Below are 115,343 nucleotides of genomic sequence, written 5' to 3' on the forward strand. Positions count from 1 at the left end.
TAATGCTTTTTAACATCGCTCAAAACCTTAAAGAAGGTGCTGACTATTTCGCGGATTATAAACTCAAGAACATCTCCGATCTCAAAGTATTTTCAGATACCATGAAAGACTATGAGCATAAGGGCGATTCAATGGTTCATAATGTGATCAAAGAGCTTAACAATGCTTTCATCACTCCTATCGAACGGGAGGATATCCTTGAATTAACCATGAGAATGGATGATGTCATAGACGGTTTGGAACACTGTGCGGCATTATTCGAAATGTACTCAATTGTCAATGCAGATGAGTATATGCTTAAGTTTGTGGATGCAATTAAACAGTGTACGTATGAGATTGAAAATGCTGTCGATACACTATCCACTAAAAAATTGCCAATGATTCGTGAACATGCAATCAAAATTAAAGATCTTGAATCCGTTTGTGACGGAATCCAACGTCAATCAATCAAAAACTTGTTTACAGTTGAAAAAGATCCAATCAGGATCATTCAATATAAAGAAATTTATGAAAGCCTTGAAGAGATTGCCGATCACTGTCAAGCGGTGGCCAATACACTTGAAACAATCATAATGAAAAACGCCTAAGGAGTACCCCAATAAATGGATACTTTATTAATTATAACAATATTAATCGTTTTCTTTGCTTTAGCATTTGACTTCATCAATGGTTTTCATGATACAGCCAATGCAATAGCGACTGCTGTTTCAACAAAGGCCTTGAAGCCTAGGCATGCCATCATCATGGCAGCCGTCATGAATTTCGTCGGAGCCATGACATTTACTGGAGTGGCGAAGACCATAACGAAGGATATCGTGGATCCGTTCACGCTTCCGAATGGTTCATATGTAATTATGGCTGCTCTACTTGCCGCCATCATATGGAACCTTCTAACGTGGTATTACGGAATACCAAGCAGTTCCTCCCATGCATTGATTGGTTCGATTGCTGGTGCAGCGATTGCTGCAGCAGGATTCGCTGGAATTAACTGGGGAGGATTCTTGAAAATTCTTCAAGCTTTGATCTTCTCCCCGCTAATTGCTTTTGCAATCGGGTTTATCGTATACAGCATCTTTAAAGTTGTTTTTAAAAACAATAACCTGACAAAAACAAACCAAAAATTCCGGACTATACAGATTGCTACTGCAGCACTTCAATCGTATACCCACGGAACGAACGATGCTCAAAAAGCAATGGGTATCATCACGATGGCCCTTATTGCAAATGGTTATGCATCAAGTACCGATATCGCCTTCTGGGTTCAGTTCTCCTGTGCGCTCGCAATGGGACTTGGAACTTCGGTCGGCGGCTGGAAGATCATTAAGACCGTTGGCGGCAAAATCATGAAAATCCGGCCGGTCAATGGTGTTGCAGCGGATTTAACCGGAGCCTTTATCATTTTCGGTGCGACTGTAATACACATGCCAGTCAGTACAACCCATGTTATTTCGTCTTCAATCCTTGGGGTTGGATCAGCGCATCGGGTCAAGGGTGTAAAATGGGGAACGGCAAAAAGAATGATCATCACTTGGTTCATTACCATTCCCATCTCGGCAACATTAGCTGGTTTGCTTTATCTTTTAATTAACTTCCTATTCTAAAATAAAATCCCTTCCGGTTTCCATCGGTAGGGATTTTCTGTTTTACAAAGGATTTATCTATGCTTATTAATAGGAAATCGTTTAAAATTCAAGGAGAAGGAATTTTTTTTAGCGAGGGGCAAAATAAAAATGAAGGAATTCGAAAAAAATAGAGATATTTTTAAAGACCTTTATGGAGATATGATGGAGTTTGCCGATAGAATCAGTTCTGTTTTAGGTTGCCCCATTACAATCGAGGACGGTAACCACCGCTTACTTGCATATAGCACTCACGATGATACTACGGATCAGGCTCGTATCATGACCATAATCGGAAGACGTGTCCCTGAAAAGGTCATCAACAGTTTATGGAAAGATGGCTTCATCCCCGCGTTATTGAAAGAAGATGCCCCCATTAAAATCGGGGCTATCAATGATGTCGGTCTCGGGAACAGGGTTGCGGTTTCCATCCGGAAAAATAATGAAGTACTTGGATTCATTTGGGCTTTGGAGGTAAATGAACCTTTCACCGAAGAAGATATGAAATTTCTGCAATTCGCTGCCAAGGAGGCAAAGAACCAGTTACAGCAATTGCAATTGAAAAAGAAAAGGAAAGAAGCAGGTCATCAAGAATTCCTCTGGCGCATGTTGACCGGGCACTACCAAGAAGAATCGGAAATAATTGAAAATTACAAGAAATTCTCCATCCATGTTCCAGTGGTTTTTTCCATTTTGGTATTCGAATTTCCTAAAGAGATCAATCGCGAAGTGGAGCGCTACATTTCATACATGTTAACGACCACTCAAAAGATAAACAGTTCTTTATTTGCCATTGACCATAACAAGCTCATTCTTTTCGCGGGAGCCAACCAGGAAAACAACCCTTCTTTCACTTCATCGATTTATGAGTTCATTCCTTTTTTCATTCTGGAGATGAAACGGCGTTTCGGTGTTGAGCATATCCTTGGAACGGCTGGAAATATGTATAAAAACTTAATGGATGTTAAATCAAGTTACGAAGAAGCTTTATACACCCTAAAAATGAAGAATATATTCCCTGATGACATGAAACTCATTTTACATTACGAAGAACTTGGCATGTTTCAAATGATCGAATCACTTGCAAGCAACAAACAGCGTCGTGTCCATCCTTCCATCCTTAAGCTAAAGGCATACGACATGAAAAACCAGACGGAATTGCTGCAAACACTCACCGTCTATCTAGAGAAAGATTGCAACCCAAATGAAGCTTCAAGAAATCTTCATATCCATGTGAATACATTGAATTACCGATTGAAAAGAATCTCTGAAGTGGGAAATATTCGATTAAAAGACCCGATTCAAAAAATGTCCCTCTTTCTTAACATTAAACTTAATCAATATGATGAATTTTTCAAGAAAAATTAATGATATATTCCTTGATATGGAATGCTAAAAGAAGTGTGGAAAGGTTGATCATATGAAATTTGAAACAAAAGAAGAACTCGAAAAAGAATTAACAATCATTGGAAAATGGGAGAAGGATCAGAAAGGACTATGGTTTTGGGAACGTATTGGGCGGATCCCCTTCAAGCTATTGGATAAGTTGACACCGGATTTCATTCAGAAAAAATTGGGTGTCATGCTTGATGAAATCGGCAGCTACATTCAGAATGGCGGAAAATATTTAACGAAAGAAGCCCATATTCTAAGTCAGCTGCAAGCAAAGGTTCCCGAATTGAATATTACTGACCTGGAAGATGTTTCAAGGATTCCCCTCCATATCATGGATAGCGTGAGTCAGGATATTAAAAATTCAGGCAGCAAATTGGCAACGGTTCAAGGTGCCACTACCGGAATTGGCGGAATCTTCACCTTGGCCATCGACATCCCCCTCCTTCTCGGCATGTCGATCAAAACCCTTCAGGATATTGCCATCACATATGGCTTCAATCCCAGAGACCGCGAAGAACGTATTTTCATCGTCAAATGTCTACAATTTACAACATCGGATGTTGTCGGCAAAAAGGCTCTATTAAATGAATTGTCGAAAATGAACCAGACTGATTCCCAATCAAAAAGGGAAATAGCATCCGAACTGCAAGGATGGCGAGAAGTCGTTTATACATACCGTGATCAGTTTGGCTGGAAAAAGCTTTTGCAAATGGTTCCTGTTGCCGGAATAATATTTGGCGCCCTTACAAATCGGTCGATGATAGCCGATATTGCCGATACGGGAATCATGCTATATAAGAAAAGAAGGATTTTAGAGCGCATTCAAGAACCTATTGCAAAGAATTAAATTCAGCTTTTAAAAAAAGGTCTTGATCCTGCGAGTCCATGTTTTTTAAACTGCGTTTGTGGAATTCCACAAATACACCTTTTTCATTTTTCTGATTTCCACATACTAACTGTTTCTTTTTCCAACTATACTTGTGATACAAATAGTAAAACATATTATTGGAGGGATTAAGATGAGAATAGGAATTCCAAAAGAGATTAAAAACAATGAAAATCGTGTAGCTATCACTCCAGCCGGGGTCGTAGCATTAGTCAATGCAGGACACGAAGTATTAATCGAAATGAACGCAGGTCTAGGAAGCAGTTTTACAAATGAAGCATATCAAGAAGCTGGTGCTGTTATAGTCGAGGACGCTGCTAGCGTTTGGGCAAGCACAGAAATGATCATGAAAGTAAAAGAACCTATCTCATCTGAATATAAATATTTCAGAAAAGATTTAATCCTTTTCACATATTTACATCTTGCGGCAGAACCGGCCCTAGCTCAGGCCCTAAAAGAAAGCGGTGTCTTGGCCATTGCTTATGAAACGGTTGCTGTAAACCGCACACTTCCTTTATTGACACCAATGAGTGAAGTTGCAGGACGCATGGCTGCACAAATCGGTGCTCAGTTCCTTGAAAAAAATAACGGCGGTAAAGGAATACTCTTAAGCGGAGTTCCTGGAGTCAAACGTGGTAAAGTCGCTGTAATCGGCGGAGGCATGGTTGGAACGAATGCTGCTAAAATCGCTATCGGATTAGGCGCAGATGTTACCATTCTTGACTTAAGCCCTGACCGCCTTCGTCAACTTGATGATATTTTCGGAAATGAACTGACTACACTCATCTCCAACCCTTATAATATTGCAGAAGCAGTCAAAGAAGCCGATTTAGTAATCGGTGCTGTATTGATTCCAGGTGCTAAAGCTCCTAAGCTAGTTACTGAAGAAATGGTTAAATCGATGTCTCCAGGTTCAGTCATTGTCGATGTTGCAATCGACCAAGGCGGTATCTTTGAAACTGTCGACCACATAACAACACATGATAACCCTACTTATGTTAAGCATGGAGTAGTGCATTATGCAGTAGCAAATATGCCAGGAGCAGTGCCTCAAACTTCTACAGTAGCTTTAACTAACGTAACAGTACCATTTGCACTTCAAATTGCAAACAAAGGTGCCATCAAAGCAATCCTTGAAAATGATGCACTTGCAAAAGGCGTCAATGTGGCGAACGGTGAAATCACTTTCGAAGCAGTTGCCATAGACCTTGGGTACAACTATGTAAGTGTTGAAAACGCTTTAAACCCCAATAACATTAACGCTTAATAAAAAATAAGACTCCAGACATAATCGTCTGGAGTCTTATTTTTTCCTGGTTTTAATATTCTTTCAACTAAAAACAATATCTGCGCATTTACGACTTAATATTACAAGGAAATATAGGTGCTGGCCTGGTTCTCCTTTCAATTTAAGGTTTTAACCACTTTGCGCATGGTCATTCAGCCACACCTGGCTAAGAATATCTGTGTGTAAAAGACCTACTGGAAAAATAAGTAGGTCTTCTATTAAAGCTTGTTTTTACTACAAAAGTCACGATATACCTATTGTAATCTTTCCTTATGTATTTCCCGAATACAATGATGACTTATTATTCGGTCGTCTTCTTCTTTTTCTTGCGTTTAACACCAGGGCGGTTTGGCGTGATGATGCATCTTGTCTTGATCCTAATCCAAAAGGAATGACTGGTATTCCATGTTCATTTGCATAACCCATGACTGCTCTTACTTCCGCAGTATCCCTTGGATATATCACCATATCCGGTAAATGCGGAGTGTGATATGATTCATCATGGCTGTGCTGTTCCAATAAAGTTTCATTCACCGTTTCTTGTTCTTCCGAAAGTATCTTCCTTCATTCTTCTATATAATCATTCGTTATGCTGCCCTTTTTTTACCAAACATTCTGAAAATATTACACAAAATGAGATTGCCCGCTAATAGGCAATCCATCTTTCTTCACTTACTGAAACCTTTCGTTTTATCCGTGCAGGCCTTCATTGCTTGTAGAATGCTGGATCTTAGCTGATTCTCTTCCAAAGCCGCTACCGCAGATATCGTTGATCCGCCCGGCGTGCAGACATCATCCTTTAAAGCAGCAGGATGTCTTTCCGTTTCCAGTACCATTTTAGCAGCTCCCATTACAGCTTGTGCTGCCATTCGGTATGCTTGTTTTCGTGGAATGCCATCACGGACCCCCCCATCAGCCAGCGCCTCGATGAACATATATACATAAGCAGGCGACGAACCGCTGATAGCCGGTACTGCGTCCATCAAATCTTCATGCAGGATTTCCGTTTTACCGAAACTATTCAGCAGTGCAGTCACATCCTCTATATCAGCATCGGTAATTTCATCATTAATGCACATGGCAGTCATGCCTTCACCGACAAGCGAAGGGGTGTTTGGCATCGTCCGGACAACCTTCACTCTTTTTTCGAAGCTGTTCTCAACTAGAGATACAGTGATTCCTGCTGCCATAGTAATGATCACAGCATCTTCTTTAACATGATTCTTCACTTCTTCAAGCACTTGCTTATGCATGGCAGGTTGGATCCCTAGAAAGAGAAAATCGGCAAAACCGGCAACCTCTTTATTATCCAAAGTACCTTTAACGTTATATTTCGTGGTGATTTTAGTTTTGGTCTCCGCACTCGCAGTACTGACCATGATCTCTTCAGGTGAAATGACCTCTGCAAGCAGCATGCCCTCAAGCATTGCCTCACCCATTTTGCCGCATCCAATAAAACCGATTTTTTTATTCATATCTTACACTTCCAATCATAAGTTCATCTAGATTCCTTCTTATTATATCGGATATGGTATATGGAAACACGTTGGAGATATTAATCAGGAAGGATTTGGTGGTTTCTGGTCGAATTACTTAAATGATATGAATGAATCTTTATATCCACCTTTACGCAATATAGTCATGTAATTGAATTCTTTTGCAAAAAACGTTGACTAATTGGTCATTAGAGATTTATAATTTTGACCTATTAGTCACAAACGAATAAGAAATACAGTTATAGAAATGGAGAAATGCTATGCAAATGGAAAAAAAAGCGGTCAATACCAAGCTTGTCTTAACAGGATTGATCATAGGAATGTTTTTCAGTTCATTGGAACAGACGATCGTCGGTACGGCCATGCCGACCATTATCGGGCAATTGAATGGTTTTACCATCTTTGCATGGGTAACGACTGCCTATTTAATAGCCTCAACGACTGTTGTACCCATTGTTGGAAAGCTATCTGATTTATATGGCAGGCGTTCCCTTTATCTGCTTGGCACAATCATATTTACGATCGGTTCGTTTTTATGTGCCACAGCCACTTCGATGGAGCAATTGATCATCTACAGGGGTCTGCAGGGAATCGGCGGCGGGATGATCATGCCTTTATCCCAAACGATCATCGGCGATATATTCTCTGCGGAACAAAGAGCCAAATGGCAGGGTGTATTCGGAGCCCTTTTTGGTTTAAGTTCTGTCATCGGCCCTTTTTTGGGCGGCCTGATCGTTGACCATATCAGCTGGCATTGGATCTTTTTGATCAATGTACCGACGGGCTTACTATCTGCCATTTTGATTTATGTAGGGTTGAAACATGAAGCGATAAGGAAAACTGAGAAAGTGAATATCGATTATCTAGGGATTTTCACCTTGATTCCTGGTATTGTCCTGTTATTGCTTGGCTTGACCTTCGGTGGTGATAAATTCGAATGGGTATCATTAGAATCTCTCTTGATTTTCGGCAGCACCATTGTCTTCATTGCCCTATTCATCATTTTTGAAAGAAGAGCAGTCGAACCTATCCTTGATTTATCCCTTTTTAAGAATAGAGTTTTTTCCACCACGAATATATTGGGATTCCTGCTTGGCCTTGGCATGTTCGGAGCAATCATGTTCGTCCCGCTGTTCATGCAAGGCGTTTTGGGAGTTTCACCAACAAAAGCGGGTTCGACCATGACTCCGATGATGATCGGTATGATTCTTTCCAGTATCATTGGCGGTCGGTTACTTTTGAAATTCCGTTTTCGTACCGTGCTTACCTTTGGAATGGCCTTTGCGACGCTTGGCTTTTTCTTAATGAGTATGATGGACGGCAGTACGACTATATTCACTGCGTACTCATTCATGGCCATCCTTGGGATAGGCATGGGGCTTGTCATGCCGACATTGATGATTGCCGTTCAAAACGAATTTCCAAAATCGCAGCTAGGTTCGGTTACAGCTGCTTCGACATTCTTCCGGTCAATAGGGGGAACGATGGGCATCACGATTTTGAATGCTGTCATGAATCACAATCTCCAGCAAAATATGGATGATGCGGTCGTAAGCCAAAAGGACCCTATATTGCATGAGGCACTGAAGGCATTAGCCGATAAAACGGATACGTTATTCAACATCATGCTTTATCCTGAAAACCTTAAAATGCCCGCAGAAGTCAGCAATGTCCTTGTAAAAACGATAGAAAATGCCTGGATCGATGCATTCTCCAGTGTTTTCATCACCGGTATCTTTTTTGTTTCCGCGGGGATATTAGTGGCACTTTCCGTGGGTTCGGGCCGAATCAAAAGTGATCAAGAAACAGAAAAAGAATTAGGCTAAACATATGCTCGGGACCGGCTGATATAATCGGTCGGCCTTTTTCATCCCTTCAATCCTATGTTTCTTTTTCATTGATAAGGGAATTTTACCTATATGAGATTAAATGGGGTGATACTATGAAAAAGATAAACCATTCAATTTTGCCAGTTGATTTTTATCAGCAGCCCACGCTTGAACTGGCAAAATCCCTTCTTGGCTGCCTGATTGTAAAAGAAACAGCTGATGGAACCGCTTCTGGATTCATTGTTGAAACAGAGGCCTATATTGGTCCTGGGGACAGGGCCGCACATAGTTTTGGAAATAGACGGACAAAACGGACGGAAGTGATGTTCGGAAATTCCGGTTTGATATATACATACGTCATGCACACACATACACTGGTCAATGTCGTAAGCGGCGGACCTGAAAATCCGGAAGCCATTTTAATTCGGGCGATTGAACCCTATTCAGGGCTCGAGTTAATGCATGAAAGACGGGGAATTGCCGATATTCGTAAATGTACCGATGGACCAGGGAAGCTAACAAAGGCACTAGGCATCACCATGGATGATTATGGTCGATCTTTTACGGATCCCCCGCTATATCTAGCTGAAGGAAAAAAGCCTGAACACATATCCAGCGGCCCCCGTGTCGGAATCGACAACTCCGGGGAAGCAAAAGATTACCCTTGGCGTTTCTGGGTTACCGACAATCCATTTATATCCCGTAAGAACTTAATTAATAAAAGGGTACCGAAAAAATCACCGTGATGTTATCCCCTCTAAGTGAACTGTGTAATTTCTGTGGATGATACACACCTTTGAGGGGATTTTACTATGTCCGTAAGCATTCCGATATATCAAAAAGTAGTGAATGAAAGATTATGAATATAGCTAATGACAGCCATAGCCTCAAAAGGAACTAGGCTTAAATTAAAGTGCTACTTAATTTCCTGCCAAACTTATACATTAGATTATTCAAGTCCCCTCAATATCCCTGATTCAATTTCCATAATTTCCTTACCCATTCAACTTACATCCTATTACCCCAGTAATAATAAATTGACTTCCTTCTATTACGAACCTAATATAGTTAAGTCAGCAATATGGAAGGTGGTTTAAGATGAACGTTCAGGCCCTTTTGCAAATGAATACAATTTTTATTAGTATCCTAATTGAATCCCTTCCCTTTATTTTACTGGGAGTCCTTATATCCGGAATCATCCAAATGTTTGTGTCAGAAGAGATGATTGCAAAAATCATTCCGAAAAATCCGATCTTATCTGTTCTATCCGCAATAGGTGCAGGAGTCTTTTTTCTTGCCTGCGAGTGCGGGATCGTCCCGATTACCCGCCGTTTGATCGCTAAAGGTGTTCCTCTTTCAGCGGCCATTGCCTTTATGCTTTCTGCACCCATTCTCAATCCGATTGTCCTGTTTTCCACCTATATAGCGTTTGGCAATAGTTGGAGCATGGTTTTCTATCGTGGCGGAATTGCATTGGCGGTCGTCCTGATCATTGCATGCATCCTGTCTTTTCAATTTAAGACAAATCAGCTCAAACAGGAACATATCGAACATATGCATCACCATAAACTTACATTTAAAGACAAAATAACGGGGATGTTCAAACACTCGATTGAAGAGTTCTTTTCTGTTGGAAAATACTTAATCATTGGTGCATTGCTGGCAGCTGCCATTCAAACCTTTTTGAAAACATCCCTATTGCTTGAAATCGGTCAAGGAAAATTATCCGGGAATGCAGTCATGATGGCGTTGTCCTATGTCATGTCCTTGTGTTCCCAAGCGGACGCCTTTGTTGCAAGTTCTTTTAGAAGTACCTTCTCGCCCTCTTCACTAGTTGCTTTTCTAGTATTTGGGGCCATGTTTGATATTAAAAATACGATCATGCTTTTAGGTACCTTCAAAACGAAATTCGTTTTATGTTTGATGGCCTATATATTTATTTCCGTCTTAGGCCTAACTTTATTGTTTATTTCTTAAAGAGGGTGTTTTATATGGGAAGATTATTCATATTACTTGGACTTACTTTTTTATTCATGCATTTACACGCCTCAGGGGATATATCGAAATACATTAATATGGAATATTCATATGTTTCACAGATTGCCATCTATATACTGGCAATATTCACGTTAATGGGATCTTACTTATATTTTAAGGAAGATAATCAAGAAGAATGCGTTGATTGTCAGTGCGGACATGATCACTCCCAGGAAAATAAGAAATGGAAAAGGAACCTTACTTATTTCCTATTCTTCATTCCCATTTTAACCGGTCTCTTTTTGCCTGTTGCCACTATGGACTCCAATATCGTAGAAAAAAAAGGATTTCATTTCCCAGTATATGAAGACTCGGATGAATATAGCCAGCATCAATTTCTGCAGCCGGATACGAGTCTTTATTATGGCAAGGATGACTATTTAACTTTAATGGATAACTCTCTCAAAGGCTTGGTTGATCGTGACAGTCTTCAATTAACAGATGAAAACTATCTAAACGATTTAGAAGCCATCTATTACTCTCCTGGAAAGTTCACTGGCAAGCAAATAACGTTAACCGGATTTTCGTACAATTCAAATGAGCTAGCCAAAAACCAGGTATTCCTGTTCCGTTTTGGGGTCATTCACTGTGTCGCGGACTCTGGGGTATTCGGCATGCTAATCGAATTTCCTGAAGGAATGCATCCTAAAAATGATGAGTGGTATTCCGTGACAGGTGAATTGGAATCGATTTATTATCAGCCATTCAAGAAAACCATTCCCCTGCTCAAAGTATCATCACATAGTAAAATCGCTGAACCGGATGATCCCTATGTTTATAGACAATATTAAAAAATGAATCATGGAAAGGTAAGGATATGTTATTCTTGCCTTTCTTTTTAATTGCCCCAAACTTCCATTTTGTGGAATACTCTTTTTATCCATTTATGCGAAATTACAGTACGGTCCTCTTACACTCCACCTGAATCCCACAAACCCCCATTTTCCTGTAACAAGATTTCCCGAAAAATGACGAAAAAGTTGAATTTTATTTATATGGGTCATGTTTTTTATATTCCATACCCTTATAATATAAATGCTACATATTTTTTTACCACATCAGGAGGAACTTTCCTAAATGAACAATTCTAAAAACTCTTTCATTCTTGCAGGAACCATTATAGGCACCCTAGTGGCAGGCAATTCCGCTTATGCTGGTTCTTATCAAGTTAAATCAGGGGACACCCTTGATGAAATCTCTAAAGCTAATCATACAACTGTCCAAGCATTAAAATCTCAAAACCATTTGACTAGTAACCTTATTTTTCCCGGCCAAATCTTGAAATTTAATACCCTTAACAACCATACAGCTAAAAATATGGATAAAACCGAAAAATATGTGGTTAAACTGGGGGATACCTTATCAACAATTGCTAAAAGATATAACCTTTCCCTTAGTGCCCTGCTTAAATTAAACACTGATATTTCTAATTCGGATCGCATTTATATTGGCCAATCCATCCGGGTTTCCGGAAAAGCCCCTGCATCTAGCTCTACGGCTAAAAATAGTCCTTCTAATGCTACATATAGGGTCAAATCCGGTGACACCCTGGATAAAATCGCTAGAGTCAATAATATAACTGTCAAACAATTAAAGTCTAAAAACCATTTGACTAGTAACCTTATTTTTCCCGGCCAGGTCTTGAAGATTAATACCCTTAACAACTATGCGAGTACGAATAATAGTAAAAATACAACAGAAGTTTATGTAGTTAAATTAGGGGATACCTTATCAACAATCGCTAAAAGATATAACCTTTCCCTTAGTGCCTTACTTAAAATGAACCCTACTATTTCCAATTCAAGTCGTATTCGAATCGGCCAATCCATCCGGGTTTCAGGACAAGCCTCAGCATCTGCAATTAAAAAACCGTCCAAATCGACAAAGGCGGATCAAGTTTTGGCTGCTGGCGCTAAATATATGGGAGCCAAGTATGTTTACGGTGCGAGCACTTCACGCACGGATGTATTTGATTGCTCTTCATTCACATTAAGAGCATTCCAAAGTGCAGGTGTTTCCTTGCCTCGAAATTCAGTGGCACAATCACAAGTTGGTACAACTGTTTCTTCAAAATCCCTCCAAAAAGGGGATTTAGTATTCTTCGATACCAATAATGATGGCGTAATCAATCATGTGGGAATTTATGCCGGTAACGGTCAAATGCTGAATGCTTCTACATCTAAGGGTGTATCCTACGCTAACATCAACAGTTCTTACTGGGGACCTAGCTTTGTCAAGGCAGTTCGTGTACTTAACTAAATGATTTTTGGCAATAACTCATGTTTGCTAAAAAATTAACTCTTTATGCCTTGATAAAAGAGCAAAAAAGCGTGTTTTGATAAAAAATCATACACGCTTTTTTGCGTATAATAATGTCAACCGCCAACTGGTGTTATGGCTTATAACCATTCTCACACACGCATTAACCTTTGCCTTTCCACAATCTCATAATCAAGTTGATTACTGACACGTACTTCTTCCAAGCTTGATAATTCCTTTCGTTGGGCTATTTCATCCTTCTTTTTTTATGATAGACAATCGTAAGAACCAAGCTTTTCTTAATAACATCATCATCACCGCCTGTTTTGTCACATGTCTTTCCTGCATTCCACCTGCTTTTTATGAACTTTTTCTTCAATATGATCTATGAATGGCTGATTATTGTTGAGATTTTCTTTATTCCCGCGCTTATGATAAATTTTTACGCTTTTTTTATGCCCCCTTATCTACAGAAATAGCCGACCGTGAAAAGAATGGTTTTCTCCACTTAGGAAAAATAGATATTTTCCCTATTACTTCAATTTCTTTTTCAACTTGCCATCCTTGTCCTTGATCGGGCCGCATGGATATATAGAGAGTACAGGATCTATACCAACAAAAAATGGCCTTCATAACAGAAGACCTTTCTTTAACAATCGTTTCAGTTTGATTTCAGAAATAAACATAAAGGTTTAACTAGTCTTAATCAAGTTATGGGATGAGAGCATTCCGGACCTTTTTGAAGAAACTAGTTTACCTGCAGATTTTTTCAAAAAAAACGTTTCAGTTTGATTTCAGAAATCCGCTCCCTTTCCGCCGACTGTCTGCCAAGCCTCCTTAACGTCTATGTGGGGTCTTGGCTAGCCAGTTATTCGGCAGGAGTGTCGCATATTTCTTCAATCCATTGAGTTTTCATTTCATATAATACCGTGAAAATACATGAAGGATAACCAGTTTTCTTTTAAAACATGGTTCGGCGTAAGAGCATTTCGAACATGGCATTACTTTAGTTTCTCTTGTTTTTCAAGATACTGCCTCACTTTTTGCAAATATTCCGGGGCATCCATTTGATCTTTCACGACCAATTCTATAAGGCAAAGTTTATCGGCGTTCTGAGCATTTGTAATGGCATCATCCAGTTCACCATTCGTCTTGACTCTTGCTGTAAATGCCTCTTGACCAAACGCTTCAGCCAGTTTTGTATAATCCCACTCTGGTATCTCGTTGTATTTCTGTTTTTCTATATCTACTTTTACGTTTAAGAATTTTTCTATCGTGTAGCCTTTATTGTTGAGGATAAACACGATGGGCTTGCAGCCGTTCTCCAGCATCGAGCTTATTTCCTGTGCTGTCAGCTGTATCGAGCCGTCCCCTGTAAACAAAAGAACACGCCGGTTTCTATCCGCTATACAAGCACCGAAAGCTGCGGGCGTCGCATATCCAATGCTTTGCCAGCCTCCCTGAGCAATGTAGGTCACCCCTTTCGGCAATCTGACCTGTGACATGCCATAAGAGAATGTTCCTGTTTCCGTGACCACTATGTCCTTTTCCTTCAACATTTGCTGAATTCGAGGATAATAGGAAGTCGCTTTCAGCGGTGCTGAAGGGTCTTCCACAATTATTGTGCTATACGGAAACGAGATGTTTCCAACAGATTCGTTCTGCCGGTAGCCTATGTCCTGGAATTCATTTAGAATTTCCTCCGCTCTGACATTCATATAACTGGCTGCTCCCACTTTTACTGTGTCAGGTTGAATTTCCACCATTTTCAACGGGTTAAGCTTTGCTGTTCCTTTGGAAGTATTGACGTCGGACCAAACAGCACCAACGGCTATGATCAAATCCGCTTCTTCAACAGTCTGAGTTACATCCTTACTTCCGAAAGCTCCGCCGTATACACCAATATACTGGGGATGGCTCTCATCAAACCCGCTTTTGCCCTGCATTAATGAAGCAACTGGAACGTTTAACCTCTCAGCGAGCTGCAGTACGGGTTTCTGCAAGTTATAACGAAGTGTTTTCACGTCCACAAGCAGAACGGCTTTATTTACATGTTCTAACATGCCTTTTATATGCTTCACTGCTGACTGCAAAGCATCGACATTCGTTTTGGTCATATTTTCTGATGTCTCACTGTGAGAAAGCACTGGTTTTTCAACGAGATCGATAGCCACTACCAAATAAACGGGCTTTTTCTTTTCTTTCGCGATTCTGATTGCAGCCGGTATCTCCCTAACTGCGTTTTCTGGTGTAAGAATTGCCGTATAACTGGTGATATGCTCATAAACCTTACGGAAAACATCAAAATCTCCATCCATTAACGTATGATGGGCAAGCTCCTTCTCCTGTTGCATCATGGACTTTGGCGAGCCTACAATATGGATGAGCGGCACATTTTCACTGTACGCTCCAGCGATTGCATTACATGCGCTCATTTCACCGACACCAAAGGTGGTGATGAGTGCCGACATGCCCCTCACCCGGGCATAAGCGTCCGCTGCGTATCCAGCATTGAGTTCATTTCGTCCATTAATAAACTCAATCCCATCGTAATCTTCCAAAGTATCTAGCAATGAGAAATTATAGTCTCCGGGCACACCAAAAATCTCTGTAATGCCTTCTGCTTTTAAGCAGTCGTATAAATATTGTCCCAAGGTTCTGTTTTCAGCCAAGTCAATCACTCCTTCATCGATTACTCTCTACTTTATTTATACCCAAACAGAAGTAGGTTAACCGTATATGTATCCATATACTTCAAGGTGAGTTGGCTCTATTACTCTAGTTTTAGCTTTGATGAATGAAGTGAGTTAGACTATCCCAGGCATGACTCTTATAAAAATGATTCAAATCCAAATCGAAATATCTGAAAATTCTTGATTTCAGTTCTATTTTTGATTTATATTTGAATCACCGGAACAGTGGATAAGGGGGCAAACGATGAGTGATAACAATGTGAAAAGAGTTTTGGAATGCATCATCAACACATCCAATAATAATATTACCGTGACTGATGAAAAAGGATTCATTTTATTCACGAATCCTAACCATTGGTGGATATATGGAATCGAACCAGAACATTATCTTGGAAAATCCGTTTATCAGCTCGAAACGGAAGGAATCCTTTCACCTTCGATATCCGCCATGGTATTGAAAGAGAAAACACCTATCCAGATCATGCAGCAAACGAAGACGGGAAAAATCGTCATGTCGACCGCCTATCCCATCTTTGATGAAGATGGTGAATTGATTCATGTCGTCAGCTATGCCCAAGATCAAACTGAAATCAGGAACCTCCAGGATCAGTACGGTCAATTGGAGAAAAAGATTCAAGAATACCAATCGGAGGTAGAGGAACTTAGGGAACAGGAGGAGCTGATCTATCGCAGCAAGGAAATGCGGCAAATCGCCAAAACAATACACCGTGTTTCCAAAACGGATGCGACAGTCATGCTTCTTGGGGAATCCGGTGTGGGAAAGAGCGTATTCGCCCGGCGGCTGCACAATCAGAGTTACCGCAGCAAAGAGCCATTCATCGAAGTCAACTGCAGTACCATCCCAGAAAGCCTCTTTGAATCAGAAATGTTTGGATATGAAGCGGGATCCTTCACCGGAGCGCAGAAGCAGGGGAAGCAAGGGCTGATTGAACAAGCAGATAACGGAACCTTATTTCTGGATGAAATTGGGGAGCTTCCCCTGGATATGCAAGTGAAATTATTAAATGTCCTGCAAGAGAAGACCTTTAAAAGAGTGGGAGGAAAAAAAGAGCATAAGATAGATTTCCGGCTTGTAACGGCCACCAATCAAAACCTTGAGGAAATGGTGGAAAAGGGAACATTCAGGCTTGATTTATATTATCGCTTAAATGTGATTCCCATCCAAATACCGCCTTTACGAGAAAGAAAAGAAGATATTGCCATCTTAATCAATCATAATCTCGAAATCATCAACAAAAAATACAAGTCAGATAAGAAATTGCACCCTTCCACTTACGAAATACTGATTCAGCATAAATGGTCAGGAAACGTGCGTGAATTGGAAAACCTGATTGAACGGCTCATTTTGACCTCGGAAGACTCCATCATTTTCCCAGGCTTTCTCCCCTCCCATTTCCATGGACAAGAATCTTTGGAGAAAATAGATGACACCCTAATGATTGACAATATGATGGTTGATGATAGTGATCTCAATACCGCCCTCGAACAAGTCGAAAAATGGATGATGATGAAAGCGAGTAAGCAATGCAAGTCCACATATGAAATGGCTAAATTCTTAGGTATCAGCCAGCCTTCCGTCGTCAGAAAAATGAAGAAATATAAAGATCATCTGCCCATTTAGTAACAGTGGGATGAAAGATTTCCAATACAGTATCCACCTTTTTTTAGCCTGTATAAATAGGAGACCAGCGTATCGAAGGTCTCCTATCGCTTACTTATTTGACACGCCTGCAGATTCAAATGTTGCCATTTCTTTAATGACCAATGTCGCTGCCTTAAGGATGGGGTATGACAGGGCTGCCCCTGTTCCTTCCCCGATTCTCATTCCCAGGTCGAGGATCGGCTCCTTGCCAAGCAGTTCTATGGCCGTTTCATGACCAGGTTCTGCAGATCGATGTCCAACAAACATATAATCGGCTGCACGTCCGGAAATCAGGTTTGCCAATACGGCAGCCGTGGTTGTAATGAAACCATCAACAAGAATGGGTATACGGTTATTCGCTGCAGCAAGCATCGCCCCTGCCATACCTGCAATTTCGAATCCACCGATATTCATCAAAATATTTATTGGATCATCAGGATTAAGATTTCTTAATGAAATCGCTTCTTCAATTATTCTTCGTTTATGTAAAATGCCTTCTGACTTCAATCCTGTTCCCTGCCCCACTAGTGATTCGACGCTTTTCCCGCTTACGATGGAGATGATTGCGGTACTGGATGTCGTATTTCCGATTCCCATTTCACCAAGAATCAGGCAATTCACACCACGGGCAATCATTTTCTGTGCACGGTCATATCCAATTTCAAGCGCTTGATTTACTTCTTCCTTTGTCATCGCCTCTTCCTTATAAAAGTTTCTAGTTCCATTGCGGACTTTTCTCGAAGTTAATCCCGGTGCTTCGATATCTGCATCGATCCCTATATCGACAATGTCCAAGTAAGCATCTATCGCACGGCTTAATACATTGATGGCAGCACCGTCATTCAGGAAATTAAGCGCCATTTGTTCCGTCACTTCTTTTGGATAAGCAGAAACCCCTTCTTCCGTAATTCCATGGTCGGCTGCAAACACGATCACCCCCGGTTTCGAAATGTCCGGAAATGCCTCCCCTGTCATCTTGGCCAGTTCGATTATCCATTCTTCAAGCCGTCCTAAGCTTCCCTGAGGAAGCGTCAGCGAATCGACATGGCCTTTAACCTGCCGTCCCATTTCTTCATCCAGTATCGGAATGGAGATGGCAGCTAACTCATTTGTCATATTAATAACCCCCACAATCCAAAATGAAAAACCTTAACCATAGGAAAAGGTTCTTATCCATCATCTGATATAACTACAATTTAGTCCATATAATTATCATCTAAGCTTTCACTTGAATTCACTGTGATCCTTTTACTTCGGCACTCCCATTTCATTTAATGGGTAGATACGAAATTTCACTTTGCCCACAAGTGATTTTTCAGAAATAAAACCAAATCTTCTTCCATCCCAACTATTCCTTCGATTATCCCCCATGACAAATAAATGACCGACAGGAACCTTGGATTTCCCAAGTAAATCACTTAGGGTGAAATTCTCCGTCAGATTTTCTTCAGGTGGAATTTCACCTTTTTTTGTTTTCAAATATGGTTCTGTATACTTTTTCCCATTGATATATAAGACATCATCTTTCATTGCGATGCTGTCCCCTGGTAAACCGATCACCCTTTTTATATAATTCTCTTCCGCGTCCGGAGCATAAAATACGACCATATCGAAGCGCTCCGGCTTTCCTATTTTAGCTACCACGATCCGGTCATCATTTTCATAAGTCGGCTCCATTGATTCACCTTTTACCGTGACTGGTGTAAATAAAAACTGTTGGCAAATGAACGCGATCATTAGAGCGAATAAGATAGCTTTCAACCATGAAAACACTTCACTTTTCATATTCTTCATAAGAACTCCTTCCCAACGATAATGGCTGTATTTTGCCTAGCAGCACCAAAAATAATTCTTTAGCTTTAATTTGCCGGTTGGTGATTTTTAGAGGAGACATTTCAAAGAAATATCTTGAAAAATTGTAACATATTCATTTATCGCTTGCGAGATTAAATGATTCGTAGAGCCAATCTTAAACCATGAGAAAAAGGATAGCGATTTTAGCTATCCTTTTCCTTAGTTTGTTCTTCAGAACTTATTCCAAGTCAATATTGAGTCGAGTGGCAAACGGACTTTTTCAAATCCTGCTTTAGTTCCTTTTCCAAGGGAAATCAACATGACAGGTTTGAAGTTTTCCGGTACATTGAATGCTTCCACAAATTTGGCTTCATCGAACCCTCCCATTGGGACTGTATCGTATCCTTTTGCTTTTGCAGCTAACATGATCTGCATGGAAACCAAGCCACCGTCAATCATGGCTACGCTTAAAGCTTTTTCAGTGGAAAAGTTGCCGTAATTATGCAGAATAGAGGCTACATATGGCTCTTTGATTTCATTCTTCATGATCCCTTTATCGACTAATTCACCATAAATCCGTTCTGCATTTTTGTAACCTTCTATATCAGCTAAAACGGCAATGACAGCAGATGCATCGACGATTTGTTGTTGGTTATTTGCGATGGGAAGCAATTCTTGTTGGGTTTGTTTATCTTGAATCACAAGGAATCTCCATGGCTGTAAGTTGGAAGAAGACGGTGCTTGAATCGCAATCTCCAGGATTTCACGAATTTCCTCTTCAGTCATCACGTATTCAGCATCGTACTGGCGAACAGATCTCCTTTCTTTTGCTACCGTAATGAAATCCGTATCATTAAGGACTTTCGGCTTTTCAAGCGGTACATTCAATTCTTTCGATTTATTCAGGTACTCTTCTTTACTCATTATATTTTTTGTCATTTATAATGACCTCCATTTAACTGTAATTAATACAGGAACAGTATATAACGCATACTGTTCTTTTGTCAAATACAGTTTAAGAAAAACGAAACCATGTCAGTTTCGTTTTTCACATCAAGATTTTGATAGTAAATCAGCAATCGTCTTCTGCTCCAAGCCTTGAATAATCCAGCTCTCCATCTCGTTTTTCAAACCGCATAAAGCTTCTCGGGAAGATGGTTGAAAGCATTTTTTATCATTCACATCAAGAAAGCCCTTTGAAAAAGGTTCGGATTTAATTGCAGAGTATATATCTGCAAGGATGATTTGTTCGGGGTTTTTGGCAAGTGAATACCCCCCGTCTCTTCCTTCCTTCGCTTGAATCAGTCCTGCCTTCACTAAATTACTTAATATTTTTCTAAGAAAACCTGACTCCGAATCAAGCTTAACGGCCAATTTATTACTATTGCATAATCCATCATGATCAGCAAGAACAAGCAGGGCTTGTACTGCAAGACTAAACCACATTATACTGGAAACCTTTTCAGACATTTCTTTCACCTCTCCTCTACTTTAAACTATTTTTCAATGAATATACAACGCTGCATCGAACAATCCTGCCTAAAACCTCCTTTTAAAACAATCCATCAGGAAAAGTAAAAGAAAAGAAAGCCAAAAGAATGGATAAACAAGCAGCCCACTTGGCCTATTTTATATAGTCGTACATTAAATGTTTTTTAAAATAAAATGACAAATTTCTTGTCTTACAAATTATATATTTTGAAGTATGGTAAACTTACTTAATAGAATGATTGAGGAAGTGGATGTATGATGTTGAAAACAATAAATGAACAACTCGATAAAGTCATGCCTCTCATCACGCCGATAAGCGTGGTTATTGGGGTATTATTGTCCGACCATATAATGGATTACACCTTTCTTGTTCCATGGATATTTGCCTTCATTACATTTTCCGGAAGTTTAGGCTCTAACTTTAAATCTCTGCATCAGGCAGTAACCCACCCTTTACCTGTTTTCATCGTATTGATCATCCTTCATATGCTTATGCCTATTTGGGCTTTTGGCCTCGGCCATTTAGTGTTTCATGGCGATGATTTCACAATTACCGGCCTAGTCCTGGCTGTAGTGATTCCAACCGGTGTCACCAGTATGATCTGGGTATCCATTTATAATGGTAATGCCATACTTGCCCTGACCATCATCTTAATCGACACACTGCTCTCGCCATTCATCGTTCCTTACAGTGTTTCCCTTTTTGGCGGCGGTTCGATCGAAATGGATTTGGGGTCGATAGTGATAGGATTAATCGGAATGGTCGTTCTTCCCTCCATGCTTGCTATGTTCTTGAATCAGGCTACAAAAGGAAAGATACAATATACCCTATCCCCCCAATTAGCCCCATTTTCCAAGATAAGCGTTGGAATCGTAGTCATATTGAATAGTTCAAAAATTGGGCCTTACTTAACCCATTTTGATAAGAAAATAATGATCATGGCCTTATTGGTATTGTTTATTGCTGCTTCAGGTTATGCCCTTTCTTGGATGGTCGGTGCATGTTTAAGATGGGAAAAGGCGGATATCATCACCTTGACATTTACTGGCGGTATGCGAAACATCAGTGCAGGAGCCGTTCTTGCAACCACCTATTTCCCTGCTGCCGTCGCGGTACCCGTTGTACTTGGCATGCTGTTTCAACAAATGCTTGCCTCCTTTTTTGGCTATGTCATGGAAAAGCATTTTCATCGTGATGTGATTGAAGGGTCATCCGCCGAATGATTATTTCCCAAGCATCCTTTTTCCCTTTCATTTATATTCCAATTATAATAGGTAAGTGGAACTCATTTACATGATTATCCATTATAAAATCATTGGGGGTATTGAAGATGAAAGTTGTTGCAATAGTGGGAAGTATCCGTAAAGAGTCATACAACCTTAAGCTTGCCAAATATATTCAAACTAGATATCAAGATCGGTTTGATCTCGAAATCTTGAACATTCGGGATTTACCTTTTTATGATCAAGATATTGAAAATGATCCTCCATTGGTTGTAAAAGAATTTAAAAGCAAAGTGGCCCATGCAGATGCAGTCTTATGGGTAACACCTGAATACAATGGGACGATTCCAGGCGTATTGGGCAATGCAATCGATTGGTTATCACGTGTCGATAAAGTCTTGATCGGCAAACCATCATGGATCATGGGTGCGTCAATGGGGCAATTGGGAACGGTTAAAGCTCAATTGCATTTGCGTGAAATCTTATTCGCAATAGGCATCTCCTCCCCACTCCTTCCAGGGAATGAAGTATATGTTGGTGCAGTGCATGACAAAATCGATAACGAAGGCAGCCTTACACATGAGTCGACTGTCCAGTTTATCGATACGGTCGTCGATAACTTCATTAGCTGGTATAATCATCATACTCGTTAATGCTTTTTTACAAGAATCCCAGCAGGTATGATCCTGCTGGGATTCTTGTTGCATCAAAAGAGGGAATTAACCAAAATATTCATCCTCTACCAGCTTGGAATGAAGGGTATTTTGTCATTCCTCCGTCAGCAAATAGAGTGATGCCCGTTACATAACTGGACTCTGAAGATGCGAGCCATGCAGCAACCGCGGCAATTTCTTCAGGTTTTCCGATATATCCCATCGGAATCATGCTTTCAAGATCCTTTTTCTTTTCGGGATCTTCAAGCTTGTCGGCATTTATTGGCGTGGCGATGGCTCCGGGACCAATGCTGTTCACACGGATCCCTTTTGGTGCATATTCAAGAGCCAGGGTTTCCGTAAGCAGCTTCACCCCGCCCTTGCTTGCTGCATAGTGAACGAATAAAGGCCAGGGAATCATCTCATGTACACTGGACATATTTATTACATTCCCTTTAATATCGTTCTCGACAAAATACTTGATAGCTTCACGGCAGCCTAAGAAATTTCCCGTTAAGTTAGTAGCGATTACCCTATTCCAGTCGCTTAATGGCATCTCGTGAGATGGAACCGGATTTTCAATTCCTGCATTATTGATGAATATATCGAGTTTCCCGAAATTCTTTATCGCTGATTGAACAAGGTTAATAACATCTTCTTCAACGGTGACATCGCCTTTTACTGCAACGGCTTCCCCGCCATTTGTTTTGATTTCTTCCATTACACTATCCGCTTCTTCTGATTTAGTGCGATAATTAACCACGACCTTTGCCTTTTCCTTAGCAAAGCGAATGGCCATCGCTTTTCCTAAACCAGTGGATGAACCGGTTATAACAACGACCTTACCTTCTAAATCTGTATACATGTAATCATCCTCCAATTAACTTTTTGCCAATCCAAGCATTATCCCAGCTATGATGATCAAGATAATTCCAATTACAATTCCAATTAGTTGGCGCTTCGTTTTCTTTTCACGTAAAATGAAGATCCCGCCAAGAGTTGAGATGACTATGCCCATTTGCGAAAGGGAAAAACTAGTAGCCACTCCCACACGGGGCTGGGAAATGAATAGAAACATGTTCCCTGCAGCCCATATCAATCCCGGAATGATATTGCGAATCGTATATTTGTTAAATGGTTTATGTTTAAAAGTCAATAACAGACCGCCTATCACCATCCCGATCGCTTGAGGGAACAACGCTGACCACCCGTCAACATCAAAAAGACGGGCCACGACCACATAAACCAAATAACCGAATGTCGAGATGAGGAGAATAACAATTCCTTTCTTCAAGTTTCCCGACTTGCCCTCTTTCGATTCTTTATCTTCCAAGGAGGTCAAGACGATTCCTATAATAATGAAGACCAATGCCAAAACGCCTAAAATAATAGCTTTCATTGTAGACCATTCGTTAAAAACTATGACCCCGAATAAAGTGGTTGAAATGAGCTGCAATCCTGTTGATATCGGCATCGTTTTGGATACTCCCATTAAATCGATGCTCTTAAGCTGATTAGCTTGTCCAACGGCCCAAAACAATCCAGATACGACTCCGACTCCAAACACCAGAAGTGACAGCTTAATATCTGCAAAAATATAAACACCAATTGAAAAAATCAAGGCGCCAATCGTTGTACCTAGTGTTTGACTATAGGGTCCACCCCCGAGTTTCACATTAAATAAAACGATGCTTCCCCAGAACAATGCCGGCAAGAGAGCTAATAATATATCCATTTTCAACCCCCATATATGTAAGTACAAAACTAAGCAGGATATTTCATTTTGTTTTCTTTTAATATGTTCGCATTATTTGAAATGACCCTTGGTAATTTTATGAAGTGTTCCGCCAAAAAAGCGTTCAACACAAAAAGGGCTGCAGAAGCAGCCCTTTTTGATGATATTATTGCACAGCTCCCCACCATGTTGATGATGTTGCATGTCCATTTCCGAATCTCCACCGACCTTGAAATAATCACTTTCCCAAACAGCCGACGTTCCGATAATGATGATGGCAGAAAGTTTTATATTAACATTAATTTAAAGCTTTAAAAGAGGAAGTATCCCTGCATCTTACTGCAAATCCTTTTTATTGTACGGGCTTCAAAGTAACTGTGAATTTATGAGTTGGTAATGAATGTTACTCAAATATCGACAGCGTAAGTTACTGCTGTCTTTTTTATAAAGATTAGTAAAAAAGGCAAACCTTATGTAGGTTTGCTGAGTTTGTAGACAAAAGGGTTTCTATCTAAAGTTAGTTGATTGGAATGGAAGGTGCGAGACTCCTGCGGGAAAAACGCGTCTAGGGGAGACCCCGCATGCGCAAGCCGAGGAGGCTCCCGGACCGCCCGCGGAAAGCGAGTGCCTGGAGTGGAAATCAACGTCCAAAATCTAAAAACCAATAAAAAACCGTAGACATACTCAATTTTCATTGAGTTTGTCTACGGTCTGGGCAAACCTTATGTAGGTTTGCTTCTTTTCTTAGAAATGGAACTTACTTCTTCAAATGATATGGCACTGTCGTAACAACCACATTTCTTTTATAAAGTAAGTAAGCGCGAATCAGTAAACTTGATTGGTTATGAAGTATATTGTGCCAGCCCTTCTTCGGAATGAATTGGGGGATGATCACCGTAACTTTATAATTGGATTCACTAGCCTTATGTTCAACTGTATCCACAAATTTAGTTAGTGGCTGAATGATGCTTCTGTAATAAGAATTCAGTGTAACGAGCCTTACATCCGGCTGCCATTTTTTCCACTTTTCTCCGAATTTCTTTTCATCTTCTCTTTCAAAAGCGACATAAACGGCAATGACCTGATGTGCGGATAAAGATTTTGCATAATTTAAAGAGTTCTCAACCACATGAGTTATACCCGCCACAGGTACAATGATGATATTTCCTTCAATTGGTAAGATTGGCTCACATGTTGTAATCCTTAGTTGGTCCCCAACTGCTTCATAATGCATTCTAATTCGATGAAAAATTAAAATGATGATAGGTAAAAAAATCAAAACCGGCCAAACCTGAGTAAATTTGGTTAAAAAGAATATCATCGTGACGATAAAGCTAATTATGGCACCAATTGAATTAATGGTTAATTTCATCATCCAGCCTTTTGGCTTTTCGCGAATCCATTTAACAATCATCCCGGTCTGGGATAACGTAAATGGAATGAATACACCTACCGCATAAAGCGGAATGAGATTTTCCGTATGTCCTTCAAATGCGACTATCAAGATGATGGATGCAAGTCCAAGTATGATAATTCCATTGGAATACCCTAAACGGTCCCCTCTGATCGTAAACGCCCTTGGTATGAATTTATCCTTCGCCAGATTTACCGCAAGCAGAGGGAAAGCCGAATAGCCAGTATTTGCCGCAAGTATCAAGATCAATGCAGTCGTACCTTGAATGAAGAAATACATGAAATTCCGTCCAAAGATCTCTTCAGCAATCTGGGAGACGACCGTTACCTCTGCGCTAGGAACAATGCTTAAATAATAGGCTAAGAATACGATTCCTGAAAATAATACAGCTAGTAAGGAACCCATTGCTATTAATGTTTTCGCAGCATTATTCGGTGCTGGATCTTTAAAGTTCGGGATTGCATTGGAAATCGCTTCGACTCCTGTCAATGCGGAGCTTCCTGATGCAAATGCTCTTAGCAGTATAAATAAACTGATGCCAGCTACTGGAGTCCCAAGTGACGCATGCAATTCCGGTGAGACTCCTCCCGTCAAAATCTTGTAAATTCCAACCCCAATCAAGATGAACAATGCTAAAACGAATAGGTACACCGGATAGGCCAAGACAGAGGCCGATTCCGTAACCCCCCTAAGGTTCAAGATTGTAAGTAAGATGACGAATATAATGGCTATGACGACATTATAATCATGCAGGCCGGGAAAAGCGGACGTGATGGCATCCGTACCAGCAGAAACACTTACCGCGACAGTTAATATATAATCGACCAATAAGGATCCCCCAGCTATCAACCCTGGATTGACACCTAAATTGTTTTTTGAAACCACATAAGCTCCCCCGCCATGTGGATAAGCGAAAATGATTTGTCTGTAGGACAAAATCAAAGCAGTTAACAGGATCAATACTCCGATCGCGATAGGGATTGAATACCAGAAAGCCGCAGCACCGACCGTGATCAGGACGATCAATATTTGCTCCGGTCCATAAGCAACCGAAGACAAAGCATCAGAAGATAATATCGCCAAAGCCTTTGTTTTGTTAAGCTTTTGTTCACCAAGTGCATTTGATTTTAAAGGTCTCCCAATCAAGAACCTCTTTATAGCAGATAACATCAAGAATTCACCACCATGTTTAATTTATAAGTTTATGTTTCCCAGCTGTAGCAAAAAACGAGACGAAACACAAAAATGCCTACAAGTCATAGCTAAATAGACCTGTAGACATCAATTTTTTTGTCTAACAAGCTCCACCTTCCTTCTCATATAACGCTTACGAGGTTAGCTGTCGGATTCGGACCTAAGAGTAGCCCTACCTTTTAAAGGATTCACCCCTTGGATTGTAAAAACAATCCCAATAACGGGTCCCCCGCACCATAAGGTTTAAGCGATTTAGAAATATGAAACTGTTGATTATCATACTCCCGTGAAATGGAAAAGTAAATGAAAATTTTACACAGAAATAGAATTATTCTTTGTAGGTGAGGTTTTATTCTTGACATATATTACATAAGTCATGCAAACACGTGACTCGAAGGTAGGAAAGGAGGTAAGTAAACGTCTAAAAAGAAAATAATCAAGCGCTCAATGAACAATAGGTGGTCCAAAAAAGGTTAAAATGATTGCCACATGTAGAACGTGAAGGACGAAATTAAACAGATCTGCCCCAGCTTGGATAGTCATTAAATGCATAGAATTTCGCTTTCCGATTCCATTTTAATTCCCGTCCAATCGGGGGCATTATTCCACTGATCCACCCTAATTAATTCCTTCCTTCTTGAATTGGTCTCAAATTGCTTTTTTTAAAGACAAAGTATTTCTGCCCAAGATAGTTAAGCACTGTATAAAATATCGTTCCTATCAGAACAGCCAAATTTTGTTGTATGGATAAATGGACGGTTCCTTCCAGTGATTCTGCAATGGCTTGGCCTATGGAATAAGCGGCGGAATAACAAATCAGAATTACGCAAAAGAAACGGGCAACTCCTCGCCGCCATTCTATGTCGCTTTTAAAGGTAAAAGTCCTGTTCAAAAGAAAACTCGTTACAGCTCCCGTTCCATTGCCGAAAAAAGTGGAGACCCAGTAAGATAATTCAAGAACATTCATGAGAAAAAGCATGATGGAAAGTCCAACCGCTGTATTGACTATTCCAACCAATAAAAAGCGGATAAAGGAGTTAGTGTGTTTTAGATAGTTTTTCAATACTGTTCCGTTCATTGTCTAGTTGCTCCCGTTTTTTTAAATCGAGCGGATTAAATAGATCAAGATCAACAATATATTTAGGCCGGCGTTTTGATTCATTATAGATTTTACCGATATATTCCCCAATCAAGCCGACAGCAATCAACTGCAGTCCACCGATCAACCATACGGAGGTAATTAATGAGGTCCACCCAGTTTCGGTCTGCCCATAAAATTTCAACCATAAAAAGTAAGACCCAAAGAGTAAGCTTATGAAAAAGGAAAGACATCCAAGCCATAATACAAGCCGGATCGGTGTTACTGAAAAGGAAGTAATGCCATCAAGCGCAAAAGCAACCATCTTCTTAAATGGATATTTCGTTTCCCCAGCCAATCTTTCTTTTCGGTCATAATAAACAGAGTCCGTCTTAAACCCAATGAGCGGTACAATCCCCCGTAAGAAAAGATTCGTTTCATCAAATCTCTCCAACTCCGCGATCGCCCTTTTGCTCATTAGCCTGAAATCGGCATGATTATAGACAAGGTTAACCCCCATCTTGTTCATCAATTTATAAAAACCGGTTGCAGATGTTCGTTTAAAAAATGAATCAAGGTCCCTTTTCTGGCGGACACCATATACGATTTCACATCCTTCATTGAATTTCCGAATGAATTCAGGGATGACTTGAATATCATCCTGTAAATCTGCATCAATGGAAATCACACAATCCGAGGCTTCCTTGGCTGTAAACAATCCTGCCAGGAGTGCATTTTGATGTCCAGCATTCCGGGAAAGCTTTAGCCCGCGAACATATTCATTATTAATCGTTTCTTTATAAATGATCTTCCAAGTTTGATCCTTGCTTCCATCATCAACCAACAAAATTTTACTCAGACCAGAAACAACGTTTTCTTCGACTAACCCCCTCATCAATCCACAAAGCTGGGAAATGGTATCCTGCAAAACGCTTTCTTCGTTATAACAAGGTACAACAATCGTTACTATCGGTGAATTCATTCTATTCCCCCCTTTTCACATGACTCTGTATAAATGAATTTTCCATGCGCTTCCTTTTTTTGTGAAAATCCTATCTAGCACCAATCCGTTTTCCTTCGCGTTGTTGATTGGGATGGCAGAAAATATATACTTCCCGCCTAATCCTTTAAACGCATCCATATTAAGGTCCAAATTTTCCAGCTCTTTCTTCGAACGTTTCTTGAACATATAATGCTTCCCAAGCTCATCGGTAAATAGGTAACAACGTCCTCCCCATTCATCAAAGTAAATTCTGATGTTTTTATTCTTAGCCAATTCGTTTTCAATTATTTGACGAAATTGATGTTTGTAAGAAAGCGGATAGAAATTGTTATAGCTATCGAGCGTGTAAAATCCATTAAATTGAGCAATTGCGGGATGCAGCCCAATGCTGGCAACACGATATTCTTCCTGTGGAAGGTCAATATGATCTTTTATTTCCTGAAAAAGGCTTTCTGAATAGAACTCTTTAAAAGATGGTTTTTTATTGTGAGTGATTTCTTCATTGAAACCCATTAAAATCATAATTTGAACGGCGATGAAAATAGAAAGTGTTTTCTTAGCATAGTCGCTGTGTTCCCAAATGATTTTTATCGCGAGGGCAAACCCCAAGTAAATTACCATCGGCCTTAAAAAGTGAAATCTGGCAAAATTAAAGGTATCCAGGGTGTGAAACCTTTCCGTTAAAGGAAGCCAGCCTTTATAAAACCAAAATGCGTACCACGCTGAAAGCATAAAATTCAAGCCGAATAAAAAAACATATACCTTTTCCTGTCTCCACAGCTTTTTGGTCAGAATAATATAAAGCGCAAAGACTGTAATCGGCAGAATGATAAGCGCATGTACGGTCATGACATGCGTATGTCCAAGAACGAAATTTTTGAAAGTAAGCTTAATGACCCAATCGAGCGGCAGCCTTGCGTGAAAATATTCATCTCTGCTGTTTGGCTCCGAATCAAAAATGAATGAAGCGACCAAACGATACTCCACCAAACCAAAAATGACGGTCATATACACGATCGAAAGAAGAAACGTTATATTCCAACCTTTTCTCCTGATCACATCCGTTAACCAAAGAAAGCCCATTGCAACAAGAAAAAAGAAAAAGCCAAGCACGATGCTTGAATAAAGCGGTAAAAGTGTAAGGACCAAATAATTCTTCCAAGAATGGTCCTTGCTGCGAATATTCAAGAAAGCCCAAAGGGCTAGCGGCATCCCAAGTGTACTGAGCATTCCCGATGGCCAAAATGGGGTAAGGGCGAAGGCTAAGGATGTTCCAACCCTAATCCAACCTGATTGTCTTCCTGTAACCAAATGTTTCTTTAATAAAATATACATACCAAAGAAAGCAATAAACCTTGTTAATGCCTGGCTTATTGCATATGCAACCATTGTTGGAAAAAGAGCATGAAGCCATACGATAATACTGAACTCACTGCCAAAAGCATTTCGGGGCAGCCCATTCATAATCTGGGGAATTTTGGCGTCAATTCCACCGAATAACTCACCGCTTTCTGAAAGGACTTTATACCAGGCAAGGTTGGAATCCAAATTATCATGTACGCGAATATGCGCATTTTCTCCAAGTATGATTAAAGGGGAAAGATATAAAACAATGATGAGTAAGGCAAAAAGGATTTGTTTTCTCTCTTGATTTTCAATTGGCAAAATATACACCTCTTGATTAAATTCATATATCCATAATATTTGGCTTCAAAGGTAAATCTATTCTTTTTCAGGGATTTATTTTAACCTATTTTGATATAGGTCAACCAATGACCACATAAAATGCAATAAGCATATAAAAGAACCTTAAAAAGGGGCTGGGCTATGATAAGGAAAGCGGTGATTCCAGCAGCCGGTTTAGGAACACGATTTTTACCTGCTACGAAAGCTCAACCAAAGGAAATGCTGCCGATTGTCGATAAGCCGACCATTCAATATATTATCGAGGAAGCGGTACAATCAGGGATTACGGATATTATCATCGTTACGGGTAAAAACAAACGTGCCATCGAAGATCATTTCGATAAATCGATTGAACTTGAAATGCTTCTGCAAATGAAAGGACAAAATGATCTGCTAAGGATCGTGGAGAACATTTCCAACATGGTGGATATCCACTATGTAAGACAAAAGGAACCTTTAGGTCTGGGGCATGCAGTTTTATGTGCCAAAACTTTTATCGGAGACGAACCTTTTGCCGTCCTGTTAGGGGATGATATCGTGGATAGCCAGGTTCCAGCCTTGAAGCAGTTAATGGAACGGTATAACAAGGTTCGAGCGAGCATTATCGGATGCAAGGAAGTGTCACCTGCCGATGTCTCCAAGTATGGAATCGTGAATTTCCAAGAACGATATGAGGATTTATTTTTGGTAAGAAACTTAGTGGAAAAGCCAAAAGTGGAGGATGCACCATCAACACAGGCGATTATCGGCCGATATATTTTATCACCTGCGATTTTTGAAATCCTTGAAAACGTACAGCCTGATCGTAAGGGGGAGATCCAGCTTACCGAAGCTTTGGACCTTTTGTTAGAAAAGGAACCATTATATTCGTATATCATCGAGGGAAATCGTTATGACGTCGGCGATAAATTCGGCTTCCTTCAAGCTTCAATAGATTTCGCCATGAAACGCCCTGAACTTCGTGATCAGCTAATAAAATATTTAAGGCAGTTGTTTCCTTAATAAAGTTAATATAGACCATGCCCAATTACCAAGAAAAGGTGATTGGGCTATTTCCACATCGGGTTCACCCCTTTTGTTGTAGAATGATCCACTAACCTATCTCCATACCATAACCCTCTAAGCAAACATGAATTGTTTATCTTGATCGCTTCCGCGTAATGTAAAAGCAAGTGAAAATGTTGGACAGAGAAAGAATACTTTTTCATAAGTGAGGTTATGTTGATAACGTATCCTTCATGTATGTTCCAAACTCACGATATCCAGAAAGGAATGTAGAGAAACACATGCACAATAAAACTAATAATCCAATAATATCTGATGAATTTTTAGATCAAGTTGTTAAGGATATCAATGCACAATTTGGCGGGCCCATCAATGAAAAAAATGATCGTTTCCAACATGGGAACGATGACGAAAGAAGTTGAATGGAATCATCCTTCATTAATCCAAAGCTCTCATGAAAAACTCTGGCTATATTCTTCCAGAGTTTTTTTGCTGTAACTTTTTTTTCTTCCATAGAATTATCCGCCCTTTCTTTAACGACTTGTCCAAACCGAATTAGCTTATCCTCATAGAATGATTACATGTAATTATTTTTAAAGAAAGGGGAAAAACTTCATTGAGCCACGCTGATGATGTCTTCCGCACTGCTCCAAAGGTTCCAAAAGGAAGGCTGGTTTCCGGACATACAAAAGAGTTTCAAACAGATCCCATTGGGTTTCTGACCCGATTGTCCAAGGAATATGGGGAAGTCGCTAAATTCCGTTTAGGGCCATTCCAAAATGTTTATCACGTTTTAAATCCTGATCTAATAAAACAAATACTCGTAACAAAACAACAATCTTTCGCCAAATCCAAGGACTTCAATCTTTTAAAGCCGCTTATCGGTGAAGGTCTACTTACAAGCGAAAAAGACTTTCATATGCGCCAGAGAAGGCTTATCCAACCCTCTTTCAAAAAGACTCATATTAGCCAATACGCCAAGGATATGATTGATATCACAATGGATTATATATCAACTTGGCAACATCATGATGAACGGATTATAACGAAGGATATGATGAACATCACTCTCGGGATAATCAGCAAGACCATGTTCAGCATGGAATTCAAGGATGGATATGAAATCGTTGGGAAACCTCTGGAAACTGCTTTGAGAATAACAGTCAAAAGGATGAGAAAGATTTTCCGTATGCCATTATGGGTACCAACTAAAATCAACCGTGCATATAAAAAGGCGATACAAAGGCTTGATAAAGTGATTTACGGCATTATTGAAAAACGGAAGAACGACACAGTAAAACATGAAGACATGCTTGGGATCTTGATGGACGCCCGTGATGCCGACGACGGGTTAGGCATGACAAGCCATCAGGTCCGAGATGAATTAATGACTATTTTCCTTGCCGGTCATGAAACGACAGCAAATGCTCTTTCCTGGGCACTGTATGCAATTTCGAAGCATCCGGAAATTCAAGCCAAGCTTTTCAATGAAGTCAATAGCATAATCGGTCACCGGACACCCAAGCCTGAAGATTTCATGAAATTACAATACACTCAAAATATCATTCATGAAACACTTCGCGTTTACCCGCCACTGTATATCTTATCCCGTGATGTGACGGAGGATGTCGTAATAGGAGGATATCGCTTTAAAAAAGGCGATATGATTCTAATAAGTTCTTATGTGATGCAGCATAATCCAGAGTATTTTGATCAACCGGAATCATTTATTCCTGAGCGATTTGAAAATAACTTTATGAAAAGCCTGCCTCCGTTCGCTTACTTTCCATTCGGCGGAGGGCCGCGGATTTGTATCGGCAATCACTTTGCCATGATGGAAGCGGTGTTTGTCCTGGCCTGCATTGCAAAGCGGTATAGGATAAAGCTTGCACCTGACCATCATGAAGTAACTCCCCTTCCCTCCCTTACACTCAGGCCCAAAAGTGGACTGCGCATGGTATTAGAAGAAAGAGCTGCAGAAGCCTTTGAACCTGGCGCATCCAATTTTTAGTAATAGGAGTTATTTGTAATAACTCTTTTAACAAACTGGCCTATCCTTTTAGAAAGGAGGGATGAAAAAATGTATTTGCTCCATTCACCACGGAAGGGAATCATTCACACTGAATTGCACTATTTAGGAATGGCCTCGCAGGTATATACCGGTTATTTACAATTCCTAAGCGAAATTGAACCAAAACAAGAAACCGAATGCCTGCAGTCGCCGCCGCTCCCCTTTTCATATGAGAACGGATAGTTTCCCGCTTCGTACCTTATATTAAAATATTAAAGAAAAACCGACCTTGAAAGGTCGGTTTTTTGTTATTCTGCAGTATGTTCCATAGCCCTGGCCCGCGCTGCCGCAAATGCTGCTCCAAGTTCACTAATAGATAAACAAATTGCTATGAAGACGAAACGTCCGCCAATTCAAAAACCGCCATCACAACCCGGCATATATGAAACATTTCCTTTTTCATTTTTATCGAAGGACTTGAACTGATTACATCATCTTATTCACTACCAAACAAATGCCAGTAATAATGCAATTAAACAGAATTATATTTCTCTCTTTTCAATATGTATTTTAAAGAATGAAGAATTGCCTAGTGCGATTGGTTAAATTAAATCGATACCATCCATAAAAAATCATCTAGCAGTTTTTTTCTTTGATTCATTTCATAAAATCCAATATTTTTAGATAACCATCTTCGCTTATTAGAAATTTATTTCAGTTCATCGGCCTAAATTGACATTTTTCCGATTCATGATATATTAATATAGTACTTTAGTGCACGAAAGCGTTCAATAACAGAAGAACTTTTTAGTTTTATTGATAGACTATTTTATTAAAATAATGAATGAAAGGCATGAATACAATGGAGAAGACTCATCAAGATCTGAAAAAGGGCCTATTGCCGAGGCATGTCCAGTTCATTGCTTTAGCCGGAATGATAGGAACCGGGATTTTTAAGGGGAGTTCCGATACATTAAATATGGCAGGTCCAAGTGTTGTAATAGCCTATTTAATAGGGGGGCTATTGTTATTTATTGTAATGGCCGCATTAGGGGAGATGGCAACCGCTTTTCCTAATATGAACGTACAACATCTCATTAATAAAGCTTTTGGGTTTCAACTCTCCTTCATTGTCGGATGGCTTTATTGGTTCAATTGGATTATCGTAATCATTGTAGAAATAGTCGCAGCCGGCAGTTTTCTACAATATTGGTTTCCTACAGTACCATTATGGCTGTTAAGTATACTTTGCGCTTCAGTAATAATAGGAATTAATTTGTTTCAAGTAAAATACTATGGAGAACTCGAATTTTGGTTCGCAGGAATTAAAATAATAACCTTAATTGCCTTTATTATTTTAGGAGCTTTGATCATGCTAGGACTTTTTCCTAGTTCGGCTTCATTTTCTAATTACACGGAACATGGTGGTTTTTTCCCCCAAGGAATTGACGGAATGTTAAGTGCACTTTTAGTGGTAATGTTTTCATATGGTGGTGCGGAATTAATTGGTGTAGCCGTCACGGAAACAAAAGATAGTCAGCGAGTCATACCAAAAATCATTAAAGGAACAGTATGGCGGGTGATTCTTTTCTATGTCTTTCCGATACTTATTATTTGCGGGGTAATACCTTGGAACCAAGTAAGCACTGAAGTAAGTCCTTTCGTTCAGGTTTTCAGCTTATCGGGCCTTCCCAGAGCCGCCGATATCATGAATTTCGTTCTTTTAACCGCTGTCTTATCAGCTGCAAATTCAGGCATATACGCTACCTCAAGGACACTGTTCACTCTTTCCCAGAACGGAGAAGCGCCTAAGGCATTTTTAAAAACAACGAAAAAGGGTATCCCGCTTAATGGTATATTTTTAACTACATTATGTATATTGGCAGGTGTGTTTTTATCCTATTTGTATCCCGACCTGATTTTAAGCTACCTTATGGCCATCCCTGGATTCACGGTTTTATTATTATGGATCAGTATTTGTTCCGCGCAATTGAAGCTGCATAACCAATACACTGGCAAAACAGGTTTCCGGGTAAAATGGTTCCCATATACAACTATATTGGCGATCATGGCATTAAGCATTATCTTTTTGGCATTTATATTTAATAAGCAAAACATCATCGGGACCACAGTATGTCTTGTCACGTTAGTGATATTCATCCTTCTCTCTTTTATTGTCAAACAAAAAAAATAGAAATATTATACCCCCCTGAATTTTAATAGGGATTTCAGACTGTAGACAAACTCTCCATGAAAGCAGAGTTTGCCTACAGTCTTTTTAGTGCTAGTACAGTTTGAACTATTTCTTCAGAAAAAAATTTCAATTGATTTCAGAAATCCGCTCCCTTTCCGCCGACTGCCTGCCAAACCTCATCAAAGCAAGCGGCTGTAGGGTCTCGACTAGCCAGTTATTCGGCAGGAGTGCCGCAAATTTCTTCAATCAAGAGAGGGTTTATTCTATATAAAATACTAGGTGATTCCCTCAAGAAATGATGAAAGCGAGTGCCTGGGGAAATAAATTTGGATTTCAAATTCTCCGTATGCCCCATTTTCAACTTACATATGTTAAAATAACCAATGAACCAATCATCCTACAAATTCGAGGTGTATATCTTGACCATATCTAAAACAAATCGCTTATCACTTGTAGAGCAAGTGGTTTCCCAAATCGAATCGTTAATCGAATCAGGTGAATGGAAAGTTGGAAATCAAATTCCCCCTGAAATGGATTTGATCCAACAGTTCGATGTAAGCAGAAATACATTAAGAGAAGCTGTACGATCACTTGTTTATGCAGGCCTTTTAGTAACGAAACAAGGAAAGGGGACATTCGTAAGGTCATCAAGTGCCTTGGGGGCTGCTTTTGAAAGAAGGATCCAGCAGTCGAGTTTATTAGAAACGTTAGAGGTTCGTCATGCCCTTGAAAGAGAGGGAGCTCAGTTAGCGGCATTAAGACGTAATCAAGAAGATATAGAACGATTGCGGTTTCATATATCTGCATGCAGTAAAGCTGCCGAAGCTAAGGATATCAAGGCTTACGAAGAAGCGGATATACAATTACATAAATCGATTATGGTTTCATCACATAATGATTTATTGATTGATTTGTACGAACATATGGAACAATCCCTGCATGAATCCATCCATCAGATAGTGGAGATGAGTTCCGATGTGAACTTTCATTTGAACATTCATTGCAAACTTGTAGATGCCATCATCGAACAAGATGTGAACCGGGCAATCGAAACAGTGAATGAATACATTGCACAATTCAAAAAATCTTTAGAGTAAGTAAGGAGGAGATTATGGGCATTCATCAAGCGGTAAATCAACTAGAACAAAGAAAAGCGGATATTAAACCCAGAGTAGGACTGCTTATCATCGGAATCATTCTTCTTGGGGCAAATCTGAGGGCTCCCTTAACATCGGTTGGACCCCTTGTCACTTCGATCCGTGATAGCTTGGGGATTTCCAATACATTATCAGGTTCATTAACGACATTGCCTTTGCTTTCCTTCGCTTTATTATCACCGTTTGCACCTAGGATAGCACGGCGTTTTGGAATGGAGCTTACACTTTTCCTTTCCTTGGTATTATTAACGATCGGGATTGGGTTACGCTCAGTTGGCGGAGTGCCGACATTGTTCATAGGGACCATTTTAATCGGGTTAGCCATTGCAATAGGCAATGTATTGCTACCCAGTCTGATTAAACATAACTTTGCCAGGAACATCGGTTTGATGACAGGAACCTATGCTGTTTCCATGAATTTATGCGGCGCAATAGGTTCCGGAATCAGCATTCCCCTAGCTTCTTCATCGGGATTGGGATGGGCTGGTGCCCTTGGATTTTGGGGAATTTTATCACTTATTACAGTTTTCTTATGGATGCCGCAATTAAGACGGCCATTCAAGTCAGGTAAGGATGGACAAACGGCACAAAAGGATAAAAAGATTAACTTATGGCGTTCTGGTTTAGCCTGGCAGATAACATTCTTCATGGGTTTGCAATCGTTTATTTTCTATACAGTAATTACCTGGATGCCGGAAATCCTGGAGCAAAAGGGCCTGAATGCTGATGAAGCTGGCTGGATGCTATCCATCATGCAGCTTGCAGTCATTCCCATAACATTCCTTGTGCCAATTTTAGCTGGACGCTTACAAAGTCAGCGTCTGTTAGTGGTCCCGCCTGTCATCTTCCTTATAGCAGGGATATTCGGCATATTATACGGAAGCACTCTCTTCATCCCAATATGCATGATATTGATCGGGATTGGAGTCGGAACCATATTCAGTTTATCCATGATGTTCTTTAGTCTGCGAACACAAAGCACCCATGAGGCGACGGAATTATCAGGAATGGCACAATCATTCGGGTACCTCTTAGCTGCCATTGGACCGGTATTATTCGGATTGCTTCATGACATTACACACAGCTGGACTGTTCCCTTATTGATGTTGGCCGCAATATCGGCACTTATTTTCCTTGTTGGAATGCGTGCAGGAAATAATGAATATGTACCTACTCAATAAGCCAGTCATGAAATTTTGTAAAACAACCATACTTCCATATAAGGGGATGGTTGTTCTTTTTTCTTTCTTTTGATTCTGTTCTGCTTATAAATATTGTGAACTTGTACATTATAAACTTCAAACGAATGATATAAATATAGTGGATATGAAAAGGCCGCTGCTTCTTTTGAGCAACGGCCTTTTCATATGGAATTGACTTTATGTATCTTTCAGTTACCCTGACACTGCAAAGAAAGAAGACTTGAAAAAAGACGTACAATGTGAATTGAACGCCTTTTTTTACCTACAATTATTTTGATTTTAAAATTCCACTTTCCACGTTTCCTTCTTCATGCATACTTCTTACTTTCCTCGTCTTTAAAAAAGCTCTTCATTGCATGGAAAACGTCAGCCTTTTGCTTAAGGATATAGTACCTGAATTTTTCATTATCAATGTTCTTATATGCTGTCATCAATGTCGAATGACGATTGTATTGATTGACTTCCCCGTATCCGAACATATTGGAAACCTTCATGAGTTCTTCAACAAGCTTAACGCATCGGACGTTATCGGATGTTAGGTTATCACCATCGGAAAAGTGAAACGGATAGATATTAAACTTCGCGGGGTCATATTTATGATCAATAAGTTCTAATGCTTTTCGGTATACGGACGAACAAATCGTACCGCCGCTTTCCCCTTTTGAAAAGAAGTCCTCTTCCGGAACAACTTTCGCTTCTGTATGATGGGCAATGAACTCGATTTCCACCGTTTCATATTTTGTCCGCAAGAAACGGTTCATCCAAAAGAAAAAGCTTCGAGCCATATATTTTTCCCATAACCCCATACTTCCGGAAGTATCCATCATTGCCAGTACAACTGCTTTGGAATCAGGTTTCTGGATCTCATTCCAGGTTTTGAATTTAAAGTCTTCCTTATAGATAGGATGAAAGCCTGGGTCCCCCCTTAAGGCGTTCCGTTTGAAAGCGGATATCATCGTTTTCTTTTTATCGATATTTCCCATTAGGCCTGTCTTGCGGATGTCGTTGAATTCAATATGTTCAAGAGTGTGCTCCGCGTGTTCTTTCTTCTGAAGATTAGGGAGTTCCAATTGACTGAACAGGGCTTCCTCCAATTCCATCATCGACACTTCGGCTTCATAATAATCCTCGCCGGCCTTGTCACCTGCACCTTGGCCCTTACCGGCTCCGGCATCGGACGGTGAGCCATCCCTTGCGACTACATCCCCCACTTTACTGTCTCCATCGCCTTGCCCTACATGTTTGTTTTTATCATAGTTATAACGAATTTTGTATTCATCCAAGGAGCGAATGGGGATCTTGATGACATCCCGGCCATTGGACATTACAATGCTTTCTTCTGAAATTAGATCAGGCAAATTATTCTTGATCGCTTCCTGCACCTTTTCCTGATGACGTTGTTGATCATCATAGCCTTTCCGATGGAGGGACCAATTTTCCTGTGAGATTACATACTGTTGATTACTCTCTTCCGACATTCTCTTCCCCCCTTAAAAAATGTTTGCACGCTTTTCATCATTCCTTCATATAATAAGTTAGTGTGGGAATGCCCACATCATTCCGGTTTTCCAATGAAAAATACAGTGCGAAAAAACGGATTAAAAGAAAAGTATTACTCTATCTTATGCAGCGATGCAGGATAATTTACAACAAAATTCAATAATGGATGTTTGCCTATGAACTAGACAAGTCCTGACATGGGCGTTAAAGGCCCTTTAAGGTTATTTTCTAAATAAGCATTTCAAGATACGAACAGACCTGATGATTTTCAGGTCTGTTCGTTTTTTTTTTAGCAGGTTTCATCATTCATTCGATTATAGGATCAATATAACTATCTTTCTGAACTTAGCCAGTAGTAATTGAGCTGCAAAAGACTTCCAGACATATAAAAGAAGCAATGAAACACAACAAAAAAGGTGCCCCAGCAGTTTTTCTGGACACCCTTTTTACACAGATAGAATGATTCTGGTTGTGATATTCGTCAATCTTTCTCTTCCTCTATTTCATGTTGAACTGTACCTGGGCGTTTATCCCACTCTTTCAATTCTTCATTCGTCCTTTGATTTTCCATCTGCTTTCCAAGTTCTTTCATCTCTTCATAATCCTTAGCCATGGAGCTATTTTCCGGTACATGTTCTTTTTTCAATTCCTCTTTGCTCATTGCCATCACCTCTACTTATTGATACCCAATATTTCCAAATCCGAAACGTAACATATCTAATGGAAATATGGGGTATAGATAAAACATTATAAGCAAATGTAAGGAGGTGCAAGATTTATGCAAACAACTACCCTTTATGTAAAGGAAGCAACGTCAGAAGGCCCTATTTTAAATTTGGAGTCCATACTTTTGAAAACGGAAGGTGTGGAACGTGCAATCATCGACGTCGATGATGGGGAAATTAAAATTGATCATAGTGAAGAAAAACTATCACCGAATCAACTTATTACACTTATTGAACAGTATGGCTTGAATGTAACTAAATAGAAATCAAAGGCACCGGGCTCCCTCCATTCAGAAGTGCCCGGTGCTTTGTTGATTCATATCCCATGATGATCATGTTTAACACCTACAAAAGATGCATGATTTCAATGGGAACGCCACTTTTCATTCAACCTTCCGCAAAAAGTTATAAACCCCTGCCCGATCGGGGGCAGGGGCAAAAAAGTATGGATTACCGATTTAACAAGCTGCCCACATAGCGCAGCAAATCATTGGCTGAAGTCGAATTATATCCGTGCTCGTCGATAAGTCTCGTGATGACCTCGTTCACTTTCTTCAGTTGCCTTTCGTCTGGTGTCTTCGTTGAAGTAGTGATCTTAACGACATCCTTCAAATCAGCGAATAGTTTTTTCTGGATTGCTTCCCGTAAACGATCATGGGAATTATAATCAAATCGCTTCCCTTTACGAGCATATGCTGAAATGCGAATCAATATTTCTTCGCGGAATGCTTTTTTTGCATTCTCGGAAATTCCAATTTGCTCTTCTATCGAGCGCATCAATTTTTCATCTGGGTTGATTTCTTCCCCAGTCAATGGATCGCGCAGCCTTGATTTATTGCAGTATGCTTCGACATTATCCAGATAATTATCCATGAGGATCTTCGCCGACTCTTCATATGAATAAACAAAAGCCTTTTGTACTTCATTTTTTGCAATGGCATCGTATTCTTTACGTGCCAGTGAAATGAAATTCAAATACCGCTCCCGAAGTTCGTTTGTAATGGACGGATGCTGGTCAAGACCTGCTTTTAATGACATAAGTACATCCAATGCATTAATGGACGGATTTTCCTTACGAATGATCGTAGAGGAAATCCGGTTTATCACGTAACGCGGGTCGATTCCGCTCATGCCTTCGTCCTGATATTCTTTTTTCAATTCATTGATGTCTGCGGAGTTAAACCCTTCGACATTTTCCCCATCATAAAGCCTCATCTTTTTCACTAAATCGATATCGCCCTTTTTGGGATCTTTCAGGCGGGTCATGATGCTGAAGATTGCGGCCACCCTTAATGTATGCGGAGCTATATGAACATCCGAGACATCACTTTCACGGATCATTTTCTCATAAATCTTCTCTTCCTCGGTAACCTTCAGATTATATGGAATAGGCATGACAATGATCCGGGAATGCAATGCTTCATTTTTCTTGTTGGAAATGAATGCTTTATACTCCGTTTCATTCGTATGAGCCACAATGAGTTCATCTGCACTGATCAATGCAAAACGGCCTGCTTTAAAATTCCCCTCTTGTGTCAATGATAGCAAATGCCATAAGAATTTCTCATCACATTTCAGCATCTCCTGGAACTCCATCATCCCGCGGTTCGCCTTGTTCAGCTCGCCATCAAAGCGATAGGCACGCGGATCTGATTCAGATCCATATTCGGCAATGGTCGAAAAATCGATGCTGCCCGTCAAATCAGCAATATCCTGTGACTTAGGGTCAGAAGGACTGAATGTTCCAATTCCAACACGCTTATCCTCAGAAAGGAAAATACGTTCGACCATTACATCTTCAATCCTGTTTCCATACTCCTGTTCTAACCTCATTACATTAAGCGGCGATAGGTTTCCTTCAATCCGGATGCCATATTCTTCAAAAAAATCATCCCGTAAATACTGCGGAATGAGATGCAGTGGATCTTCATGCATCGGGCATCCTTTTATTGCATAAATCGCACCAGAGTCTTTTAACGAATAATTTTCAAGTCCACGCTTCAGTAAAGAAACGAGTGTAGACTTCCCGCCTGACACCGGACCCATGAGAAGCAATATCCGCTTACGGACATCCAGCCGCTTTGCCGCCGGATGAAAATATTCCTCGATGAGCCTTTCCAGTGAATCTTCAAGGCCAAATAACTGACCGCTGAAAAAATTGTATTTCTTTGTCCCATTTACTTCCTCTATCCCTGCATCTCTGATCATGTTGTATACACGTGAATGAGCAGATTGAGCAACTAAAGGCGTTTCTTTCAATATTTCTAAGTACTCTGCGAAGGTGCCTTCCCACTTCAGCTTCTGTTCATCTTCTCTAAATTTTTCGATTTTCTTTAAAATATCCATTAAGGAACCTCCCCCTGTCACTTTCAGAGAATACTTAAATCTATGCTCCAAGTCTGACAAACATGTCAGACTTTAAAAAGTGGACGGGCATTGTTTCGAATCCCCCTTGACTCTCCATGTATCGAAAAAGGCTTCATCATTGAAGAATAGATGACAAATATGCCGACAAGAAAATTTGTGTGCACTCCTGCTAAAAATTAGGGTATACTAAGCCTATACTTAAGTGGGACAATATGGGTAAAGGGAGGTCACAACATGGGCACAGTTATTATCATTGGAGTTGCTGTTACATTTTTAGCCGCTATCTTCACTGCTGGATATGAAGATAAACCAGGTGTGAAATAAAAAAATAACAGCCATTTCTAAAACTCCAAAAAAAGGGACAGCAAATCAAATTTGCCGTCCCTTTTTTTGTATCCTCATCAATATAAATATAAAGAAGCGCTTTCGAGCATGCCATTCAATGAAGTGGCTTCATCATTTATACAGCGTTCTTTTTATCAGTTTGAGCTGCATTGTTGTTCACCATTGACTTCAAGTCTTCATTTACTTTTTGTCCTTGTTCCAAATATTCCGTTTGGAACCCACTCTTTATTGCCCAACTATAAAACATTAGTGATAAACATGTAATGATGACCATATCCAAACCAAATGGAATTATGTTTAGTCCACCAAACTTTTCACTGCCTAAGTATGAAATGGTCATCATACAGAGTAAGTAAACAACCATCCAAAGCCCTGCTGAAAAGTTTTGGCGGAATCCCTTCCATTTTATTTTTGATTGATAATAGAAATAAACGGGAAGACCAGCCATAATGATAAATAATACTTGACCTGTCAGCGGCCATCTTGCCCAATATAGAACCAAAGAAGCAAAAACAAAGCCCAGTGGTGCAATGATGCTTAATCCTTTTAAACGTAATGGTCTGTACAAGTTCTGACCTGTGCGTCTTAATGTCATAACAGTAACTGGACCTGTAATATAAGAGACTAAAGTCGCAACTGAAATAACCTCTGCCAATACGCCCCAGCCTCTAAACATGAATAAAAATAAGAAAGATACGCCTAGATTAAAATACATGGCTTGACGCGGGATACCATAAAGAGGATGCAGTTTTCCAAACACGCTTGGTAAATATTTATTCTTTTCCATTCCATAAAGCATTCGTGACGTTGTCGCCGTGTATGTTATCCCCGTCCCGGAAGGAGAAATAAAAGCATCTACGTATAGTAAAATAACCAACCAGTTTATGCCTAAAACAATTGCTAAGTCAGCAAACGGTGAATTGAAATTCAAATGTTGCCATCCGTTTACAATCATGGATGGATCAACAGCGCCAATAAAAGCAACCTGTAATAAAACGTAAATGACCGTTGCAATCAAGATGGAGCCAATTACTGCAAATGGAATCGAACGGCCGGGATTCTTTGCCTCGCCTGCCATGTTAATCGGACTTTGAAAACCGTTAAATGCAAAGATGATCCCAGAAGTTGCTACAGCAGTAAGCACACTTGCCCAACCATTAGGAGCGATACTTCCTGCAGAGGTAAAATTTGAACCATGAAACCCGGCAAATAAAAGTGAGCCGATCGTAAGTCCAGGTATTATAACCTTAAAGACTGTAATAAATGAATTTGCTTTTGAAAACAAACTAACTGTCCAGTAATTCAATAAAAAGTAGACGATCAGTAATGCAGAGGCAATTGCCAAGCCTCCCCCAGTAAGACTTCCATTTTCTACTAAACCATGTGTCCACCGTGCCCATTCCCATGGCCATGAGCTCATATATTGAACAGAAGCAATCGCTTCAACTGGAATTACGGAAACGATTGCAATCCAGTTTGCCCAGCCTGCAATAAACCCTAAAAAAGAACCATGAGAGTACTGCGTGTATTTTACCATTCCCCCAGCTTCAGGAAACATAGACCCTAATTCACTGTAAGATAGTGCGATAAATAAAATAACAACCATCCCGATAATCCAAGAGATAATGGCAGCGGGTCCTGCAATCTGTGCCGCTCTCCAAGCTCCGAATAACCAACCTGAGCCAATAATTGACCCGAGTCCTACCATCATTAACGAAAATGTTCCCATCTTTCGCTGCATATTATTCATACATTTTTCACCATGCTTTCCAAAATTATTCTTTACGTTTAAAAGTAACTGGATTAATGATTTGTGCTAGTGCGTCCAATTACATCTTAAAGTAATTGCTGCATTTACATCACCTCTTGTAAAAGTTTGAAAATTGATGAGGAAATCTTAAGGATGTCCCCTTATTGCTTCTATTAATTACACCGGAACCAAATTTTTCTGCATTTCAGAAAATGCTTAGATCCCATTCTTGTGCCATTTGTTTCAATAACAAACTACCTGCTACGCTATTCCCATATTCATCAATGGCTGGTCCATAAATACCAATGCCACATCCATCTTGAAAAGGCATTCCACTTCTGGCACTTGGAGGAACAAGCGCCATAATCCCGCCAGATACTCCACTTTTGGCCGGCACCCCAATAAAAGCCGCAAATTTCCCCGAAGCATTGTACATACCGCAAGTAAGCATTAATGCTTTGGCCAGCTTAGCCACTTTTTTAGGGATTACTTGTTCTTTACGAACGGGATGGTAACCATCTTGAGCAAGAATCAGTCCAAGCAGGGCTATGTCTTCTGTTGTCACTTCTATGGAACATTGCATGAGGTAAACCTCTAAAGCTTCCTCTACTTCCGATTCCAAATAATTCGTCTCTTTTAAATAGTGAGCTAAAGCTCTATTTCTATGAGAGGTTTGCCACTCGGATTGATACACTTCCTCATTGATGGTCGGGCGCTTCCCTAACAAATTTTCAAATAGCACATAGAGAAATTCCAATTTCCTTTGTGAAGAATCCCCTGGGAGAAGCGAAGCTACGGTAATCGCCCCAGCATTTATCATGGGATTAAACGGCTTTCCCGGCTTATGCATTTCTAAACGAATAATTGAATTGAAAGCATCCCCAGTCGGTTCCACATCGACCCTATCTAACACATAAGAAATGCCGCGACCCAAACATGCGGCTATAAAGCTGAGCACTTTTGAAATACTTTGCAGCGTGAAAGGAACTTCCCAATCCCCTGACTTGATCATTGTTCCACCCGGCTCCAGTATGGTAATGCCCAATTGCGATAAATGTGCATTACTCAATGCCGGTATATAATTAGCGGTTTGTCCTTCACTAGCAAAGGATCTGTAATGTGCTACCCATTCATCTAAGTCGGATTTTCTTTGACTATTAACGTGAATGTCATACTCTTTCGATAATTCTTCAATCACATTCTTCCACCTCTTCAGTTGTTGTATCATTATATTTTCTATATGAACGTTTTACCGAATGCCATCAAGCTTACATGTAATAGATTCGATGAAAAAATAATGAATATTCTAAAAATTGTTAAGCGCTTTCAAAAATTTCTATCTACCGTTAATTTTAAATTGGGAACTACATAATCATACGAAAACCTACAAAATCTAAAAAAAAAATCCTCTAAAAAAACATGATCATCTTACATGTTCCGTTACCAATTTTTGTGGATAGAAAAACTGATTGGTTTTGCCATAATTGGTTATAAGCCGTTCTATTCAGGAACAAAGTAAGCGTTGTATTGAAGCCCATGAAACTGTATACTGATTTTTTAAACAGATTGGGAGGTGACGACTTGAATCTCAGTACGTTAATGAAAAAAGAGGTCAATATCCTCGCTTTGATGTTGTTAACAGTGCCATTAGCAGGCGAATTGAGTTTTTATCCTTTAAATGAAACGTTTCGGGTAAGTTTTGGTCCGCCTGTACTTTTCTTCTTTTTACTATTACTACAAAAAACACCTGCCATTCTTTCGGGCACCCTGACAGGGGCAATGGTTGTGGCATTTCGAATTCTAAAAGATTTTTTCATGCACGATAGTTTTTCCTTGACATCCGCTTTTGAAATTCATTATCCTAGTTTTTTCTTTTATTTCACCTATTCCTTTCTTTTTCATTTAGTGAAAATCAACCGTTTTCAAAACCGTTCTTTGATTATTGGATTTATTGGTCTCATTATCGAAATATTATCCGACTCTGTAGAATTAGTCTTTCAATATATTGTATTAGAAACAACAATAACGTTAGGTTCACTAAACGAGATGATCATGATTGCATTCGCCCACAGTTTTATCGTTTTAAGCTTTTTTAATATGATGAAATTATATGAAGCACAATCAAGGGAAAGGCAAATCAGAAAACAAAATGAACATATGCTGATGCTCATTTCCAATTTATACGAGGAAACGATTCATTTAAAAAAAACATTAAAAAATGCAGAGAATATTACAAAGAAATCGTATGATTTGTATCGCGAATTAAAAGCACTAGAAAAACGGGAAAAACAGCTTCATGTTCTTACAGAGCCATATAGTCAAAAAGCATTGCGCATCGCGGGTGAAATGCATGAAGTCAAGAAAGATAATCAACGGATTTTTGCTGGTCTCTCCAAATTGATCTCTAATGAAAGTTTTAAAGATTATATGAATGCTGCTGAACTTTTTCATTTAATTATCCGAATTAATGAAAAATATGCCTTATCACTAGGAAAGGATATTCAATTTGAATACTCATTAGAGGGAAAAAACGATTCACATTATCATGTGTATACCGTGTTATCCCTTTTCAATAATTTAGTCGCTAATGCAGTGGAAGCAATTAATGAAAAGGGAATCGTGAGTTTAAGTTTGGTTGAAATCCATGACAATGTAGAATTTAAAGTGGCTGATACTGGACCTGGAATTCCTCAAAAATATCAGACTGTCATATTCAAACCTGGATTCACATCAAAATATGATCAGTTCGGGACACCTTCAACAGGGATTGGACTCTCATATGTAAAAGAGGTCGTAAAAGAACTGGGAGGCGATATCCTATTTGAAAATAGTTTTAACGGAGCCGTTTTTACAATAAAATTACCCATTGATAAGTTGATCCAGAAAGGATGATTCCATGCGTTTTTTTATAACAGATGATGATTGTGCTATACGTTCAAACTTAAGCCAAATTATAGAGAGCGAAGATTTAGGAGAAGTGGTGGAGGAAGCCGAAGATGGCAGTCTATTAGAAGGACATATTTTGAATTTAAAGCAAATTGATATATTATTCATTGATTTATTAATGCCCATCCGGGATGGCATCGAGACACTTCGTCATATAAAAAGTACATTTAACGGAAAAATAATAATGATTTCACAGGTTGAATCAAAGGAGCTGATTGGTGAGGCATACTCGCTTGGAATCGATTATTATATTACTAAACCAATTAATCGTATTGAGATATTAACAGTTATCCGAAAAGTTATGGAACGTATCCATTTAGAAAGATCGATCACTAATATTCAAGCCTCTTTAAATAGTGTATTGAATTTTGAACAGCCAAAAATTGATAAATCAAATAATTTCAATGAGAAAAGTATAAGAGAAGTGGGCGAATTCCTACTATCGGAATTAGGGATCGTTGGAGAAAATGGTGCAAAAGATTTAATGGAAATACTTCAATATTTATTTATGTATGAACGGACTTTTACTTTTAAACAGCATTTTCCGACCCTTAAAGATATCTTTGTAGAAATCACCAAAAAAAAGCTCGGCACAGCAGCTGTGCAGGTTGATATCAATCGGGAAATAAAAGCTGCCGAACAGCGAATACGCAGAACGATAAACCAGTCGCTGAATCATTTTGCTTCGCTCGGTTTAACGGATTTTTCAAATCCGAAGTTTGAAAATTACGCTTCCAAATTTTTTGATTTCACAGTCGTTCGCCAAAAGATGAAAGAACTGCAAAATGATTCAACAATAGTTCTTACACCTACCCGAGTAAATACAAAAAAGTTTATTCAAGTATTTTATTTCGAAGCGAAACGATTGAATCCTGATGAAATAATTAGATATAGATAATCCATGGTTGAAACAATGAACTACGGTGGCAGTCAAAAGCATAAAATCCCCTGAAAGATTTCAGGGGATTTTAGTAAGTTCTTATTTTTTCAACAATAAATACATGAAATAAGGAGCACCGATCAATGCAACCATGATACCTGCAGGAATCCCCTCTGGTTCAATTATATTACGGCCGATCGTATCGGCAAGCAGCAATAGCCATCCACCGATTAAAATGGCAACCGGAATGAATAGTTGATTTCGAGGTCCTACCAAGGATTTTGCTATATGCGGGGACATAAGTCCAACGAAGGCAATTCCGCCTGTAACAGAAACGGCAGCGGCTGCCAGTGCTACAGCCGTGATCAGCAGGACGATCCGCTCCTTTTCAATCGATACACCGACCCCAATTGCGACCGGTTCACTTAAACCAAGCAGATTCAAACGATTTGCTTTATATAAAGTGAATGGAATGAGGATGATTAACCATGGAATGATTGCCCAAATGAAAGGCCAATCCGTGCCCCATATATTTCCCGCCAACCATTTTGCGATGAAATCGACCTTCGCTCGTTCCGCTGACGAAATAAGGACAATCATCAGGCCTGAAAGCGCCATTGAAAAACCTACGCCGATCAACACTAACCGAACGGGTTCAAGGCCACTCTTTCTCTTATATGAGAGGATATATATTAAACAGGCCGTCAGTAACGCTCCGATAAAACCGACAAGCGGAACCATATAAACAAACGAACCAGCGTCAAGAGGGAAAAACAGAAAGAAAGCGGCAATGGCAACACCTGCTCCTGAGTTGATCCCGATGATTCCGGGATCGGCTAAATCATTACGTGTGATCCCTTGTAGAATGGCTCCCGACAGTGCAAGGGCCATGCCTGCTAAAAGGGTGATGATGATTCGCGGTAAGCGGACGGAAAATAATATGAATTCCTCTTTAAACGTCCCATGCCCGAAGAGCGTTGGAAACAGTCGCCCTAAAGAAAGATTGGAATATCCCGAACACGTCCCAATAATGATCGTAATGATGATGAGTGCAGTCAATGCACCTATTATCCAACGCTGTTTTTTGACTAAAGCTGACTGGATCATGAAAATGCTTTACCTCCTTTACGCACGATTAGGAGGAAGAAAGGTAAACCTATCATCGCAACAACCGCTACCACAGGTGTTTCATATGGAGAATTGATCGTACGGCCGATCGTATCGGCTAGCAGCATGAAAGTGGCTCCCAAAATCGCAGACATTGGGAGGATGAATCGATAATCCGTACCCACGATAGCCCGAACGATATGCGGGACCATTAACCCGATGAACACCATATTTCCTACAAGTGCAACAGCAGCCCCTGCCAGGAGAATGATGACCACGAAGAGAACCGCCTTTATTTGTGTTGTCTTTTGCCCTAAGCCTACGGCCACTTCTTCACTTAAGCTAAGTATGGTGAGCTGTCTGGAAAAGATAAGGGAGATCAGGATACCTATTAAAATGAACGGAGCGATTACGCGAAGCTGCTCCCATGAAGTTCCGATATTTCCGCCCGCTGTCCACATCGATACATCTTTTGATACCTTGAAATATATGCCGACCCCTTGCGAAACGGCAAATAGGAATGCAGAGACTGCAGCACCAGCCAATACGATCCGTAAAGGGGAAAATCCTCCCTTTTTCATCGCACCGATTCCGAAAACCATGGTTGCCCCGACAGCGGAACCTATAAAACACGCAATCATGATCCCTAAATTATTAGCATTTGGAATAAATGCCAAAGTAATGGCGAGACCTGCATTGGCTCCCGCCGTCAATCCAAGCAATCCCGGATCGGCAAGTGGATTCCTGGTCATCCCCTGCATGATGGCACCAGAAACGGCAAGCGCTGCACCAACAAAGATTGCCCCCACTTCACGAGGGAAACGGATTTCACGAATGATTGAAATCTTTTCACCGGTAGCGTTCGATGTCAGTGCTTGCCAGACATCTTTAACGGTAACATCAGCCGCACCAAATGCCATTGAAATAATGAACATGCCTATAAAGGCAAAGATCGCTATGATCAGTTTACTTATAAATGGGATGAAACGTTGATTTTCATTAGTCATCTGTCTCTCTCATCTCTTTTTTTATAGAATAAAAGGAGAGGAATTGGAATCCCTCTCCCTCGCTGTATTATTTTCCAAGAAAACTTTTAGAAAAGAAGTCTAATTGGTAATCTAATGTTATTGGGTCATTGAAGTAGAATTTTTTTGCATCAGCTTCATATAGTTTATTATTTTTAACGGCAGGTATGTTTTTAAACGTGTCAGTTTGTTGGAATGAATTGTCCTGATCTTTGTTATTGCTCAAAATCACATAATCACCGGCATAGTCTTTCAGGACTTCTAATGATAAGGCAAAGTAACCATCTTTCAACGCCACTTCTTTTACCTTTTCAGGCATGCCCAATTTCATTTCTTGATAAAGGATTTCCGTTCCACGGCCCCAATTATCACCGTATACATAGAACTGTTTGTCAAACTTTTCGAAAACGGAAACAGTAGCATCTTCTCCAATTTTAGCTTTAATTTCATCACCAGTTGTTTTTGCCCGTTTTTTGAAATCATCCACCCATGCTTGAGCTTCTTTTTCTTTATTCAATAGTTTACCGATTTCTACGTGCTGTGTTAAATAGTCCACTTTTCCGTATGTATATGTTACGGTTGGAGCAATTTCCTTTAATTTATCGACATTTTTAATCGTAGATAAACCAATGATTAAATCCGGATTCAACTCGATGATCTTTTCCAGGTTTTCGTCCGTCACTTCTTCAACATCTTTTAACTCTTTAAAATTCGGGTTCATTTTAGACCATGAATCAACCCCTACTAGGTTAACATCCAAAGCCATTATGTTACCTGCGAAAGATGATAGTACTAAAACACGCTGAGGATCTGCCGGAACTTCAACAGGACCATTTTCAGATTGATATGTGATGGTACCTGATTTTTCCTTTTTGGAATCGGAGCTTTTTTCTTTTTCGGCTGACTCGTTACCACAAGCGCTAATAATTAACACTAACAGCAGTATAAACGGGATCATTATCTTTTTCATTTGTTGTCAAATCTCCTTTTAGTAAATTGTATGTACTGCACATTGGTTTGTTCGTTCGTTGATCTCGTCCGATTACCGCATCAATATGGAATACTTCCTTAAGCACTTCATGAGTGATGACTTCTTCACAATCTCCGGCTTTGACTATTTCCCCGTCCTTTAAGGCAATGATATAGTCGGCAAAGCGAGCAGCTTGGTTCAAATCATGAAGAACCATGACAATTGTGCGTCCCTGTTCTATATTCAGCCTCTGTAATAATTCCAGGACCTCCAGTTGATGCGCCATATCCAAATAGGTGGTCGGCTCATCAAGGAAGATGATTTCCGTTTCCTGGGCAAGGGCCATCGCAATCCAAACACGCTGGCGCTGACCTCCTGATAGAGCATCCACCGGACGGAACTTGAAGTCTTTCGTGCCGGTCACTTCAAGGGCCCAATCAATCACATCATAGTCTTTTTGGGTCAGGCGCCCAAAACCTTTTTGATAGGGAAAGCGCCCATATGATACGAGCTCCCCAACCGTCAATCCGCTTGCACTCTCGGGTGTCTGCGGAAGTATGGCCATTTTTCTTGCAAGGATCTTAGTGCTTTCTTTTGAGATATTCACCCCATCTAAAACAACCGTACCTGATTGATTAGGAATAATTCTGGTGATCGCTTTCAAAAGTGTCGATTTCCCACACCCATTTGAACCGATGATCGTTGTAATTTTTTTATCTGGAATTTCCACACTGAGATCTTTTACAATTAAACGTTCACCATAACCAATATTCAAATTCTCTGTATATAGGCGAACCATTTTTTAACCTCCATTTACTGAAAAATAGGTAAGTAAAAACTCAAATGAAAATGATTATCATTATCTGCTACTTAATTACTATAATTCTATCTAAATATATTGTCAATGGTAATTTCATGGGTATAAAAGAAGAAAACCTGACAGGATTTTTGGGGCAAATCCGTATCACCGACTGACAAATGAACACAATAAAGACCCCGGGGGCACTTCCGGGATCTTTACTGTTTGGCTCATACTCAGGACTTTGGCAAGAATATTCCTAATAGGCCATTTCATTAATCAATGTTTCTTTAATCCTTGCTTCTCAACATAATCTTTCATGTACAGCCTGCTTTTCTTTCCAAGCATTCCAGCCATTTGCCCGGTCCAGGTGTCTTTTCGTTTACCTTTAGTCCGAAGCTTGTAATAACTGGAAATCGTTTCATTATACCCCTCAAGTTGTCCGATGAACTCTTGCTTATCCTCCTGATATCCATTTTCATGATAGATATTGGACAGCGGCAAACGCGGCTTTTTATCCGAACGGTTTTTCGGATATCCGACCACTAGAGCGAATAATGGTATAACTCGATGCGGTATATTCAAAATCGCTGACACTTCCGGGAGATTATTGCGGATCCCGCCTATATAGCAAATGCCAAGATCCATCGATTCTGCCGCCAATGCTGCATTTTGGGCCGCAAGGGCCGCATCAATACAGGCAACCATGAATTTCTCGGTACTTTCAATCGATTCGGACAGGTCCGTGTTTTCCATTTCGGAAACCATATCCTGACGATATAAATCGGCGCAAAAGACGAATAGATGTCCATTCTTCTCTACATATGACTGTGGTCCGGCAATTTCAGCAAGCTTGGCTTTCTTTTCCGGATCGGTTACCCCTATGATTGAATACGCTTGAATATAACTTGAAGTCGATGCTGCTTGGGCACATTCCACAATCGTATTGATTTGCTCCTCAGACAATAACTTATCCTCAAAAGAACGAATGGAACGGTGATCTAAAATCTTCTCAATAATGCTATTCAATGCTCCCACCCCTATAGAATATGTAAAGTAAAGTATCCATCATCGGGGCTGAAATGCCCCCGATGATAGAATTGATGAAACTCAACCTTTAGTTTTCAAATCCAATTCACGGTAATTTTGCTGTCTCAGTGCTTCATAAACCAAGATGGCAGCCGTGTTCGACAGATTAAGGGAACGTACTTTATCCGTCATTGGAATCCGCAGGCACCGATCCATATTTTCTTGGATCAACTCTTTCGGGAGACCCGTCGTTTCACGGCCAAAAATGAAGTATATCTCACTGTCTTGGTCACTGTAGTCGAAGCTGGAATGCGGCTGCTCCCCGAATTTCGTCAAATAATAAAATTCACCGCCGGCATTCCTTTCAAAAAATTCTTCTAACGAATCATAATAATGAATCTTTACATTCTCCCAATAATCGAGCCCGGCCCGTTTGAGCTGTTTGTCATCCGTCGAGAAACCGAGCGGACGAATGAGATGTAAAGACGTATCCGTCCCTGCACATGTTCTTGCGATATTTCCTGTATTTGCTGGAATCTGTGGTTGATATAAAACTACATGTATTGACACTTCATTTTCACCTCTAGTTTGAACTTCACCTTAATTATAGCATTAAACAAAAAAGACTAAAAACCAATCACCCTCCATCCAAAATCACAAAGAATTTATAAACGATGTTCGGTGTATATCTGGTTGAATCCTCATATGTCCAATACCGGTGACGGCTGTTCATCGTATGTGCATTCACAAGCGGCATCCCGTCCTGATCCTTAGCCGTTACGATCAAGTTATGATCAAACCGTCCGTCCCCTTCGAAGTCTATGCAGAGGATATCACCCAAATTCAATTCCTTTGCCGACCCCACCTGCTTTGTCCTGATGGCATTCCCGGCTTTAAGCAGATGATATAAAGAATGGGCCGTCGTCCATGTGTAGCTCCAGCTTTTCCCTCTTATCCACCAGCCCTTATTTTTATTTGGCGCCCCCCACATAGGTATTCCCCCTGCATGTAAACATTGTGAAATGTAATTCGTACAATCATCAGTGAATTTATAATAAGCGGGATTGAATTCGTTCCACCAACGCTCGGCATATTGGACTGCCTTCATTCGATCATACTTATATGCGAGACGATCTGCGCCTGGATCACATTTTGGCGGTGCCTCTTCGGATTCAAAGCTGGGAATCAGCTCACGTTCATCCACTATATACCCATTTCGAAACCGTGCCTCCCTTTCTTCCATTTCTTCTTCTATATAAAATGAATCTTCCTGTTTCAATAAATATTGCAGATGCACATGATATGTCAGGACTGTATCACTGTCTTCCTTTTTCTTCGAATGGACCTTGCCTGCTGCATTCACCCGAACAATTTCGGCAGCGCGGTTCCTCATCATTTCCTTCTTCAAATGTAACTTCCTTTCACCCCGTTCCAGATCATCGGAAGTATAAAACTCCACCCTTTCTTGTAAAAGGCGTTGCAATTGTTCCCTCAAGTTCATGCCCTCCTTCTTACCATCTATGCTAATGTGTATGTACGAGGGCATGGACAAAAACACAACTTCATAAATGTCGGAGTTTCAATCCTATAACCATAATGAACCTTTTTATATAGATTTTCCTTGAAGGCACCGGAATATTTCAAGCAAAAAAGCCGCCCCGTTATATTTACAGGGCGGCTTCATTTTAGATATCATTTTGTTTCCAAGGTAAACTGCAGTCCTTTCTCTATTTCCGCCAGTACCTCTTCATCCATTTCCTTCATTCGTGCTTCCTCCAGAATGGAAACGGCCTGCTCCCGGCCAATTTTCCCAACTGCCCAGGCCGCCGTCCCCCGGATGACCGGCCGCGGATCATCCTTCATGACCCGTATCAATTGAGGCAATGCCGTTTCGTCCTTGAAGTGGGCCAATGCTAAGATGGCATTTCGTTGGATTGGTTTTTTACCGCGCCAAGAGCCGGATACATGGCCATATGTCTCTTTGAAGTCCCGATTTGAAATCGAAAGCAGGGGTTTCAACAGCGGTTTCGCCAACTCGGGGTCGGGTTCCATTTCTTCATGAAAATGAAAATCCATTCCTTTGTTTTTCGGACAAACGGTCTGACAAGTATCACACCCATACAAACGATTGCCTATTTTCGTCCTGAATTCATCCGGAAGGAAACCTTTTGTCTGCGTTAAGAACGCAATGCAACGCTTGGAATTTAGCTGTCCTCCCTGAACAAGCGCACCAGTCGGACAAACATCGACACATTTATTGCATGTCCCGCATTGATCTTCCATCGGTTGATCCGGTTCAAATGGCAGGTTGGTAATCATGTCTCCCAAGTATACATAAGAACCGAATTCAGGTGTGATGATCATACTGTTTTTTGCACTCCAGCCAATTCCTGCACGCTCAGCAACTGCCCTATCTGATAATTCGCCCGTATCAACCATGGACTTTGTCATTGCCCCTGGCACCTTATCTTTAATGAAATCCTCAAGTAACTGCAATTTATTACGAAGGACGGTATGATAATCCGTCCCCCAAGAAGCCCGGCAAAAGATCCCGCGGCGATCACTTTTTGTACTTTGAGGAGCATCCTTCAATTTCGAAGGATAAGCAAGCGCAATCGAAATGATGGATTGCGGTTTATCGAATATCAATTCAGGCCTTACCCTTTTTTCTATATCGGCTTCTTCAAACCCTGACTGATAATCAAGTTCCTGTTGACGTATCAGCCGACCTTTCAGTTCAGTGAAAGCCGTGGCCGATGTAAAGCCGATTTTATCGATGCCGATTTCCTTACTATATAAAATCACTTCTTGCTTGAATGAGTTCATATCCATATTAATCACCTACGTTCATTCAGTATTCCCATTGAAGCTTGAATCCATTTCAAACCATTGCTATCTATGATAAACTAATTGCAATCATTTTTGGAGGTGAAACGGTTGGAAATTACCGTATCAGCTAATCTTAGCAGTAAAATCCCTGAATTCAAAGTCGGGATCATTACATATGAAAACATCGAAGTAGGTCCCTCCCCGCAAATGGTGAAAGGAAGACTTCAATTATTTCAGGAAGCTCTTTTCTTCGACCTTGAAGAAAAGGAATTGACCGACTTTTCCGGCATTAAAGTGTGGCGGGAAATTTTCAAGGCTACAGGAACAAACCCGTCACGGTATCGTCCCTCCGTGGAAGCCCTTTACCGCCGCATAAAAAAACAGAATTACTTGACACCCATCCATTCGGCCATCGATTTGAATAATTTCTTCTCACTGTTATATGAAGTTCCGATCGGCATTTATGATGCTGAAAAATTATCAGGAGACATCTCGATTAAGATTGGCGAGGTGTCAGATGGTTATGATGGTTTGAACGGCCGCTTGAATTCCATGGAAAATATGATTACTTCAGCCGACCATGAAGGCCCATTCGGTAGTCCTTACGTTGATTCAGAACGCACGAAAGTCACCGAAGAAACGAAAAAAGCCATCCAAATCATTTATTTACAACCCAATACTTCAACCACGGAAGCAAATCAGTTAACGAAATCCTTAATGGAAATGTTCCTTGAAATTCACGGTGGTGAAGGGACTTACTCAATTATAGAAGGATAATTAAATCGAACGGATATAAACCCTTTCCACAATCGGAAGGGGTCTTTTCATTATTGTTCCAATTAATAAAACCAGTCCGCTAGTATCAGCATCAAGGATCACCTAGTCTTAAACTTGGTTCGGGATGAGTCTAGCCTACGGTTTTTTCTTAAATTACATTCCAGTTGATTCCACAAAATCCGCTCCCTTTCCGCCGACTGTCTGCCAAGCCCCCTCGCCTTAAACGCCTCCCGGGTCTTTTGCTATCCAGTTTACATGGTTACTTTCTGCCTTTCGAATAGATAATCATCGATGGCTACATAGCCGGGCATGCCTTTCGCTTCCCCATTAACAAAAAAGCACAAACTTAGTCAATCTGATTCTACTAACGTAGTTAATCACATTGACTAAGTTTGTACTGTATCGAACCCCCACACACTCCCGGATGGAGGATAATTAAAAATTAAAAACTCCATTTTTCGGGTATAACATACTGTATTACCGCTTCGATAAAATGCAGGCAATTTGGACAATAAAAAAATCCCACTGTAAACAGTAGAATTCTTGTAATAATATTTAAACGCAAAGCTTCGTTCTCCAGGTAACGAAACCCTACGTTATGAGTATGTATTGGAGCGGGTGAAGGGAATCGAACCCTCATCATCAGCTTGGAAGGCTGAGGTTTTACCACTAAACTACACCCGCATATCCTTGTAGAAGTTTGTCGAATTACCAATCAACAAAATTAATTATATAGTTTAATGTGAAAAAATGCAATAGTTCTTTAAAAAAAAATTAATAATTAGCGTATTGTAACGTTAATATATTCATTCACTCTAGTAAAAATGTTAAAAAGTCCCCTGATTCAGAGAACTTTTTCAACCTATCTGATGATTTAAGACCAAATGACTTCCATTAACCGCGGATAAACCTGCTGTGCCGTTTCAAGCAGCATGATTAACTTCCTGAACGCCAGATCAGGTTCGATATCCCCCTCAATGGAGTATGAATAACGAATGGATATGGTCCCATTTTCTTCATACAGCTTGGAATATCTAAAATTTGCATTATATTCATTCAACAGTGTATGTACTTCCTGTTTCTTTTCAGGATTCTTCAACTCGGCGACATTAAAGCAAAATAAGTCCGCCACATTTTCATCTTGATTGAAAGCAAATACTAAAAGGACCTTCCACCCGTCCTTTAACTTTTGCTCAGCTCTAAAAAAGGTGGTGCCATCTTCATTCAACTCATTCATATAGATTTTCTCACTAGTTAAAAAATCACGAAATTTAGCAACGTTTGACATGGTTCATCACCTTTCTGTTTGTAAGTACATTTTATAATGAAAACCTGCATTTTTACAGACTTTTCTATTATCCTGCCAATTTCATCCTAATAGGGGCGACATTAAAAGGAAGGGAGACAAAATGAACTCCCTTAATAGATTGATTGGCCAGTTGCTTCTCCGCAAAACTGAAGCGCTTCTTGCAGGTCCAAAATTTCCTGGCGGATTTTGGAGTATCCTTCAATTTCAGGCACTTCTTTATTCGTAAGTGGTCGACTTTTATCTGCCGCTATCGCCATGGTTTCGAAAACATACAGCACCTGAGCAAGCTCCCTCTGTGAAAGGACTGGCCGTTCAGATAATTTCAAACTGGCATTTAGATAATAGCCCAACTGTTCTATCGAAAATATAACGGGCCAAAGAGATTCCAATCTAGCTTTGTTTTTGAATATCTCACCAAGTGATGCATTGTAGACCATTAATAATTCACCATATTCGTTTGCATTTTATTCCTTTCGCTGCTTTCATCAATTGCAAGGTCATTATTTTTTTCAGAGAACGCCATCAATAATAACTGCCCCTGGCTACGAATCGTTTTGGCTATCAAATGATTGAGAAGGATGCCGAACGACTTCCAAGTATCACCGACCCAATAAGACCTATCAAGCTTCCAACGATGATATCGGTTATCCTTACAGTCGCAAAAAAACCAAAATCATAGCTTTGAGATGAATATTCCGCCATGATCAATGCTGAAGGGGTAAAAAACATTGCCGCCAATCCATAATTTCGAACGATGAAAAGCTCTGTAATGAATGTCAAAGATAAAATGATCAGAACGATGATGTACTCGTTATGAACGGCTGCTAGAATTAAACTTGCTATCAGGAGTCCGATGACCGTCCCGAAAGTCCTTTGGACCGCCCGATGGAATGTGGCAATGATGGTCGGACCCGACATAACGGCCGCACAGGATAAGGGTATCCAGTACGAACGGTTAAAATTGGCGGAATAGGCGATGATGGCCGCAATGGTAAGGATTGTTCCATATCGAACGGAAGAGAGGAAAACAATTGAATTCTTATCGAAAGCCCCAAGAAAAATGGTTTTTAAAGAAGGTTTGGAGATGGTTGCTGCTTGATCGATTTTCTGGACAGGTTCATTCATGATGGCATCTGCATTATAAAGCTTCATGAATAACCCTTCCACCTCATCCGTCATTTGGTCAGGTTGAAGGATCTTTTTTTTATTCTTTGTTTTAGATGCAATGGCACCGGCCAAGGCACGAACGGATTGACCTAATTCTGGCGGCATCACGATTTTTTTGTTCAAGGAAATTTCCATAGCATCCAGGAATATGGCATTGGCATGTTCATTCAATAGGTATAATCGCTTCAACTCATTTGGATTTCGCCTGTTTGAAAACCCGGCTAACAGTGTATCTTCAGCGTGTTTCATCGCCAATACCGTTCTCTGTCTTGCTCTTCTGAATGTCTCGGTGCCCATGGAATCAAGGAATGCCCCCAATTCCCTGTACACCTTTTCAACCGCAAGCGATTCTGGTCCATGAGGGTTGAAAAACCAGCCTAACATACAAATTATCCAAGATAGTGCCCCACCCATTAAAACAAGCCCACCACGCAATGGGGCCAGACTTTGGTCAATGGGCATGCCTGTCGCAAGCGCAAAGCTCAAAACGAAGAATACCGCCGAAGGACCGGTAATCCTTAAAGCACCAAATATAAAAAAAACACTGGCCCCGATGATTCCCATCAACAACAGATAAAGCAAGACCCACCATCACAAAGAAAATCTTTTTAGCTCTTTGGTGATACGGTTGGTTAAAAACGTATAAATAAGTGAAGCCTCCTATCCCTGCAAGTAAACCGTACGCTAAATTTCCGAATAATAAGCCAATAAAAACAGGTAGTGCAGCAGCTATGCCTGCACTTAGTGCTTTTATCCAAGGAAATGGATTCTTTTTTATTTCAAAAGCCTGTTTAAATGTAGTATGTATTGTATCCAATTTATTAGATTCGGAAGGGTGCTTATTTTCACTCATTTTCAGTTATCCTTTCATTGAAGATTCCAATAACACTTTCGTGAAGGCTATGTCAGTTGAAGTGACTTCTAATAATTAATATCCTTCATATGGTTTAAGAGATACCACTAATATATTTTACTTAAAAGGAAACGGCCTTTTCCCGATTGAATATCGAGAAAAGGCCGCTTTTGTTATAAGCTGCTTAAAATCACTACAAATGACCTTCCTCAGCTCCATAAAACTTATAGTTGAGCGAATTCGGGTTCCGCAACTTTTACAAGCTGTTTACCGAGGTTCGTTCCCTTAAACAAACCTAAAAATGCATCCGGTGTGTTTTCGAACCCTTCAATAATCGTTTCTTCATACTTCAGCTTTCCTTCTTGAAGCCACTTACCTAATTCCGTAGCACCCTCCTGGAATCTAGCGGCATAATTTCCAACTGTGAAACCTTTCATTAGTGCACTGGTTTTGATCATCGCCGACTGCAGACGCGGTCCTAGATCTTTTCCTTCCGCGTTATACGAGGAAATCGCTCCGCATAATGGAATTCGGGCATTTGCATTCAAAAGTGTAAAAACAGCATCGGAAACCTCGCCGCCCACATTATCGAAATAAACATCGACTCCATCAGGAACAGCATTGGCTAAATCTGTCGCAAAACTATCACTTTTATAATTTACGGCTCCATCAAACCCGAGCTCTTTCGTTAAGTACTCAAGTTTTTCATCCGAACCAGCGATGCCAACAACCTTCGCACCTTTAATCTTAGCAATTTGCCCGACTACTGAACCAACTGCTCCAGCCGCTCCTGAAACGACTACCGTTTCACCTTCTTGAGGTTTACCAATATCAAGCAAACCAAAGTAAGCAGTTAAACCGGTCATTCCAAGAATCCCTAAATGAGTTGTGACCGGAGCCACCTTGGGATCGATCACGCGGATTTCCTTTTCGGTGACAACTGTGTATTCTGCCCAGTCGATATTCCCAACAACGACATCCCCTTGTTTGAAGGAATTCGATTTGGACTCAACAACTTCAGCAACAACGCCGCCCGTGATGACCTTATTCAATTCAAATGGAGCAATATATGATTTCGTATCTTGCATTCTGCCACGCATATATGGATCGACAGATAAATATAGTGTACGTACTAAAATCTCATTATCCTTCGGTGTGGGAACTTCACTCTCAACAAAGTTAAAATCCCCTTTCGAAGGCATACCTTTCGGACGGTTTGCCAGGGTGATTATTTGTTGTTTGGTTTGTGTCATCATTGTTCCTCCTTGGTTTTGAATACGTAATTTCGAAAAGAAGCGTATCACTGATGAAGTTCATAGGTCAAAGAATATGATTGGCTATTGCTTCCATAACAATCTTTAGCCTTTCCTGAAACCCCCAAACTTGCTATAGCCTATTATGTCCCATGTTTTTCATTTCAATATACGGTTCGCTCCCCTAAAAAAATATAACGGCCTTTCCCCGATTGGATACCAGGAAAAGGCCGCAGCTTGAAATACTCTATTTTTATTGTCTGCTTGGCAGGGCTACTGCCTCTTCTTCTAATGAACTAATTCGTGGATAGTCTACATCAATTTTGCAATGAACATCGTCGCAATTCCAAAGTAAATAAGTAACGAGAGTATATCATTCAGTGTTGTAATTAGCGGACCAGAAGCAACTGCGGGATCGATGTTGAATTTATATAATATCAAAGGAATAATGGTCCCAGCTAAAGTCCCGATAATCAGGGTCATCACCAACGAACTTCCAACCACTAATCCCAGAACAGGATTTCCCTGCCAAACATAAGCTATGATGGAAATTAATATTCCACAGGTGATGCCTATTATCAAACCAACTTTCAGTTCCCTTATAATAAGTCTGGTCACGACTCCTTTATCCGTATCACTAGTGATTAGGCCTCTTACAACAACAGCTAAAGATTGAGTACCTGTATTTCCAGTCATCCCTGCGATCATCGGCATAAAGAAGGCAAGTGCAACAACTTTGGACAATGTTTCTTCAAAACCGCTTATAATGGTTCCAGACACTAAACCGATAAATAAAAGTAAAATAAGCCAGGGCAACCGACGATATGCGGCCACGTGCGCCTTCGTGTCAAAGTCTATAGCTTTACCGGATGCCGATAATTTTTCAATATCTTCATTCGCTTCCTTAATGACAATATCAATAATATCATCGACGGTTACAATTCCTAATAACTCATTATTTTTTTCAACTACAGGAATTGCCAAAAAATCATATCGCTCAATGACACGAGCTACCTCTTCTTGGTCTTCATATGCAGATACGGAGATAACCCGGCTATACATAATATCTTGAATTTTTTCAGATTCATCATGTATTATTAAATCCCGATATGAGACAACACCTACTAATTTTTTATCATTATCTATTACATAAAGATAGTTGATCGTTTCCGAAAACTCCGCAAAGATTTTCAGTTTTTCAACTGATTCACGCACCGAATAATGTTGGGGGATCCATACGAAACGGTTTGTCATTATTCGCCCTGCCGTTTCAGGGGGAAAATTCATGATATTTTGAACGATTTTTGATTCTTCTTGTTTCATGCCTGAAAGAAGTTCTTCGATTTTTCCAGGGGACAGGTCCTCTAACAATGAAGCTAGATCATCATTATCCATTAAATCCATTACATGGCCGGATTTCTCTATTCCCAATTTACCAAGAATTTTTAATTGATGGACTTTCTCAACTTCTTGAATCAGTTCAGCGATTTGTTCTGAATCAAGTAATAACAAGAAACGTGTATGGTGTTTTTCTGGGAGCCCCTCAAAAATTCGCGCAATGTCATACGGTTGAAGTTCTTCCAATATTGCTTGAAATTCTTTCTTTTTACCTTCTTTTAAAACCTTTATGATCTGTAAAGTCATTTGATCTTCCGTCAGGACTTTAATCATCTTGTCACTCACTCCTTTTTAGGGGAGCCAAAAAATATTTCCCTTAAATATTAAGAGTAAAAAAATATTATTATTCCCCTTACAAAATCTTGTTTCCATTCACGAGTATGTCGTCGTGAATAGTTATCCAAATTCCCCACCTCCAGGAAAAAAATAAAAACACCTCCATTACAAATGAAGGTGCGAAATACGGTATATATGCGTTCATTGTCTGGATGACAAATACAAACAGTCGTCTATGACTGAATGACAAATACAAGCATAAATCCAGTTCCTCCATTCGTAGAGCTTTAGCACTGTGTGGCATAGGACAAAGCCAGCTACATTAAAAACCACCTTATGTCGATGGTTTCTGTTGACCCATTGGCGTCTTTCGACATTTTTGGGCAGTAGCGTATCTCCTACACAGGAGCCTCACCTAACGAGGATATTTAATTTACACATCCACTCTAAAAGAGTTTCTTTTAGATGTCAATGTTTGATTCAAATAATTCTAATTTCGGCCTGATTTCCCGACCTTTAATGAAAACAACACCGACTTTTGAGCACCGATTAAAATGGTCTGATTGAATGTCCCTTCGATATTTTTTGAAAAACCTCCCTTTTCACAAAGATAAAAGTAGAAAAACAAATGCGACCATAAGGGAAAATATTGGAATTTTATATTGGAACTTACTTATAATGAAGACAGATATGAATGACTGAAACAACAAAACACATTACATGTCCTAATAAAATATCCTCTTATCTCTAATTATTTTAAGAAAGGAAATTGCTCAAATGAAAAGACTTTTGCCGATTATATGCATTATCGTAAGTGCTGCTGTATTAATGGTAGGTTGCAGAGCCAAGGACGAGGTACAGGTTGAAGAGAAATCGAAGGAAGTGAGCTCATTGAAAGCTATTGAAGGCAGATGGGAAGGAAATATTAAGATCCCAAATCAACCGCTTCCGATCATTGTTCATTTTACGAAGAAAGATGGAACGATAAGCATTCCTGTACAAGGGTTGAACGAATTCCCCTTAACAAATGTAAGGTTAAGTGAATCAGACTTGTTTTTTGATATGAAAATCCAAAATCAGCAAATTACGTTTGATGGGAAAGTAAATCAGGAAAAAATTTCAGGAACATTTGTTCAAAAAGGGCAAGCCTTCCCTTTTGAATTGCTCAAAAAATCCAGTCAGGCAGTTGAAGAAAAAGAATCAGGTGAAATCGTGCAGGCCGACTTAAAGAACGGAACCATTAAAGGCCTTTTAGAAACACCAAAACATGGAGGTCCTTTTCCTGTGATGATTATAATAGCGGGTTCCGGTCCGACCGATAAAGATGGTAACACCATTGGAAATCCCGGAAAAAATAATAGTTTGAAAATGTTAGCCGAGAGTCTTGCAGAAAAAGGGATCGCAAGCATCAGGTATGATAAGCGAGGAATTGGTGAAAATATGCAATTGGCTGGAAAAGAAGAGGACCTGAGATTTGAACAGTATATTGATGATGCAGCTGCTTGGGTCCAGTTTGCCAAAAAGGATGGCCGTTTTTCCAAAGTTGGCATCATCGGCCATAGCGAAGGCTCTTTAATTGGAATGGCAGCCGCGAAGAAAACAGAAACAGACATATTCATTTCATTAGCGGGTGCAGGCGAACCTATTGACCAAGTACTCATCAAACAGCTTGAAGAGCAGCTTACACCGTCGTTATTAACGGAAACCAAAGATATACTCGCAAAGCTAAAACAAGGAAAACAAGTCGAGACGGTCAGTGCTGATTTGCAGAGTGTATTCCGTCCGTCCGTTCAACCTTACATGATTTCTTGGATTCAATATAACCCGATAGAATCAGTAAAGGAACTGAATACCCCTGTTCTGATCGTAAACGGCAATAGAGACATTCAGGTGCCGGCAACTAACGCAAAAGCGTTACATAAGGAAAAAGGCGATTCTGAATTACTAATACTCGAAAAGATGAATCATGTATTGAAAGAAGCCCCTGCAGATCGAGCGGGAAATCTAGCAACCTATACAAATCCTGAACTACCATTATCCCCTGGATTGATGAGTGGAATCATTGAATTTTTAGACAAAAATGACATCACCAGTAAAAATACCAATTGAGAATGGTGCCTCCCCAGGGTTTACAAAGATCACCCAAATGATTCTCGTGCCTACAATATTTGGATGAATAATCTTTTTAAGTTGTATCATCTTAGCCCTGGGTATCCATAAATGTTTGTATTATAACAGAAAATGAAGATCATTTAGAATTTCCAGGAAATATCGATACTATAGAATTGAATAGTTTAATAAATGAGTGAAAAGTACTTTATATAACTATGTAAAAGTTAGATAAAAAAGGCAGAATAATTCTGCCTTTTTTTATATTTTCTTCGAGATATTCTGCCCCACTTTTGAACTATAAGCTAATATTCTTTTTGAAAGTGCATGAAAAAAAGCGCTTATTAAGTAAGAAATAACAGCAACCAGAAAAGCTCCCTCATATGAATTAATGGTACAAGTGAAAGTAACTGTGAAGTAAATATTCTACTGACCCTTCATAAAGTACATATATTGAAAATATTGTCCACTTATAATAGCCTTCCTTCATATACATGGCATCAGTTGGCAATGGTGAACGATCCTTTTTCAACAAAATCGTACATCCAAAAAACAATGGCAGGTAATCTAACAAAGAGGAAGATTTTGTATAAATTCATTAGTATAATTGATGAAATTACAATAAGAAAGGAAGTATCACTCATGCATGCTTTAAAAAAGAATGCCACATGTATCCTTGAAACCATTTATCTGTATATGCTTTTCTTTTTTTCAGAGCTACAAACTACTACTGCAAGCTTTTTTAAAATAAAGTAAGAATTAGTAATTTAAACCTCATGAATGTACTAAGTTAAAAGATCCTCTAGTTTCCGAACATTCCCTTACGATTATTTTATCTTCATAATTAGCACTTTCAACAATCATAACAGCCATTTTGTACGCTTTGTCTAGGTAAGATCCCTCAGGCGAAATGACAATTCCCCTTACTGGTTCCAGAAAACTGTAAGGCCCGACATACGTTTTAAGACTTTAACTCAGTCCCCTGTAAAACCAACCTGACTCGATATGCAGCTGTGCCCTTTTTTCAACAGGTAATGATTATTCTACCTATTCTCCTTACTGAGCTTCCTTAATAGCCGTGAATGAAAATATCATTTGGATAAAGATGTTCCTTTCAAGTGAGAAACATAAGTTCACCAAAAAGGGACAAACTGTATTTGAAAAAAGAAAGGAGATGTGAGACATGACAAAAAAATTCAATAAAGGCAGCCGTAACCAAAATTCACCGCAATTACACGGACAAACCCCTGTTAGTGGGGACAACAGCAAAGGAAATAAAAGAAATAAAGATCAGAGCTCTAAATCAGAGTAACTAAATTGAAACAAACCGGCCATATTCAGACCGGTTTGTTTCATTTGCAGGCAACCTTTTTTGTTATTGGACAGAAAGCGATCAAAAAGAACACTTTTCATAGGTCATTTTCCCCCTTAAATCCAAAAAGGGCGAATCATTGAATTATCCTGTGTCCACTGGACCAATTGATTCCAAAAAGCCAAATTCATTAAAAATATTCCGAACTGTAACTGGAGTGCTGAAAAACAGCCCCCCCAGAAAGTTTTAATTAGAGGGCCGTTTTTCATATTTATATCGGAAGTGAATATTAAAATCATGTTGAGTTAGCTTATTCGATTCTTTTGCCTTAGGATCTTCTGCTCTACAATCAATCCTTTTGAAGATAATCAAGGTGATGCATTGGCAAATTGGCTAGAACCAATTGAGGGCTTCCAATCGTTATTAACAGGTTCCTCGATGTGGGAGATGTTAGTTGGATTGTTCCTACTGCCCAATACACAACAGCTTGTTTTGTTCTTGGGTCCCCTTTGTATAGCTGGCAGGGGTTACACGCGGATCAACATCCATTGCCCATAAAGGAATGCTTCATGCCGGCAAGGTTATTGCGGCCACTGCAGTAGAAATACTTCAGAATCCTGAGTTAATTGAAAAGGCAAAAACGGAACTAAAAGAACGATAATTATGTTCCCAAACCAACACCTTCTACTCCTCAGGCATGGTTTCTATCTAACTGTTGTATAAGTTGATTGGAGAGGAAGGCACAAGACTCCTACGGGGAAAGCGCATCTAGGAGAGTCCCTGCAGGCGCATGCCGAGGGGGCTCCCTGACCGACCGCGGTGAGCGGAAATCAACGTCCAAACTGTACAAGGGTCTCGGGAAACTTATCTTTCAGTAAATGATGTTCCCGAATAACTGGCCTAATTGTTTTACCTAGATTAGACAACCAGCGTTTTATTAAAAAAGGCGACCCTTCTTGAAGAAGAATCGCATCAGTCATAAAAAAGGCATTATGGTTACTGCCATGTCCTGTCAATGAACAAGCCTGACTTATATTTTATCTCTATTAAATCAGTTGCCCTAAATGTATCTTCGCCTCGTAATCAACAAGTTTTTCATCCCGCTTAATTCGTGCCAGATAATCCGGGTTGGCGATAAGCGGACGTCCAATCGCCGCAATATCAATGATGCCTTTTTCCAGGGCGGCTTCTGCTGTTTCGGGATCAAGCCCCCCCACACCAACTATAATTCCATCCCAGTGGCAGCGTACCAATTCATGCATGGTCAATCCTCTTGCAATCGGTTTGGTAAATTCCATCGTGGATGGGTGGATCATTTTGACTCCTGTTTCATTGAACGCTTCAATAAATGTTTGGATCGCTTTTTCAGGGTCTTCCCACATATAAGACGGCTGGTCAATTTTCAAAGCCGAGAAACGAATAAGGGTGCGTTCCACTCCTACCGTATCAATAACTGCTTTTAGCACTTCCTTCATGAATGTCAGACGCTGTTTTAAATCACCACCGTACCGATCGCTCCTTTTATTCGAAGTGTCAGAATTGAACTGGTCTATTAAGTAGCCGTGTGCACCATGAATTTCTACGCCGTCAAAGCCAGCATCCATTGCATTCTTTGCAGCTTGTTTATATTGGTTCACAACTTCTGCAATATCCGTCTCTGTCATTTCTTCAGGAATGTCAAAAGGTTTGCCAAACCGTGAAACCTTTCCTTCCGCAGCAATAGGTGACGGAGCCTGCGGAGGAAGTCCTCCTGCAATTTCATGATGGCTTGCACGGCCCACATGCCAGATTTGCGCAATAATCGTTCCGCCTTCTGCGTGTACTGCTTCCGTTACTTTTTTCCACCCGTCGATTTGCTCTTGAGTATATATTCCGGGAACCCCAGGATTGCCCTTTGCTCTTGGTGAAATCACTACACCTTCAGTGATGATAAGCCCGATTCCATCTTGTGCCCTTTTTCGGTAATATTCTACGGTCAGGTCATTCACAACACCCGTTTCGTTTTCGGCAAACGCCCGTGTCATAGGAGCCATTGCCATTCTTGTTTTTAAGTTCCATGCACCTATTGTTACAGGTTCAAACATTTTGGTTTTTATTGTATTCATTTGAATTCCTCCTGTTAACCGCTTTACCTAGGCTATATTTTCGTAACTATTACTGTGTAAGATTATCCGATAAGTGGTTAATTTTCAAATAATTCACTCTGTTTTTATAGCGATCGATGGAATATGGTAAAAAAGACCAACGAAAAACGTTTTATTCATCATGCTTTTTTTCAAACAAAAAAAGCCAGACAGAGAAAATCTTTCCCTGCTGGCTAATTTATCTTTTTTCATTAATATCTTATTAGTCTCGTGCTGTCCTGATAAAAAACGACACGATCAAACCAATGATTGCAAGGACAAGACCGAAAATAAAGGCATCTTGGACGCCTGCAGTCAATGAACCGCTGATGGCAGATGGATCGAAAGGATCTTCTGCATTTGCCATATAATTTTTTTGGGATGCTGACATGATTGTAATGGCAACGGTTGTACCGATGGCCCCCGATACTTGTTGCAATGTATTCATGAGTGCCGTCCCATCCGGATAAAGATTTTTCGGCAGTTGATTCAGCCCATTTGTCTGGGCAGGCATCATGACCATCGAAACGCCAATCATAAGGAGGGAATGCATGACGACTACCATGATGATCGAAGTTCCAGTCGTTACGTTCGTCAAAGTCCATAACATGACAATCATGATAATGAAACCTGGGATAACTAACCCTCTTGGCCCGAACTTATCAAAAATGCGCCCTGTAACCGGAGACATGATACCATTAAGAACTCCACCCGGTAATAGTACCAGCCCAGCAGAAAACGCAGCTAATGCAAGCCCGGTTTGCAGGTATAACGGTAAGAGAATCATGGATGACATGATGACCATGAAGGTGATGAAGACAGTTATTAAGCCTAACGTGAACATCGGGTATTTAAAAACGCGCAAGTCAATCATCGGTTTATCCATGTTGAATTGTCTCACAGCAAACAGGAATAGCGCTATAAGTCCAACAATGATCGAGGATAGAACTATCGCATTGCTCCATCCTTGCTCTCCAACAATACTAAAGCCATAAACAATTCCCCCAAAACCAATGGTCGATAAAATAATGGATGGGACATCGATTTTAGGTTTAGTGATTATTGAAACGTTTTGCATATACTTGAGACCGAATAGTAAAGCGATCACAAAGAACGGCAAAGACACCCAGAAAATGTAATTCCATTTTAGATTTTCAATAATCAAGCCTGAAACTGTCGGTCCGATGGCTGGGGCAAACATGATCACCAGCCCCATCAATCCCATTGTCGCTCCCCTTTTATGAATAGGGAAAATCAATAAAATGGTATTGAACATGAGAGGTAATAAAAGACCCGTTCCGATTGCCTGGATGACACGAGCTAGCATCAAGATGCCGAACCCAGGTGCAATTGCTGCAATGAGCGTCCCAATGATGGAGAACACCATTGAGGCAATGAATAATTGACGAGTATTGAACCACTGAATCAAGAGTCCCGAAACGGGAACCAATATCCCCAATGTCAATAGGTAACCCGTTGTAAGCCATTGCACGGTTGAAGGACTGACATTGAATTCTTGTATTAAATCCCCCAGCGCCATGTTTAATGCCGTCTCGCTGAATAACCCAATGAACCCTGCAATTAAAAATGCAATTAAAATGGGGGTCGTTCTAATGACTGGATTTTGTTGCTGTGTTGCATCTGCTGACATAAAATAATTCCTCCAATTACTAACTGTTCGACCTAAGCTTAAGATAATTTTTTCGCATGACTTATTTCTTTATCAGCAATAATGGTATCTGTTCCGCAATGGCTTGGAGAGGTTCTCCGTTTTTCGCCGTTAAGGATAAAAGGATACCACCTTCAATTAAAGCATTAATTACGATACTCAATTCTTTTGCCCGTTTTTCACTGAATTCCGCCTCGAGTAATTTCTTCACATATATGGATTGCCATTCTTCTATCGCTTCTTGACAAGCCGTTCTTATCTGCTCACTCGTCGTATATGTTTCCGCTGCAATCGTCCCGATGGGCAGACCTAATAGATTTTCACTATCACCAAAAACCTCGGATAAATGAAAAATATGAGACTGAATGGCTTTGATAGGGTCTTCTATTTCATCAAATCCCCGTTTAATTTCATCTATCACGAATTCTTTTGTATGAATAATCGCCTCGATCGCCAATTCTTCTTTGCCTTTCGGAAAATAATGATACAGCGAACCTTTTGGGATACCACTTTCCTCAATAATGTCCTTAAGCCCTACACCGTAATATCCACGGATACGAAAAAGCCGGGAAGCAGCTTCAATAAGAATGTCTTTCGAGTTTCGTTTTTCTGCCATAGCTGGATCACTCCTTGAAATTATATCAACCGGTCTATTAGAGACTATACTTGTATATCATTGTTTTGTCAAAGATGATACCTAAATAGTGCTCGGTCTTTATGTTTTTTTTGCAACCCTCATTGGATTGAAGAAATTTGCGACACTCCTGCCGAATAACTGGCTAGCCGAGACCCCACAGGCGCTTGCGCCGAGGAGGCTTGGCAGGCAGTCGGCGGAAAGGGAGTGAATCTCTGAAATCAACTGAACTATTTAAATAAAAAACTGCGGGCAAACTGAGTCTTCATCGAGTTTGTCTACAAAAGGAGATTCGGATTGCTCTCATCCCTAACCATGATTTTTAAAACAAGACTAGATTATCCTTGATGTTTTTTACTGTGAGCCTCATTGGATTAAAGAGATTTTCGACACTCCTGCCGAATAACTGGCTAGCCGAGACCCCACAGGCGCTTGTGCCGAGGAGGCTTGGCAGACAGTCGGCGGAAAGGGAGTGAATCTCTGAAATCAACTGAACTATTTAAATAAAAAACTGCAGGCAAACTTGATTTTCATTGAGTTTGTCTACAAAAGGAGATTCGGATTGCTCTCATCCCGAAGCATGATATTCAAACAAGACTAGATTATCCTTGATGTTTTTTACTGCAATCCTCATTGGATTGAAGAAATTTGCGACACTCCTGCCGAATAACTGGCTAGCCGAGACCCCACAGGCGCTTGCGCCGAGGAGGCTTGGCAGGCAGTCGGCGGAAAGGGAGTGAATCTCTGAAATCAACTGAACTATTTAAATAAAAAACTGCGGGCAAACTGAGTCTTCATCGAGTTTGTCTATAGTCTGAAGTACACCTCCTAATGGTGTTCTCTGCAAGTTTAATAAATCGAGAAAATCAATACCTTCTATAAACAACCCGCTACTTTTTTAAACGCTTCCATTATTAATCAAAATAATTGGCCGGCCTTCATTATCTTCAAGGATTCTTGTCATGATTTTTGAAATCAAGAATAGCAATTACAAACATGCCAAAGCTTAGCATCAGGGAAATAACTTCGAAAGTACCCATTCATACATCGCCTCCTTATATCCAGCATTTCCTGATCAGAGATTGTCCTATACAAGAAAAAGATGAAGCAGCGGCTTTTAAACAAAAAAAGCAAACCCAATCCGGGTCTGCCCTTGTACTTCATTCTTATGATCGATCGTTGAAACTTTCTTTTCAAAAGACCGTTTGCTGTTAATAACCAAGTTTTTTTTCTACAACATTCATTAGGGGTTTACCTTCAGAAAAAAGCTTTAAGTTTCTCAGGAATAATTCCATCACACGATCTAGGTGTTTGGATGAGTTGTAAGCATTATGTGGGGAAACCATGACATTTTCCAACTGCCAGAAAGGGTGGTCCTTAGGTAAAGGTTCTACTTCAAACACATCTAGAGCCGCTCCTGCAATGTGCCCATTGCTCAAGGATTCGATTAAATCTTCATCCACAATCGTATTACCACGGCCGACATTAATTAGATAGCTGCCTTTTTTCATTTTATTTAAGCGTTCTTTATTAAAAAAGGCTGAGGTATCCTTTGTAAACGGGAGTGCCAAGACGACAAAATCGGACCTGGAAAGGACATCATCCACTTGATCCATACCCATTATCAAATCAGCAGGTTCATATTCTTCGTTCCTCTTGGAGGGATTCCGGCGGCACCCAATAATGGTCATGCCCAGTGCTTTACATCTCTTTGCTATCTCATAGCCAATATCACCATACCCAATTATCCCCACTATCACATTTTCAAGATCTTTCACTGGAATTTCAACCCAAGTTTTGTTTATTTGATTTCTGATCATTGTCGGTACGCCTCTCGCTAAAGAAGATAGCATCGCAATTGTATGCTCGGCAATCGGGACAGACGTGCAGCCTTTGACATTGGTGATGATGACATCGCTGTTTTGTATATCTTCATTCAGCATGGCCTCAACTCCAGCACTGTCTGAATGGACCCATTTAATCTCTGGAGCTTTTTTTATAATGTTAAGATTATCATGAAGCCCCAGCGTATAAAGTACATCAAACTTTGATAAATCAACTGTTGGCTGTGGTTCGGGCTCGCCGAATTCCCATGGCTCTACAACAACTTCCGAACAAATCTCCTTAAACTCATTGATGTATTTTTCCGGTATATCGACCCTGATATAAAGTGAAGGTGCTGTTTTCTTAGAAGCGGACATTATAAAACCTCCTCAAGAACCTACGATTCCTTTTTCCCTCTTTTATGGGAAGGCAATCCGTTGCGATTATACCACGCCTTGCTTCATGGTCACTTCAAGAAATCTGGTTGCTCTTTTCTGATTCTGTCCCACAGAGGCTGAAAACTCAGCCATCCCTCATATTCCGTTCCCGTTTGTTCTGCCGTTAACTTTGCATACTCTTCTTCTATAAAAATCGGCTTTCCAACAGATTCAGCCATTATCTGTGCTTGACATGAACGTTCCATCGTTATGAACCACCACGCAGCTGAATCTACAGACTGTCCGACCGTTAACAATCCATGATTGCGGAGGATGACAGCTTTGTATTGACCTAAAGCCTTAGCAATGCGTCTACCTTCTTCGGATGCATAAACCACACCAGTAAAATCATCAAATAATGCATGGTCATTGTAAAACTGGCAGGCATCTTGCGTAATCGGATCTAACAGTCTCCCTAAAGAAGACCATGTCTTTCCATAGACCGAATGAGCATGTGCCGCTGCAATCGCATCCGGTCGCGCTTTATGGATTTCAGAATGAATGGCAAAGGCAGCACCATTAACAGAATGTTCCCCCTCTACGATATCACCTTTATGATTAACCAATATAAGATCCGAAACGGAAATTTGACTAAAATGCATCCCAAACGGATTGACCCAGAAATGGTCTGTATATTTAGGATCACGGACCGTAATATGGCCGGCTATCCCTTCATCGAAACCAAATTTTGAAAAAAGGCGGAATGAAGCCGCCAAACGTTCCTTCCGGTGATTGCGTTCTTCTTCCATTGTATTGAATGTTGCCGGTTGCAGGGAAATTGTCTTTGTCATATTCCGTTCCTCCTCGAATCTTTTTCCGTTTTTTCGCTAAAACATCAATTAGCCATGGTGTCCATATCGGCTTTACCCTTTATATCTTGTTTTACTTCACTTTCGTTCTTGTGATCATTATTGGAACTTAGGAGAGTGATTGTAGTAATGACGACAAAACTAGTAGCGAGCCCGTACAGAATTGGTTGAGTTGAGGAAGGTCCATTAATCACCAATCCGACAATGATAGCGATCATGCTGGCCAGAATCGAGTAAAATGCTGCTGTAGCCGTGACCCTTTTCCAAAAGAAACCAAGGATGATCGGAAAGAACACAGCACCTGATAAAATTGCGTAAGCCACATCCAATGCAACTAAAATATCTTGAATCCATATCGAAACGATTATGGTCAATACACCAATCGTTAAAGTAGTAATTCGGGATGTTTTTAAAAATTGACGCTCATTCATTCCCCGCCCGATATATTTTTTAATGATGTCATTGACAACTAAAGTGGACGAAGCAAGCAAAGTTCCTGAAGCTGTGGACATAAGGGCCGATACCACACTTGCAATGACAACCCCCAATAGACCAGCAGGTAAAGTTACCATCGCTATACTGGTAAATGCATTTTGTGGATCGCCTAAATCAGGAAGGATAATAAAAGCGCACATTCCAATGATACTGATTGCAATCGCATAAAAAACACTATATACCCCCGCTCCAACCGTTCCGCCACGAGAAACAGCTTTCGTTCGTGCGGTGAATAGACGCTGCCAAATATCTTGGCCAACAACTACCCCTAGTGTAAATAATAGGAAATATTGAAAAATTGTCTCTCCGCCAATGTTGCCTAACTCGAAATGTGATGCAGGGAGATTTTCTTTAAGCGAGCCCCACCCTCCTGCCTTAGAGATGCTCATAGGAAGCATGATAAAGAAAATACCGATCGTCATGATGACGAATTGCACGACATCAGTCATGGTGACTGACCACATACCTCCTAGTATTGTATAAAATAAAACGATCCCACCCCCGACTATCATGGAAATCGTTAAATTCCAACCAGCCAAAACATGTAAAATTGTCCCCATCCCAATCACTTGCGTTACAGTCAGCATGAATGTATAGATAACGGAGACAAGGGCACTGATCAATCTTGTCTGAGAGTTGTAGCGCTTCTCGAGCATTTCACTGATCGTCAATACTTTTAAATTAAATATCTTATTTGTTAAAAACAACCCGATAGCGATAATGCCGAGCCCGATCATCACCACTAACCAAATACCGGATATCCCAAACTGATAACCTAGCTTTGCTGTTCCTAGAGTAGAAGCACCCCCTAATATCACAGCAGCTAAACAGGATAAATACATAAAATGACCAAGATTACGTCCTGCCACAATGAAATCATCTGCTGTTTTTGCCCGTCTGGACCCAATTACTCCCACAATGATTAAAACAGAAAAATATAGAATCATGATCGATATATCCAAAATATGCATTTACACATCTCCTTTTGGGCTTGTATTGTTCTTATCGCTTTGTAAAGAGGAAAGAAAGGCTTTCACCGTTTCCTTCCTTCTTTACAGTTAAATGAGGAAACTAATTGTTAAACTGCTTTTCCAAATCTCCGACTCTCTCTTTTTTCTCCAATTTCGCTTTTTTTGCTAGAGCGATGAGTGTAATGAATTCATAGACAATATTAGCGGCTGCGGCAGCCGTGATTTGTCCGTGATCGTATGATGGTAAAACCTCAACAAGATCGAATCCAACAAAATCTATATTCGTCAAGCCTCTCACCAAGGCTAAAGCATCATCAATGCTGGCACCGGAAACTTCTGGAGTCCCCGTTCCCGGAGCATAGACCGGATCTAAAAAATCAATGTCGAAAGATAAAAACACCGGGCCATTCGCAACACGCTCATGAATGACACTTAGCATCTTTTCGACCCCGATCCGTTTATAATCGTTTGTCGTGTAAACTCCCAAACCTAAATCCCGGGCATCCTGAAGGTCTTCCGGTCCGTACAGACCGCCCCTCATACCAATTTGAAGAGATCGCGAAACATCGATGAGCCCCTCTTCTATTGCGCGACGAAAAACGGTTCCGTGATTATACTTTTGATCAAAATAACTATCCCAAGTGTCAGAGTGAGCATCGAACTGTAGCAAGGCAACTGGTCCATGTTTTTTTACGATCGCACGTAACTCCCCTAGTGTAATGGAATGATCGCCTCCCAATGAAATGGGAATGATCCCTTTTTCAATGACAGGGGTAAGCTCCTCTTCGATTTTTTTATATGTTTCAGAAATATACCCCGGGATGATCGGGACGTCCCCATAATCAATTCCTGAAATATAGTCAAAAATATTAATATCTTGTTCTGGATTATAAGGACGTAAAAGGATTGAAAAATCGCGAATGGCTTCTGGTCCGAATCTCGCACCCGTCCTAAATGATTGCCCGGAATCAAACGGAATTCCCGTAATGACAAAATCCATATTTTCATCTATCTGTTCAACAAATGGGAGCCGCATAAACGTACGCACTCCACAAAAACGGGGTGATTTGAATGAGTCTTTCGGTTGATACTTCATCATGTAAAATCCTCCTAAATTTTAATTCCACTATTAATTTTTTCACTCCATTGCAATGTCATACAAACTTCCATCTTATCTAATAGAATGGATATTCATAACACCCTTGTTTGGAAATTCTCTTCTTACCTTTTACATAAGCAAGATTCAGGCCAACTATTTCGCTGCGGTATATAAGGATTTTCGTTATTTTTTTTCATCAAATGATTAAAAACTTAATCATTTTCTTGTTATTTAATTTAATTTTTGATTATTTAGACTTTTTGATTTATATTTTAATTAAACAGCATCCCAAAACCCAAAGGAGCGAAACGTATGTACGATGAGATGATGGAGGAAGAACTAAATAAGATTATTGAAACATCTAATAATAACATTCTCATTACCGATCAAGATGGAATCATTTTATATTCCAACCCAAAGCTTTGGGAGATTTATGGTATGAAAAGTGACTCTTATATCGGTACCTCCGTCTATCAATTAGAAAGCGAGGGCCTTCTCGCACCTTCCATCAATGCGATTGTTTTAAAGGAAAAGAAAGCGAAACGCATAATGCAAGAAACAAAAACGGGTCATGTTGTCATGTCGACTGGCTATCCCATTTTTAATAAGGAAGGACACCTCGTTAGGGTAATCAGCTATGGTCAGGATCAAACCGAGATCCTGCAATTGCAGGATCAATTTGAGCAATTACAACGAAAAGTTAAAGGCTATCAAACGGAAGTCGAGGATTTAAGAGAAAAGGAACTGGATTACCATTATCTGATTGCCAGAAGTAATGAAACGAAGCATATTTTAAAAACGATCCATAATGTTTCAAAAACCGATGCCACGATTCTCTTATTAGGACCTTCCGGGGTTGGGAAAAGCACTTTTGCCCGTGCTGTCCATGACCAAAGCAACCGAAAGAAAGAACCTTTTATCGAAGTGAATTGCAGCACGATACCTGAAAGTTTGTTTGAATCAGAAATATTCGGCTATGAGCCGGGATCATTTACAGGGGCAAATAAGCAAGGGAGGCAAGGCCTGATTGAGCAGGCTGACAGCGGAACTCTTTTCTTAGATGAAATTGGGGAACTCCCACTTGCCATGCAAGCTAAATTACTGAAAGTATTACAGGAAAAAAAGATAAAGCGTATCGGTGGGAAAAAAGAAAACCATATTAATTTCCGCCTTGTTGCAGCAACGAATCAAGATTTGAAGGAGATGGTAAGTCAAGGTAAGTTTAGATTGGACTTATTTTATCGTTTGAATGTGATTCCAATCCAAATTCCGGCATTACATGAACGTAAAGAAGATATCCCTCTCTTAATTCAGCATTACTTACAAAAAACCAATGATAAATACCAGAAATTCAAAAAAATCCATCCATCGACTTATGAAGTTTTGACCCATTATCATTGGCCAGGAAATATACGGGAATTAGAAAACTTAATTGAACGTTTAATCCTGACCATCGAAGAGCCAATTATATTTCCCGAACACCTTCCGCAATCCATCACAGGGCAAGTGGAACACCCTGAAGATTCCACCCTCCTAGCAATCGAACAGGAATCTGAAGAGAATTTCGATTTAAAGAAGACAATGGAAAAGGTTGAAAGGCAACTGATTGCAAAAGCATGGAAAAAATGTAAAACCACATACGAAATGGCAGAACATTTGGGCATCAGCCAGCCAACAGTCATCTATAAATTAAAGAAATACAAAAAGTATTTGTAAATTCATCTGGACTGGATTCCCCTGCAAACCATGAAAGGTCCTTAGCCTTTAGTCATAAATGCTATTCAAGCTAAGGGCACTTTTTGAAACCAGATGCCGGCAATTCGAAGTGAATCCCATGAAGATTATCGACCATAATTCCAATAAAAAGGCCATCAAAAAAATCCACATTCAAGTTAAATGGGATTCACCATTTCACGTTTCCATATTTTAATGTTACAGCTTACTTTAATTCAAACGGTTGATCGTCAGTGATTCTCCTGCATTATATCCCCCGCTGATAAATGTACAATTACATCATTGAAAAACCATATTGGTATGTTTGGCAAACTCCCCTAATGTGTTTTTTCCATCTTTGGCAAAAATGTAAAAAGGCTCCCATAAAGGAAGCCATTCATTTGCTAACCCGACAATCTTGCCAAACATTTTTAGGCATTCAAGCTTTTTTCCAATTTGGAACCGCAAGATTCGCGGATGATCAACTCATCTTCCAGAACGAATTTTTTCTTTTCAATGGTTCCGCCTTTCATTAAGGTCAGCAATAAGTTCGTTGCCTTTTTCCCTATTTCGTATTTAGGCTGGTCAATGGTCGTAATATGCGGATTAAAAATCGATGCTATTTTCAAATTATCAAAACCTACGACAGCAATATCCTCGGGAACGCTCAACCCATGATCCTGGATTGCCTTTACAGCTCCCAGCGCCATTTCATCATTAAAAACAAACACTGCTTCAGGCTTGTTTTCAAGCGATAATAATTTCACCATCTGGTCATAACCTGAGTCAATGCCATAATCCCCTTCCTGGATGTATTCCGGGTTGACTTTCAAGTGATGCTTCTTCATTGCCTGCTGGAAGCCCCCTAGGCGATCCCGGCTAAGAATGATGTTCATAGGCCCTGTTATATGGGCAATCCGTCTATGACCAAGCTTGATTAAATGTTCCGTTACTTTTCTGGCACTGCTTACATTGTCGATCGAAACGGTTGGAATGTCCAGTCCGTCCACGTATTCACATGCCAGTACAATCGGAAATTGATTTGATAGTTTTTCCAGGCTTTCCCTGTTCATTCTAGCAGTAAGGAGTAACGCTCCATCTGCCTGTTTTTTGTATAGCAAATCGATATAATCCTTTTCCCGTTCAATATCGTTCTCCGTATCTCCCAATATAACCTGATAGCCATTTTCTACAGCTGTATGCTCAATGCCCCGAAGCACTTCGGAAAAAAAGGGCCTTGTTATATCCGGAACGACGACCAGAATGATCTTTGTCTCTTTCGTCCTGAACTGACTGGCAATCATGTGGGGCTTGTAATTCATCTCTTCAATCACCTGCAGCACCTTTTGTTTAGTTTCCTCGCTGACTAAATCCGGCTGTCTGAGCACTCTTGAAACGGTTGCAGGAGATACGTTGGCCAATTTCGCCACATCGCTCATTTTCATACTATTATCTCCACCTGCCTATTTCTTTTGTCATTTTCATTAAGTCCATTATAAAGTAATTTAGACTTCATGTTAAAACATCGAATTCTCTAGGCAATGTTTCTTTCAAAACATTCATGGATTTTTTCACGCCCGTTAGTGGTTCCATCGTCAAATCTTCCATTTCGAGAACGATGGGCCCTTCATAACCAATCATTTTAACAATCGTAAAAAACTCCTTCCACCAGCCACTGTCGTGCCCATACCCGAGTGCAACATAATTCCATGATCTACCTGCATATTGGTTCATTGGTTTCACATCAATCAATCCCTGGACGTCATATATCCCTCTTTCCAAGCGGACATCTTTTGCATGAATATGATAAACTGCGCTTCCTAAAGCCCTTAAAGCCGCAATGGGGTCGCCGCCCATCCAAAATAAATGACTCGGATCAAAATTCATGCCGATCGTATCACCGACTTCATGCCTCAATTTAAAGAGTGTTTCAGGATTGTAAACTAAATTGCAGCCTAGATTTTCGATGGCAACCTTTCTAACCCCGTTTTGTTTTGCCGTCGTCACAGCTTTTTCCCAATAAGGGAATGCCACTTCATTCCACTGCCAATCAAGCATCTCAAAGTGTGAGGGTAAAATGGGATGTGTCAGCCAATTTGGCGTCCTGTCACTTGGTCCGCCGCCAGGACACCCCGACATCATGACAACCGTTTCAACACCTAAAAGCCCAGCTAGCTGAAAGGTCTTATTAACAACGGCTTTATGCATGGCTCCTTCATCTGATGGATCAAGCTGATTGCCAGAACAATTCAATGCTGCAATGCTGATCCCCCTTACATTTAATTCATTTAATAATTGCTTTCGTTTTGCCGCATTGCCAAGAAGTCCATCGAGATCAAGATGTGGAGCCTTCGACCAATTGCCGCATCCTAGCTCCAGTGTCTCTATTCCCTGATCCACACACGTATCCAGCATCTCTTCAAATGGCATGTAACCTAAAATATCAGTAACCAAACCAACCTTCATAAGTGCTCCTCCTCTATTAAACTAGCAGCCCTTTGACATCGCTTAGTTCATTTTCAAATTATGTTTTGTTGCTTTCCTTTCAAGGCGACTCCATACAATCATAAAGAATACAGCGGTTAAACCTAATGACCCCGCGAAATAAAATCCTGCAGAAATACCTAAATGGGAAATCAATATTCCTGCAATGAAAGGTCCAGCAAACATACCAATCGCGTAGATTGCTTGATATGCCCCCATGGCCGTTGCCCTTTTTCCAAGGGAAATCGTCTCTACCGCCATTCCTAAAAACAATGGAAAAAGAATACCTAATGAGAATCCATTCAATCCTTGAATCAGAAAAAGCAGCCCTTTTGTTTCTATTAATGGCGTACAAACTGTAAAAATGGCCGTTAGAGCAAAAGCTAGTTTCAGTAACTTCCATTGTCCGAATAATGGTACGAATATTTTCCCGCTAAGTATGGTGGCAATGGCATGAGGAATCATGAATGAAAAGATGACCATGCTGATCTCATCAGTATGGAGCCCAAGCTTTAAAGCAAATGCCGGGGTGAAGCCGAACATTGTCGAGAAGATGATGCCATGTGCGAGAATGGATAGAAATGATACTTTTAAAAGCGCCGGTTCAAGCATGACTGATAACAGTTCTTTCAATTGAATGGGCTCTTTCTGAAAATCCTCTTTTGATTCGTAAATAAAAAGCGAAAGGACGATACCAACGAAACCGATGATCCCGCCTACATAAAATGGTGCGTGCCATCCCCATAGATCGACAATGTATCCGCTGACCACCATTCCAAGCAGCTGTGCCAGAACCACAGCTAACGAGATACTGCCCATCGCTCGGTGAAGATCATATTCTGAAAAGTAGCTGGAAAATAAAATGGTGAACGCTACCCATGTAGCGGCGGCAACGCCAGCTAAAGAGCGAGCCAAAAGGATCCAGCCTAAACTATCTGCCCATGCAAATGTCACGAGCTCAACGTACTCACGGCCATCCCAAAGATAATAAAAGGCTTTCTTGCTTTTATGAGGTCGGATAGGATTCCGAACGGAAGCCTGAAGATAAATTGCATCAGCCCATAACTGCCTAACACCATGCCGATAAATGTATAATCCCCTCCAATCATCTCAAGGTAAGGAGACAAAATGGGAATATAAATGAAATTTGAAAACCAAAAAATAAAGGAGAGCACTAAAAACAAAAATCTATTACGTGCGGTATGTAACAAAGTCATTTCAACACTTCCTCTGACCAGCGAGCTATTTTTTCACGGTACCTTAGGTAAAAGGTGAATGTACAAAAAGGTGCCCGCAACATAGTTGGGAACACCTTTCATACTTAAGCCTTTCCACTTGTATTGAACTCTGCCATTTTTCTCTTCACGATGGTGATGATAGCTTCTCTCGCTGGTGTGATGATGGCGCGAGGCTCATATACTGTTCCATCCATGGCCAATACTTCCCGAATGGTTTTTGCCCACACTTGTATGCTTTCGGTATTGACATTTATTTTAGCGTGTCCAAGTTCAATTGCTTTTTTGATTTGGTGCAGCGGTATACCTGAGCCTCCATGTAAGACGAGAGGCACATTCGTCATGTTCGAAATTAATTCCATTTCCTCAAAACCGAGTTTAGGTTCTCCTTGATATGGGCCATGAACAGAACCCAAAGCAGCCGCTAGTGCATCAATTCCTGCTTCTTTTACAATCCTCGTGCAATCATGGGGATCTGCATATTGAACACCGCCGACGAGGCCATCTTCCGTCCCACCGACTGTCCCCACTTCTGCCTCAACGGAAACGCCAATCTTTTGGGCATAGTCGACAACCATTTTGGTGATTTCAATATTTACATCTATTGGATCATGGGAGCCATCGATCATGACTGATGTAAAACCCGCATCTATCGCTTTCTTGCAGCGTTCCACATTCATTCCATGATCAAGATGAAGGGCAACAGGAACAGTAATGTCCATTTCTTCCATAAGGCTTTTTACCATAGCAGCAATCGTTTTAAATCCTCCAAGATAATCAACAAGCCTGTCCGATGCCGCAAGTATGATCGGCGCTCGTTCCTCATTGGCAGCCTGTAAAAACGACTGGGCAAATTCCAGCCCATTAATATTATATTGACCCACAGCATACCTTTCTGCTTTTGCTTTTAAAAGCATCTCACTTATTGATACTAAAGGCATTATTCCATCACCCCCTTATTCCCGAGATTATCAAGACACTCATACATTCTGTAGTGCGAAGTATTTCGAAATAACTTGAATTGTCGTTTCTTTTGCGGTCTTAATGGCTTCTTCAGCATCGAGTTCATAATATTCTGGACGGAACAATTCCACAGAGGCGACGTCAGAATAACCAATTTCCTTCAAGATGGATAATATGCTGTCTAAATCGATGGCACCATGTCCAGGCCATACCCGGTCTTCATCCGTCAAAAAACCAACCGGAAAATCCTCTGTATCATCAATGTGTAAAATGAAGATTTTCTCCCCATCCGCTTTCTTTAAGTCTTCCAAATTGGAACCCATAGCATGGAAGTGAAAACAGTCCAGCACCAGACCAACATTATCACGGTTGACTGCTTCAACGATATCGTATGCCTGACCGAATGTATTCACAGTACATTGCGGATGCCCAACAAATTCTACTGCAATTTTAACGCCAAACGGTTCAGCGATCTCGGAAAGTTCAGCCAATACTTCCACACAGCTGTTTTTAATATCTTCCTTCAATATTTTCGCTTCCGTTACAAGCGGAACCGCCACCACATATTTCACACCCAATTTCTCCGCCATGATCATCATATTCTTAAATTCGGCTATTATCGCCTTATGACCGTCTTCATCGCGGTTATTAAAGAATACGAGCGCATTGAAGGCAAGTGGCTTAATATGATTTGCAATAAAAAATTCGGCCAGTTCTTCAATTGTGTGCTCTTCCAAATACTCAGGCAATTTATCCATGGTACGGATTTCGATATAATCGTAACCGTGTTTTTCACAGTGTTTGAGATCTTTGACCAAATTGGAATTTTCAAGTGTAGTCGCTTGGTTGAAACAAATTTTCATTCTGTCAGCCTCCAATTCTTTCTGCTAAACCCAATCCGTCTCTCATTTTTTGAAGCATAAGCTTACTTGACCAGTCTGCTTTGTCGATCCAAGCAAATACTGCATTTGTCGCGATGCCGTCAAAATTCATTTCTTTCAATTTTTTGAAGATCGTATCAAAGTCAACTTCCGCTTCGCCGATGTTCAAATGCTGGTGGACGGTTGCCTCGACACCTGGTGGATTAACGATATAACGGAGTCCGTTGGACGCTTTATGATTGAATGTATCAGCGAACAAGACATGTTGCAGGCGATCCCCGGCAGAATCGAACATAGGGGCAATATCGCCTTTGCCATCATCATAGAAAAATGTATGTGCTGTTGAATATACAAGGTTGATCCACGGACGATCAAGGGCACGGATCATATCCATAGCTCCCTCATGCGTTTCGATGAAATCGAATGGGTGTGCCTGCAAATTAAGTTTAACGCCTTCCCTTTCAAATACCGGGAGGAGCTCATCCATTGATTTAATGAATTTCTCTTCACAGATAACTTCATTGAATTTAGATCCGTTAAATTCACTATTCATCAAGTCAACATCCAATTCCACTGCCACTTCAATGGCGCGTTTCCAATTACGGACTGCGGCCTGGCGCCGTTCCTCATCAGGACCGGCCCAGTAGTAAAGCGGAAGCAAGGATGATATCTTCACACCTGCGTCGCTGCACCAGCGTTTCAAATTTTTAATCTGTTCCTTATCCACTTTAGGATATTTATAGAATGGACAAAAATCTTCCCTCGGTGACAGTTCGATATATTCATAACCTAGTTCCGCTGTTTTATCGACCATTTCTTTTAATGATAAATTGGCATACATCGTAGGATCCAATGCTAGTTTCATTGTTCTTTCCCCCTATAATTTATTTTTCGTTTCAATGCATAATTACGTTCACTGGACAGTGATTTTTCCCGAATAAAAAACGGGCTTCTCTTCAAGGTCAACGGATTCTTTCTTTCCGGACTCTTGTGCTTTTACACAAGCATCAGCTGTTACCGCAGCAATGTATCCATCCCATGAAGTCGGACCATTCGGCTGACCTGTCTTTATAATGGAATCTATGAAATCCTGTAATTCTATGTCATATGCATCCATAAAACGGTCCTTCCAATCTACCAAGATATCCGTGCTCCGTTTAGCGCCTTTCCTTGTTACGATGCTCGCTGGTTCAGGGAGATATGCAACACCGTCCTCACCAATGACTTCACATTGGATATCATAGCCATATTTACAATTCACGAATACTTCAGCTTGGATGACAATCCCACTCTTCGTTTCCATTATGATAAGTTGGGGATCTTTTAAGTTAGCATGCGCGCGGCTCGCTTTCTTCGGGTAAATCACTTGAACTGATTTGTAATCATCGCTGATTAACCAATGCAATACATCTATCTCATGAATCAATGTATCAACGACCGCCATTTGCGTGGTATATTTTTCATCCACTTCTGGATTGCGGTGTACACATCGGACCATAAGCGGCTCGCCAATTTCATGTCTATCAATGGCTTCTTTCAGTTTTACGTAACCGCTATCATAACGTCGCATGAAACCGACTTGCACCAAACGCTTCCCGTGTTTCATTTCCGCTTCTGCAATTCTCCTGCAGCCTTCCGCCGTTGTCGCCAGTGGCTTTTCACAGAACACATATTTACCAGCCTCAATCGCATTCAATACATTTTGCTCATGTGCAGGCCCCCAACTCGTAACAAGCACTGCATCGACATTTTCCGAGTTTACCAGTGATTTGTCATCCTGATATACAAGTGCCTCAAGTCCATATTGTTTCACGACCTGCCTTGCCGCCTCTTCATTCACATCGGTTACAGCTACAATCTTCCCTCCGGATAATTTGTCTGTAATTCTTTTAATATGCTCCCGGCCGATTGCACCCGTTCCTATTACACCAAAATTTAATGTCATGATCATATTCCTCCTTTATACGTATCTGGTTTTTAATTTTTCTATAACTCTAAATTATTTTTGTCATTTCCTTAGCAGATTCTTTTCCATGATTGCGGAAGTTCTGTTCAAGCTGTTCAAGTGTAAGTCCTCTCGTTTCCGGTAAATATTTTTTCACAAAGATGATAGCCAAGATGCCTAGAGCGAAAAAGATATAAAATGTGGAAGACAATCCGACCTTATCTAGTAAAATCGGGAATGTTAAGCCGATTAGAAAGTTTACGACCCAAAGGAAAAATACGGTGACACCCATACCGAGCCCACGTACTTGTAGCGGGAAGATCTCTGAAAGCATCAACCAGGTAACAGGAGAAATGGCCCCCTGCTGAAAGGCAAGGAAAGTGACAGTCAAGGACAAAATGATATAGGGAAGGGCAGCCGTCCCTTCAAGAAAGGAGGATAAGAACCCAATCAATAGCAATGTGGTCGTAGTTCCGATCAAACCGGTTAAGAGCATTGGACGGCGCCCGATTTTACCTAGCAGCCAAATACCTAAAAATGTTGCCAAAACAGAAATGATACCGTTTGCAATATTCCCGATCAAAGCTGCTTTTGTCGCAAACCCTGCATCTTTTAAAATTTGGGTACCATAATACATGATAGAATTAACGCCCGTTATTTGCTGAACGATGGCAATACCGATTCCAAGAAAGACGATTCTCCGTATCCATGGGACGGTCAAATCTATAAATGTAGCTTTTTTAACATGGTTCTCTTTTTCGAATGTCGCTTTGATTCCCTGAAATTCTGATTCTGTCTCATCCATTTTACGTATTCTTTTCAAAACCTTCAGGGCCTCTTCATTTTTGTTCTTCGACACAAGCCACCTTGGACTTTCAGGCAACCTGATCATGCCAAAGAAAAGAAGTATGGCGGGAAGAGATGCTATGGCCAGCATGTAACGCCAAACATGTGAACTATCACCAATCGTTGTCCCAAGAATGGCATTGAAGATGAATGCGAGCAGCTGTCCGCTAACAATCATCAATTCATTTTGGGTGACGATCCGGCCGCGTCGTTCAGCAGGAGACATTTCCGCCAAATAAGTAGGAACGGTTACTGACGCCCCACCTACCGCAAGGCCGAGTAGAAAACGGCAGGCAATCATGACCGTAACATTTGGTGCAAGCGTGCATCCAACAGTGGAAAAGAAAAAAAGTACCGAAAGAAAAAGAATGTTTTTTCGGCGGCCCGCATAATCCGAAAGCCTGCCTCCCAGAAACGCTCCAAGTGCCGCGCCAAAAAGAAGTGAACTGGCAACAAGTCCTTGCGTAAGTGAATTGAGGTTAAGTTGATCCGTTTCGGACATGAACGGCAAGGCACCATTAATGACACCTGTATCATATCCGAACAAGAGACCGCCTAACGTCGAGATAATAATAATCTTGCGTAAGAATGCCATTTGATTTCCATCATTATTCAAATTAATCACTTCTTTCCCGTTTTTAATCTTGAACTAGGAGCAGCCTGTCATTTATATACTTTCGAGCGATTAATGCGTATTCCAATGGATGGGCAACGGAAGGATCTTGTTCCGCCTCTACAACAATCCAGCCTTTATAATGAATTTCCAGTAATGTATGGTAAGCTTCTACAAAGTCAATGCAGCCGTCACCAGGCACGGTGAACATGCCGGCTAAAAAAGCTTCTTGAAATGATTTTCCAGCTTTTCGGCACTGCTCCAGCACGCTATGCCTCACATCCTTGAAATGAACGTGCCCAATGCGGTCGATATGCTTTTGCAGAAGGGACATGCAATCGCCATCCGATACATAAATATGTCCAGTATCATATAACAGTTGCACTTTCTTTTCGGTATTTTCCATAAGGCGGTCAATTTCACTCAGTGTCTGGACGCCTGTCCCCATGTGGTGGTGATACACCAGTTTTAAGTTGTACAGTCCTGCAATATCCCCGAGCCGATTCAGGCCCGTACACAATATTCCCCATTCTTCATCAGTAAAGTGGGGCTTTTCCTTAAATACATCGTACCTTTCGCCTTGGATACTGTAAGTCTGTTCGGATACTACCGCTACATCTCCATCGACAGCCTTTAAATATTTGCAGTGTTCATGGAAATCCCGTTCTGCTTTATCGATGCCATCACGGATGATGAAACTGCTGAACCACTGACCGGCTATTTTTAAGTTCCGAAGCTTCAGCTCTTTATTCAGGACCGCCGGTTCAGGGAAGAATCCTCCTACTTCGGTCCCCTGGAATCCTGCCACGACAATATCGCTTAAAAGGTGGGATAAGGTGTTTTCAGCTCCGATTTCCGGAATGTCATCATTACGCCAGCCAATTGGGGCAATCCCCCAAGAAATCTCCTCCATTTTCCAACTTCCCCCTTTTAATATTGTTTGGCCTTTTTTAATTTCTCCTGTCTCGCTTCATATGCCCTTTGTATACTTTTCCGTTCCGAGACCTCTGCCACGCCAACATTCCACCAGGAGTCATAACCATCCGTCATCGTTTTCGGCAGAACCTTCATTTCTATTAATGTAGATGCCGTTTGTTTCTTTGCATCCTCCAATGCAGCCTTCAGCTCATCGACAGTATTGGCCCGATAAGTTTTGGCTCCATACCCTTCCGCCACTTTTGCGTAATCAATATTCATGATTTGGTTATCATGTGTTCTGAACTCACAGAAATATGTTCCGCTGCCATTCTCCATTTGCAGATTATTGATGCAGCCAAATCCAGAATTATCAAACAAGAGAATGTTGATTTTATGATTATATTGAATGGCTGTGATCAATTCCGAATGAAGCATCAGAAAACTGCCGTCCCCTACCATTGCATAGACTTCCCGGTCTGGATGAGCAAGCTTGGCTCCTAAAGTTCCTGCAATTTCGTAGCCCATGCAGGAGAAACCATATTCAAGATGGTACGTGTTTGGCACGCTTGAATGCCAGAGGCGCTGCAAGTCACCCGGAAGTGATCCGGCTGAACCGACCACCACACTTTCCGGATCGACCGTATCGTTTATTGCGATCATCGCAGTGGATTGGGCCAATTCAGTTTTCAATGCATCCGAGTATTCATTCAAGACTTGCTGTGAAAACTGGTCTTTGATTTCAGGCTTGAAATTTTCACGGCTGAAAGTGACTGAACTTAAGCGGGTCCGTTCGGAAAGCCACTCCGCCTTCCAATCTCCAAGCATTTCCCCATATTCAGTTTCATAGCCTACTAGTAACGCTTCAAGGTTTTCAAGCGCCACTTTTGCATCGGCGACGACCTGAAATCCATCTAATTTATAGGTTTGAAGGCGGCTGACGTTAATGTTCAAAAACTTTGTCCTTTCAAAATCAAATGCAGTTTTGGAAGAAGTCGTAAAGTCCGTATAGCGGGTCCCTACACCAATAACGAGATCTGCTTGGCGGGCAGCCTTATTGGCAGCCATCGTACCGAGAATGCCGACACCGCCCAAATTCTTAGGAAAAGCGGATTCCACCGTCGATTTACCTGCCTGTGTTTCCACAAGTGGAATGTTATGCTTTTCCGCCAGCTTCATCAAAATATCCCGAGCTCCGGAATATCTTGCTCCGCCACCGACGATGATGATCGGCTTCTTACTTGCTCTAATTCTCTCGGCTGCTCCTTGCAGTTCCCGTTCAACCGGAGCTTTCCGATCTAAATAATGGACGCGCTTTTCAAAAAAATGTTCATCGAAATCGAATGCTTCCCCTTCTACATCCTGTGAGATGCATATCGTCGCTGGGCCGGCTTTCCCGGGATCGGTCATCACCTCGAAGGCCCGGATCAGGCTGGACATGAGCTGCTCAGGGCGAGTGACGCGATCCCAATATCTTGATACTGCAAGAAAAGCGTCATTTGTGGTAATGGCCGTACTATGCTCATGCTCAAGTTGCTGAAGAACCGGATCCGGCTGACGTGTCGCAAATGTATCAGCAGGAAGTAGGAGGACAGGAATATTGTTGGCAAGTGCAGTCCCCGCCGCAGCTATCAAGTTTGCCGAGCCTGGCCCGGCAGATGTAGTGACTGCATAAATTTTCCTTCGGAGCATTTCCCGGCTGTAGGCAATTGCTGCGTGAGCCATCCCTTGCTCATTCTTTCCTTGAATCACTTTCAAGTGCCCAGCGTCCTGTTCGAGTGCCTGACCGATACCAACGACATTCCCATGGCCGAATACATTAAATACTCCTTCTACAAAAGGAGACTCCTCACCATCAACATGAATGTACTGCTGATTTAAAAACTTGATTAAAGCCTGGGCTGTCGTCAACCTCACTGTTCCCATCTTCTGTTCACCCCTCTATGTAGATAAATTCCTTACACGCGTTCGGCAATCAAACCCTCGATTTCTTCTGCTACGGGCATTGCCTCTGATGAGCTGTGCTTGCTTACTACTATGGAAGCGGAAGCACTGCCAAACTTCAAAGCGCTTTCAATCCCTTTGCCGCTCACTAACGCATATAAGAAAGCTGAAGCATATGAATCTCCTGCGCCGAATGTTTTCAATACTTTCGTTTTATAGGACTTCGCTGTAAAAACTGCCCCGGATTTTGCATAGGCACATGAACCCTCAACACCGTGTTTGATGACCACCAGGTCTGCGGAATGTTTAAACAAGTAACGAATGGTTTCTTCATTTGTACCTTTTTCGGTATTTTCCATAACATCATATTCATCACGCGTGCCAATCAAAATGTCTGATTGCTCTGCGACTAACGAATAGTAAACGGACGTTTCTTCAATGGAATTCCATGTATAAGGACGGTAATCCAATTCAAATACCACTTTTACATCATTTCTCTTCGCAAGGCTGATAGCTTTTAAAACTGCCTCACGTGATGGGCTTTTTGCTAAAGCCGTCCCTGAAACCAATAGGATCTTTGATTTTTTGATATATTCTTCATCCAGTTCCGAAGGTGCTAAATGAAGGTCGGCTACATTATCCCGATACATCAGGATACTGCATTCTTCAGGGCTTTTAATTTCCGTGAAGGCAAGACCCGTTTTATGTCCTTCTTGATCGATTATCATATTCGAAGTATCAACACCTGCCTTACGCATATAAGATTCGATGAAACGGCCGTGCTGGTCATCGGCAAGCTTACCGATAAATCCGACTTTCAAGCCTAATTTTGCACTTCCGATTGCAACATTGGCAGGTGAACCGCCCACATATTTTGTGAATGTCATGGTCTCTTCCATCGGACGGTTATATTCATTGGCATTCAAGTCGATGCAGGCCCGGCCAATGGCAATCAAGTCAAATTCCTTATCGATATTAAAAGTATAGTTCATCAGGTTAACAGCTCCTTTTCCTTTAACGACTCAGGATCCACTCATGATCGGGGTCATTGTAGAATTTCCATGTCCTTGCCGGACCGGCCATGACATTCAAGTAATAGGATTCATAACCGTCTGGCACCCCTACCGGATGATAACCGGCCGGTACAAGTACGACATCTCCATTTTCGACTGACATGGTCTCATCGATTGAACGGTCATCTGTATATACTCGCTGAAAGACGAAGCCCTGAGACGGATTCATTTCATGATAATAGGACTCTTCCAATAATGACTCATTTGGTAAATTATCCTGATCATGTTTATGCGGAGGATAGCTCGACCAGTTTCCGCTTTCTGTATATACTTCAACAACGAGAAGGCTATTCGCATACGGAGCTGAATCCGGTAATATATTATGGACCATCCGCTTATTGCTCAAAATGCCCCTATGTTCAACCTCAACATCTTCCGCTTTAATCCATTTAGTCGGAAGTTGCTTATCGGAAGGCGAATAACACAGCGCCACTCTGGCCTCGGTTATCGCTTCCAATCCAAAACCCCTATCATTTGACACGTAAATGCTATCAGTCGGCACTTTATCAAATACACTATCTCTTGTGCCCAAATCATGGTATACATTTTCGCCTACAGTCACATTGATTTTTCCAGTAAGAGCGACAATGCAGCATTCTCTTTTGATTAATAATTCTGAATATTCAGCACCCCGAGCCAACTCCACTATTTTGAATTCTACATATTCTAAAGGAGAATTTCCTTTCGTAACTGATTGAACGATTGTAACACCTTCAGCGACCTCTTGTTTTTCCGGCTTTTGAAGCAGTTTACTCATATGTACCTCCTTGGTTTTTCAAAAAATCCGGCCCGTATCCAAACGGGCCATCTTGCAATGTCTTTTTCGTTCACTTATTTCACGTAGCGTGCAGTCACCATTTTTTTACGTGTATAGAACTCAACACCGTCGGTTCCATTTGCATGAAGATCACCATAAAATGAATCTTTATATCCAGAGAATGGGAAGAATGCCATCGGTGCAGGAACACCCACGTTTATGCCCAGCATCCCGGCATGGATCGTTTCACGGAATTGGCGTACATCAGCTGCACTGTCCGTATATAAGCAAGCCCCGTTTGCCAGTGCTGAAGCATTGGCAATCTCAACGGCTTCCGTTAAATCTTTAGCACGGACAACGGAGAGCACTGGTGCAAAAATTTCATCTTGCCAGATTTTCATTTCCTGTGTCACATGATCAAAAATCGTAGCTCCGAGGTAATATCCATTGCCGCTTGCTGCCTCGTCTTTACGTCCATCGCGTACAAGGGTCGCACCTTGAGCTATACCTGATTCGATGTAATCAATAGTCCTCCTTTTAGCTCCTTCCCGGATTACAGGTCCTAGAAAAACGCCGTCATCCAGACCATTCCCGATCGTAATGGCATCAGCTGCCCGTTTCAATTTTTCAACTAGCTCGTCCGCTACGCTTTCTTCTACGACAACAACCGCAGCGGCCATACAACGCTCACCGGCCGACCCAAAAGCCGCACTTGTAATTTCCTTGGCCGTCATATCGAGATTGGCATCTTTCAAGACAATCGAGTGATTCTTAGCTCCCGCAAGAGCCTGGACGCGCTTCAAGTTAGCCGTGCCTGTTTTATACACATATTCTGCCACTGGCTGTGAACCGACGAAGGAGATAGCTTTCACATCTTCATGCTCCAGAAGCCCATTAACCACGTCATGTGCTCCATTGACAATGTTCAGTACTCCTTTAGGAAGACCTGCTTCCTCAAACAGTTCCACAATGCGTGCTGCAAGCAAAGGTGTACGTTCAGATGGCTTTAACACGAATGTATTGCCACATGCGATCGCAAGTGGGAACATCCAGCAAGGAACCATCATTGGAAAGTTAAAAGGGGTAATACCGCCGATTACACCAATTGGGTAACGGTACATACCCGATTCAATGTTTGTCGCGATATCAGGAAGCTGTTTTCCCATCATCAGCGTAGGTGCACCCGCCGCAAACTCGACGCACTCAATGCCACGCTGTACTTCACCCATCGATTCCGATAAGCTTTTACCATTTTCGATAGTGACCAGTTTAGCAAGTTCTTCCCAATTTTCCACAAGAAGCTGCTGATATTTGAACAATATGCGAGCCCGTTTCGGGACAGCGACCTGGGACCATTTTTTAAATGCCTCATCCGCCACTTGGACCGCATTATCCACATCTTCCCTAGAGGAAAGTGGCACCTCGGCAATTGCCTCACCAGTTGCAGGGTTGAACACGATTTCCGTTTCCTTTGAAGCGGATTCAATCCACTCACCATTTATATAATTTTTTAATTTTTTGACCTCATGTGTTACTGAAGACATGTTTTTTCCTCCTTAAAATAAAGTATTTTGTTAGATCATCGGGCCAGTATAACCATCGCCGTCTATGAAATCGATTTCATTTGACTATGGAAGAAATCCATCCATGTTTCTTTTTAGAATCAATCAATCAATTTTCTAGCTCAATCCTAAAAGCTTATAATTCGCTAATGAAATCGATTTCATTTCTTTAAGAGGCCCACCTTAAGAAAAATAAGGACCAATCCACTCCCCCTTCAGTTATAGCTTGTACATAACCTTGATTCGGGATGAAATCGATTTCATTTACTTTATAAGGAAATACTACAATGAAAAATTTTCCCTGTAAACACTTTTTTTGCATTTTTTATAATATTCACTCTTCTTCACGTTTCAAAACATTGATAAATATGGAAATGTGCTTGAATATTTAATGAAAAACATCTTCAGCGGTTCTTAAAAATCTGACCAATACTTTATCGATATCGGTAGTGGTATTTTGGTATATTAATATTTCTAAACTCAATTGACTTTATCATAGTAATTCCAACTAATCTAAGAAAAACATCCCTATTCATTTCATATATGTAAATTTTTAAGACTACCTTCCTGCTCCCCTTTTCTTTACATTTCCATGAATGTCTCCTTTTTAATGAAAATAAAAGATATTTTACTATATCAACACTTGGAATTACATAACCTTCCCGAGATAATTTCATCAACAAAAAGAGGCACCCATAATGGGAGCCTGAATTTTAGTGAAGGTAAGCTATTATATGTGAATGTTAACCATTCCGTATCCTTATGCTAACAAGATGATGGAGAAATGGGATATTCCACCCAGTTACTTATTTATACGGAATTTAAAACAGGCTAGCTTAAGTCCAGTTATTTCACTGCCTTTTTGATTGCCTTCACTTCATATAATGATCCTTCCGAACTGACGATATATTCAGGCTTTGGTTTCCCTAGGTTTGCTTTATGGCCTGCGATATGGGCTTCACTCTTTTCCCACTGCTTCCAATGCGCCTCCGACTCCCAATTGATCATAATGATGACCTCTTCATCCCCGCGTCGCACTTTTTTCACCATTACACTTAAATCGATGAACCCTTCCTGCTTTTCTATGATCCCTTCCCCACTGAACCGTTTTACTACTTGTTCTGCATTACCTTCTTTTACCACCATTTTTCTCATCTGAACGAACAATACGAACAACTCCAATCGATATACTTATAATGAATCATTTTATTCGATAACGATTCTCATTGTCAATTAATGAGACTTCTACTTAAGTGCACTACTTAAAACTCTGAATCCCAAAAACAAAATAAAAAATGGATCAGGAAGTTTTGCATATCTTCCTGATCCATTTTTTAATGTCACTCACCTTTTATCCTTAAGACTTTTGGGAACATAGTCATTCAGTTTGTTAAATAAAGAAGTAATGTAGGAGCTGAGTTCGAATCGATCCTCCTGAACAAATTCAACTAAAGACACTCCATTCTTTTTCATATCTTTTCCCCCTTTTAGTTTTTGTCCCGGTGCAAAACTTTTCAGCCACTAATACCTTTGAATCCCGCCATTAGCGCACTTACATACTTCTCTCCATCGTTTTCTTTATTTGATTATACAAGAAAGCGCTTACAATGTAAATTATTATAATACTATAGATTGCTATTTACTGAGTATGTTTCAGATAAATGAAGTTTTCTCTTCATATTTATGGTTAGCAAGCTGTGCTGGCTTTTCAGTGTACGTTCCATATCATAACTACTTGTCTTGTTCACAGAGAATGAAATTTCAGGAAATGCCCTTCAATATCTCAGTTAAACGTAGGAACTCTTCCTTATCACGATTTCTTAATGAGTCATCGATTTCTTTTTCGATTTGTGCTTTCCGGTAATCAGCAAGGGCCTTTTTTAAAACCATTTCAGCCATCTCTTCAGGTTCAAGCGATGTTCCTGGCAATTGCTTCTCCATACGAAACCAACTCCTTAACCTTTTTTCTATTATACTAAATAACTTGGAGATTATTATTATTTATTAAAATCTTATCCTTTCCTCTTTTTCATTTCCTTAACCACATGATTTCCACTTTGCCACTCTTCTATACATGAAAATTCTAAATATTCCGTTTTAATTTCTCCTCATTCATTTTATTTCACTTTAGGCATTTTATCCGGGAAGATCGGATCGTTCATTTCCATTACTTTAGAATTAATTATATTCCATTACAGGTGATAAGAGCTAAGTTATTCGCTTCATTTTTTCAGAAAAGTCAGAATTATATTGACCGGTATGGATAAGCCCTCTAAAATAATCTAAATAATCCAGTTTTTCACTTATATTCATTAACCATCATTTTTGTTCATTTCGGCTTTATTTATTGTTGAAGACAGTTTTGATGAAAAACTTAGCATTAAAGGAGCATTTACCATGAAAAAAAGTCGAGTTCTTTTCGCTAGTTTAGCTGGTTCCGTTATTGAGTGGTACGATTTCTATTTATACGGGACAGCAACGGGCCTGGTTTTTACAACTCTATTCTTTCCCAATCATGATCCTGCGATTTCACTTCTTCTCGCCTTTGTCACATTCGGGGCTGGTTACGCAGCCCGTCCAATCGGAAGCATCCTGTTCGGTCATATGGGTGATCGCATCGGACGGAAGGCAGCACTTATGTTCACCCTTATTGGTATGGGAGGGAGTTCAATGCTAATCGGCGTTCTGCCCACTTATGCCCAGGTTGGGTTGGCCGCCCCCGCCATCTTGGTGGTGCTGAGGTTGATTCAAGGAATTTCCTTGGGAGGTGAATGGGGAGGAGCCATCCTATTGGCAACGGAATCTGCTCCTAAAGGTGTCCGTGGGTTATATGGATCCATTCCCCAACTAGGGGTCCCCATCGGCTTGGTTGCCGGTTCGTTCAGCCTAACCCTCATCAGTTCCTTGACAACCGATGCCCAATTTTTATCTTGGGGTTGGCGGATCCCATTCCTTTTAAGCGGTGTACTGATCGGATTGGCAATCTGGGTAAGGAGCGGCATTGAAGAAACACCGGAATTCCAGCAGCAGAAGGATAGCGGCGATCTTGCGAAAGTTCCCATTATTGAAACGTTGAAACACGATTGGAGAAGTGTGCTGCAAGTGATCGGACTAAAAATTGGGGACGGGTTCTTCAATGTATTCATCATGTCCTATGTTCTCGTCTTTACTACACTGTATTTTGGTTATTCCCAAGATTCAGCCCTTACCGGTTTAACGATTGGCTGCGCTACAATGCTGATTACCATTCCTGTAATTGGTTACATTTCAGATTTTATCGATCGAAAAATCATCTATTTTGGGGGCCTGACTCTCCTTTTCCTCTTGGCCATCCCATATTTCACAATGATTGGGCGTGGGGTCGGCTGGTTCTACATTATGCAGGCTGTTGTACTCGGTGTCATCTGGGGAGCCATTTTTTCTACACAAGGGACATTATTCTCGGAGCTCTTTCCAGCCAAGGTCCGTTATACTGGATTATCTGTCGGTTATCAGGTTGCGGCAGCCATTGCAGGTTTCGGTCCGCTCATCTGGACCACCATGGCTGAATCATATGGCCCATCCCCTTTGGTATTTGGCGGATTCATGATGGCAGGTCTCGCAATTTCCCTGGCGCTTTGTATATTATCACCGTATTTCAGCAGAAGGAAAGAAAAGGATCAAACACTTAAACCACATGAGCTGGATTTGAACTGATTCTAAAATCTCTGGCATGAGTAATAATAACAGAGGCTGCCACGTCCTATCACTCGGACAAGCGGCCTCTGTTTTTTTAGAATGCATATACCTCTCTATACTTGTTTACTTCCTACAATCTCCAAAAGATCAGTGAGCGACCGGATTTCATAGGTGGGCTTGATGCCAAGATAATTATCCTTTTGATGGGGATTGTACCAACATGTATCCATACCATAATTCAAGCCGCCCTGTATATCTGATGTCAAGGAGTCACCCACTATTAAAGCTTTCGATCTATCTGTGATCTTCAACTTGGAAAATGCATAATCAAAAATCCCTCTATCAGGCTTCTGAAACCCAGCCTCTTGGGAAATTATCAAAGTCTCAAAGGTATTGCAAAGGGCTGACCCGCCGATTCTTGCTTTCTGCACTGCCGTGAAGCCATTTGTTATGATAGCAAGCCGGCATCCTCCAAGCTTCTCGCAAACCTCTAAAGCCCCGGGCAGAAGATGTATCTCCTTTCCCAAATGTCCTAGGTACGCACGGCTGAACGCACCCGCATCGATATCAAGCCCGTGCTTCAGGAACAACTGCTTGAACCTTTCCACACCCAGATTTGTTAAATCTATAAGCCCCTGTTCCAAATCCCTCCATAATACCTTACTGATTTCTCGGTAGCATCCCGCATAATCCTCCGCCCCTGTGGGTAAACCGAACTCTAAAATGCTTCATGCAGTGCTTTTTTTTCCGATATTCCAAAGTCTAGCAATGTATCATCCACATCAAATAAGATAATCTCGTATTTCATCGCTGCCCCCATAATCATTTTAGTCCAACTTAACACATTTCCTTTAATTACGTATGGAAAATATAATACTGCAAGCTTGGAAAACTACAAAAAGGATAGCTTCAAAGGCTAACCTTTTTGTATGGTTCTTTATAGATAATGCTCCCAGTTCTTTATCGATAGTCATGGAAGATAAGGCGAATAAGACGTTTTCTACTATAAAATGCTTCCTTTTATCAAGAAGTGATTATCCGTTTAACCGGTTCTTCTTCCTGAATCGTTTGTTGGTCTTTTCTTGTGAAAGCACTGACAGCCAGCATGACGATAAGGTTAAAGGTAATGGCGACGATTCCTATATCAATATCCTGAATGAAATGTGGTGCCTTTGGTAATAAAGTGGCCATTGTTGCCTCCGCCAGCGTAAAGTAAGCTACCAACACCACCCCTAAAATCATCCCTGCAGAGGCCCCCGCTTTACTTACCGGATTTCTCTTAAGCAAGCTGAATACTAATGGAGGGAAAAGTTGCAGGACAAAACTGTAAGCCATGGTCAGTAACGCAATCATCGTATTGCCACCATAGAATGTAAAGATCAAGGAGACTAGTGACACGATAGGAACGAATATACGGGTCAGTTTGGCAAGCTGTTCATTCGATGTGTCAGGCTTAACCGCTTTGTAAATATTCTTTGATAAAATCGTGGCTGCCGTCAAAATTAACATCGAACACGGTACAAGGGCTGCAAGCATTCCTGCTGCTCCTACAACGCCAACAATCCAAGGAGGGAAAGCATCTTTCGCGATTTTAAATAAGGCAAGGTCCGTATCGCCGCCTTGTAAATTCGGTATCTGTAAAACCGCCGTAAAACCGATAAAAAGAATGAAAACCAGAATGATTTGATACAGAGGTAAAATGGCAGAGTTTTTCCTCAGAGCTGATTCATTTTGGGAAGATAAACTCGCTCCAAAGCAATGCGGCCACATATATTGGCCCAATGCGATGGTCAGGCAAAGGGAAATATACCAAGAGATGCTCAGCCCTTCATCAGGAAGCAATAAGAATCCCGGTTTTGTTGCTTCTAGGGTTTCGAACATCGGTTGTACTCCGCCGAAGTAATGTATGGGCAAATATATGCCCAAAAACACGATTACGACAAGAATGAGGATATCTTTCAATACTGCCGTCCACGCCGAACCGTGAATTCCTGACACATATACAAAAACAGTTACGCAGAGCATTCCGATCCAAACAGCAACCGTTGGGGGAATCAATCCATATGATGCTTCGGAAACAATGATCTGAAAGCCTTTTAATTGTAATACGATATAAGGAATCATTGATAGGACTCCTATAACAGCAACCAGAAGTCCCAATGACTTACTATTATACTTTTTTGTAAAAAAGTCAGATTGCGTCAGCACATTATGTTTTTTCGCATAGCGCCAAATTGGGGGTAAAATCCAGAAAGGAACGATGTAAGTAAGAGCGCAAAATATATAGATAGTGGGACCGCCCATACGGTATGCCGCTCCGCTGGCTCCAAGAAACACAAAAGTCGAAAACATCTCTCCTGCCATTAGAACGAACATGATTAACGAACCGAAGTTCCTCCCCCCGACCGCCCACTGGTCAAGCTTCATTTCGCGTCCCTTTTTTGCGCGGATACCTAAGTAAAAAGCCAAAGCAAGAGTCATGGTGATGATTAATATGGAACTGTTCATTTATTCTCCTCCTGTCTATCACAGATCACACTGCTAATATAAAGACAGATGGATGTCAAAATAAGCCATGCTGTGGCCCAAAAGATGATGAAAGGCAACCCGAATATATATGGCTCCACACGGTTAACCACAGATAATGAGCCAATTGCGGGTATGACGCTGAGCAGCACAATGATTTTCTTCAAATTGAAGTCCCCCTCTTAATAAATCTGTTAATGAAACGGCCTGTGAAAGCGCTTAAAAAATGGGTCATGCATATCTTGTTCTTAACCACCTTCACACTGGCAGTAGCTTCACTACTAACCTCAAAAAAGAAATAATAATACAAATTTTCAAACTACTATTATCAATTTCTCTCTAATTAAGGTTGCAGATAGATTCCAGTGTAATCACCTTTTCTTTGGCTTACAATAACATAAGAGGCAAAATTCCGCCTAACATTTTCGGTCATCCCTTAACCCTGGAATCTATTATAATGGATGAACTTTCCCCCCCTTCATATTATTATTTGCAAGAGTTATGCCAATTGCTTTTATTCATAACGATTCACCCTTTAACCCTATTAATACTAGTGATTTTAGAATTCTAAGGCTTTTATTAAACCTAACAATTTGTTTTTTTATTATTGAGCATCTGTTTCTTGAGTTTTAATCACCTCAACTGAACTGTTTTTAACTCATAAAACAGGTGACAATGTTGAAAACCAAACATAAGGAAGTCTCTCCTCCCTGCTTTTATAAGCATTTTTCACTTGGGGATGATTGGCAATAGAATGCTAGAAGGAAATTCCTTGCTATGATAAATCGTTTGTCTGGCCCTTTTTGTTTCACTGCTTTCGATCATTGATTTCCCTGTATTCGGATTGGGGGCATATTGTGGAAAACTGCTTGATGAAATTTCAAGCAAGATCCGATGACCCGGAAGAAAGACATTGCTTGTAGCCCACAAGTTAATTTCGTATTCAACGATTTCCCCATTCAATTCTTTTTCAGCTCGATGGCCATTCCGGTATTTTGCATTGACGATTCCCTCGGTTAAAATAATCGCTTTACCATCGGGTGATTCATCCACAAGCTTTGCAGTAAAATCAGTGTCCGCTGCGTCAGTTGATGCAAACAACTTCACTTTAACCGGACCTGTTACTTCAAGCGCTTCTTTCAATGGCTCTGAAGTATAAACGAGCACGTCGTCCCGCTTTTCGATTTCGCTTTGATCATATGGACCCATTGTAAGTGGGCCGGAAAAAAGTGTAGCTCCACCTTTTGTCGGTACAGGGTTTAGGGGATCATATATATATGAATCCGTCTTTTCTCCCTCCTGCTCCTCTCTGCTTAAGCGCCCATCACCTGTTTTCGTATTCGCTTTTCCCTTACTGTGCAAATAATAACTCGTATATTCAGTACGTTCAAGCGGCCATTCATTTTCATCACGCCATACATTAATCCCCATTACAAATATTTTCACCGGCGGTTCCTTCTCAATACCATTATCGATACCTTTCAGCCAGTGATTAAACCAGCGAATATGAAGGGCGGTAATATCTTCATCAAGGTTAATCCAATCCCCAGACGCGTGCACTCCAAAGAAGCGTTCACCCTGGATCGAGGAAAAAAGGCCATGGCTCCATGGTCCAACAATCAGTTTTTGAATATTGCTTAGTTGGCCATTCGCTTTGTTCATTTCCACGTAATTTTCCAGGGTAGGGCCGATAAAACAATCATACCAACCGCCCAAATGAAAAGCAGGAAGCTGTATCCTATCAAATTTCCCAGTAATACTTGAATTCTGCCAATAAATTTCGTCTTCGATTGGGTGATTCAAATGTTCAAAGAAAAAATTACCTTCGTCCAGAACCTTTAATGGCGGCCAATCATTAATAGGTGCATATGCATATAATTCCTCAATATTGTTGAGGGAGTCAGCAAGCTTACGAAAAGCCGAAGTTCTTTCCTTATTTTTTTCATACCTCCGCTTCAGCAAATCGGGTACAATCGATTCCAATGTCCACGTTTCAAAAAGTCCTAGAGCAAAAGCCCCATTACGATAAACCGTTCCATTTCTTTGGTCATTCAGCGTCATTGCCGGAAAAATGGCGATTAAGTGTGGAGGTTTTTTTTCCGCTGCAAGCAGCTGCGTGTATCCATAATAGGATAGGCCAAACATGCCCACTTTCCCTGTAGAATACGAGAGTGAAGCCGCCCATTCCACTGTGTCGTATCCGTCATCCGCTTCCTGGCTGAATGGCTTGAATTCCCCTTCGGACTGAAAGCGTCCTCTCACATCCTGAATGATGACAACGAATCCATTTTCAACAAGACGATTGGTGTCCAAATAACGATGGGAGTAATACGGTAAGTCCTTACTGTATGGAAGCCTGGTCAATAAAACCGGAAACTGCCCAGTCAAATTAGGTCTGTATACATCCGCATAAAGTACGGTGCCATCCCTCATGGTGCATGGCACATTTTTTTCGACAACCATTTCAACTTTTTTCATCAAGACCGCTCCTCTTAGCTATACCATTGATTTGAGTACTTTTGACTGTGTATTAATGATCACCATTCCGTGTTCCTTGTTCATAAATATTAAGAGACCAAGGGCTTTTCTTTCCAAGCCTTGGCCTCTTAATTTTGTATAAACGATTGGCTTAACACTTGGCAGCATCATTATATTCGGATCACCATTCAATAAATATTGAACGATCCCCATCAATTCAAGTCAGACCTTGGATAAAATGATTGACTCGATGATTTCCGTTACCCTGTCCCCCACTTCGGAAGTGGATGCCGTGCCCTGCATATCGGGCGTGAGCACCCGGGCTTCCAGCAACAGTTGCTCAATCGCATCAAGAACAATCTTACCATGTGATTCATAGCCAAAAAAGTCGAGCATTTGGCTTGCTGACCAAATGGAGGCAAGCGGGTTTCCAATGCCTTTGCCGGCAATGTCAGGAGCTGAGCCGTGAATTGGTTCGAACATCGATGGAAATTCCCTTTCAGGATTAATATTGGCACCGGCAGCCAGGCCGATTCCTCCAGCAAGCGCAGCCCCCAAGTCTGTTAAAATATCACCGAACAGGTTCGAAGTGACAACGACTTCAAAGCGCTTCGGGTCTTTGATCATCAGCATTGCCGCTGCATCGACTAGATATGAAGCAGTTTCGACTTCAGGATATTCCCTGCTGACCTCTTCGAATACTTGATCCCAGAAAACCATCGAATAATTCAGGGCATTTGCTTTAGAAATGCTCGTGAGCGATCTGCCTTCTTTTTTCGCGGTTTCAAAAGCAAAACGGATGATCCTTTCCGTCCCTTTACGGGAAAACACACCGTTTTGCAGAACAACTTCATGTTCCTGCCCTTTAAACAGCCAGTCTCCTGCGCCTGAATATTCACCTTCACTGTTTTCGCGGATGAACAGCATATCAATATCTTCACGTTTCACATCAACGAGAGGCAAGTGAGCCCCTTTTAACAATGTCACGGGCCGGATATTGACATACTGATCAAAGCTTTTACGGATTTTCAATAATAGCTCCCATAGTGAAATATGGTCTGGAACGCCCGGAAACCCGACCGCACCCAAATAAATTGCGTCAAAAGCTTTTAGCTTATCGATCCCATCATCATCCATCATTCTACCATTTTCGGCATAAAATTCGCAGCCCCATGGGAAGTATGTGAAATCCAATTGAAAACCTGAATCCAGTTCAGCCACTTTTTTTAATACCTTTATTCCTTCATTAATCACTTCAGGGCCAATGCCATCTCCTGCGATGACCGCAATTTTGAATTGTTTCATAAATGCTCTCCTCGATTTCAGTCTTGATTCCAAACGATCAATTTCATTTCGGTCATTTCTTCCACAGCGTATTTAATGCCTTCACGGCCAGTCCCGCTTTCTTTTACTCCGCCATATGGCATTTGATCGACACGATAGGTAGGCACATCATTGATGATCACACCGCCTACATGCAATTCCCGTGAAGCATACAATGCGTTTTTCACATTGTTCGTGTATATACCGGCCTGCAAACCAAAGCGGGAATCATTCACTTGATCGATCGCTTCCCTCACTGAACCCACTTTATTGACAATGACAACCGGAGCAAATGCTTCCTGGCAAGAAACTTTTAGCGTATGATCCGCCTCTGTAATGATTGTAGGTTCAAGAATGTCACCCTGCAATTTCCCCCCTGCAGCAATCGTTGCCTTACTGCCTTTAGTTTCCTCAATCCAGCCCAATACACGGGCCGCTTCCCCTTTGGAGATTAGGGAGGAAATATACGTATTCGGGTCTAATGGATCGCCAATTATAAGTTTTTTGGCCGCTGAAGTGAATTTTTCGACAAACTCTTCATACACTTCTTCATGTGCATATACACGTTGCAATGAAATACAGACTTGCCCTTGATTGGAGAAGGCACCCATGATGCAGCGATCGATAATTTTATCGATATCTATATCTTTATCAATGATTAAAGCCGAGTTCGAGCCAAGTTCAAGTGTGGTCTTTTTCAGCCCCGCTTTGTTGCGGATCCCGATTCCAACGCTTGGGCTGCCTGTGAATGTGATCATGCTTACCCGATCGTTTTCTACAATCGCTTCCCCGACCGTGCTGCCCGGACCCGTCACTACATTTAATACGCCAGCCGGCAGACCCGCCTTTTCAAAAATTTCTGCGATGAAAAGTGCCGAGAGCGGAGTTTGCGAAGCTGGCTTCAACACAATGGTGTTCCCCGCAGCTATTGCCGGTCCGACTTTATGCGCCACTAAGTTCATCGGGAAGTTAAACGGGGTGATGGCTCCAATGACCCCGATCGGCTCTCTTAACGTGTATCCAATTCGGCCAACCCCGCCTATGGCTGCATCAAAAGGAATCGTTTCACCGTGAATCCGTTTAGCTTCTTCAGCCGAGAACTTATACGTTTCGATGGTCCTTCCAACTTCCGCTTTTGCGAACATGATCGGTTTGGCTGATTCACGGGATATGACTTCTGCCGCTTCTTCAGCATTCTCCATTAATAACGCGACAGCCTTCTCCAATATTTCCGCCCTTTGATAAGCTGGCATTTTTGCCATGACTTCACGTGCATTGTATGCGGCTGCAATCGCCTTTTCCGTCAGCTCTTTATCCGCCATGGCAATTTTGGCGATTTCTTCCCCGGAGTAAGGGGAATATAGCGGAGCATAACTTTCCGTTTCCACTTTTTCACCATTGATCATTAGATATTGTTTCATTGATTTTAATTGATTCGCTAATTTACTCATTTAGGGCCTCCAATACCATTTCATGAAATTGAACAATTGCTTTTTCCGAAGAGGAATATCTGCCTTTGTTAAAAGCACGGGAGCGGAAACCTATTTGTTCCAGCTCTACTAGTTCCACATCTTCCTGTCGGACTTGTTCGGCAAACGTAACAAGATCTTTCTCTTCCTGAGTCAAATTCTCATCGCGGAAATAATATGTGTAAACAGCCAAAGTCGTTTCGTGATCAATCGGAACCATTTGAATGGTCGCCATATTTCCAGGACCTGGATAAATGGTCAACATCAAGTTAGGCCACAGCCAGAAAAAGGATCCACCTTGCATTTCCGCCTGATTTAAATCGACCGTTCCGTAATTTTTATCCGGTTTAACGATCGAACCTTGCAGTGAATAGTTATCGCAAGTAATGATTTGATAATCATCCATATCAAGTGCTGCAACAAAGCTTGGATGTGCTACATGGCAATGATCACATTCTAAATAGTTATCTATGAACGCTTTCCAGTTTGCCTTGATCACCCTCGTTTTTTGACTTGTTCTTTTTAACTCACTTAAAAACGGGTATTTACTTAAACGGTCAAAGAAATCGCCGTAAGATTCGCTAAGCGGTTTCGCATTATCATCCAAGTTTACAAAAATTAGAGATTCCAAGATTTCCATGCGTACTGAGCGTAAACAGGCATCTTGAACACATGCTTCATCTTCTCCTTTGAAATTTGGCGCTTTGTTCAATTTCCCATCCAATTTGAACGTCCAACCATGATAACTGCATTGTAAGATTTTCTTCTTGCCTGATTCACTTTTTTCAAGCTTAGTAGCACGATGCGGACAAACGTTATAAAAAGCGCGGATCACCTCATCCTGGCCGCGGTTCACTATGATCGGCTCATTGGCTACCTCTGTCGTAAAGAATGATCCCACTTTTTCCAATTGGCTGACATGACCCACAAGCTGCCAAGATTTAGAGAATACTAGATCGATTTCCTTTTCGAGAACTTTTGGATCCGTGTATTTGTCATATGTCAATGTTCTTTCAAATGTACGATTCGTAACATTTTCCACCTTGTTATAAGCCATCATTATTTCCCCCTAAAAAATGATTACAAGCATTCCTGCCCTACTGGATATAAAGATTGATATCTTTTAATTAAACTGACCTTCCGCTTCAACCGGCTGTCACTGGTATATTGGCAAAAGGTTCTGCCGCCAACTTAATTGAATCTGTCGGACAACCATCAAAAGCATCTTCCAGGTCCTCCTCCAGATCTTCGGATACTTCAGTTATTCCTGTGTTCGCATCCAGGATTGAAAAAGCTATTCCTTCATCGTTATAATCGAAAATTTCCGGTGCAGTCGCTCCACATGCCCCGCAAGCGATACATGTCTCCTGATCAACTATTGTGTATATAGCCATGTGGTCCCCCTCCTTTCATATAATTAAACGGACGATGTGCTTTTCTCTTTTCCTCCCATTGTGCTCGTGCTGTGCAGCGGCTGAACTTTCGCACTCGGGTCGATATGAACTTTTGCATTACTCACTGCTGTAGGCGCTTCACCGAACCCGCTAGCAATCAGCTTCACCTTCCCTTCGTACGTGCAAATATCCCCTGCGGCGTATATGCCTTTGATATTCGTTTCCATTTTAGAATTGACAACGATGGAATTGTTTTCAATTTCAAGTCCCCAATCCTTTATTGGCCCTATTGATGATACGAATCCATAATTCACAAGTACGTCATCGACTTCCAGTTCAAGCGGTTTTCCACTCTTCGCATCCGTCACAATCACTTTTTCTATACTTTCTTCTCCAATCAGTTCGGCGGGGAGATAAGGAGTCAAGACCTCCACATTGGATTGTTTCAAACGCTCTACACTGTGTTCATGGGCACGAAATTTATCCCTTCGGTGAATGAGTGTCACTTTTTCAGCTATCGGTTCAAGCATTAGCGACCAATCGACTGCCGAATCACCGCCACCGAATACAACCACTTTCTTATCAGCGAATTGACTCATATTCTGGACGAAATAATGAAGGTTGGCATTTTCAAATCTTTCTTCGCCTTCGATTTTTAATTTCCGAGGCTGAAATGCCCCGTTTCCAGCAGTGATGATTATCGCTTTCGAATAATGTGTTTCTTCGGATGTCGTAATGGCAAATATCTCATCCGAAGTACGGACAATGGTCTCTACAGATTGATTTAGACAAATATCCGTTTTGAATTGACCCATTTGTTCCAGTAATCGATTGATGAGATCTTGGGCCTGAATTTTCGGGAAACCCGCAATATCATAAATATATTTTTCAGGGTACAAAGCAGACAGCTGCCCTCCCAATTGAGGGAGGCTTTCAATGATTTTCACTGAAGCTTGGCGCATCCCCGCATAAAAAGCGGTGAACAAACCAACCGGCCCTCCCCCGATAATAGTGATGTCAGAGACTTCATACTTTTCTTCCAAACTCATTCCCCCCTAGATGTCTTCCTTAATAAGATTCCATTTACTAGAATCACTTTGCTTACATGTAAATTCATGCAATAATTACTGACATGCAAACCTAGCTAATCAATTTCACCAATTGATAATTTTATATATTGCAATATGCGTGCCAACCACGGAAACCGCCTTTAATATACTAAATATTAAGAATTCATTTTGAAAACGCTGTCATATTGAGTTATAATTAACTCAAATTTGATGAAACGTTAATCAGAATTCACTCATTCCCTTTTGAAAAGAGAGGATTACCTTATGAAAAGTACGGATTCAACTGAAAGTGTCGAGATGACACTCCAAACTCTATTAAAGATTCTTGATCATTCCTCAGATGAGATTTTCGTCCTTGACGGTGAAAAGCGGATTCTTTACGTCAACAAGGCATGTGAGCGCCATTATGGGCTGAAACCTACTGATGTCATCGGCAAAAATAATGTGGACTTATTTGAAAAAGGATACTGGACGCCCTCCATAGTGCCTGAAGTATTTAAAAGAAAAAAGCCTTGCTACATGAAACAACAAACATATATTGGGGCTGAATTGATGACATCGGCGATTCCAATTTTAAATGATGCGGGGGAAATTGAACTGGTCGTCACTACATCCACAGAAACACAAACGTATAAAATGTTAAAGGCGAATGAAGCAAGCAGTGAGTCAAAAATGACTCATGATGAAGATGAAACGGGGAGATTCATTACTAACAGCGGTAAAATCAACCGCATCCTCACTTTTTGTGAAAAGGTGGCACCTACGGATTCCACGATCTTAATCCAGGGGGAATCTGGAACGGGTAAAGGAGTGCTTGCCCATTTCATCCACCGGATCAGTAAGCGGAAAAGCAAACCTTTCCTGACGATCAACTGTGCAGCCATTCCCGAAGAACTGCTCGAATCCGAACTATTCGGCTATTCAAAAGGTGCATTTACCGGTGCAAATAAAACTGGAAAACGCGGATTGATTGAATCCGCTGACGGCGGCACTGTCTTTCTTGATGAAATTGGGGAAATATCGCTCGCTCTGCAGGCAAAGCTTCTCCAAGTAATCCAGGACAAGCAATTCATTCCCGTCGGCGGCAGCGAAATGAAAAAGGTCGACATCCGCATCGTCGCTGCAACAAACCAGAACTTGATAGAAATGGTCAATGATAAAAGATTCCGGGAGGATTTATTTTACCGTTTGAATGTGATTGATATTCAATTGCCTCCATTGCGGGAACGTAAAGAAGACATCATTCCCCTTACGTACAATTTCTTAAATAAGTTCAATGAAAGGTATCATGAAAATAAAGTCATTTCGGAAGAATGCTTGAACCTATTAATTCATTATTCATGGCCCGGCAATGTACGCCAGCTCGAAAACTTGATTGAAAGGTTGGTCTTAATAAGTGACTCCGTAATCCTAATGTCCGACTTGCCCGAAATGATTACCGAGAACGTTGAACAGGTCACACAGATTGATCTCCCCACTTCTCTCGATAAAGCACTTGATGAAACGAAAAGGATATTGATCAGGAAATCTTACCAAACATATAAATCATCAAGGAAAGTCGCAAAGGACCTCTCTATCAGCCAAACGAAAGCCTCGGCATTGATCCGGGAATACTGTGAGGACTTAATGAATAAATAGGTACCATGAAAATGACAATGTTTGTCCATTTGCATCCAACCAAAACATGCTGGTTGTTGCTAGTGATGATAGTATTCCATTTCATATGGGCTTCCATTGTAAATCCCGACTTCTTCTTCCTGATCCGTTGTCCAGGTACGAACAAAAATAAGAGACTTCCCCTTTGCGGGCAAGTTTCAGTTGATCTCGCTGATTATGTTTCGAAAGCATCCTCATCACCTCAAGTTTTAATAGTTCTATCTTAAAACAAAAAAGACTGTAGGCAAAAAGGAGTTCTATCTGAAATTTTAAACATAGTTGATTGAAACGGAAGGTGCGAGACTCCTGCGGGAATAGCGAGTCCAAGGGAGACCCCACAGGCGCAAGTGCGACGAGGAGGCTCCCGGACCGCCCGCGGAAAGCGAGTGCCTGAAGTGGAAATCAACGTCAAAATTTGCACGAGCCCAAAAAAACTGTAGACAAACTCGATTTTCATCGAGTTTGTCTACAGTCTGAGACTTCCCCTTCGCGGGCAAGTCTCTTATTTTTATGAAGATCCTACTATTTTTTCACCTCTCGGCTTTGTACTATTTGAATCCGGTTCTCTTGTGATGCCAATTTGATTGAATTTATCACCTATGGACAGTTTGTATGTCAATGATCCTGCACCTGCTTCATCAGGCTTGAAAGTTCCTGCATTTGTCCGTTTTCCATCTTTCAGCAACCACACCTGATACACCTCGGACTCTTGAAGGCTAGGTAAATTCTGAATTTGAACGATTAACCGTCTTTCTTCACCTTGCTGCAAAATGTATGCAGCACCGTCCGTATTCATATTTACAGCCGTCTTATCGGCAGGCTGCAAAGATAGCGACGTTTTAACCTCCATTGGCAGATTGATAGCTGCAAGTTCTTTTTTTAGTTGAATATTGGAATATAACAGCACAAATACCAAAACCAGAACGGCCAGCAAAAGGCCTGAAGTTACTGGTGTAAACTGTTTAAAGAAAAAACCACTCCAATTCTTTTCCCTTCTCACCGGAACTTCATCATCAGTCCCAAAGACAAAATTCATGACCTCTGATTTCAAGGAAGAAGGAGGTTCCATTTCATCGAAATCCCATTTCAATGAATTCCAGGCTTCCGTCATTTGTTCATACTCCCTAGTGCATTCAGGGCATTGAATTAAGTGTTCCGCGAATGCTTTTTTTTCTTTTTCTCCCAGTTCACCCGATAAAAATGAAAGCAGGTTAGCGCACTCTGTATTCATTTACAAACCACCTACTTCCAAATACTTTTTCAACAATTTAAGCGACTGATGAAGTCTGCTCTTGATGGTACCAATCGGTTCATTTTCAATTTTGGCAATTTCCGTTAACGAATACCCTTTCCAATACAGTAAATCAATCAGCCTTTTTTGCGGCTTGCTTAACTTACTTTTTGCATTGGCAATTTCACTATATAATAGCCCATTTTCTATAGCATTATTAGGATCTTCTATGTCAACGGGATGACTCATGTCCATGTGTTTGTTATTCCGGTTATGAACGCTGTCTTTACGGACATAATCCACACACACATTTCGTGTAACGGTCAAAAGCCAGCTTACAAAGTGCCCCTTTTCGGAATTGTAACTGCTTTTTGTGGTCCAGAGCTTTAAAAAGACCAACTGCACAATCTCTTTAGTTTTTTCAGCATTTCCATTTGTGAACTTAAAAGTAAAACCATAGATTAATTTAATATGCCGGTCATAAAGTTCTTCCAGAGCAGGACGATGCTTTTTCATTACTAATGCCATCAATTCCTTATCATGTTTTTCTTTCAATCGCACCTGCAACTCCTCACCAGTAAATTTGGAAAAAACGTGTAACAGGAACGACCATCAATGATCGTCCCTTTTTTTCTTATTTAGGAAAATTCGTCTTATCATTTACAATATACCAAACATTTTTCACACCTTCGCCATTGACATCTCCCGCTGCCTTATCATTCACAAAATAGTAGAGTGGAAATCCTTTGTACGTTACCTGCTCTTCCCCTGTATCTTCCCTTTTAATGGTTCCAAAGTCTTTTTCCTCAAATCCTTTTGGAACAGCAAAATCCCTTTCCATGAATGGAGGCCATTTTTTCAGACAATCACCCATGCAATTGCTTTTTCCTGGTTTATCATTCTTGAAAAAATAAAGTGTCATTCCCTTGGAATCTGCAAGGTATTCGCCTGTTGTTTCACTTTCCATTAAATTCAGGGTTATTGGTTTTTCATCGGCAGTACCACTAACCACTTGATCATTTTGGGGTGAATCATTAGCTTCATTTCCGCATGCCGCCAAAACTAGGACCATCATAAAAACTGAAAATACCATCCACTTTTTCATATACTCTCACTCCTCGTCAATTTACTTCCATCCCCATTTTTGAAATACTTGATGGGATTCTTCCGTTTTAAGATAATTAATGAACTGTTTTGCCTTTTTCTTGTTTTCACTCTTTCTTGTTATGCTTACTGGGGTTCCTCTATAGAGCTTGTCTTCCTCAGGGAGCTGAATCAGGTCCGTCACATCCGCCAGACGGTAATGCCAGGATTCATACGTAATCCAGGCGTCTAATTTAGAATTTGCCTTCCATAGATCGATAGCTTCTGCACTGGACCTCACTGAAATGGCAATATTCCTGCTAATTCCAGGAATCAATCCTTTTCTTCCAGCCAAATCTTCCCATAGCCCCAGTTGCCCGGCTCCATTAACATCCACAATCTTTACGCCCTTCTTCGTTAAATCCTCCAAAGACTGTATATTCTTTGGGTTTCCTTTTCTAACCAGAATTCCAGCTGACCGTGCATACAATTCTGTACGGTTTTTTTCATCAAGGAGCTCCGGATGATCATGTATAAAATCTGTTAGCATATACTCGGACCCTCCGTAAATGATATCCGCATCCTGGTTGGCTTGATCAATCCATTTTTCTTCGGGTCCCGCTGTCACTTCAACTTTTATTCCCGTTTCTTTGGTGAATTGTTCCGCCACTTCCTTGATGGGTCCAAGAGGTCCACCTGGTCCATATACTTTTACGACATCATCGACAGCTTGCCCCCGTTTCGAACCCATTTCCGGTGAAAATGCTAACAAGACTGCCATCAATGATATCCACACAACAAAAATGATCTTTTTCAAATCTTTCCTCTCTCCCTTCTAAAAAGCCTTTGTACTATAGATAACGGGACAAATCCCAAAACGGTTTGAAAAAAATTGTTAATTTTTTCATCCTGATGCAAAATACATCTGATGATCTTAAGCTTTTCTCTTTTTTTCTCAACAAAAACACCCCATTCGAAAAAGTATCTACTTTCGAATGGGGCATGACTTTAATTACATACTCTTTCAATTCTCTTAAACTAAGTTATAGAAAAGGTTAGCTTGAATTGCTTCCCTTTCCCTGTCTTTTTCTTTTACGTATCACAGCAATCACCAACAATAACAGAGGAATAATCGTTTGCATCAAAACTCCATAAATAGGAAAGGCGATGATATCAAATCGATTGACATCCATAGAGCTAGGGTACGACCAAAAGCTGAATTCTACAATCAAAATCCCTATCGGCCATATAACAGGACGATAGTCGGAGAGGTTCAGCCACTGCGCGGTACCTAAAGCAGCCGCATAATAAAACACAGAAATTTTGACAAACGCACCTACTATCCATACGGCCATGATGGCGGACTCCAAATGTTCAAAAAAGTCGGCCAAACTGATGTACCGAGATACATTCATCAGGGGATAATTCTTTGTGGCTGTTGTTGACCCGAGTACAAAAAGAACCAGAAGATTCACCACAACTAACGTCATCATCACGGCAAACACAGACATCATCCCGGATTTCATCCCTTTTTTCATATCGGTTAAAAAAGGGAGGAGAAAAATTATCAGAAAAAACTCGCTGAACCATCCACCCGGTACAATCGAACCCTTGATCGGAGGCATAATTCCATTCCCCAATATCGGGAATATATTCTTGAATTCAAGATCAGGGCCCAGTAAGACGATTAAAAGAAGGATTGGAAAGATAAACATAGGAACAAACAATTGGGCAGCTCTCCCCAGCACCTCTATCCCTCCGCGTACGATAAAGGCACAGAGAAGTACCATCGATGCCATGATCACGCTAATCGGGGTTTTGACCAGAAATGAGTCGACAATAAATTCTCCGTAACTTCTTAGGATTTGCCCTGTGATCGGGATATAAAAAAACAAGAATAAAAAACCGAGAATTTTCCCTGGAATCCGACCAATGATCTGTTCACTGAATTGGATCACCGTTTGTTTCGGATAAATTTTGTGCAGTTTATAAGCGATATACACCGTCACATACCCGATGAGAGACGCCAAAATGGGGGACAGCCATAAATCAGTTTTGGCATATTTGGCTGTGATGCTTGGAACCCCGAGAATGGCCGTTGCCACAATCGTCGGATACATCATGAATGCCATCTGTAGAGATGAAATTTTACCTTTCTCCATCATCTTCCTCCTTTCTGTGATAGTCTGTAAATCTGAAATCACGAAACCCACTGATAGATCTACTTTTTCATAAACACTCCATTCAGTTGGTCCTGCCATCTGCGCGAGTACGAACATAGATAGCACCTTATCGATAGGATATTTAGCATAAATAATGCCCAGTCAGCTGGTTTCGGTTCCTTTACGATTTCTTTGCCTTACAACAGCAATCACCAACAATAACAGAGGAATAATCGTTTGCATCAAAATACTTTGTAAAGGGAAGACGTTGATATCATTACGACTGACATCCACAGTGCTAGGCAACGACCACAAACTGAATATGACAATCAAAATCCCTATCGGCCATACAATAGGACGATAGTCGGAGAGATTCAGCCACTGCGCTGTACCTAAAGCAGATGCATAATAAAAAACGGAAATTTTCACAAACGCCCCCACTATCCATACCGCCATGGCGGCGGATTCTACATGTTCAAAAAAGTCGGCCAAACTGATGTATCGAGATGCATTCATCAAGGGGTAAAGCTTTGTGGATGTTGTTGACCCAAGCACAAAAAGAACCGTAAGATTCACCACAATTAACGTCATCATCACGGCAAACACAGACTTCATACCGGATTTCATCCCTTTTTTCATATCTGCCAAAAAAGGAAGAAGGAAAATGATCAAGAAAAACTCGCTGAACCATCCACCCGGTACAATCGCACCCTTGATTGGGGGCATTATACCATCCGCCAATACCGGGAATATATTCTTGAATTCTAGATCAGGAATCAGCAAGAGGATTAAGATAAAGATTGGAAAAATGAAAACAGGTACAAACAATTCAGCAGCTCGCCCCAACACTTCTATTCCCCCGCGCACGATGAACGCACACAGAAGCACCATCGATGCCATGATCACACTAATCGGGGTACGTACCAGAAAAGAGCCGACAATAAATTCTGCGTATCCTCTAAGGATTAGCCCCGTGTTCTGGATATAAAAAAACAAGAGTAAAAAACCGAAAATTTTCCCCGGAATCCGACCAATGATCTTTTCAGTGAATTGGATCACCGTTTGTTTTGGATAAAGTTGGTGCAGTTTATAAGCGATATAAACCGTAAGATACCCTATGAGCGCAGCAAAAATGGGGGACAGCCATAAATCGGTTTTGGCATATTTCGCTGTGATGCTGGGAACCCCGATAATAGCCGTTGCCACAATCGTCGGATACATCATGAATGCCATCTGTAATGATGAAATTTTCCCTTTCTCCATCTGCTTCCTCCCTTCTGTCATAATTTGAAATCACGCAACCGACTGATAGACTCACTTTTCCATAAACTCTCCAAATGGCCTGAAAAAAGCTTCGATCCATTGAGTGGGTCCTGACATCTGTGGGAGATTGAACATGGACAGAATCAAGCCAGTGAGGAGCAGTGTAAGAAATGCCATTTTATCTTTTTTAGGGTTTTGTTTCATTTTCGGCCATTCATACAAAATGATTAGAGCAACAATCGCGGTTGTACACAAAAAAGCCCCCCATCTCACTTGTCCTTCACCT

The 115,343-nt window shown here is 40.8% G+C and carries 103 protein-coding genes, 1 tRNA gene, 2 pseudogenes and 2 riboswitches (2 of these 108 cut by a window edge); of the genes and pseudogenes, 30 read left to right on the top strand and 76 right to left on the bottom strand.

Features of this window, described 5'->3' with window-relative positions; genetic code table 11:
* The 5 genes from ACIQ0C_RS17605 to ald form a co-directional block, all read left to right on the top strand.
* On the top strand, positions 1-587 hold the 3' portion of the coding sequence (locus ACIQ0C_RS17605; protein WP_048689774.1) for a DUF47 domain-containing protein. 34 nt of this gene lie to the left of the window's left edge; the window shows 587 of its 621 coding nt (coding positions 35-621); its start codon lies off the left edge, out of view; it ends in the stop codon at positions 585-587.
* A 15-nt stretch (positions 588-602) separates the two neighbouring features.
* A complete protein-coding gene (locus ACIQ0C_RS17610) occupies positions 603-1,601 on the top strand; it encodes an inorganic phosphate transporter (RefSeq protein ID WP_241591535.1) in 999 nt (332 codons plus the stop codon).
* 129 nt (positions 1,602-1,730) lie between these two features.
* Entirely contained in the window at positions 1,731-2,987 is a 1,257-nt protein-coding gene (locus tag ACIQ0C_RS17615) for a PucR family transcriptional regulator (RefSeq protein ID WP_403062273.1), read from the top strand.
* Between the two features lie 52 nt (positions 2,988-3,039).
* A complete protein-coding gene (locus ACIQ0C_RS17620) occupies positions 3,040-3,861 on the top strand; it encodes an EcsC family protein (protein WP_403062275.1) in 822 nt (273 codons plus the stop codon).
* A 172-nt stretch (positions 3,862-4,033) separates the two neighbouring features.
* Positions 4,034-5,167 (top strand): alanine dehydrogenase, encoded by a 1,134-nt coding sequence (ald, locus tag ACIQ0C_RS17625; RefSeq protein ID WP_403062278.1) that lies wholly within the window; start codon positions 4,034-4,036, stop codon positions 5,165-5,167.
* Positions 5,168-5,458: 291 nt separating this feature from the next.
* On the opposite strand, the gene ACIQ0C_RS17630 is transcribed toward ald, so the two are convergent.
* Positions 5,459-5,722 carry an FAD-binding oxidoreductase gene (locus ACIQ0C_RS17630; RefSeq protein ID WP_403062281.1) on the bottom strand — a complete coding sequence of 88 codons (264 nt, stop codon included), beginning with the start codon at positions 5,720-5,722 and terminating at the stop codon, positions 5,459-5,461.
* A gap of 134 nt (positions 5,723-5,856) precedes the next feature.
* Positions 5,857-6,663 carry a pyrroline-5-carboxylate reductase gene (gene proC / locus ACIQ0C_RS17635; protein WP_403062284.1) on the bottom strand — a complete coding sequence of 269 codons (807 nt, stop codon included), beginning with the start codon at positions 6,661-6,663 and terminating at the stop codon, positions 5,857-5,859.
* A gap of 281 nt (positions 6,664-6,944) precedes the next feature.
* On the opposite strand from proC, the gene ACIQ0C_RS17640 reads away from it, so the two are divergent.
* The 5 genes from ACIQ0C_RS17640 to ACIQ0C_RS17660 all read left to right on the top strand — a co-directional run bounded on the left by ACIQ0C_RS17640 (position 6,945) and on the right by ACIQ0C_RS17660 (position 12,809).
* A complete protein-coding gene (locus ACIQ0C_RS17640; RefSeq protein ID WP_402836924.1) occupies positions 6,945-8,510 on the top strand; it encodes an MDR family MFS transporter in 1,566 nt (521 codons plus the stop codon).
* 116 nt (positions 8,511-8,626) lie between these two features.
* A complete protein-coding gene (locus ACIQ0C_RS17645; protein WP_403062287.1) occupies positions 8,627-9,259 on the top strand; it encodes a DNA-3-methyladenine glycosylase in 633 nt (210 codons plus the stop codon).
* 352 nt (positions 9,260-9,611) lie between these two features.
* Positions 9,612-10,490 carry a permease gene (locus ACIQ0C_RS17650; RefSeq protein WP_403062290.1) on the top strand — a complete coding sequence of 293 codons (879 nt, stop codon included), beginning with the start codon at positions 9,612-9,614 and terminating at the stop codon, positions 10,488-10,490.
* A gap of 14 nt (positions 10,491-10,504) precedes the next feature.
* The gene (locus ACIQ0C_RS17655) at positions 10,505-11,341 is read left to right on the top strand and encodes a TIGR03943 family putative permease subunit (RefSeq protein WP_403062293.1); all 837 of its coding nucleotides are present in this window, start codon (positions 10,505-10,507) and stop codon (positions 11,339-11,341) included.
* A 286-nt stretch (positions 11,342-11,627) separates the two neighbouring features.
* Entirely contained in the window at positions 11,628-12,809 is a 1,182-nt protein-coding gene (locus ACIQ0C_RS17660; RefSeq protein ID WP_403062295.1) for a C40 family peptidase, read from the top strand.
* Positions 12,810-13,810: 1,001 nt separating this feature from the next.
* On the opposite strand, the gene ACIQ0C_RS17665 is transcribed toward ACIQ0C_RS17660, so the two are convergent.
* Positions 13,811-15,490 carry an alpha-keto acid decarboxylase family protein gene (locus ACIQ0C_RS17665; protein WP_403062298.1) on the bottom strand — a complete coding sequence of 560 codons (1,680 nt, stop codon included), beginning with the start codon at positions 15,488-15,490 and terminating at the stop codon, positions 13,811-13,813.
* A gap of 256 nt (positions 15,491-15,746) precedes the next feature.
* Between ACIQ0C_RS17665 and ACIQ0C_RS17670 the strand changes: the two genes are divergently transcribed.
* Entirely contained in the window at positions 15,747-17,144 is a 1,398-nt protein-coding gene (locus tag ACIQ0C_RS17670; protein WP_403062301.1) for a sigma-54 interaction domain-containing protein, read from the top strand.
* A 90-nt stretch (positions 17,145-17,234) separates the two neighbouring features.
* Here the strand turns inward: ACIQ0C_RS17670 and cobT are convergent, their stop codons facing one another.
* The 4 genes from cobT to ACIQ0C_RS17690 all read right to left on the bottom strand — a co-directional run bounded on the left by cobT (position 17,235) and on the right by ACIQ0C_RS17690 (position 20,429).
* Positions 17,235-18,281 (bottom strand): nicotinate-nucleotide--dimethylbenzimidazole phosphoribosyltransferase, encoded by a 1,047-nt coding sequence (gene cobT, locus ACIQ0C_RS17675; protein ID WP_403062303.1) that lies wholly within the window; start codon positions 18,279-18,281, stop codon positions 17,235-17,237.
* 132 nt (positions 18,282-18,413) lie between these two features.
* Positions 18,414-18,959: a signal peptidase I gene (gene lepB / locus ACIQ0C_RS17680; protein ID WP_403062306.1), complete on the bottom strand. Its 546-nt coding sequence runs from the start codon at positions 18,957-18,959 to the stop codon at positions 18,414-18,416.
* A gap of 231 nt (positions 18,960-19,190) precedes the next feature.
* Positions 19,191-19,898, bottom strand: a complete 708-nt coding sequence (locus tag ACIQ0C_RS17685) for a nitroreductase family protein (protein ID WP_403062309.1) — start codon at positions 19,896-19,898, stop codon at positions 19,191-19,193.
* 114 nt (positions 19,899-20,012) lie between these two features.
* Positions 20,013-20,429 (bottom strand): RrF2 family transcriptional regulator, encoded by a 417-nt coding sequence (locus ACIQ0C_RS17690; protein WP_053533915.1) that lies wholly within the window; start codon positions 20,427-20,429, stop codon positions 20,013-20,015.
* Between the two features lie 279 nt (positions 20,430-20,708).
* Here ACIQ0C_RS17690 and ACIQ0C_RS17695 point away from each other — a divergent pair, with 279 nt between their 5' ends.
* Together ACIQ0C_RS17695 and ACIQ0C_RS17700 are read left to right on the top strand one after the other, a co-directional pair.
* Complete coding sequence (locus ACIQ0C_RS17695; protein WP_403062482.1) at positions 20,709-21,674, top strand: bile acid:sodium symporter family protein; 966 nt, start codon at positions 20,709-20,711, stop codon at positions 21,672-21,674.
* A gap of 107 nt (positions 21,675-21,781) precedes the next feature.
* Positions 21,782-22,327 (top strand): NADPH-dependent FMN reductase, encoded by a 546-nt coding sequence (locus ACIQ0C_RS17700; RefSeq protein ID WP_403062312.1) that lies wholly within the window; start codon positions 21,782-21,784, stop codon positions 22,325-22,327.
* Between the two features lie 79 nt (positions 22,328-22,406).
* Here ACIQ0C_RS17700 and ACIQ0C_RS17705 read toward each other — a convergent pair whose 3' ends face one another.
* Positions 22,407-23,192: a glucose 1-dehydrogenase gene (locus tag ACIQ0C_RS17705; RefSeq protein WP_403062315.1), complete on the bottom strand. Its 786-nt coding sequence runs from the start codon at positions 23,190-23,192 to the stop codon at positions 22,407-22,409.
* Positions 23,193-23,207: 15 nt separating this feature from the next.
* Complete coding sequence (locus ACIQ0C_RS17710; protein ID WP_402836947.1) at positions 23,208-24,062, bottom strand: RhaT/GlcU family sugar-proton symporter; 855 nt, start codon at positions 24,060-24,062, stop codon at positions 23,208-23,210.
* 48 nt (positions 24,063-24,110) lie between these two features.
* Here ACIQ0C_RS17710 and ACIQ0C_RS17715 point away from each other — a divergent pair, with 48 nt between their 5' ends.
* Positions 24,111-24,377, top strand: a complete 267-nt coding sequence (locus ACIQ0C_RS17715; protein ID WP_403062318.1) for a hypothetical protein — start codon at positions 24,111-24,113, stop codon at positions 24,375-24,377.
* 442 nt (positions 24,378-24,819) lie between these two features.
* Here ACIQ0C_RS17715 and ACIQ0C_RS17720 read toward each other — a convergent pair whose 3' ends face one another.
* The 4 genes from ACIQ0C_RS17720 to ACIQ0C_RS17735 all read right to left on the bottom strand — a co-directional run bounded on the left by ACIQ0C_RS17720 (position 24,820) and on the right by ACIQ0C_RS17735 (position 30,410).
* Positions 24,820-26,646 carry an APC family permease gene (locus ACIQ0C_RS17720; RefSeq protein WP_403062485.1) on the bottom strand — a complete coding sequence of 609 codons (1,827 nt, stop codon included), beginning with the start codon at positions 26,644-26,646 and terminating at the stop codon, positions 24,820-24,822.
* Between the two features lie 138 nt (positions 26,647-26,784).
* Positions 26,785-26,930: riboswitch (cyclic di-AMP (ydaO/yuaA leader) on the bottom strand.
* A 362-nt stretch (positions 26,931-27,292) separates the two neighbouring features.
* Positions 27,293-27,748: a GtrA family protein gene (locus ACIQ0C_RS17725; RefSeq protein WP_403062321.1), complete on the bottom strand. Its 456-nt coding sequence runs from the start codon at positions 27,746-27,748 to the stop codon at positions 27,293-27,295.
* Positions 27,708-28,730 carry a glycosyltransferase family 2 protein gene (locus ACIQ0C_RS17730; protein WP_402836953.1) on the bottom strand — a complete coding sequence of 341 codons (1,023 nt, stop codon included), beginning with the start codon at positions 28,728-28,730 and terminating at the stop codon, positions 27,708-27,710. The genes ACIQ0C_RS17725 and ACIQ0C_RS17730 overlap by 41 nt, the downstream gene beginning before the upstream one ends.
* A gap of 15 nt (positions 28,731-28,745) precedes the next feature.
* Positions 28,746-30,410, bottom strand: coding sequence for a DUF6044 family protein (locus tag ACIQ0C_RS17735; RefSeq protein ID WP_403062488.1), 1,665 nt, complete (start codon positions 30,408-30,410; stop codon positions 28,746-28,748).
* 168 nt (positions 30,411-30,578) lie between these two features.
* Here ACIQ0C_RS17735 and galU point away from each other — a divergent pair, with 168 nt between their 5' ends.
* The 6 genes from galU (at position 30,579) to ACIQ0C_RS17765 (ending at position 37,985) form a co-directional block, all read left to right on the top strand.
* Complete coding sequence (galU, locus tag ACIQ0C_RS17740) at positions 30,579-31,439, top strand: UTP--glucose-1-phosphate uridylyltransferase GalU (RefSeq protein ID WP_403062324.1); 861 nt, start codon at positions 30,579-30,581, stop codon at positions 31,437-31,439.
* 619 nt (positions 31,440-32,058) lie between these two features.
* Entirely contained in the window at positions 32,059-33,453 is a 1,395-nt protein-coding gene (locus tag ACIQ0C_RS17745) for a cytochrome P450 (protein ID WP_402836957.1), read from the top strand.
* A 69-nt stretch (positions 33,454-33,522) separates the two neighbouring features.
* The gene (locus ACIQ0C_RS17750; protein ID WP_402836960.1) at positions 33,523-33,696 is read left to right on the top strand and encodes a hypothetical protein; all 174 of its coding nucleotides are present in this window, start codon (positions 33,523-33,525) and stop codon (positions 33,694-33,696) included.
* 619 nt (positions 33,697-34,315) lie between these two features.
* Entirely contained in the window at positions 34,316-35,647 is a 1,332-nt protein-coding gene (locus tag ACIQ0C_RS17755; protein WP_403062327.1) for an amino acid permease, read from the top strand.
* A gap of 419 nt (positions 35,648-36,066) precedes the next feature.
* Positions 36,067-36,744 (top strand): FadR/GntR family transcriptional regulator, encoded by a 678-nt coding sequence (locus ACIQ0C_RS17760; protein ID WP_403062329.1) that lies wholly within the window; start codon positions 36,067-36,069, stop codon positions 36,742-36,744.
* A 14-nt stretch (positions 36,745-36,758) separates the two neighbouring features.
* Positions 36,759-37,985 (top strand): CynX/NimT family MFS transporter, encoded by a 1,227-nt coding sequence (locus ACIQ0C_RS17765; protein ID WP_403062332.1) that lies wholly within the window; start codon positions 36,759-36,761, stop codon positions 37,983-37,985.
* Positions 37,986-38,314: 329 nt separating this feature from the next.
* On the opposite strand, the gene yhbH is transcribed toward ACIQ0C_RS17765, so the two are convergent.
* Together yhbH and ACIQ0C_RS17775 are read right to left on the bottom strand one after the other, a co-directional pair.
* The gene (gene yhbH / locus ACIQ0C_RS17770) at positions 38,315-39,484 is read right to left on the bottom strand and encodes a sporulation protein YhbH (RefSeq protein WP_101223356.1); all 1,170 of its coding nucleotides are present in this window, start codon (positions 39,482-39,484) and stop codon (positions 38,315-38,317) included.
* A gap of 503 nt (positions 39,485-39,987) precedes the next feature.
* Positions 39,988-40,167: a hypothetical protein gene (locus tag ACIQ0C_RS17775; protein ID WP_034315155.1), complete on the bottom strand. Its 180-nt coding sequence runs from the start codon at positions 40,165-40,167 to the stop codon at positions 39,988-39,990.
* A gap of 117 nt (positions 40,168-40,284) precedes the next feature.
* On the opposite strand from ACIQ0C_RS17775, the gene ACIQ0C_RS17780 reads away from it, so the two are divergent.
* A complete protein-coding gene (locus ACIQ0C_RS17780; protein ID WP_034315156.1) occupies positions 40,285-40,494 on the top strand; it encodes a metal ABC transporter ATPase in 210 nt (69 codons plus the stop codon).
* A gap of 187 nt (positions 40,495-40,681) precedes the next feature.
* Here ACIQ0C_RS17780 and ACIQ0C_RS17785 read toward each other — a convergent pair whose 3' ends face one another.
* From ACIQ0C_RS17785 to ACIQ0C_RS17795, 3 genes are all read right to left on the bottom strand, one after another.
* Positions 40,682-42,577, bottom strand: coding sequence for a PrkA family serine protein kinase (locus ACIQ0C_RS17785; protein WP_053533904.1), 1,896 nt, complete (start codon positions 42,575-42,577; stop codon positions 40,682-40,684).
* A 481-nt stretch (positions 42,578-43,058) separates the two neighbouring features.
* Positions 43,059-44,693, bottom strand: a complete 1,635-nt coding sequence (locus ACIQ0C_RS17790; RefSeq protein ID WP_402836970.1) for a glutamate/serine transporter AimA — start codon at positions 44,691-44,693, stop codon at positions 43,059-43,061.
* Positions 44,694-44,898: 205 nt separating this feature from the next.
* Positions 44,899-45,888: a glutaminase gene (locus ACIQ0C_RS17795; protein WP_402837183.1), complete on the bottom strand. Its 990-nt coding sequence runs from the start codon at positions 45,886-45,888 to the stop codon at positions 44,899-44,901.
* Between the two features lie 434 nt (positions 45,889-46,322).
* On the opposite strand from ACIQ0C_RS17795, the gene ACIQ0C_RS17800 reads away from it, so the two are divergent.
* Positions 46,323-47,585 (top strand): ATP-binding protein, encoded by a 1,263-nt coding sequence (locus tag ACIQ0C_RS17800; protein ID WP_403062491.1) that lies wholly within the window; start codon positions 46,323-46,325, stop codon positions 47,583-47,585.
* A 4-nt stretch (positions 47,586-47,589) separates the two neighbouring features.
* Positions 47,590-48,537 (top strand): response regulator, encoded by a 948-nt coding sequence (locus ACIQ0C_RS17805; RefSeq protein WP_403062335.1) that lies wholly within the window; start codon positions 47,590-47,592, stop codon positions 48,535-48,537.
* A gap of 81 nt (positions 48,538-48,618) precedes the next feature.
* On the opposite strand, the gene ACIQ0C_RS17810 is transcribed toward ACIQ0C_RS17805, so the two are convergent.
* The 8 genes from ACIQ0C_RS17810 to queG form a co-directional block, all read right to left on the bottom strand.
* On the bottom strand, positions 48,619-49,626 hold the full coding sequence (locus ACIQ0C_RS17810; RefSeq protein WP_403062338.1) for a FecCD family ABC transporter permease: 1,008 nt from the start codon (positions 49,624-49,626) through the stop codon (positions 48,619-48,621).
* Positions 49,623-50,633 carry a FecCD family ABC transporter permease gene (locus ACIQ0C_RS17815; RefSeq protein ID WP_403062341.1) on the bottom strand — a complete coding sequence of 337 codons (1,011 nt, stop codon included), beginning with the start codon at positions 50,631-50,633 and terminating at the stop codon, positions 49,623-49,625. Before ACIQ0C_RS17815 ends, ACIQ0C_RS17810 begins: the two co-directional genes overlap by 4 nt.
* A 67-nt stretch (positions 50,634-50,700) precedes the next feature.
* Entirely contained in the window at positions 50,701-51,621 is a 921-nt protein-coding gene (locus ACIQ0C_RS17820) for an iron-hydroxamate ABC transporter substrate-binding protein (RefSeq protein WP_403062344.1), read from the bottom strand.
* Positions 51,572-52,420 (bottom strand): ABC transporter ATP-binding protein, encoded by an 849-nt coding sequence (locus tag ACIQ0C_RS17825; RefSeq protein ID WP_402836980.1) that lies wholly within the window; start codon positions 52,418-52,420, stop codon positions 51,572-51,574. Before ACIQ0C_RS17825 ends, ACIQ0C_RS17820 begins: the two co-directional genes overlap by 50 nt.
* Positions 52,421-52,699: 279 nt before the next feature.
* Positions 52,700-53,449 carry an oxygen-insensitive NADPH nitroreductase gene (gene nfsA, locus ACIQ0C_RS17830; RefSeq protein WP_403062347.1) on the bottom strand — a complete coding sequence of 250 codons (750 nt, stop codon included), beginning with the start codon at positions 53,447-53,449 and terminating at the stop codon, positions 52,700-52,702.
* An 81-nt stretch (positions 53,450-53,530) separates the two neighbouring features.
* Positions 53,531-54,019, bottom strand: coding sequence for a tRNA (uridine(34)/cytosine(34)/5-carboxymethylaminomethyluridine(34)-2'-O)-methyltransferase TrmL (gene trmL, locus ACIQ0C_RS17835; protein ID WP_283901001.1), 489 nt, complete (start codon positions 54,017-54,019; stop codon positions 53,531-53,533).
* Positions 54,020-54,086: 67 nt separating this feature from the next.
* Positions 54,087-54,944, bottom strand: a complete 858-nt coding sequence (locus ACIQ0C_RS17840; RefSeq protein ID WP_402836985.1) for an amidase domain-containing protein — start codon at positions 54,942-54,944, stop codon at positions 54,087-54,089.
* 197 nt (positions 54,945-55,141) lie between these two features.
* Positions 55,142-56,281 (bottom strand): tRNA epoxyqueuosine(34) reductase QueG, encoded by a 1,140-nt coding sequence (gene queG / locus ACIQ0C_RS17845; protein ID WP_403062350.1) that lies wholly within the window; start codon positions 56,279-56,281, stop codon positions 55,142-55,144.
* A 105-nt stretch (positions 56,282-56,386) separates the two neighbouring features.
* Between queG and ACIQ0C_RS17850 the strand changes: the two genes are divergently transcribed.
* Positions 56,387-57,055 (top strand): B3/B4 domain-containing protein, encoded by a 669-nt coding sequence (locus ACIQ0C_RS17850; RefSeq protein WP_402836989.1) that lies wholly within the window; start codon positions 56,387-56,389, stop codon positions 57,053-57,055.
* Between the two features lie 610 nt (positions 57,056-57,665).
* Here ACIQ0C_RS17850 and ACIQ0C_RS17855 read toward each other — a convergent pair.
* From ACIQ0C_RS17855 to mgtE, 7 genes are all read right to left on the bottom strand, one after another.
* Positions 57,666-57,739 (bottom strand) — tRNA-Gly (locus ACIQ0C_RS17855).
* Positions 57,740-57,929: 190 nt separating this feature from the next.
* Positions 57,930-58,343 (bottom strand): YbjN domain-containing protein, encoded by a 414-nt coding sequence (locus ACIQ0C_RS17860; protein ID WP_402836991.1) that lies wholly within the window; start codon positions 58,341-58,343, stop codon positions 57,930-57,932.
* A gap of 131 nt (positions 58,344-58,474) precedes the next feature.
* Complete coding sequence (locus tag ACIQ0C_RS17865; protein WP_403062353.1) at positions 58,475-58,801, bottom strand: hypothetical protein; 327 nt, start codon at positions 58,799-58,801, stop codon at positions 58,475-58,477.
* Between the two features lie 124 nt (positions 58,802-58,925).
* On the bottom strand, positions 58,926-60,017 hold the full coding sequence (locus tag ACIQ0C_RS17870) for an FUSC family protein (RefSeq protein WP_403062356.1): 1,092 nt from the start codon (positions 60,015-60,017) through the stop codon (positions 58,926-58,928).
* Positions 59,983-60,384 (bottom strand): hypothetical protein, encoded by a 402-nt coding sequence (locus ACIQ0C_RS17875; protein ID WP_403062359.1) that lies wholly within the window; start codon positions 60,382-60,384, stop codon positions 59,983-59,985. The genes ACIQ0C_RS17870 and ACIQ0C_RS17875 overlap by 35 nt, the downstream gene beginning before the upstream one ends.
* A 224-nt stretch (positions 60,385-60,608) precedes the next feature.
* On the bottom strand, positions 60,609-61,637 hold the full coding sequence (locus tag ACIQ0C_RS17880; RefSeq protein WP_048684398.1) for an NADP-dependent oxidoreductase: 1,029 nt from the start codon (positions 61,635-61,637) through the stop codon (positions 60,609-60,611).
* Between the two features lie 312 nt (positions 61,638-61,949).
* The gene (gene mgtE, locus ACIQ0C_RS17885) at positions 61,950-63,308 is read right to left on the bottom strand and encodes a magnesium transporter (RefSeq protein ID WP_402836995.1); all 1,359 of its coding nucleotides are present in this window, start codon (positions 63,306-63,308) and stop codon (positions 61,950-61,952) included.
* Positions 63,309-63,575: 267 nt separating this feature from the next.
* Positions 63,576-63,741, bottom strand: a riboswitch (M-box (ykoK) riboswitch).
* Between the two features lie 347 nt (positions 63,742-64,088).
* Between mgtE and ACIQ0C_RS17890 the strand changes: the two genes are divergently transcribed.
* The 3 genes and pseudogenes from ACIQ0C_RS17890 to ACIQ0C_RS17900 all read left to right on the top strand — a co-directional run.
* Positions 64,089-65,420 (top strand): alpha/beta hydrolase family protein, encoded by a 1,332-nt coding sequence (locus ACIQ0C_RS17890; RefSeq protein ID WP_403062362.1) that lies wholly within the window; start codon positions 64,089-64,091, stop codon positions 65,418-65,420.
* A 1,183-nt stretch (positions 65,421-66,603) separates the two neighbouring features.
* Positions 66,604-66,732: a hypothetical protein gene (locus ACIQ0C_RS17895; RefSeq protein ID WP_258832991.1), complete on the top strand. Its 129-nt coding sequence runs from the start codon at positions 66,604-66,606 to the stop codon at positions 66,730-66,732.
* A gap of 381 nt (positions 66,733-67,113) precedes the next feature.
* Positions 67,114-67,393 (top strand): annotated as a pseudogene (locus tag ACIQ0C_RS17900) (amidohydrolase); the annotation flags it as partial.
* Positions 67,394-67,778: 385 nt separating this feature from the next.
* On the opposite strand, the gene ACIQ0C_RS17905 reads toward ACIQ0C_RS17900, so the two are convergent.
* The 8 genes from ACIQ0C_RS17905 to speB form a co-directional block, all read right to left on the bottom strand.
* Complete coding sequence (locus tag ACIQ0C_RS17905) at positions 67,779-68,837, bottom strand: alkene reductase (protein WP_403062365.1); 1,059 nt, start codon at positions 68,835-68,837, stop codon at positions 67,779-67,781.
* Positions 68,838-69,078: 241 nt separating this feature from the next.
* Positions 69,079-70,506: an MDR family MFS transporter gene (locus ACIQ0C_RS17910; protein ID WP_403062368.1), complete on the bottom strand. Its 1,428-nt coding sequence runs from the start codon at positions 70,504-70,506 to the stop codon at positions 69,079-69,081.
* Positions 70,507-70,567: 61 nt separating this feature from the next.
* On the bottom strand, positions 70,568-71,140 hold the full coding sequence (locus tag ACIQ0C_RS17915) for a TetR/AcrR family transcriptional regulator (RefSeq protein WP_402837006.1): 573 nt from the start codon (positions 71,138-71,140) through the stop codon (positions 70,568-70,570).
* A 965-nt stretch (positions 71,141-72,105) separates the two neighbouring features.
* The gene (locus ACIQ0C_RS17920) at positions 72,106-72,198 is read right to left on the bottom strand and encodes a putative holin-like toxin (protein ID WP_220126990.1); all 93 of its coding nucleotides are present in this window, start codon (positions 72,196-72,198) and stop codon (positions 72,106-72,108) included.
* Positions 72,199-72,369: 171 nt separating this feature from the next.
* Positions 72,370-73,359 carry a D-2-hydroxyacid dehydrogenase gene (locus ACIQ0C_RS17925; protein ID WP_403062371.1) on the bottom strand — a complete coding sequence of 330 codons (990 nt, stop codon included), beginning with the start codon at positions 73,357-73,359 and terminating at the stop codon, positions 72,370-72,372.
* A gap of 89 nt (positions 73,360-73,448) precedes the next feature.
* The gene (locus ACIQ0C_RS17930; protein ID WP_402837010.1) at positions 73,449-74,210 is read right to left on the bottom strand and encodes a class II aldolase/adducin family protein; all 762 of its coding nucleotides are present in this window, start codon (positions 74,208-74,210) and stop codon (positions 73,449-73,451) included.
* Positions 74,211-74,254: 44 nt separating this feature from the next.
* The gene (locus ACIQ0C_RS17935) at positions 74,255-75,694 is read right to left on the bottom strand and encodes a sodium:solute symporter family protein (RefSeq protein ID WP_403062374.1); all 1,440 of its coding nucleotides are present in this window, start codon (positions 75,692-75,694) and stop codon (positions 74,255-74,257) included.
* Positions 75,695-75,794: 100 nt separating this feature from the next.
* On the bottom strand, positions 75,795-76,793 hold the full coding sequence (gene speB, locus ACIQ0C_RS17940) for an agmatinase (protein ID WP_403062377.1): 999 nt from the start codon (positions 76,791-76,793) through the stop codon (positions 75,795-75,797).
* A 312-nt stretch (positions 76,794-77,105) separates the two neighbouring features.
* Between speB and ACIQ0C_RS17945 the strand changes: the two genes are divergently transcribed.
* Entirely contained in the window at positions 77,106-78,509 is a 1,404-nt protein-coding gene (locus ACIQ0C_RS17945; RefSeq protein ID WP_403062380.1) for a sigma-54 interaction domain-containing protein, read from the top strand.
* A 428-nt stretch (positions 78,510-78,937) separates the two neighbouring features.
* On the opposite strand, the gene ACIQ0C_RS17950 is transcribed toward ACIQ0C_RS17945, so the two are convergent.
* From ACIQ0C_RS17950 to ACIQ0C_RS18030, 17 genes are all read right to left on the bottom strand, one after another.
* Positions 78,938-79,951, bottom strand: a complete 1,014-nt coding sequence (locus tag ACIQ0C_RS17950; protein WP_403062383.1) for a LacI family DNA-binding transcriptional regulator — start codon at positions 79,949-79,951, stop codon at positions 78,938-78,940.
* Between the two features lie 67 nt (positions 79,952-80,018).
* Positions 80,019-80,972 (bottom strand): sugar phosphate isomerase/epimerase family protein, encoded by a 954-nt coding sequence (locus tag ACIQ0C_RS17955; protein WP_403062386.1) that lies wholly within the window; start codon positions 80,970-80,972, stop codon positions 80,019-80,021.
* Between the two features lie 42 nt (positions 80,973-81,014).
* Positions 81,015-81,944, bottom strand: coding sequence for an MFS transporter (locus ACIQ0C_RS17960; RefSeq protein WP_403062389.1), 930 nt, complete (start codon positions 81,942-81,944; stop codon positions 81,015-81,017).
* Positions 81,941-82,207: an MFS transporter gene (locus tag ACIQ0C_RS17965; RefSeq protein ID WP_403062392.1), complete on the bottom strand. Its 267-nt coding sequence runs from the start codon at positions 82,205-82,207 to the stop codon at positions 81,941-81,943. Before ACIQ0C_RS17965 ends, ACIQ0C_RS17960 begins: the two co-directional genes overlap by 4 nt.
* Positions 82,208-82,311: 104 nt before the next feature.
* The gene (fba, locus tag ACIQ0C_RS17970) at positions 82,312-83,166 is read right to left on the bottom strand and encodes a class II fructose-1,6-bisphosphate aldolase (RefSeq protein WP_403062395.1); all 855 of its coding nucleotides are present in this window, start codon (positions 83,164-83,166) and stop codon (positions 82,312-82,314) included.
* Between the two features lie 39 nt (positions 83,167-83,205).
* Positions 83,206-84,051: a 2-keto-myo-inositol isomerase gene (iolI, locus tag ACIQ0C_RS17975; RefSeq protein WP_403062398.1), complete on the bottom strand. Its 846-nt coding sequence runs from the start codon at positions 84,049-84,051 to the stop codon at positions 83,206-83,208.
* 4 nt (positions 84,052-84,055) lie between these two features.
* Positions 84,056-84,934 carry a sugar phosphate isomerase/epimerase family protein gene (locus ACIQ0C_RS17980; protein WP_053533868.1) on the bottom strand — a complete coding sequence of 293 codons (879 nt, stop codon included), beginning with the start codon at positions 84,932-84,934 and terminating at the stop codon, positions 84,056-84,058.
* Positions 84,935-84,982: 48 nt separating this feature from the next.
* Positions 84,983-86,014, bottom strand: coding sequence for a bifunctional inositol 2-dehydrogenase/D-chiro-inositol 1-dehydrogenase (iolG, locus tag ACIQ0C_RS17985; RefSeq protein WP_403062401.1), 1,032 nt, complete (start codon positions 86,012-86,014; stop codon positions 84,983-84,985).
* Positions 86,015-86,063: 49 nt separating this feature from the next.
* Entirely contained in the window at positions 86,064-87,476 is a 1,413-nt protein-coding gene (locus ACIQ0C_RS17990) for a sugar porter family MFS transporter (RefSeq protein WP_403062404.1), read from the bottom strand.
* Positions 87,477-87,498: 22 nt separating this feature from the next.
* The gene (gene iolE / locus ACIQ0C_RS17995) at positions 87,499-88,386 is read right to left on the bottom strand and encodes a myo-inosose-2 dehydratase (RefSeq protein WP_403062407.1); all 888 of its coding nucleotides are present in this window, start codon (positions 88,384-88,386) and stop codon (positions 87,499-87,501) included.
* Between the two features lie 17 nt (positions 88,387-88,403).
* Entirely contained in the window at positions 88,404-90,314 is a 1,911-nt protein-coding gene (gene iolD, locus ACIQ0C_RS18000) for a 3D-(3,5/4)-trihydroxycyclohexane-1,2-dione acylhydrolase (decyclizing) (protein WP_403062410.1), read from the bottom strand.
* Between the two features lie 32 nt (positions 90,315-90,346).
* On the bottom strand, positions 90,347-91,324 hold the full coding sequence (gene iolC / locus ACIQ0C_RS18005) for a 5-dehydro-2-deoxygluconokinase (RefSeq protein ID WP_403062413.1): 978 nt from the start codon (positions 91,322-91,324) through the stop codon (positions 90,347-90,349).
* 22 nt (positions 91,325-91,346) lie between these two features.
* The gene (gene iolB, locus ACIQ0C_RS18010; RefSeq protein ID WP_403062416.1) at positions 91,347-92,162 is read right to left on the bottom strand and encodes a 5-deoxy-glucuronate isomerase; all 816 of its coding nucleotides are present in this window, start codon (positions 92,160-92,162) and stop codon (positions 91,347-91,349) included.
* A 74-nt stretch (positions 92,163-92,236) separates the two neighbouring features.
* Positions 92,237-93,706 (bottom strand): CoA-acylating methylmalonate-semialdehyde dehydrogenase, encoded by a 1,470-nt coding sequence (locus tag ACIQ0C_RS18015; RefSeq protein WP_403062418.1) that lies wholly within the window; start codon positions 93,704-93,706, stop codon positions 92,237-92,239.
* A gap of 864 nt (positions 93,707-94,570) precedes the next feature.
* Complete coding sequence (locus ACIQ0C_RS18020) at positions 94,571-94,891, bottom strand: antibiotic biosynthesis monooxygenase family protein (RefSeq protein WP_053533860.1); 321 nt, start codon at positions 94,889-94,891, stop codon at positions 94,571-94,573.
* A 177-nt stretch (positions 94,892-95,068) separates the two neighbouring features.
* Positions 95,069-95,197 (bottom strand): hypothetical protein, encoded by a 129-nt coding sequence (locus ACIQ0C_RS18025; protein WP_260359184.1) that lies wholly within the window; start codon positions 95,195-95,197, stop codon positions 95,069-95,071.
* A 288-nt stretch (positions 95,198-95,485) separates the two neighbouring features.
* A complete protein-coding gene (locus ACIQ0C_RS18030; protein ID WP_402837045.1) occupies positions 95,486-95,665 on the bottom strand; it encodes an IDEAL domain-containing protein in 180 nt (59 codons plus the stop codon).
* A gap of 456 nt (positions 95,666-96,121) precedes the next feature.
* On the opposite strand from ACIQ0C_RS18030, the gene ACIQ0C_RS18035 reads away from it, so the two are divergent.
* Entirely contained in the window at positions 96,122-97,420 is a 1,299-nt protein-coding gene (locus ACIQ0C_RS18035) for an MFS transporter (protein WP_403062423.1), read from the top strand.
* Positions 97,421-97,515: 95 nt separating this feature from the next.
* Here the strand turns inward: ACIQ0C_RS18035 and ACIQ0C_RS18040 are convergent.
* The 10 genes and pseudogenes from ACIQ0C_RS18040 to ACIQ0C_RS18085 all read right to left on the bottom strand — a co-directional run bounded on the left by ACIQ0C_RS18040 (position 97,516) and on the right by ACIQ0C_RS18085 (position 107,635).
* Positions 97,516-98,210 (bottom strand): annotated as a pseudogene (locus ACIQ0C_RS18040) (YjjG family noncanonical pyrimidine nucleotidase).
* Between the two features lie 215 nt (positions 98,211-98,425).
* The gene (locus ACIQ0C_RS18045; protein ID WP_402837051.1) at positions 98,426-99,910 is read right to left on the bottom strand and encodes a sodium:solute symporter family protein; all 1,485 of its coding nucleotides are present in this window, start codon (positions 99,908-99,910) and stop codon (positions 98,426-98,428) included.
* On the bottom strand, positions 99,907-100,095 hold the full coding sequence (locus ACIQ0C_RS18050; protein ID WP_264896419.1) for a DUF3311 domain-containing protein: 189 nt from the start codon (positions 100,093-100,095) through the stop codon (positions 99,907-99,909). The genes ACIQ0C_RS18045 and ACIQ0C_RS18050 overlap by 4 nt, the downstream gene beginning before the upstream one ends.
* Positions 100,096-100,657: 562 nt before the next feature.
* Positions 100,658-102,406 (bottom strand): CocE/NonD family hydrolase, encoded by a 1,749-nt coding sequence (locus tag ACIQ0C_RS18055; RefSeq protein WP_403062426.1) that lies wholly within the window; start codon positions 102,404-102,406, stop codon positions 100,658-100,660.
* Positions 102,407-102,424: 18 nt separating this feature from the next.
* A complete protein-coding gene (locus tag ACIQ0C_RS18060) occupies positions 102,425-102,622 on the bottom strand; it encodes a hypothetical protein (RefSeq protein WP_403062429.1) in 198 nt (65 codons plus the stop codon).
* Positions 102,623-102,628: 6 nt separating this feature from the next.
* Positions 102,629-103,711: a tartrate dehydrogenase gene (locus tag ACIQ0C_RS18065; RefSeq protein WP_403062432.1), complete on the bottom strand. Its 1,083-nt coding sequence runs from the start codon at positions 103,709-103,711 to the stop codon at positions 102,629-102,631.
* 17 nt (positions 103,712-103,728) lie between these two features.
* Entirely contained in the window at positions 103,729-105,180 is a 1,452-nt protein-coding gene (locus ACIQ0C_RS18070; RefSeq protein ID WP_403062434.1) for an aldehyde dehydrogenase family protein, read from the bottom strand.
* Positions 105,173-106,255, bottom strand: coding sequence for an aromatic ring-hydroxylating oxygenase subunit alpha (locus ACIQ0C_RS18075; RefSeq protein WP_063235396.1), 1,083 nt, complete (start codon positions 106,253-106,255; stop codon positions 105,173-105,175). Before ACIQ0C_RS18075 ends, ACIQ0C_RS18070 begins: the two co-directional genes overlap by 8 nt.
* An 88-nt stretch (positions 106,256-106,343) precedes the next feature.
* Positions 106,344-106,592, bottom strand: coding sequence for a ferredoxin (locus ACIQ0C_RS18080; RefSeq protein WP_403062437.1), 249 nt, complete (start codon positions 106,590-106,592; stop codon positions 106,344-106,346).
* 23 nt (positions 106,593-106,615) lie between these two features.
* The gene (locus tag ACIQ0C_RS18085) at positions 106,616-107,635 is read right to left on the bottom strand and encodes an NAD(P)/FAD-dependent oxidoreductase (RefSeq protein ID WP_402837063.1); all 1,020 of its coding nucleotides are present in this window, start codon (positions 107,633-107,635) and stop codon (positions 106,616-106,618) included.
* A 291-nt stretch (positions 107,636-107,926) separates the two neighbouring features.
* Here ACIQ0C_RS18085 and ACIQ0C_RS18090 point away from each other — a divergent pair, with 291 nt between their 5' ends.
* Positions 107,927-109,300 (top strand): sigma-54 interaction domain-containing protein, encoded by a 1,374-nt coding sequence (locus ACIQ0C_RS18090; RefSeq protein WP_402837065.1) that lies wholly within the window; start codon positions 107,927-107,929, stop codon positions 109,298-109,300.
* A 526-nt stretch (positions 109,301-109,826) separates the two neighbouring features.
* Here ACIQ0C_RS18090 and ACIQ0C_RS18095 read toward each other — a convergent pair.
* The 8 genes from ACIQ0C_RS18095 to ACIQ0C_RS18130 form a co-directional block, all read right to left on the bottom strand.
* On the bottom strand, positions 109,827-110,549 hold the full coding sequence (locus tag ACIQ0C_RS18095) for an anti-sigma factor domain-containing protein (protein WP_403062440.1): 723 nt from the start codon (positions 110,547-110,549) through the stop codon (positions 109,827-109,829).
* Positions 110,550-111,104 carry an RNA polymerase sigma factor gene (locus tag ACIQ0C_RS18100; RefSeq protein ID WP_403062443.1) on the bottom strand — a complete coding sequence of 185 codons (555 nt, stop codon included), beginning with the start codon at positions 111,102-111,104 and terminating at the stop codon, positions 110,550-110,552.
* Positions 111,105-111,183: 79 nt separating this feature from the next.
* Positions 111,184-111,654, bottom strand: a complete 471-nt coding sequence (locus ACIQ0C_RS18105; RefSeq protein WP_403062446.1) for a COG4315 family predicted lipoprotein — start codon at positions 111,652-111,654, stop codon at positions 111,184-111,186.
* A 21-nt stretch (positions 111,655-111,675) separates the two neighbouring features.
* Positions 111,676-112,413, bottom strand: coding sequence for an extracellular solute-binding protein (locus tag ACIQ0C_RS18110; RefSeq protein WP_403062495.1), 738 nt, complete (start codon positions 112,411-112,413; stop codon positions 111,676-111,678).
* Between the two features lie 274 nt (positions 112,414-112,687).
* Entirely contained in the window at positions 112,688-113,911 is a 1,224-nt protein-coding gene (locus ACIQ0C_RS18115) for a GerAB/ArcD/ProY family transporter (RefSeq protein ID WP_403062449.1), read from the bottom strand.
* 45 nt (positions 113,912-113,956) lie between these two features.
* Positions 113,957-115,057 (bottom strand): GerAB/ArcD/ProY family transporter, encoded by a 1,101-nt coding sequence (locus ACIQ0C_RS18120; protein WP_403062451.1) that lies wholly within the window; start codon positions 115,055-115,057, stop codon positions 113,957-113,959.
* Between the two features lie 51 nt (positions 115,058-115,108).
* Complete coding sequence (locus ACIQ0C_RS18125; protein ID WP_402837079.1) at positions 115,109-115,312, bottom strand: hypothetical protein; 204 nt, start codon at positions 115,310-115,312, stop codon at positions 115,109-115,111.
* A gap of 14 nt (positions 115,313-115,326) precedes the next feature.
* Positions 115,327-115,343 carry the end of a Ger(x)C family spore germination protein gene (locus tag ACIQ0C_RS18130; RefSeq protein WP_403062453.1) on the bottom strand. Its footprint extends 1,234 nt past the window's final position, so 17 of the gene's 1,251 nt are visible here — the last part of the coding sequence; its start codon lies off the right edge, out of view; its stop codon occupies positions 115,327-115,329.

The organism is Peribacillus sp. NPDC096448 (assembly GCF_044762675.1).
Taxonomy (GTDB): domain Bacteria; phylum Bacillota; class Bacilli; order Bacillales; family DSM-1321; genus Peribacillus; species Peribacillus frigoritolerans_B.

What these genes read in the sequence shown, in the direction of transcription:
- ACIQ0C_RS17805 (WP_403062335.1), top strand. Translation starts at nt 47,590, where the DNA reads ATGCGTTTTTTTATAACAGATGATGATTGTGCTATACGTTCAAACTTA.
- ACIQ0C_RS18035 (WP_403062423.1), top strand. Translation starts at nt 96,122, where the DNA reads ATGAAAAAAAGTCGAGTTCTTTTCGCTAGTTTAGCTGGTTCCGTTATT.
- ACIQ0C_RS18075 (WP_063235396.1), bottom strand. Translation starts at nt 106,255, where the DNA reads ATGGCTTATAACAAGGTGGAAAATGTTACGAATCGTACATTTGAAAGA.
- ACIQ0C_RS18025 (WP_260359184.1), bottom strand. Translation starts at nt 95,197, where the DNA reads ATGAAAAAGAATGGAGTGTCTTTAGTTGAATTTGTTCAGGAGGATCGA.
- ACIQ0C_RS17695 (WP_403062482.1), top strand. Translation starts at nt 20,709, where the DNA reads ATGTTGAAAACAATAAATGAACAACTCGATAAAGTCATGCCTCTCATC.
- mgtE (WP_402836995.1), bottom strand. Translation starts at nt 63,308, where the DNA reads ATGATTAAAGTCCTGACGGAAGATCAAATGACTTTACAGATCATAAAG.
- ACIQ0C_RS17945 (WP_403062380.1), top strand. Translation starts at nt 77,106, where the DNA reads ATGTACGATGAGATGATGGAGGAAGAACTAAATAAGATTATTGAAACA.
- ACIQ0C_RS17790 (WP_402836970.1), bottom strand. Translation starts at nt 44,693, where the DNA reads ATGAATAATATGCAGCGAAAGATGGGAACATTTTCGTTAATGATGGTA.
- ACIQ0C_RS17650 (WP_403062290.1), top strand. Translation starts at nt 9,612, where the DNA reads ATGAACGTTCAGGCCCTTTTGCAAATGAATACAATTTTTATTAGTATC.
- ACIQ0C_RS17915 (WP_402837006.1), bottom strand. Translation starts at nt 71,140, where the DNA reads ATGGCAGAAAAACGAAACTCGAAAGACATTCTTATTGAAGCTGCTTCC.
- ACIQ0C_RS17910 (WP_403062368.1), bottom strand. Translation starts at nt 70,506, where the DNA reads ATGTCAGCAGATGCAACACAGCAACAAAATCCAGTCATTAGAACGACC.
- ACIQ0C_RS17780 (WP_034315156.1), top strand. Translation starts at nt 40,285, where the DNA reads ATGCAAACAACTACCCTTTATGTAAAGGAAGCAACGTCAGAAGGCCCT.
- ACIQ0C_RS17860 (WP_402836991.1), bottom strand. Translation starts at nt 58,343, where the DNA reads ATGTCAAACGTTGCTAAATTTCGTGATTTTTTAACTAGTGAGAAAATC.
- cobT (WP_403062303.1), bottom strand. Translation starts at nt 18,281, where the DNA reads ATGACAAATGAGTTAGCTGCCATCTCCATTCCGATACTGGATGAAGAA.
- ACIQ0C_RS18080 (WP_403062437.1), bottom strand. Translation starts at nt 106,592, where the DNA reads ATGGCTATATACACAATAGTTGATCAGGAGACATGTATCGCTTGCGGG.
- ACIQ0C_RS17955 (WP_403062386.1), bottom strand. Translation starts at nt 80,972, where the DNA reads ATGAAGGTTGGTTTGGTTACTGATATTTTAGGTTACATGCCATTTGAA.
- ACIQ0C_RS17905 (WP_403062365.1), bottom strand. Translation starts at nt 68,837, where the DNA reads ATGAATACAATAAAAACCAAAATGTTTGAACCTGTAACAATAGGTGCA.
- proC (WP_403062284.1), bottom strand. Translation starts at nt 6,663, where the DNA reads ATGAATAAAAAAATCGGTTTTATTGGATGCGGCAAAATGGGTGAGGCA.
- lepB (WP_403062306.1), bottom strand. Translation starts at nt 18,959, where the DNA reads ATGAAGAATATGAAAAGTGAAGTGTTTTCATGGTTGAAAGCTATCTTA.
- ACIQ0C_RS17950 (WP_403062383.1), bottom strand. Translation starts at nt 79,951, where the DNA reads ATGAAAATGAGCGATGTGGCGAAATTGGCCAACGTATCTCCTGCAACC.
- ACIQ0C_RS17615 (WP_403062273.1), top strand. Translation starts at nt 1,731, where the DNA reads ATGAAGGAATTCGAAAAAAATAGAGATATTTTTAAAGACCTTTATGGA.
- ACIQ0C_RS18095 (WP_403062440.1), bottom strand. Translation starts at nt 110,549, where the DNA reads ATGAATACAGAGTGCGCTAACCTGCTTTCATTTTTATCGGGTGAACTG.
- ACIQ0C_RS17825 (WP_402836980.1), bottom strand. Translation starts at nt 52,420, where the DNA reads ATGGTTCGCCTATATACAGAGAATTTGAATATTGGTTATGGTGAACGT.
- ACIQ0C_RS17705 (WP_403062315.1), bottom strand. Translation starts at nt 23,192, where the DNA reads ATGTATACAGATTTAGAAGGTAAGGTCGTTGTTATAACCGGTTCATCC.
- ACIQ0C_RS17670 (WP_403062301.1), top strand. Translation starts at nt 15,747, where the DNA reads ATGAGTGATAACAATGTGAAAAGAGTTTTGGAATGCATCATCAACACA.
- yhbH (WP_101223356.1), bottom strand. Translation starts at nt 39,484, where the DNA reads ATGTCGGAAGAGAGTAATCAACAGTATGTAATCTCACAGGAAAATTGG.
- ACIQ0C_RS18110 (WP_403062495.1), bottom strand. Translation starts at nt 112,413, where the DNA reads ATGGCAGTCTTGTTAGCATTTTCACCGGAAATGGGTTCGAAACGGGGG.
- ACIQ0C_RS17785 (WP_053533904.1), bottom strand. Translation starts at nt 42,577, where the DNA reads ATGGATATTTTAAAGAAAATCGAAAAATTTAGAGAAGATGAACAGAAG.
- ACIQ0C_RS18055 (WP_403062426.1), bottom strand. Translation starts at nt 102,406, where the DNA reads ATGAAAAAAGTTGAAATGGTTGTCGAAAAAAATGTGCCATGCACCATG.
- iolC (WP_403062413.1), bottom strand. Translation starts at nt 91,324, where the DNA reads ATGAACTATACTTTTAATATCGATAAGGAATTTGACTTGATTGCCATT.
- ACIQ0C_RS17965 (WP_403062392.1), bottom strand. Translation starts at nt 82,207, where the DNA reads ATGACTTTGTTACATACCGCACGTAATAGATTTTTGTTTTTAGTGCTC.
- ACIQ0C_RS18065 (WP_403062432.1), bottom strand. Translation starts at nt 103,711, where the DNA reads ATGAAACAATTCAAAATTGCGGTCATCGCAGGAGATGGCATTGGCCCT.
- ACIQ0C_RS17980 (WP_053533868.1), bottom strand. Translation starts at nt 84,934, where the DNA reads ATGAAACTAGCATTGGATCCTACGATGTATGCCAATTTATCATTAAAA.
- ACIQ0C_RS17710 (WP_402836947.1), bottom strand. Translation starts at nt 24,062, where the DNA reads ATGGATATATTATTAGCTCTCTTGCCGGCATTGTTCTGGGGAAGCATC.
- ACIQ0C_RS18120 (WP_403062451.1), bottom strand. Translation starts at nt 115,057, where the DNA reads ATGGAGAAAGGGAAAATTTCATCATTACAGATGGCATTCATGATGTAT.
- ACIQ0C_RS17750 (WP_402836960.1), top strand. Translation starts at nt 33,523, where the DNA reads ATGTATTTGCTCCATTCACCACGGAAGGGAATCATTCACACTGAATTG.
- ACIQ0C_RS18015 (WP_403062418.1), bottom strand. Translation starts at nt 93,706, where the DNA reads ATGTCTTCAGTAACACATGAGGTCAAAAAATTAAAAAATTATATAAAT.
- ACIQ0C_RS17930 (WP_402837010.1), bottom strand. Translation starts at nt 74,210, where the DNA reads ATGACAAAGACAATTTCCCTGCAACCGGCAACATTCAATACAATGGAA.
- queG (WP_403062350.1), bottom strand. Translation starts at nt 56,281, where the DNA reads ATGGATATGAACTCATTCAAGCAAGAAGTGATTTTATATAGTAAGGAA.
- ACIQ0C_RS17890 (WP_403062362.1), top strand. Translation starts at nt 64,089, where the DNA reads ATGAAAAGACTTTTGCCGATTATATGCATTATCGTAAGTGCTGCTGTA.
- galU (WP_403062324.1), top strand. Translation starts at nt 30,579, where the DNA reads ATGATAAGGAAAGCGGTGATTCCAGCAGCCGGTTTAGGAACACGATTT.
- ACIQ0C_RS17880 (WP_048684398.1), bottom strand. Translation starts at nt 61,637, where the DNA reads ATGACACAAACCAAACAACAAATAATCACCCTGGCAAACCGTCCGAAA.
- ACIQ0C_RS18090 (WP_402837065.1), top strand. Translation starts at nt 107,927, where the DNA reads ATGAAAAGTACGGATTCAACTGAAAGTGTCGAGATGACACTCCAAACT.
- ACIQ0C_RS18030 (WP_402837045.1), bottom strand. Translation starts at nt 95,665, where the DNA reads ATGGAGAAGCAATTGCCAGGAACATCGCTTGAACCTGAAGAGATGGCT.
- ACIQ0C_RS17935 (WP_403062374.1), bottom strand. Translation starts at nt 75,694, where the DNA reads ATGCATATTTTGGATATATCGATCATGATTCTATATTTTTCTGTTTTA.
- ACIQ0C_RS17720 (WP_403062485.1), bottom strand. Translation starts at nt 26,646, where the DNA reads ATGTTATCTGCTATAAAGAGGTTCTTGATTGGGAGACCTTTAAAATCA.
- ACIQ0C_RS17820 (WP_403062344.1), bottom strand. Translation starts at nt 51,621, where the DNA reads ATGAAAAAGATAATGATCCCGTTTATACTGCTGTTAGTGTTAATTATT.
- ACIQ0C_RS17640 (WP_402836924.1), top strand. Translation starts at nt 6,945, where the DNA reads ATGCAAATGGAAAAAAAAGCGGTCAATACCAAGCTTGTCTTAACAGGA.
- ald (WP_403062278.1), top strand. Translation starts at nt 4,034, where the DNA reads ATGAGAATAGGAATTCCAAAAGAGATTAAAAACAATGAAAATCGTGTA.
- ACIQ0C_RS17610 (WP_241591535.1), top strand. Translation starts at nt 603, where the DNA reads ATGGATACTTTATTAATTATAACAATATTAATCGTTTTCTTTGCTTTA.
- iolD (WP_403062410.1), bottom strand. Translation starts at nt 90,314, where the DNA reads ATGGGAACAGTGAGGTTGACGACAGCCCAGGCTTTAATCAAGTTTTTA.
- ACIQ0C_RS17645 (WP_403062287.1), top strand. Translation starts at nt 8,627, where the DNA reads ATGAAAAAGATAAACCATTCAATTTTGCCAGTTGATTTTTATCAGCAG.
- ACIQ0C_RS17810 (WP_403062338.1), bottom strand. Translation starts at nt 49,626, where the DNA reads ATGATCCAGTCAGCTTTAGTCAAAAAACAGCGTTGGATAATAGGTGCA.
- ACIQ0C_RS17895 (WP_258832991.1), top strand. Translation starts at nt 66,604, where the DNA reads ATGACAAAAAAATTCAATAAAGGCAGCCGTAACCAAAATTCACCGCAA.
- ACIQ0C_RS17865 (WP_403062353.1), bottom strand. Translation starts at nt 58,801, where the DNA reads ATGGTCTACAATGCATCACTTGGTGAGATATTCAAAAACAAAGCTAGA.
- ACIQ0C_RS17755 (WP_403062327.1), top strand. Translation starts at nt 34,316, where the DNA reads ATGGAGAAGACTCATCAAGATCTGAAAAAGGGCCTATTGCCGAGGCAT.
- ACIQ0C_RS17920 (WP_220126990.1), bottom strand. Translation starts at nt 72,198, where the DNA reads ATGGGTACTTTCGAAGTTATTTCCCTGATGCTAAGCTTTGGCATGTTT.
- fba (WP_403062395.1), bottom strand. Translation starts at nt 83,166, where the DNA reads ATGCCTTTAGTATCAATAAGTGAGATGCTTTTAAAAGCAAAAGCAGAA.
- iolB (WP_403062416.1), bottom strand. Translation starts at nt 92,162, where the DNA reads ATGAGTAAACTGCTTCAAAAGCCGGAAAAACAAGAGGTCGCTGAAGGT.
- iolI (WP_403062398.1), bottom strand. Translation starts at nt 84,051, where the DNA reads ATGAAAATTTGTTTCAACCAAGCGACTACACTTGAAAATTCCAATTTG.
- ACIQ0C_RS17800 (WP_403062491.1), top strand. Translation starts at nt 46,323, where the DNA reads ATGTTGTTAACAGTGCCATTAGCAGGCGAATTGAGTTTTTATCCTTTA.
- iolG (WP_403062401.1), bottom strand. Translation starts at nt 86,014, where the DNA reads ATGACATTAAATTTTGGTGTAATAGGAACGGGTGCAATCGGCCGGGAG.
- ACIQ0C_RS17775 (WP_034315155.1), bottom strand. Translation starts at nt 40,167, where the DNA reads ATGAGCAAAGAGGAATTGAAAAAAGAACATGTACCGGAAAATAGCTCC.
- ACIQ0C_RS17875 (WP_403062359.1), bottom strand. Translation starts at nt 60,384, where the DNA reads ATGAGTGAAAATAAGCACCCTTCCGAATCTAATAAATTGGATACAATA.
- ACIQ0C_RS18070 (WP_403062434.1), bottom strand. Translation starts at nt 105,180, where the DNA reads ATGAGTAAATTAGCGAATCAATTAAAATCAATGAAACAATATCTAATG.
- ACIQ0C_RS18045 (WP_402837051.1), bottom strand. Translation starts at nt 99,910, where the DNA reads ATGAACAGTTCCATATTAATCATCACCATGACTCTTGCTTTGGCTTTT.
- ACIQ0C_RS18105 (WP_403062446.1), bottom strand. Translation starts at nt 111,654, where the DNA reads ATGAAAAAGTGGATGGTATTTTCAGTTTTTATGATGGTCCTAGTTTTG.
- ACIQ0C_RS17655 (WP_403062293.1), top strand. Translation starts at nt 10,505, where the DNA reads ATGGGAAGATTATTCATATTACTTGGACTTACTTTTTTATTCATGCAT.
- ACIQ0C_RS17700 (WP_403062312.1), top strand. Translation starts at nt 21,782, where the DNA reads ATGAAAGTTGTTGCAATAGTGGGAAGTATCCGTAAAGAGTCATACAAC.
- speB (WP_403062377.1), bottom strand. Translation starts at nt 76,793, where the DNA reads ATGATGAAGTATCAACCGAAAGACTCATTCAAATCACCCCGTTTTTGT.
- ACIQ0C_RS18115 (WP_403062449.1), bottom strand. Translation starts at nt 113,911, where the DNA reads ATGTTCGTACTCGCGCAGATGGCAGGACCAACTGAATGGAGTGTTTAT.
- ACIQ0C_RS17815 (WP_403062341.1), bottom strand. Translation starts at nt 50,633, where the DNA reads ATGACTAATGAAAATCAACGTTTCATCCCATTTATAAGTAAACTGATC.
- ACIQ0C_RS17620 (WP_403062275.1), top strand. Translation starts at nt 3,040, where the DNA reads ATGAAATTTGAAACAAAAGAAGAACTCGAAAAAGAATTAACAATCATT.
- ACIQ0C_RS17690 (WP_053533915.1), bottom strand. Translation starts at nt 20,429, where the DNA reads ATGTCTGAAAAGGTTTCCAGTATAATGTGGTTTAGTCTTGCAGTACAA.
- ACIQ0C_RS17730 (WP_402836953.1), bottom strand. Translation starts at nt 28,730, where the DNA reads ATGAATTCACCGATAGTAACGATTGTTGTACCTTGTTATAACGAAGAA.
- ACIQ0C_RS17660 (WP_403062295.1), top strand. Translation starts at nt 11,628, where the DNA reads ATGAACAATTCTAAAAACTCTTTCATTCTTGCAGGAACCATTATAGGC.
- ACIQ0C_RS17685 (WP_403062309.1), bottom strand. Translation starts at nt 19,898, where the DNA reads ATGACAAAAAATATAATGAGTAAAGAAGAGTACCTGAATAAATCGAAA.
- ACIQ0C_RS17725 (WP_403062321.1), bottom strand. Translation starts at nt 27,748, where the DNA reads ATGAACGGAACAGTATTGAAAAACTATCTAAAACACACTAACTCCTTT.
- ACIQ0C_RS17925 (WP_403062371.1), bottom strand. Translation starts at nt 73,359, where the DNA reads ATGTCCGCTTCTAAGAAAACAGCACCTTCACTTTATATCAGGGTCGAT.
- iolE (WP_403062407.1), bottom strand. Translation starts at nt 88,386, where the DNA reads ATGGAGGAGATTTCTTGGGGGATTGCCCCAATTGGCTGGCGTAATGAT.
- ACIQ0C_RS17765 (WP_403062332.1), top strand. Translation starts at nt 36,759, where the DNA reads ATGGGCATTCATCAAGCGGTAAATCAACTAGAACAAAGAAAAGCGGAT.